Source organism: Rhizobium acaciae (assembly GCF_025941625.1).
In the GTDB taxonomy this organism is placed as follows: Bacteria; Pseudomonadota; Alphaproteobacteria; order Rhizobiales; family Rhizobiaceae; genus Rhizobium; species Rhizobium acaciae.
Genome location: NZ_JAPCZO010000028.1, coordinates 1 through 102392 on the forward strand (window position 1 = coordinate 1; position 102392 = coordinate 102392).

The 102392-nt window shown below is 57.6% G+C and carries 94 protein-coding genes, 15 pseudogenes and 1 other annotated feature; of the genes and pseudogenes, 43 read left to right on the plus strand and 66 right to left on the minus strand.

All coding sequences use genetic code 11. The features are described 5' to 3' along the window. Window positions 1–352: 352 nt before the first annotated feature. The 3 genes and pseudogenes from OLZ32_RS32495 to OLZ32_RS32505 all read right to left on the minus strand — a co-directional run bounded on the left by OLZ32_RS32495 (window position 353) and on the right by OLZ32_RS32505 (window position 6193). Window positions 353–1778 (minus strand): annotated as a pseudogene (locus OLZ32_RS32495) (IS1380 family transposase). A 1501-nt stretch (window positions 1779–3279) separates the two neighbouring features. Continuing rightward, window positions 3280–4623, minus strand: coding sequence for an MATE family efflux transporter (locus tag OLZ32_RS32500; protein ID WP_264424410.1), 1344 nt, complete (start codon window positions 4621–4623; stop codon window positions 3280–3282). A 271-nt stretch (window positions 4624–4894) separates the two neighbouring features. After that, window positions 4895–6193 (minus strand): ATP-grasp domain-containing protein, encoded by a 1299-nt coding sequence (locus OLZ32_RS32505; protein ID WP_264424520.1) that lies wholly within the window; start codon window positions 6191–6193, stop codon window positions 4895–4897. A 227-nt stretch (window positions 6194–6420) separates the two neighbouring features. Here OLZ32_RS32505 and OLZ32_RS39480 point away from each other — a divergent pair. After that, window positions 6421–6816, plus strand: a pseudogene (locus OLZ32_RS39480) (transposase); the annotation flags it as partial. Here OLZ32_RS39480 and OLZ32_RS32510 read toward each other — a convergent pair. The 4 genes and pseudogenes from OLZ32_RS32510 to OLZ32_RS39490 all read right to left on the minus strand — a co-directional run bounded on the left by OLZ32_RS32510 (window position 6747) and on the right by OLZ32_RS39490 (window position 10347). Beyond that, complete coding sequence (locus OLZ32_RS32510) at window positions 6747–6980, minus strand: hypothetical protein (RefSeq protein ID WP_264424411.1); 234 nt, start codon at window positions 6978–6980, stop codon at window positions 6747–6749. The pseudogene OLZ32_RS39480 and the gene OLZ32_RS32510 sit on opposite strands and share 70 nt — an antisense overlap. 737 nt (window positions 6981–7717) lie before the next feature. Beyond that, window positions 7718–9007 carry an LLM class flavin-dependent oxidoreductase gene (locus OLZ32_RS32515; RefSeq protein WP_264424412.1) on the minus strand — a complete coding sequence of 430 codons (1290 nt, stop codon included), beginning with the start codon at window positions 9005–9007 and terminating at the stop codon, window positions 7718–7720. 533 nt (window positions 9008–9540) lie between these two features. After that, window positions 9541–9813 (minus strand): hypothetical protein, encoded by a 273-nt coding sequence (locus tag OLZ32_RS39485; protein WP_406649180.1) that lies wholly within the window; start codon window positions 9811–9813, stop codon window positions 9541–9543. A 64-nt stretch (window positions 9814–9877) separates the two neighbouring features. Then, a pseudogene (locus OLZ32_RS39490) lies at window positions 9878–10347 on the minus strand (transposase). A 388-nt stretch (window positions 10348–10735) separates the two neighbouring features. On the opposite strand from OLZ32_RS39490, the gene OLZ32_RS32525 reads away from it, so the two are divergent. Next, window positions 10736–11902 (plus strand): amino acid kinase family protein, encoded by a 1167-nt coding sequence (locus OLZ32_RS32525; RefSeq protein WP_264424413.1) that lies wholly within the window; start codon window positions 10736–10738, stop codon window positions 11900–11902. 429 nt (window positions 11903–12331) lie between these two features. Beyond that, entirely contained in the window at window positions 12332–12664 is a 333-nt protein-coding gene (locus tag OLZ32_RS39495; RefSeq protein WP_406649209.1) for a transposase, read from the plus strand. A 516-nt stretch (window positions 12665–13180) separates the two neighbouring features. On the opposite strand, the pseudogene OLZ32_RS32530 reads toward OLZ32_RS39495, so the two are convergent. Both OLZ32_RS32530 and ectB read right to left on the minus strand, forming a co-directional pair. Continuing rightward, window positions 13181–13592: pseudogene (locus OLZ32_RS32530) on the minus strand (recombinase family protein); the annotation flags it as partial. Between the two features lie 363 nt (window positions 13593–13955). Then, complete coding sequence (gene ectB / locus OLZ32_RS32535; RefSeq protein WP_264424415.1) at window positions 13956–15230, minus strand: diaminobutyrate--2-oxoglutarate transaminase; 1275 nt, start codon at window positions 15228–15230, stop codon at window positions 13956–13958. 324 nt (window positions 15231–15554) lie between these two features. Here ectB and OLZ32_RS32540 point away from each other — a divergent pair. Next, window positions 15555–16629: pseudogene (locus OLZ32_RS32540) on the plus strand (IS3 family transposase); the annotation flags it as partial. After that, window positions 15839–15955 (plus strand) — a sequence feature (AL1L pseudoknot). Its footprint overlaps the pseudogene before it by 117 nt. 354 nt (window positions 16630–16983) lie before the next feature. Here the strand turns inward: OLZ32_RS32540 and OLZ32_RS32550 are convergent. Beyond that, entirely contained in the window at window positions 16984–18024 is a 1041-nt protein-coding gene (locus OLZ32_RS32550; protein WP_264424417.1) for an IS110 family RNA-guided transposase, read from the minus strand. 117 nt (window positions 18025–18141) lie between these two features. On the opposite strand from OLZ32_RS32550, the gene OLZ32_RS32555 reads away from it, so the two are divergent. Then, window positions 18142–18279 (plus strand): hypothetical protein, encoded by a 138-nt coding sequence (locus OLZ32_RS32555; RefSeq protein ID WP_264424536.1) that lies wholly within the window; start codon window positions 18142–18144, stop codon window positions 18277–18279. Between the two features lie 324 nt (window positions 18280–18603). On the opposite strand, the gene OLZ32_RS32560 is transcribed toward OLZ32_RS32555, so the two are convergent. Next, window positions 18604–18771, minus strand: a complete 168-nt coding sequence (locus OLZ32_RS32560) for a hypothetical protein (RefSeq protein WP_264424419.1) — start codon at window positions 18769–18771, stop codon at window positions 18604–18606. Then, window positions 18768–19484: an IS110 family RNA-guided transposase gene (locus tag OLZ32_RS32565; RefSeq protein ID WP_264424421.1), complete on the minus strand. Its 717-nt coding sequence runs from the start codon at window positions 19482–19484 to the stop codon at window positions 18768–18770. The genes OLZ32_RS32560 and OLZ32_RS32565 overlap by 4 nt, the downstream gene beginning before the upstream one ends. 40 nt (window positions 19485–19524) lie before the next feature. Between OLZ32_RS32565 and OLZ32_RS32570 the strand changes: the two genes are divergently transcribed. Then, window positions 19525–20612, plus strand: a protein-coding gene (locus OLZ32_RS32570) for an IS3 family transposase (RefSeq protein WP_264424423.1) whose coding sequence is annotated in 2 segments (ribosomal slippage) — window positions 19525–19786 and window positions 19786–20612 — 1089 coding nt in all. Because the reading frame shifts where the segments join, the coding sequence is not laid out codon by codon here. Window positions 20613–20999: 387 nt separating this feature from the next. Here OLZ32_RS32570 and OLZ32_RS32575 read toward each other — a convergent pair. Continuing rightward, window positions 21000–21227 carry a helix-turn-helix transcriptional regulator gene (locus OLZ32_RS32575; protein ID WP_264424425.1) on the minus strand — a complete coding sequence of 76 codons (228 nt, stop codon included), beginning with the start codon at window positions 21225–21227 and terminating at the stop codon, window positions 21000–21002. A gap of 685 nt (window positions 21228–21912) precedes the next feature. Here OLZ32_RS32575 and OLZ32_RS32580 point away from each other — a divergent pair. From OLZ32_RS32580 to OLZ32_RS32600, 4 genes are all read left to right on the plus strand, one after another. After that, entirely contained in the window at window positions 21913–22065 is a 153-nt protein-coding gene (locus OLZ32_RS32580; protein WP_264424427.1) for a hypothetical protein, read from the plus strand. A 260-nt stretch (window positions 22066–22325) separates the two neighbouring features. Beyond that, entirely contained in the window at window positions 22326–22511 is a 186-nt protein-coding gene (locus tag OLZ32_RS32585) for a hypothetical protein (protein ID WP_264424429.1), read from the plus strand. A gap of 28 nt (window positions 22512–22539) precedes the next feature. Beyond that, complete coding sequence (locus tag OLZ32_RS32590) at window positions 22540–23376, plus strand: IS630 family transposase (RefSeq protein ID WP_264424431.1); 837 nt, start codon at window positions 22540–22542, stop codon at window positions 23374–23376. A 779-nt stretch (window positions 23377–24155) separates the two neighbouring features. Beyond that, entirely contained in the window at window positions 24156–24875 is a 720-nt protein-coding gene (locus OLZ32_RS32600; RefSeq protein ID WP_264424433.1) for a response regulator transcription factor, read from the plus strand. Between the two features lie 25 nt (window positions 24876–24900). Here OLZ32_RS32600 and OLZ32_RS32605 read toward each other — a convergent pair. From OLZ32_RS32605 to nifH, 13 genes and pseudogenes are all read right to left on the minus strand, one after another. After that, window positions 24901–25619 (minus strand): annotated as a pseudogene (locus OLZ32_RS32605) (IS5 family transposase). Between the two features lie 161 nt (window positions 25620–25780). Further along, window positions 25781–26123: pseudogene (locus OLZ32_RS39590) on the minus strand (transposase); the annotation flags it as partial. 32 nt (window positions 26124–26155) lie between these two features. Next, complete coding sequence (locus OLZ32_RS32615; protein ID WP_264424435.1) at window positions 26156–27169, minus strand: 1-aminocyclopropane-1-carboxylate deaminase; 1014 nt, start codon at window positions 27167–27169, stop codon at window positions 26156–26158. 368 nt (window positions 27170–27537) lie between these two features. After that, entirely contained in the window at window positions 27538–27738 is a 201-nt protein-coding gene (locus OLZ32_RS32620; RefSeq protein ID WP_264424522.1) for an exopolysaccharide production repressor protein, read from the minus strand. Between the two features lie 86 nt (window positions 27739–27824). Then, window positions 27825–28142 (minus strand): ferredoxin III, nif-specific, encoded by a 318-nt coding sequence (gene fdxB, locus OLZ32_RS32625; RefSeq protein ID WP_264424436.1) that lies wholly within the window; start codon window positions 28140–28142, stop codon window positions 27825–27827. Next, complete coding sequence (locus OLZ32_RS32630) at window positions 28139–28342, minus strand: CCE_0567 family metalloprotein (RefSeq protein WP_264424438.1); 204 nt, start codon at window positions 28340–28342, stop codon at window positions 28139–28141. Before OLZ32_RS32630 ends, fdxB begins: the two co-directional genes overlap by 4 nt. A 24-nt stretch (window positions 28343–28366) precedes the next feature. Continuing rightward, window positions 28367–28855, minus strand: a complete 489-nt coding sequence (locus tag OLZ32_RS32635; RefSeq protein ID WP_264424524.1) for a NifX-associated nitrogen fixation protein — start codon at window positions 28853–28855, stop codon at window positions 28367–28369. A 3-nt stretch (window positions 28856–28858) separates the two neighbouring features. Next, window positions 28859–29353, minus strand: coding sequence for a nitrogen fixation protein NifX (nifX, locus tag OLZ32_RS32640; RefSeq protein WP_264424439.1), 495 nt, complete (start codon window positions 29351–29353; stop codon window positions 28859–28861). Then, window positions 29322–30704, minus strand: coding sequence for a nitrogenase iron-molybdenum cofactor biosynthesis protein NifN (gene nifN, locus OLZ32_RS32645; protein ID WP_264424440.1), 1383 nt, complete (start codon window positions 30702–30704; stop codon window positions 29322–29324). The genes nifX and nifN overlap by 32 nt, the downstream gene beginning before the upstream one ends. Then, window positions 30701–32206: a nitrogenase iron-molybdenum cofactor biosynthesis protein NifE gene (nifE, locus tag OLZ32_RS32650; RefSeq protein WP_264424442.1), complete on the minus strand. Its 1506-nt coding sequence runs from the start codon at window positions 32204–32206 to the stop codon at window positions 30701–30703. The genes nifN and nifE overlap by 4 nt, the downstream gene beginning before the upstream one ends. A gap of 59 nt (window positions 32207–32265) precedes the next feature. Continuing rightward, the gene (nifK, locus tag OLZ32_RS32655; RefSeq protein ID WP_264396714.1) at window positions 32266–33807 is read right to left on the minus strand and encodes a nitrogenase molybdenum-iron protein subunit beta; all 1542 of its coding nucleotides are present in this window, start codon (window positions 33805–33807) and stop codon (window positions 32266–32268) included. Window positions 33808–33932: 125 nt separating this feature from the next. Then, window positions 33933–35435, minus strand: coding sequence for a nitrogenase molybdenum-iron protein alpha chain (nifD, locus tag OLZ32_RS32660; protein WP_264424444.1), 1503 nt, complete (start codon window positions 35433–35435; stop codon window positions 33933–33935). Between the two features lie 108 nt (window positions 35436–35543). After that, window positions 35544–36437 (minus strand): nitrogenase iron protein, encoded by an 894-nt coding sequence (nifH, locus tag OLZ32_RS32665; protein WP_264396769.1) that lies wholly within the window; start codon window positions 36435–36437, stop codon window positions 35544–35546. An 863-nt stretch (window positions 36438–37300) separates the two neighbouring features. Here nifH and OLZ32_RS32670 point away from each other — a divergent pair. Both OLZ32_RS32670 and OLZ32_RS32675 read left to right on the plus strand, forming a co-directional pair. After that, window positions 37301–37729 carry a hypothetical protein gene (locus tag OLZ32_RS32670; protein ID WP_264424446.1) on the plus strand — a complete coding sequence of 143 codons (429 nt, stop codon included), beginning with the start codon at window positions 37301–37303 and terminating at the stop codon, window positions 37727–37729. A 15-nt stretch (window positions 37730–37744) separates the two neighbouring features. Further along, window positions 37745–37987 carry a helix-turn-helix domain-containing protein gene (locus OLZ32_RS32675; RefSeq protein ID WP_264396717.1) on the plus strand — a complete coding sequence of 81 codons (243 nt, stop codon included), beginning with the start codon at window positions 37745–37747 and terminating at the stop codon, window positions 37985–37987. Window positions 37988–38079: 92 nt separating this feature from the next. Here the strand turns inward: OLZ32_RS32675 and groEL are convergent. The 6 genes and pseudogenes from groEL to OLZ32_RS32705 form a co-directional block, all read right to left on the minus strand. After that, a pseudogene (gene groEL / locus OLZ32_RS32680) lies at window positions 38080–38371 on the minus strand (chaperonin GroEL); the annotation flags it as partial. 198 nt (window positions 38372–38569) lie between these two features. Beyond that, complete coding sequence (locus tag OLZ32_RS32685) at window positions 38570–39634, minus strand: LLM class flavin-dependent oxidoreductase (RefSeq protein WP_264424448.1); 1065 nt, start codon at window positions 39632–39634, stop codon at window positions 38570–38572. 172 nt (window positions 39635–39806) lie between these two features. Next, a complete protein-coding gene (locus OLZ32_RS32690; protein WP_264424450.1) occupies window positions 39807–40295 on the minus strand; it encodes a nuclear transport factor 2 family protein in 489 nt (162 codons plus the stop codon). Window positions 40296–40508: 213 nt separating this feature from the next. After that, window positions 40509–40757 (minus strand): ferredoxin, encoded by a 249-nt coding sequence (locus OLZ32_RS32695; protein WP_264396719.1) that lies wholly within the window; start codon window positions 40755–40757, stop codon window positions 40509–40511. A gap of 37 nt (window positions 40758–40794) precedes the next feature. Further along, the gene (locus OLZ32_RS32700) at window positions 40795–41973 is read right to left on the minus strand and encodes a cytochrome P450 (RefSeq protein ID WP_406649215.1); all 1179 of its coding nucleotides are present in this window, start codon (window positions 41971–41973) and stop codon (window positions 40795–40797) included. 601 nt (window positions 41974–42574) lie between these two features. Beyond that, window positions 42575–43258 (minus strand): GntR family transcriptional regulator, encoded by a 684-nt coding sequence (locus OLZ32_RS32705; protein ID WP_264424454.1) that lies wholly within the window; start codon window positions 43256–43258, stop codon window positions 42575–42577. Between the two features lie 291 nt (window positions 43259–43549). Here OLZ32_RS32705 and aepX point away from each other — a divergent pair, with 291 nt between their 5' ends. Continuing rightward, on the plus strand, window positions 43550–44467 hold the full coding sequence (gene aepX, locus OLZ32_RS32710; RefSeq protein WP_406649189.1) for a phosphoenolpyruvate mutase: 918 nt from the start codon (window positions 43550–43552) through the stop codon (window positions 44465–44467). Between the two features lie 161 nt (window positions 44468–44628). Continuing rightward, window positions 44629–44758 (plus strand): annotated as a pseudogene (locus OLZ32_RS32715) (IS5/IS1182 family transposase); the annotation flags it as partial. On the opposite strand, the gene OLZ32_RS32720 reads toward OLZ32_RS32715, so the two are convergent. The 15 genes from OLZ32_RS32720 to phnF all read right to left on the minus strand — a co-directional run bounded on the left by OLZ32_RS32720 (window position 44733) and on the right by phnF (window position 57302). After that, complete coding sequence (locus tag OLZ32_RS32720; RefSeq protein WP_264424457.1) at window positions 44733–45278, minus strand: DMT family transporter; 546 nt, start codon at window positions 45276–45278, stop codon at window positions 44733–44735. The pseudogene OLZ32_RS32715 and the gene OLZ32_RS32720 overlap by 26 nt on opposite strands. After that, complete coding sequence (gene phnN, locus OLZ32_RS32725) at window positions 45275–45865, minus strand: phosphonate metabolism protein/1,5-bisphosphokinase (PRPP-forming) PhnN (RefSeq protein WP_264424458.1); 591 nt, start codon at window positions 45863–45865, stop codon at window positions 45275–45277. Before phnN ends, OLZ32_RS32720 begins: the two co-directional genes overlap by 4 nt. After that, window positions 45862–46614: a DUF1045 domain-containing protein gene (locus OLZ32_RS32730; protein ID WP_264424460.1), complete on the minus strand. Its 753-nt coding sequence runs from the start codon at window positions 46612–46614 to the stop codon at window positions 45862–45864. The genes phnN and OLZ32_RS32730 overlap by 4 nt, the downstream gene beginning before the upstream one ends. Further along, window positions 46611–47456, minus strand: coding sequence for a carbohydrate ABC transporter permease (locus OLZ32_RS32735; RefSeq protein ID WP_264424462.1), 846 nt, complete (start codon window positions 47454–47456; stop codon window positions 46611–46613). Before OLZ32_RS32735 ends, OLZ32_RS32730 begins: the two co-directional genes overlap by 4 nt. Then, window positions 47456–48409 carry a carbohydrate ABC transporter permease gene (locus OLZ32_RS32740; protein ID WP_264424464.1) on the minus strand — a complete coding sequence of 318 codons (954 nt, stop codon included), beginning with the start codon at window positions 48407–48409 and terminating at the stop codon, window positions 47456–47458. Before OLZ32_RS32740 ends, OLZ32_RS32735 begins: the two co-directional genes overlap by 1 nt. Further along, window positions 48406–49581, minus strand: coding sequence for an ABC transporter ATP-binding protein (locus OLZ32_RS32745; protein ID WP_264424465.1), 1176 nt, complete (start codon window positions 49579–49581; stop codon window positions 48406–48408). The genes OLZ32_RS32740 and OLZ32_RS32745 overlap by 4 nt, the downstream gene beginning before the upstream one ends. Window positions 49582–49680: 99 nt before the next feature. Further along, window positions 49681–50430, minus strand: a complete 750-nt coding sequence (gene phnL, locus OLZ32_RS32750; protein ID WP_264424466.1) for a phosphonate C-P lyase system protein PhnL — start codon at window positions 50428–50430, stop codon at window positions 49681–49683. After that, on the minus strand, window positions 50420–51406 hold the full coding sequence (locus OLZ32_RS32755; protein ID WP_264424467.1) for a metallophosphoesterase family protein: 987 nt from the start codon (window positions 51404–51406) through the stop codon (window positions 50420–50422). The genes phnL and OLZ32_RS32755 overlap by 11 nt, the downstream gene beginning before the upstream one ends. 20 nt (window positions 51407–51426) lie before the next feature. After that, window positions 51427–52569, minus strand: coding sequence for an alpha-D-ribose 1-methylphosphonate 5-triphosphate diphosphatase (locus OLZ32_RS32760; RefSeq protein WP_264424468.1), 1143 nt, complete (start codon window positions 52567–52569; stop codon window positions 51427–51429). Window positions 52570–52594: 25 nt separating this feature from the next. After that, a complete protein-coding gene (locus OLZ32_RS32765) occupies window positions 52595–53386 on the minus strand; it encodes an ATP-binding cassette domain-containing protein (protein WP_264424469.1) in 792 nt (263 codons plus the stop codon). Next, on the minus strand, window positions 53383–54255 hold the full coding sequence (locus OLZ32_RS32770) for an alpha-D-ribose 1-methylphosphonate 5-phosphate C-P-lyase PhnJ (protein WP_319641145.1): 873 nt from the start codon (window positions 54253–54255) through the stop codon (window positions 53383–53385). The genes OLZ32_RS32765 and OLZ32_RS32770 overlap by 4 nt, the downstream gene beginning before the upstream one ends. Continuing rightward, complete coding sequence (locus tag OLZ32_RS32775; RefSeq protein WP_264424470.1) at window positions 54252–55331, minus strand: carbon-phosphorus lyase complex subunit PhnI; 1080 nt, start codon at window positions 55329–55331, stop codon at window positions 54252–54254. Before OLZ32_RS32775 ends, OLZ32_RS32770 begins: the two co-directional genes overlap by 4 nt. Then, on the minus strand, window positions 55322–55915 hold the full coding sequence (gene phnH / locus OLZ32_RS32780) for a phosphonate C-P lyase system protein PhnH (protein WP_264424471.1): 594 nt from the start codon (window positions 55913–55915) through the stop codon (window positions 55322–55324). Before phnH ends, OLZ32_RS32775 begins: the two co-directional genes overlap by 10 nt. Next, window positions 55915–56376: a phosphonate C-P lyase system protein PhnG gene (gene phnG / locus OLZ32_RS32785; protein WP_264424528.1), complete on the minus strand. Its 462-nt coding sequence runs from the start codon at window positions 56374–56376 to the stop codon at window positions 55915–55917. Before phnG ends, phnH begins: the two co-directional genes overlap by 1 nt. A 173-nt stretch (window positions 56377–56549) precedes the next feature. After that, on the minus strand, window positions 56550–57302 hold the full coding sequence (gene phnF, locus OLZ32_RS32790; protein WP_264424472.1) for a phosphonate metabolism transcriptional regulator PhnF: 753 nt from the start codon (window positions 57300–57302) through the stop codon (window positions 56550–56552). A 247-nt stretch (window positions 57303–57549) separates the two neighbouring features. Between phnF and OLZ32_RS32795 the strand changes: the two genes are divergently transcribed. After that, window positions 57550–58830, plus strand: a complete 1281-nt coding sequence (locus tag OLZ32_RS32795) for an ABC transporter substrate-binding protein (protein ID WP_264424473.1) — start codon at window positions 57550–57552, stop codon at window positions 58828–58830. A gap of 77 nt (window positions 58831–58907) precedes the next feature. Here OLZ32_RS32795 and OLZ32_RS32800 read toward each other — a convergent pair whose 3' ends face one another. The 8 genes from OLZ32_RS32800 to OLZ32_RS32835 all read right to left on the minus strand — a co-directional run bounded on the left by OLZ32_RS32800 (window position 58908) and on the right by OLZ32_RS32835 (window position 67230). Further along, window positions 58908–59690, minus strand: a complete 783-nt coding sequence (locus OLZ32_RS32800; protein ID WP_264424474.1) for a class I SAM-dependent methyltransferase — start codon at window positions 59688–59690, stop codon at window positions 58908–58910. Window positions 59691–59748: 58 nt separating this feature from the next. Continuing rightward, complete coding sequence (locus tag OLZ32_RS32805) at window positions 59749–61188, minus strand: Mur ligase family protein (protein ID WP_264424475.1); 1440 nt, start codon at window positions 61186–61188, stop codon at window positions 59749–59751. Window positions 61189–61410: 222 nt separating this feature from the next. Continuing rightward, entirely contained in the window at window positions 61411–62244 is an 834-nt protein-coding gene (locus tag OLZ32_RS32810; RefSeq protein ID WP_264424477.1) for a class I SAM-dependent methyltransferase, read from the minus strand. A 147-nt stretch (window positions 62245–62391) separates the two neighbouring features. Further along, entirely contained in the window at window positions 62392–63552 is a 1161-nt protein-coding gene (locus OLZ32_RS32815; RefSeq protein WP_264424479.1) for an aminotransferase-like domain-containing protein, read from the minus strand. Window positions 63553–63594: 42 nt separating this feature from the next. Continuing rightward, window positions 63595–64221: a CDP-alcohol phosphatidyltransferase family protein gene (locus OLZ32_RS32820; protein ID WP_264424481.1), complete on the minus strand. Its 627-nt coding sequence runs from the start codon at window positions 64219–64221 to the stop codon at window positions 63595–63597. Next, complete coding sequence (locus tag OLZ32_RS32825; RefSeq protein ID WP_264424483.1) at window positions 64221–65039, minus strand: phosphocholine cytidylyltransferase family protein; 819 nt, start codon at window positions 65037–65039, stop codon at window positions 64221–64223. Before OLZ32_RS32825 ends, OLZ32_RS32820 begins: the two co-directional genes overlap by 1 nt. A 2-nt stretch (window positions 65040–65041) precedes the next feature. Continuing rightward, window positions 65042–66274 (minus strand): pyridoxal phosphate-dependent aminotransferase, encoded by a 1233-nt coding sequence (locus OLZ32_RS32830; RefSeq protein WP_264424484.1) that lies wholly within the window; start codon window positions 66272–66274, stop codon window positions 65042–65044. Window positions 66275–66315: 41 nt separating this feature from the next. Next, window positions 66316–67230, minus strand: a complete 915-nt coding sequence (locus OLZ32_RS32835; RefSeq protein ID WP_264424485.1) for an isocitrate lyase/phosphoenolpyruvate mutase family protein — start codon at window positions 67228–67230, stop codon at window positions 66316–66318. A gap of 446 nt (window positions 67231–67676) precedes the next feature. Here OLZ32_RS32835 and OLZ32_RS32840 point away from each other — a divergent pair, with 446 nt between their 5' ends. Next, window positions 67677–68216 (plus strand): peroxiredoxin, encoded by a 540-nt coding sequence (locus OLZ32_RS32840; protein WP_264424530.1) that lies wholly within the window; start codon window positions 67677–67679, stop codon window positions 68214–68216. Window positions 68217–68289: 73 nt separating this feature from the next. Then, window positions 68290–69723 (plus strand): RNA polymerase factor sigma-54, encoded by a 1434-nt coding sequence (gene rpoN / locus OLZ32_RS32845; protein WP_264424486.1) that lies wholly within the window; start codon window positions 68290–68292, stop codon window positions 69721–69723. Between the two features lie 129 nt (window positions 69724–69852). Here the strand turns inward: rpoN and OLZ32_RS32850 are convergent, their stop codons facing one another. The 3 genes from OLZ32_RS32850 to hemN all read right to left on the minus strand — a co-directional run bounded on the left by OLZ32_RS32850 (window position 69853) and on the right by hemN (window position 73222). Then, on the minus strand, window positions 69853–70125 hold the full coding sequence (locus tag OLZ32_RS32850) for a hypothetical protein (protein ID WP_264424487.1): 273 nt from the start codon (window positions 70123–70125) through the stop codon (window positions 69853–69855). Then, window positions 70122–71540, minus strand: a complete 1419-nt coding sequence (locus tag OLZ32_RS32855; RefSeq protein ID WP_264424488.1) for a dicarboxylate/amino acid:cation symporter — start codon at window positions 71538–71540, stop codon at window positions 70122–70124. The genes OLZ32_RS32850 and OLZ32_RS32855 overlap by 4 nt, the downstream gene beginning before the upstream one ends. 362 nt (window positions 71541–71902) lie before the next feature. Then, entirely contained in the window at window positions 71903–73222 is a 1320-nt protein-coding gene (gene hemN, locus OLZ32_RS32860) for an oxygen-independent coproporphyrinogen III oxidase (RefSeq protein ID WP_264424532.1), read from the minus strand. 1035 nt (window positions 73223–74257) lie between these two features. Between hemN and OLZ32_RS32865 the strand changes: the two genes are divergently transcribed. Then, window positions 74258–75232 (plus strand): acyl-CoA dehydrogenase family protein, encoded by a 975-nt coding sequence (locus tag OLZ32_RS32865; protein ID WP_264424489.1) that lies wholly within the window; start codon window positions 74258–74260, stop codon window positions 75230–75232. Between the two features lie 156 nt (window positions 75233–75388). Here OLZ32_RS32865 and OLZ32_RS32870 read toward each other — a convergent pair whose 3' ends face one another. After that, window positions 75389–76042, minus strand: coding sequence for a nitrogen fixation protein NifQ (locus tag OLZ32_RS32870; RefSeq protein ID WP_406649198.1), 654 nt, complete (start codon window positions 76040–76042; stop codon window positions 75389–75391). Between the two features lie 554 nt (window positions 76043–76596). Between OLZ32_RS32870 and OLZ32_RS32875 the strand changes: the two genes are divergently transcribed. From OLZ32_RS32875 to OLZ32_RS32885, 3 genes are all read left to right on the plus strand, one after another. Then, entirely contained in the window at window positions 76597–77130 is a 534-nt protein-coding gene (locus OLZ32_RS32875) for a hypothetical protein (protein ID WP_264424490.1), read from the plus strand. A gap of 59 nt (window positions 77131–77189) precedes the next feature. Beyond that, window positions 77190–78170 carry a LysR family transcriptional regulator gene (locus OLZ32_RS32880; protein WP_264424491.1) on the plus strand — a complete coding sequence of 327 codons (981 nt, stop codon included), beginning with the start codon at window positions 77190–77192 and terminating at the stop codon, window positions 78168–78170. A 448-nt stretch (window positions 78171–78618) separates the two neighbouring features. Beyond that, window positions 78619–79803 (plus strand): leucine-rich repeat domain-containing protein, encoded by a 1185-nt coding sequence (locus OLZ32_RS32885; RefSeq protein WP_264424492.1) that lies wholly within the window; start codon window positions 78619–78621, stop codon window positions 79801–79803. 74 nt (window positions 79804–79877) lie between these two features. On the opposite strand, the pseudogene OLZ32_RS32890 reads toward OLZ32_RS32885, so the two are convergent. Further along, a pseudogene (locus OLZ32_RS32890) lies at window positions 79878–80108 on the minus strand (IS66 family transposase); the annotation flags it as partial. A gap of 300 nt (window positions 80109–80408) precedes the next feature. On the opposite strand from OLZ32_RS32890, the gene OLZ32_RS32895 reads away from it, so the two are divergent. From OLZ32_RS32895 to OLZ32_RS32965, 15 genes are all read left to right on the plus strand, one after another. Beyond that, complete coding sequence (locus OLZ32_RS32895; RefSeq protein WP_264396734.1) at window positions 80409–80954, plus strand: hypothetical protein; 546 nt, start codon at window positions 80409–80411, stop codon at window positions 80952–80954. Window positions 80955–81344: 390 nt separating this feature from the next. Beyond that, entirely contained in the window at window positions 81345–81665 is a 321-nt protein-coding gene (locus OLZ32_RS32900) for an iron-sulfur cluster assembly accessory protein (RefSeq protein WP_264424493.1), read from the plus strand. Between the two features lie 24 nt (window positions 81666–81689). Beyond that, a complete protein-coding gene (locus OLZ32_RS32905) occupies window positions 81690–82394 on the plus strand; it encodes an iron-sulfur cluster assembly scaffold protein (protein WP_264424494.1) in 705 nt (234 codons plus the stop codon). Next, window positions 82391–83581, plus strand: coding sequence for a cysteine desulfurase NifS (nifS, locus tag OLZ32_RS32910; RefSeq protein WP_264424495.1), 1191 nt, complete (start codon window positions 82391–82393; stop codon window positions 83579–83581). The genes OLZ32_RS32905 and nifS overlap by 4 nt, the downstream gene beginning before the upstream one ends. A gap of 347 nt (window positions 83582–83928) precedes the next feature. Then, window positions 83929–84312: a nitrogenase stabilizing/protective protein NifW gene (gene nifW, locus OLZ32_RS32915; RefSeq protein WP_264424496.1), complete on the plus strand. Its 384-nt coding sequence runs from the start codon at window positions 83929–83931 to the stop codon at window positions 84310–84312. A gap of 182 nt (window positions 84313–84494) precedes the next feature. After that, window positions 84495–85346, plus strand: coding sequence for an electron transfer flavoprotein subunit beta/FixA family protein (locus tag OLZ32_RS32920; protein WP_264424497.1), 852 nt, complete (start codon window positions 84495–84497; stop codon window positions 85344–85346). Window positions 85347–85361: 15 nt separating this feature from the next. After that, complete coding sequence (locus OLZ32_RS32925; RefSeq protein ID WP_264424534.1) at window positions 85362–86471, plus strand: electron transfer flavoprotein subunit alpha/FixB family protein; 1110 nt, start codon at window positions 85362–85364, stop codon at window positions 86469–86471. Between the two features lie 10 nt (window positions 86472–86481). Next, window positions 86482–87789, plus strand: coding sequence for an FAD-dependent oxidoreductase (locus tag OLZ32_RS32930; protein ID WP_264424498.1), 1308 nt, complete (start codon window positions 86482–86484; stop codon window positions 87787–87789). Window positions 87790–87801: 12 nt separating this feature from the next. Beyond that, window positions 87802–88101, plus strand: a complete 300-nt coding sequence (locus OLZ32_RS32935) for a ferredoxin family protein (RefSeq protein WP_264424500.1) — start codon at window positions 87802–87804, stop codon at window positions 88099–88101. Between the two features lie 133 nt (window positions 88102–88234). Further along, window positions 88235–89971: a nif-specific transcriptional activator NifA gene (gene nifA / locus OLZ32_RS32940; protein ID WP_264424502.1), complete on the plus strand. Its 1737-nt coding sequence runs from the start codon at window positions 88235–88237 to the stop codon at window positions 89969–89971. Window positions 89972–90148: 177 nt separating this feature from the next. Then, a complete protein-coding gene (gene nifB / locus OLZ32_RS32945) occupies window positions 90149–91660 on the plus strand; it encodes a nitrogenase cofactor biosynthesis protein NifB (RefSeq protein WP_264424503.1) in 1512 nt (503 codons plus the stop codon). 3 nt (window positions 91661–91663) lie between these two features. Further along, complete coding sequence (locus OLZ32_RS32950; RefSeq protein WP_264424504.1) at window positions 91664–91864, plus strand: 4Fe-4S binding protein; 201 nt, start codon at window positions 91664–91666, stop codon at window positions 91862–91864. A 73-nt stretch (window positions 91865–91937) separates the two neighbouring features. Beyond that, complete coding sequence (locus OLZ32_RS32955) at window positions 91938–92261, plus strand: nitrogen fixation protein NifZ (RefSeq protein ID WP_264424505.1); 324 nt, start codon at window positions 91938–91940, stop codon at window positions 92259–92261. After that, on the plus strand, window positions 92258–92470 hold the full coding sequence (gene nifT / locus OLZ32_RS32960) for a putative nitrogen fixation protein NifT (RefSeq protein WP_264424506.1): 213 nt from the start codon (window positions 92258–92260) through the stop codon (window positions 92468–92470). Before OLZ32_RS32955 ends, nifT begins: the two co-directional genes overlap by 4 nt. A 43-nt stretch (window positions 92471–92513) precedes the next feature. Further along, window positions 92514–93389 carry an SIR2 family NAD-dependent protein deacylase gene (locus OLZ32_RS32965; protein WP_264424507.1) on the plus strand — a complete coding sequence of 292 codons (876 nt, stop codon included), beginning with the start codon at window positions 92514–92516 and terminating at the stop codon, window positions 93387–93389. Between the two features lie 50 nt (window positions 93390–93439). Here OLZ32_RS32965 and OLZ32_RS32970 read toward each other — a convergent pair. Beyond that, window positions 93440–93625: pseudogene (locus OLZ32_RS32970) on the minus strand (ISNCY family transposase); the annotation flags it as partial. Here OLZ32_RS32970 and OLZ32_RS39500 point away from each other — a divergent pair. After that, window positions 93592–93750: pseudogene (locus OLZ32_RS39500) on the plus strand (IS30 family transposase); the annotation flags it as partial. The pseudogenes OLZ32_RS32970 and OLZ32_RS39500 overlap by 34 nt on opposite strands. A 9-nt stretch (window positions 93751–93759) precedes the next feature. Here the strand turns inward: OLZ32_RS39500 and OLZ32_RS32975 are convergent. Both OLZ32_RS32975 and OLZ32_RS32980 read right to left on the minus strand, forming a co-directional pair. Then, entirely contained in the window at window positions 93760–94281 is a 522-nt protein-coding gene (locus OLZ32_RS32975; protein ID WP_264424508.1) for a MaoC family dehydratase, read from the minus strand. Between the two features lie 408 nt (window positions 94282–94689). Then, the gene (locus OLZ32_RS32980; RefSeq protein WP_264424509.1) at window positions 94690–95646 is read right to left on the minus strand and encodes a LysR family transcriptional regulator; all 957 of its coding nucleotides are present in this window, start codon (window positions 95644–95646) and stop codon (window positions 94690–94692) included. A gap of 1074 nt (window positions 95647–96720) precedes the next feature. Between OLZ32_RS32980 and OLZ32_RS32985 the strand changes: the two genes are divergently transcribed. Then, window positions 96721–97143, plus strand: a complete 423-nt coding sequence (locus OLZ32_RS32985; RefSeq protein ID WP_264424511.1) for a hypothetical protein — start codon at window positions 96721–96723, stop codon at window positions 97141–97143. Here OLZ32_RS32985 and OLZ32_RS39505 read toward each other — a convergent pair. Continuing rightward, a complete protein-coding gene (locus OLZ32_RS39505; RefSeq protein WP_406649218.1) occupies window positions 97140–97532 on the minus strand; it encodes a transposase in 393 nt (130 codons plus the stop codon). The genes OLZ32_RS32985 and OLZ32_RS39505 overlap by 4 nt on opposite strands. After that, window positions 97489–97974: pseudogene (locus tag OLZ32_RS32990) on the minus strand (transposase); the annotation flags it as partial. The gene OLZ32_RS39505 and the pseudogene OLZ32_RS32990, both read right to left, overlap by 44 nt. A 563-nt stretch (window positions 97975–98537) precedes the next feature. Between OLZ32_RS32990 and OLZ32_RS32995 the strand changes: the two are divergent. From OLZ32_RS32995 to OLZ32_RS33005, 3 genes are all read left to right on the plus strand, one after another. Further along, window positions 98538–99002 carry a type II toxin-antitoxin system RelE/ParE family toxin gene (locus tag OLZ32_RS32995; RefSeq protein ID WP_264424514.1) on the plus strand — a complete coding sequence of 155 codons (465 nt, stop codon included), beginning with the start codon at window positions 98538–98540 and terminating at the stop codon, window positions 99000–99002. Further along, window positions 98999–99319: a helix-turn-helix domain-containing protein gene (locus OLZ32_RS33000; RefSeq protein WP_264424516.1), complete on the plus strand. Its 321-nt coding sequence runs from the start codon at window positions 98999–99001 to the stop codon at window positions 99317–99319. The genes OLZ32_RS32995 and OLZ32_RS33000 overlap by 4 nt, the downstream gene beginning before the upstream one ends. Before the next feature lie 714 nt (window positions 99320–100033). After that, window positions 100034–101050 carry a helix-turn-helix transcriptional regulator gene (locus tag OLZ32_RS33005; RefSeq protein WP_264396752.1) on the plus strand — a complete coding sequence of 339 codons (1017 nt, stop codon included), beginning with the start codon at window positions 100034–100036 and terminating at the stop codon, window positions 101048–101050. A 14-nt stretch (window positions 101051–101064) separates the two neighbouring features. Here the strand turns inward: OLZ32_RS33005 and OLZ32_RS33010 are convergent. Further along, window positions 101065–101283 (minus strand): annotated as a pseudogene (locus OLZ32_RS33010) (recombinase family protein); the annotation flags it as partial. A 152-nt stretch (window positions 101284–101435) separates the two neighbouring features. Here OLZ32_RS33010 and OLZ32_RS33015 point away from each other — a divergent pair. Together OLZ32_RS33015 and nodD2 are read left to right on the plus strand one after the other, a co-directional pair. Then, on the plus strand, window positions 101436–101819 hold the full coding sequence (locus OLZ32_RS33015; RefSeq protein WP_264424518.1) for a plasmid pRiA4b ORF-3 family protein: 384 nt from the start codon (window positions 101436–101438) through the stop codon (window positions 101817–101819). A gap of 331 nt (window positions 101820–102150) precedes the next feature. Continuing rightward, window positions 102151–102392 (plus strand): annotated as a pseudogene (gene nodD2 / locus OLZ32_RS33020) (transcriptional regulator NodD2); the annotation flags it as partial.

Here is a 102392-nt window from a genome sequence, read left to right on the forward strand (position 1 = left end):
GGAATTGCAGGTCTATGACGCGGCAAACAACGCGGCGCTCCTTCTGGCAGGCGTGGCTGATAGATGATTGATGTCCAGGCCTAATATTAGGGAGATTAGCTTTTAAACTCAATAAGATAGTTCGGCTGAACGAAGTTTTGCCGCAAGAGAATGGAAGCGCGGCGCGACCAGGGAAAGAACTAGCCCGCATCTCTCACAGCGCCTGTTGCGTTGGTTGACGTTGGGCTTTTGGCGGCGGTCGGGGCCAGGCTCGCCGCCGAAGACGCGCGCGACCGTCGCCGCGATGTGGGGCGTTTTGTCTGGGCCGGAGATGTATCCTTTTTGTTGGTAGGTGGGTTCAGGTCCGGCGGCATCATCGGGCCGCAGCGCATATTCGGGCGTGAGCCAGAGCAAACTCCTCGGCATAGGGGCAGGCCGAAGCCATCGCCACCTTGAGGCGGCGGACTGAGACGCGGACCTGCGCGCCGATCTTCAACAGCTTCAATCGGATCGTGCCGCAGGTGGCATCGGCAAGCCGGGTATGAGCGAGGCCGAGGCGGCGTAGCGCACCGATCAATACATAGGCCAACGACGCAAACCAGAGCCGCAACTGATTGGCGCGCATGGTGTGGGCGCTGGTGCGGTCGGCATAGAGATCGAGCTGGCATTCTTTGATGTGTCAATCGGCGTCCAAATTTGCACGCCGAAACACACTTTGATGCGGTTCTCCATGTCGCCGCGCGCGCAGTAAAGTTTCTCGTAAAGCGGTTGTGCCGCCCAGCATTCCGGTTCCAGCGAGGTGACGACGAAGCGCGGATTGGGGGCCGCCATCGTCCATTCGGCCTTGGCGACGACCCGCCGTCGCCGTGACCAGCTGTCCTTCGTCGACCACAGGAAGTCGCGGAAGACGCGGGCAGCCTGGCCGCTTGTCCCGGCCTCCAGGCGCGCTTCCTCCAGGGCCTCGGCGATCTCCTTTTCCAGCCGCTTGTTGCGGGCAAGACCAAAGACATAGTCGACGTTGCTGGTCTCGCACCAGTCCATCAGTTCGTCGCGGGCAAAGCCGGAATCGGCGCGAAGAACGATGCGCACGCCAGGCCAGCGCGTGCGGATTTGCTTGACGATCCGGCCGACCTCCTCGACCGCGCCGGCGCTGGCGTCGATGTTGGAGCGCCGCAGCTTGGCCGAAAGCAGATGTCGGCCGCAAAAGATGTAGAGCGGCAGATAGCAATAGCCGTCGTAATAGCCGTGGAAGAACTCTTCCTCCTGATTGCCGTGCAGCGGATCATCGGTGGCGTCGAGGTCGAGCACGATCTCCTCTGGCGGCCTGTCGTGTGCATCCAGGAACAGTTCCACGAACAACGCTTCCAGAGCCCCGGCGTCATAGACGATCTTGTGATAGCGCGTTGGCGCGCCGGGGCGGCCGTGCTCCAGCCGGTTCAAGGTGGATTTTCAGGCAAGGACTGCACAGTCTTGCCGCTTCGGCGTCAGCCGCTCCGACAGCAGCGCAAGCACCGGGTCGTGGCGCAGCGTGTCGTGATCGTCGACATCCTCGTAGCCCAGCGCGATCGCCGCAATGCGCTGCCCGACTAGCGTGCGCGTGCTGTGGACCGTGCACTTGCGATCGCGGCCATCAACGAAGCAGGCGGCCACCCGGTCGAACAGCCCGATGGCCGCATCGACGTGGCGAAGCAGCAGCGCACCGGCATCCGAGGGATCGCGCCGCCGTCGAAACCAGCGACGACTTTGTGGCCGTCGAAGCCTTTAAATTCCAACTGCGTGGAGATACAGTCTGTTTGCATCGGGGCTCCGTTACGAATCTGTTAGGCCTTTGTAGCAAAAGCAGTTTCTCAGATTCGCGGCCCCGGCACGCCCCTTACTTTGAGAGATTCGGGCTAGTGGTTTCCGCCTAACATAAGAGTCCGTTTAGGATTCCCTTTGGCGCGTGCGTCTGCGAGTGTGGCGCATGCGCACAGGAATATCTTCACCGTTTCTTCGACTGATCGCCAACGCCTGATGGCCCTCATCTTCATGGAAGCCCGCGGCGCCGATACCATCACAATTGATTTGGCAATGGAATGGGTGGCGTCGATGGGCCCGGTCCCGGTAGGGTCGATGGTTGCCCATCGCCCCCCGGCCAGATCCGTACGTGCGTCACTACCGCATACGGCTTCTATCGGAAGTTGTGGCGGTAAGCCGAGCAATTGGATGCGGATGCATAAGGTGGCACGGGGGCAGGTATTTGCCCGAGCTCCCATAGGAACCCTCCCAATCGTCGAAGATTGTCAGGTACCGCATGGTAGTTCAAATACCCCTGTAACATTTGCCGTAGCCACCGACCTACCACTGCCACCGGTTCATGGCGTCGCCGCGTCAGCGTTTCTCGAATAGCCGTCAGCGTCGTTCGCATGCGCTTCTTAATCGTCAGACGGACAATCTTGAAGCCACCATCATTGCGCCGCTTGCCGCAACAATGTGTGAATCCCAGAAAGTCGAAGGTCTCTAGCTTGCGGATACCACGTTCCCGGCATTGTTGCACAGCATACCGCCCAAAGCGGATTAGCCGCGTCTTATCCGGGTGCAGTTGCAAGCCAAATCCGGCGACTATTCCGGCAAATCGGACTACGGCAGGAGGGGAATCGCGACGGTCCAGAGATTCCCGTCACCGTTTCGCCCTCCAGACCTGATCAACTGGCATCGCGCTGGCGAAGATGTGGAACGCGAGCTGCCGGTTCCATCGACCTTCCTCAGCCATGCCAATGTTCGCGACACCTACTGGTATCTGTCCGCTGGGTCAGAACTGATGAACCATGCTGTAGGGCGATTGGACAAGCGCTGGGAGGTTCGGTCATGAAACGCACGAACGACCTGGCCGTGCTGATCGAGCGGTGGTTCACAGATCGGCTCATGAAACATCGAGGTGTAAGTTCCAACACCATTCCCTCCTATCGCGACACATTCTGGTTCCTGTTTGCGTTCGTACAGAGGCGCCTTGGGAGATCCCCATCTCAGTTGACACTGCGGGATTTAGACGCTCCTTTCATCGGCGCATTCCTGGAGGACCTTGAGACAAAGAGATCAATGTAATGAATCGAACGAAGCCACTCTCGGACAGGAGCCGCGCTATTTCCCGGACCGGTCTGTCATCTGTTCGCGGCAAGTCCGTCGTCGCCCGTTTCGAGCGGATGTGCTGTCACATCATTTGGGCTGATGCGAAAGCGCCAACTGATCCCCAAGCGTACTCTGCCGATGGCACAGAGCGCCACGCAACCAACCCTGTGCGGTGGAATTAACGCTTTACGATCATCCCGCGAAGGCAGTGCGCACACGGCGACGCATGGCCGACAGCAGACTTATCCCGCGTAAGAGCAGAAATATGTGCAGTGCGGCCCAGAGCCCGTCGTTGCCGAACATCTGGCCGAACGAGAACAAAGCAGCGATAAAGACGGCGCAGGATATGAGCATCGTATTGCGCATTTCGCGTGACCAGGCGGCGCCGATGAAGACGCCGTTCATCTGGGAGGCCAACACGCCGCTCAATGTGGCGAAGGCCGCCCAGGGAAGATACGAGACAGCCTCCGCACGCACGTCGCCTGCCTTTGTCATAGCGCCGATAAACCGTTCTCCGAATGAGAAGACCACGATGCTCGTGAAACCCGAGAGCGCGAATGCCCAGGCCGCGGTTAGCCTGACGGCTCGCGAGAAAGCTGGCTGGCAACGGGCGCCAACGGCACGGCCCACTAGCTGCTCCGCGGCCGACGCAAACCCGTCGAGGAAATAAGCCCCGGCGAAGAAGACATGCATCAGCACCGCATTGGCCGCGAGTGTTGACGCACCAAGCTGGGCGCCCTGCCGCGTGAATAGGACGTAGGCTCCCGTGAGCGCGAGAGAGCGGAACAAGATATCGCCGTTAAGGTGAAGCATCCGCCTCATCGCTATCCTGTTGAATGTATGTTGGCATGACATTTTAGGTATTTCACGGAAGCGTCCGACGAGAATCGTCATACCGGCGATCATAGCGATGGCCTCGCTGCACACGGTTCCCCAGGCCACGCCTGCAATACCCCAGCCGAGAGAAATACCTAGGACGATCGAGAAGGCGATATTCATCCCATTCATGAAAAGTTCCAGGAAGAGTCCGAGGGCAGCGTTGCCGCGACCTAGGAAGTAGCCGAGAAGCGCATAGTTGATCAGTGCGGCAGGCGCCGAGATCAGGCGGATGCGGATGTAGATATCCATCGCGGCAGCCACCGGCTGGTCCGCATGCATGAACCATTCGCCGATTACGGCAATCAGCGGCGAAAGCAAAACCATGACCAGGCCGGAAATCGCGGCCATCAATAATGCACGCCAGAAGACCGCCTTCTCTTCTGGAGTATCGCCCCTCCCGAAAGCCTGCGCTACTAACCCAGTCGTCCCGGAGCGCAAGAAATTGAATGGCGTTAAGACGACGTCGTAGACCACCGCTCCGGTTGCAAGACCTCCCAGCAACGCGACATCGCCGAATCGGCCGACAATGGCCGTATCGACGAGCCGAAGCAGCGGCGTAGTAAGATATGCGAGTGCCATCGGAATGGCGATCGCCAGGACCTGCCGATTGGTGACTCGGAATGGTCTAGATCCGAGAGGCTGCGCTTCCTGTTCCACGCTCGACTCCTAATTCATCTACTGCGACGTGATTGCCGGCGGTACTCACGAAAACCCTGCACCAATTTCAGAGAGCGGCTATCAACAGCCTTCCGTTTGCCAGATCTGCCACCTTGCGTCCGCTTGATCGGGTGGCACCCCTTGGCTCAGCGCAGTGAGTCGTCCATATTTGAAGGCTCCTCCCGCGAAGCTATTACGTGACGACCGATGTCGACCGCCAAGACGACCCTGCACCGGCAGACGTATCTCAGAAGCTGGAAAAGGGCCTGTCTCAGTCACTGCGATTAGACGGTCCATTAAGAGCTTTCTTTTCACCGGTCCGGGAGGGAGTGGCCGCAGATTGTTCCTGTCCGTCAAGTATCGGAAATGGTGTGATCGACCAAACGATCAAGTCGACGGCACGCTGAAGTATCGCCTCAGTCCGAACACGGCTGGGTGAGGCGGCGATGACATATCCGATCCTGTCTTGCGAATCGCCTTTCCTGACGATCGGCGCCTTGGGTTCAACACACAATTTAACCTCGGCGACACCTTGCAAAACAGCAGCCAGACGCTGGCCCTTGATCCAATCGAGAGTGCCATCACGATCAGGAACTAGGATCCGTGCTGCCGCAGTGTGCGAATGCCTCGTGGTCAAATCCGATTGGTGGCCGATGACGAGTTCTATGTGTTCGGTAACGAGATCGGCACCGTAAGCCAACTGGACCAGTTGAGGAGCGGGCGTGCCAGCAAGACGCGGATTGACCTCAATGACGACCGGGCCAAGCTTCGTCCACCGGAGATCGATGTTCTTCGGCCCCCAGCCAAGTCCAAGAGTTCGCAAACAGCTCACCGAAATCTCGGCGATCTGCTTATGTTGGTCATCAGTCAGCAGGGCCGGATAGATGTACTCACGGCAGACGAAATTAGGTGGCGGGCCGAAATCAGCGGCGGCAATCCCAACGACCTCATTTCCCATGATTTCAATGCTATAATGCGGACCTTGTGCGAATTCTTCGACCAGTATCCTCGGCAAGGACCGCCCTATGCCCGCCCGGCTCAACAGACGGGTCGTATGTTCGGTTAACTCATCGGCATCGCGGCACAATTGGACACCGCTGCTGCCGATGCCGACAGCTGGCTTGACAATCACCGGCAGGCCGATTTCCGTGGCCGCGCTTTCTACATCTCTTGCGTTCGCTGCCAAGCGATAAGCAGGTACGGGAATCCCGGCCTCTGCGAGGAGCTGACGTTGAGTGAATTTGTCGCAGCATCGTTCAACCGATACGGGGTTCGGTCCCCGTAGATCGAAATACCGGCAGAGCTTGCCAACTGTCGCATAGACCGCCTCCTGGGCGCTCGTAATGCCAGCAATATCATAGATCGCACGCAGCCGGGAACATTCACGGATCAGCGCCTCAAGACTGTTGGTATCGACCCGGATGGCGTCAGCGCCCTCCACCGCGAGGAAGTGGTACTGTGCTGGGTCAGCCGACAGGATAATTGGATGAAGACCAAGACGCTGGGCCGCTTGGACGTATCTCAGACTATTGCTTGCGCCTTCAATCAGGATGAGTGCCCTTTGTGCCATTGGCGTTGAACTTTCCTTGTGCGATGTGGTAGTCTGGGCATCAGCTTTTTCGCCGTGGTTCGTAGCTGCATTCTTGGCAGCATCATTCGTGCCAACCGTTTTGATTCCCCTATCTCCCTTCAAATACAGTTGTTTTCTACTGAAGGCGTCGTCGTGCGGGGCGGATTTGTCGCCTTCTCGACATAGTCGGCATCGGTCGTGTCCCGCCGAGTAGCTGCTATGGGGCGAGTAGCGCGGCTATGGTAGATATCGAGGATGGCGCGGTGCGTTTCCGCTGGACGGATTTATCGGCACGGCGATCGGCAAAGGTCATGACCGTGTCGGCCGATGAGTTCATCGCCGCTTTCTGTGGCACGGCCTGCCCGAGGGGCTTTGCATTGCATCCGCTATTACGGTTTCCTCGGCAATCGCTATCGCGACAAAAGCTTGCCCATTGCCGCGACCTACTCGGTATGCCGGTTCCCGAGCCATCAGAGAGCCAGGCTCCGAAAGAGTACCGCGACCGCTACCAGGAACTCATTGGGTGGTCCCTCAGGCAATGCCCGGCCTGTCGTCAAGGGCAGATGATCACAATCGAAACCTTCGACGGCGTCACCGGACCACCGCCATACCGGGATACGTGATGAACAAGCGCAGCACTTTCATCGTCGCCGCATCGCCCGGTGCGGCCGGCAAACCGGGCCGGTCCCGCGAAAGTGTGCGTCGTCGCGCCCACCAGCGCCTTCCGGTAGGTCAGGGAATCAATCGTCACCTCTTTCGAAACCGGAATCCGCGCTGCTTTCGTCACCCGCGCTCCCGCGACCCCCTGCATGCACGCCACCAGGCGATGCCGTTTCCTTGGACGGACACCATTCAATACCATAGAACGCCGTTCGCGCCGCGCGGCTTAGCCCAACAGTTTTTAGCTTACCGTCGCCATCAGACCCGTTGCGTTCCGCAATGTCGAATACCGCGACGCCAATCTAAAATGCTCTGCAAATCAACCTCCACATAGACGAACTCGACACATATCAACGGATCATGCTTCAGAACTTCCTGCACCCGAAGCTCCAGAGAGGGAAAGCCCACAGCGCATATCCGTAACCGCGGCGAAAGCCAACCTTGACGCCTGTTCCCATCGGAAACGGATTTACCGAAGTGTCTCCAGTCCGCGTAGGATCCGAAGCAGAGCCTTGACGTCGACATCGCGGTCGTTCGCGCTGACAACCTCCACCGGCTGCGTTCGGTAATGACTCCTGCTGTCGGCTCTATCTCTGAAACAACAAATGCTGGACAAAGTCGCTGGCAGGCGACGCGACATCCACTTGCCACGCTCGTGCGAGCCGGCGCCATTCATATAACTGCGAACGCGATATCCCATGTCGCTGCACCGTCGTCGCACACAAGCCAGGTTCCGAATAGCATCCGCACCGTCCCTTTTAACGTCAAAAATGACAGTCAGTGCCATATCCGACAATTCCTACAAGGCGGCCCTACTCGGATGCGTACGCAACTGGTGCTGCCGACAATCTGCGTCCGCATCGATCACGCCCTGATTGTTTCCCTCAGTGTCGAGCCCGGATACTCCTTGCGGAAGACGCCGCGCTTCTGAAGAATCGGGACAACCGATCGTGTGAATGCCTCGAAGGAGCCAGGCATTTCAGTGGGTGTTACAACGAAGCCATCGCAGCCTTCATTTTCAAAGAATTGCTGAAGCTTGTCAGCTACGCTCTTAGGCGTCCCCACGACTTGAGGACAAAACTCGCTTGTGGCAAACTGCTTGGCCGCTTCGCCGAGAGTGAGATTGCTGGGCTTGGTCCCTTGCAGGGTAACGTTGAAGCAGCCAAGCGAGTCGGTTACCGCCGGGATCTGGCTAATCGGCTTTTCTATCGGATATTGCGACAGATCAATGCCAGTACGATCCGCCAGGATGGCGACGCTGAGGCGCGTGTCGACCATTTCATTGATGTAAGCCTGCTTCTCGCGGGCAATCGCTTCCGTTTCGCCGACGATCACGTTCACCGAAACAAGGATGGCGCAATCGCCCGGATTCCGGCCAGCCTTAGCGACGCGATCCTTCATGTCGGCATAGAATGCCTGCATGTCCGGCAACGAATGCTGGAGCGTAAAGACAAGCTCGGCGTAGTTAGCGGCGAAATTCCGGCCGCGCGGTGACGATCCGGCCTGCATGATGACGGGTTGCCGCTGAGGGCTCGGCGGAACGGTGAACATTCCCCTTACCCCGATGTATTTTCCGGCAATCTCGGTGCGGCGCACCTTCCCCTCCCCAAGGAAGCCCCCGCTTTCCTTGTCCACGACGAGCGCGTCGTCGGCCCACCCCTTCCACATGTCGAGAGAGACCTTGAGGACCTCTTCGGCGCGGTCGAAAGGTTCATCATTCTGCTGCGTATCCTTGCCTGATTTCTGTGCCGCAAGATCGTTTGCAGAAGGGATGATATTCCAGACGATGCGGCCGCCGCTTAGCACATCAAGTGAGGAAAGCAGGCGCGCGATCGCAAAGGCCTCCTGGCAACTCGTCGGTATGGTCACGCCAAGCCCAATGCGCGACGTCGCCCGTGCCATTATCGCTACAAGCGGGATAGGATCGAGGAGTGAAATCTGTCCGCCACGTGCCATGATGGTTTCGTCGTAGAAGGACAGGGTATCGGCGAATATGAGGCCGTCAAATCTCCCGACCTCAAGCGTTCGCGCCAGCGTTTCCCAGAATGCGGGGTCAAGAAACCTATTCTCTGTTCCCGGATGGCGCCACATGGCATAGTGATGGCACGTTGGCCCCGCCATAAGGAAAGCTACGAACTTCATCTGACGTGGCATTCAGCGCTCCTTCACTTTGGCTTTCTACGCATAAAGAAGCAAGGAATGTTCCGCACGAGAGAACGTCTAGCTAAGTCACTGGCTTACAGTTATCTCTGTAACGCCAACCGAAAAGGAGAGCCAAGTATTCCCGTAAGGTTGTGGGCTCTTGTCAGGTTCAGGACAAGGAATCTCGTTCGAGAGCCGGGGAGGTGGATCAACGGAAGCGAGTCGACGTGCAAACTCGGTGTCAGCCGCACACCTTTACGAAGGATTGAAATCTTATACGGTGGCAAATTCGAAGAATCTGTCCGAAGCGGGACGCCTTGCACGCCGAAAGATCAGCCGAAGGAATGCGTGAGGCTAAGTTGCATCTGCGCGTTGCAATAGAAGTGCCCATCAATCCTGATGGACACTTATAACCTGCGGCTCGGTGTCGATCTCGCCCGGCCATCAATCTGCCTTGCCTCTCGTGTTATATGCTACAAACGCGACGCGGCTACTTTGTGGGCGCCGTTCGTCCAGAAGTGGGGGAATCGCTGCCCGTTCGCAGATCAGGAAACCATAGGCGGCGACGCACAAGGTGGCGTGGTGATGGAAGCCAAGCCGCGGCCTTCGAAATGCCCGAGGCCGATCTCCTGCTTGAGTTCCTGGTAGTCGCGCTCGATGCGCCAGCGCAGCTTGGCAAGGCCATCAGTGCGGTCGAAAGCAATCTCGACGAGAAGGGTCGACAGCCAATTGCCGGCTCCGGTTGCCCCTTCGGGCCACTCGATCAGCAGCCATTTCTCCGGCCGCGGCTCGGTGCGCCGGTGGTCGCGCTGGGCCACACGTACTCGCACGCGCGCAAAGCGTGAGGACAGCCGCTCTTTCCTGCCTTCGCGCCAGTCGATCCTATGCCAAGCCTGCCTGCTCGGGCAAGGCGAGCGCCAGCTCTTCCACCGCGACCGGTTCATGCTCGCTGCCCCGCCGCAAGCGCTTCGGCGGTCGTCCACGGCCCGACCAGGGCTTCGGCGGCAGCAGTCCCGTGCCGGGCGCCCACACCGTTGCATTCGACAAAATGCCGGCAATATAGCTCAACTCCACCGCCGTGACGGCCGCGCGCAGCCCCGCCTTGTTGCCGTAGCCGGCGTCCATCAGCACCACCCCGCGCGGCAGGCCGCTCGCACACAGGCCCAGCGCGACTGATCCAGCGCAATCTCATGCTTGGTCTTGGAGCCGATGTCGTCAGGAGCGCCCGCCTTGCGCAGGCGGGCGCCGTCATCGCTCCATCCCTGCGGCTGGTACAGCCGATAGGCCACCGGCAGGCTGACACGAGCATTGGCAAGCGACAGCGAGACGGCGACCTGGCAATCTGCGCTCACAGGGCATCAGCAAACCCGTGCAATAGTCCCGCAACGGACCTGCGCGGTCGTTTTGACCGACCGCGCTCACCAGTTCTTCGATATAGGTCGCAAAGCGCGAGCCACTCTCATCCGATCGTTCAACCGCCATCGGCGCCTCATCCTATCGTAAACTTCACCGATAGCTGATGCGCCGCAATCGACAGCCGCGACCTTCTGACTCAGTAGAACTACCGATCCTGGTAGTTTTCGAGAATTTCATCATCAAATAGTTTGTGGCGGACATCGCGCATACCAAACTCAGGAGCTGATGCGTCCGGTCGCGATTTTGGCCACGACTAACCTGGGGTGGCGCTCAAAGGTACGTGTCAGTAAAATTTAAAATCGCCAGCGACATGATTGGTGCACAATGAACGCAACGGTTTTGAAATTCGGAGGCTCTAGTTTTCAGCGGCCTGCTGATTTCCTTCGAGTCGCTAGCCATGTTGCCGGGCGATTAGCGGCAGGCGAAAAGAAAATCATTGCCGTGGTCAGCGCGATGTCGGGAACGACCGACAATCTCAATGCAGTCATGCTCGACGTCAACAGGCACCCAATACCATCGAACCTCGATGCGGCGCTCGCAACCGGAGAGATGCTCAGTGCTTGCCTCCTGGAGGCGGCCGTCAGCGGGCTAGGCATTCCTGTGACCTCATTAAACGGCTATTCCCTTGGAATACGTTCGAATTCAGACTTCGGTCGTGCTTCCGTAGAGAGCCTGGACCCAAATCCACTTAAAGCTGCATTACAGGAGAATAATGTTGTTATTGCCGCCGGTGGCCAAGCAATTGATCCGTCCGGCAAGTTAACGTTTCTCGGTAGAAACAGCTCCGATCTCACCGCAATCGTGATTGCGGCCATGCTCGGAGAGCGTTCTTGCGAAATATACTCGGATGTTCCGGGCGTCTATACGGCAGACCCTTATCTTATTCCGGGAGCACAACTGCTTCCAAAGATTGCTTATGGGATAATTGCACGGATGTCGCGACATGGCGCAAAGGTACTGCACCACCGAGCGGTGGACTATGCCGAAAAACACGCGATAACCATTACTTGCAAATCACTCACTAGTGACGGAGCAGTTACGGGCACGATTGTCACAGACCATGGGGACGGCCGTTCCGTGACAGTGACTCGTGAGGCAGCGGCTTTATTGTGCAACAGCCTCGCAGAACGCGACAAGATTTGCGCTCTTCTTGATCAACAGAACGTCGGTATACTTCGTTTGGAGGACGACCACGGGCCTGGCATATGCATTTTAAGCGATGTTGATTTTGCCATGCGCCTTGTCGCGAAGAAGGGCCCTCGCCTGATCTCCACGGGCTCAAGAACCGCAGTGACAGAGCTGGATTCTTCAACGTTGCGAGTTCACTTGGACACCGATTATGAACGAGCTATTTCCCGAGCGCGCCAGATTCATGAACGAATGTATCCTGGAACGGGTGGCGGACCGCTCAGGCCCACAACGGCCAAGCAGCGTTCCGCTTGTACTTCGCTGCTCATCCGCGCAAATAGTAGGCCGGAGAATTCGCAATGAGGCGGCGAATGGCCTGTTTGGTGACGTTCAGCTGTTCGGCCGACAGGGGGAGTAGACGCCATCCAGGTTCGATAACGCGCGCCTCAACCATGACAGCTTAAAGGTAAGGCGCGCCCCGAACAAGTTGGCGGACGGGGAGAATTTTCCCGGAACCATGTTAGCAGCAGCAGCGAGCCGTTGTAGCCCGCGGCGGCCAGGACGGGGTCGACGGCGTTGCCGTGCTGCTGGCGAACTAATGTAGTGTCCGTCCATAGTGTGCTGCAGCGTATCCCTCCGGCGGAGACCGCCTTGCGAAGTTCCGCGTTTCCCGTAAGTCTGCGCTCTCAAGATTGAACTTAAGAGCGCACTGAGCAATTCATGGGACATGCAGTTTTGCTGACGGGACCAGAGCGGCGTCGGGATGATCGTTAGAAGATCGCGCGCAGGATACTGGGGGAGGCGTTCGCGCCATGCGCGGTGGTTTCTGAAGTCGCACGCCGCTTCGACGTTTCGACTGGGCTGATCTACACCTGGCGGCAGCAAGCTTTCGTCAAGCAGGCCGAGCCTGCCTTTCGGCCAGCCAAGCTCGTTGACTCTGCCAGCAGTGACGCGGTCGAACTGGCCATCGCAGTGGACTTCCCAAACGGCGTGAAGGTGAGAATTGGCTCAGCAGCGCCATGCGACCTGGCAGCCGCGACCAAGGGTCTGGCGCTGCTTGTGCAGAGGGTCTCCGCCGAGGTCCATTTACGGCCGACGCCTTCGTCTTTCGCGGTACCGGTATAGCGGTATTCTGCAGGCGGACGCCTATAGCGGTTATGTTGCTGCCGACCATATGTAACGGTGGCCGGAAAAAGGCTCGCTTCCCCGGCCTGAACCGCAACATATGTTTCAACTCTGCGACCACGACAGCGCCTTCAGGAATGCCATCACGGATGGCAGCGAGCGCTGAGGACAGTGGCTTGTTGGTCAGAGATGTCGACCGAGCAAGCGCCTTCGCCTTCATTTCCATATCGACTTCGGTGTAGATATGCGTCGTGTCGAGAGACTCATAGCCAAGCCAGGCACGGATTGTGTTGATATCGACGCCAGCGCAGCAGGTGGACTGCCGCTATGGGCCGGACTGTATCGGGGGCTAACACGCTTCGTCTCAATCGACGGTACTGTTTTGCCCGCCAGTTCGGCGTAGTGGGTCACGCGTCTGTGGATCCCAAACCGCGTCAATGCAAGTTGGCCCTGTTCAAAAGGCCGGATCACACCTGCGACGTCCCTCAACGAGCCTCGACAGTGTCGTTGCAGTGGCTGGCCACAACTGCCTGCTGATTTGTACGCGTGGCTTGCGCGTACGCGCCTTACGGAAGCGACACGGTATGCGGTCCAGGTCTTCTTTGCCCCGTGAGCATGCCCATTCGATTGAGCGATGCGGCGGTATGTTCATCGGACCAGCGCCCGGCCATGCTTCGCATCACCGCCAAGGCATCCTCTGTCGTTGCGCAGCCATGCTTGCCACTCTGAAGCTTCCGCACCCTGAGTTCGGAGTGCTGACCACCCTTCCAAATCGTCAACAACGATGTCGGCAATCAACGTACGGAGCAATTGCTGGCGCGCGCATGGTCACACTAGGAGCATCCCAGGCTGCCTGTAGGTTATCCGCCAAATTGGCGAACGTGCCTGGGTCGACCGTGATGCTCGAAGGACGTTCGGCAGGCTTGCGCTCCTTGGGCAGCGTCGTCCCATGGCACAAACCCGCAACCGCAGGAGCCGACAATGTGTGTCCTTAGAATCCGTGGTTTGATGCAACGTGAAAACCGCCGGCTTTGCTTGCACAATGTCGCGTTTCGCACAATGAAGTCAGTAGGTAGGCGGTTTATGGGCGGCACTAGTGTAGTCCAGATCATCTTCCAAGGGCCCGGCTCCTCTTCCTTAAATTTCGAGGGCGTATGACCAGGTGCCGCTCCACTGTACGGTAGAGGGCAGGAAACCGCAGCCGGAGAATGCTCACGCGCTCATTGTAAGTCCTCGTTTGTTCAATCACGAACGTGATCGGTTTTAGAAGGAGCAGAACGCGGTAACCACTTTAGGTGCTCGCGTGGACAGAATTATCGAGAATGTCCAGACCACGTTCAAGCGTCTGCTCGTCAATAGTCAACGGAGGAAGAAGCTTGATAACCTGGTTGTCCGCGCCGCATCGCTCTACAACAAGCCCGTCTCCGAATGCTCTGCGGACGACTCTCTCGGCCAGTTCTCCTGTTCCGCAATCGAGTCCCAGCATCATGCCCCTTCCGCGTGCGGAAAGGCCAGAGTCGCGGTTCGTATCAGCAATCTGCCGAAGACGCACGCTCGTAATGGCCCCCATCTTTGTAACACGCGCAGACAGCTCTTCATCTGTCCAATATTTTTGCAAAGCAGCAGTCCCCGTCACGAATGCAAGATTGTTGCCTCTGAAAGTACCAATGTGCTCGCCCGGTCGCCAAACGTCTAGCTCGGGTTTGAGCAACAAAAGGGATAGTGGCAGGCCACAGCCGCTAAGGGATTTCGACAAAACAATGATGTCTGGCGATAGATCCGCAAACTCGAAACTGAAGAAATTGCCCGTTCGGCCGCAGCCTGCCTGAATGTCATCAATAATCAGGAGAATGCCATTCTTCCTGCACAGTCGTTCAACCGATTGCAGCCACTCTTTGCGCGCAGGTTTGATCCCCCCCTCGCCTTGGAGGGTTTCCAGAATAATGGCTGACGGCCGGTCAACTCCACTGCTTGCATCAGAAAGCACCCTCTCCAAATATTCCGAAGTGTCATTATCGACTCCCCAGTACCCGTCATACGGCATAAACACAACACCGCTTAGAGGAAGACCTGCCGCATCTCGGTAGTATCGATTACCGGTTGCCGCAAGCGCGCCTAAGCTCACTCCGTGAAAGCCGTTCGTGAATGAAACTATACTATGCCGACCGGTTGCCTTGCGCGCAAGTTTCAAAGCAGCTTCGACGGCATTGGTGCCCGTGGGAGCGGGAAACTGAAATTTATATGTCAGACCACGTGGGCGCAATATAATTTCCTGGAAATACTCCATAAAGTTGCGCTTTGCTGACGTAGCCATGTCCAATCCTTGAATAATTCCGTTCTCTTTTAGGTATTTAACGGCATTGTTCAAAAGATGGGGGTCGTTGTGCCCGTAGTTCAGTACGCCGGCTCCCGCAAGGAAATCGATAAATTCACAACCATTCTCGTCTTCCAGAATGGCTCCTGCGGCCGTCCTGAACACAACAGGAAAGGAACGCGAATATGACCGTACGTTCGACTCGAGGGTTTCGAAGGCAATTAGGGAATTGGAGCTACTCTCTTGGACCATGATCTTCCTCCATTAAAGCGACGGCACCAGCACTGAACATACTCTTGAGCTGACGATAGACCTCGGGCGCCTTTACAATCAGCTCTAAATGGGACTTCTGGCGGTGACGTCGCCATTTTAGTAGACAAGCTCGGCCTCGGCGCCTACTTGGGATGATAGTATTTTGACCGGCCGTTCTTTGGTATTCGCCTTGGCAATAATCCGTTCTACGATGCGGTTTGCGGCTTCCGGGCCAAACCTCCCGTCGGAAGCAAGATTGGCTCGCGCAAAGCACTGAACCGCACCGGATTTACCGGAGACCCCAACTCGTGAGAAGTAGGGTCTATGACAAGCAAGACGACGAACAAATTCTCTCCTGAAGTCCGTGCCCGCGCCGTGCGAATGGTGACGGAACATGAAGCCGAACATCCCTCGCGCTGGGCAGCGGTATCTTCCATAGCCGCCAAGATCGGCTGCTCGGCGCATACGCCCAATGAGTGGGTGAAGAAGGCCGATGTCGACAGCGGCAAGCGAGCCGGCCTGCCGAGCGACCTCGCCGAGAAGATGAAGGCTCTGGAACGGGAGAATAAGGAACTTCGCCAGGCCAAAGAGATTTTGCGCAAGGCGTCTGCGTATTTTGCCCAGGCGGAGCTCGACCGCCCACTGAAGCGATGATTTCCTTCATCGACGAACACCGCTCGGTGCTCGGGGTCGAGCCTATCTGCAGACTGCTGCCGATTGCCCCGTCCACCTATTACGAGAACGTCGCCCAGCGCACGGACGTGGATCGCCTGTCGGCCCGCGCCCGTCGCGAAATGGCCATGAAGATCGAGATACGCAGGGTGTTCAACGAGAACTTCCAGGTCTATGGCGTGCGGAAAGTCTGGCGACAGTTGCAGCGGGAGGGTTTCGATATTGCCCGCTGCACGGTCGCCCGGCTCATGAGGGTGATGGGGCTTCAAGGCGTTATCCGTGGCAAGCCCGTCAAAACCACCGTGTCGGACAAAGCCGCTCCATGCCCGCTCGACCGCGTAAATCGCCAGTTTCGTGCACCGAGGCAATAGCTTGCCAGAAACGGCCGCGCTCCTCACGCTGCCACGCCGATGGTCGTCCTGGAGACCGTTGTTTCTCTCGTGTGCATCTGTCCGAAGCGCGCTTGTGGATCGTCATTGCAACCTCCAATCAGTTGGTGTTGCGACGACCGCTTGAATCTGCCCAATACGTGTCCATTCGCTATTCCGAGCGGCTGGCCGAAGCAGGCATCGATCCTTCCGTCGGAAGCGTCGGCGACAGTTATGACAATGCCCTCGCCGAAACGATCAATGGTCTTTACAAGGCTGAGGTCATCCATCGGCGCGGACCATGGCGCAACTTCGAAGCCGTGGAGTTCGCCACACTCGAATGGGTCGACTTCCGTAATGGGGCGGTTGGTGTCAAGTACCCTGAGCTCACACGGATGCAACACGATGCGGTTGACCGCCCGCGGGCCAGTTTAAACCTTGGCTCCGGCGAGCGTGGGTTGCTGGTTTCCAAGTCATCTTCCCTGGCCGGGATGGTGCTTCCGTCCGTGGTCGGCGTTATAGCCGCCACACCATGCCTAGTCCAAGAGCGGTTCCCGCGCGCCCATCTGGTTCGCGTGCTCGAAGCTATGCTCGGCTACAGTCGACCCATCGGCGTCATCGGGTACCGCGTCCCGGCGAGGGACCTCGAAGACCCAGCGCTACACGCGCGGCCTGTTAACTCTTCCTGGTAGAACTCCGGCGGCGAGGAGCAACTACGCTGCGGCGGCTGCCACGGCAGCCTCGCGGGTGAAGCGAAACACCTTTCCGTCTCTCCACATCCGGTGCAACACCACACCGATACGCCGTGCCAGTCCAACCGTCGCACGTTTCTTTCCGCGCCGCTGGGCTACCTTCCACGCCCAGGCTGTCAGCCAGTTGGGTTGGCCGCGATTCAGCATCACCGTGGCAGCCTGATAGAGAGCCGTTCTGAGTCCGGCGTCTCCTGCCAGCGTGACCTGGCCGACGACATCTCGCTCGCCTGACTGGTTGCGCCTCGGTGTCAAGCCGGCCCAGGGGCCGACATCCTTCGAGGAGCGGAAACGATCTGGATCATCGATGGCACAGCGAACGGTCAGCGCTACGATTGCTCCGACACCCGGCATGCTCATCATAAGCCGACAAATGGGATCGGCCTTAGCCAGATCGCGCAGCTGTTTCTCCAGTCTGGCCAACTCACTGCGCAACTCCATACGGGCCCGCAGGATCGGAGCTGCCGCGGCTTCGAGCATCAGATTGCCCTCAATCAGCTCCCGGATACGAGCCTCGAAGCCCCCTTTGCCGACCTGTCCAATCTTTAGCCCGAAGTTGCGTAGAACGCCTCGCAGCGACAGTTCGAGATCGATGGCCGACTGTTGAATTGCTTTACGCGCAGTCAGTATCGCCCGCATTTCCTGAGCCGAGACAGATTTGCAATGCACGGGGCGGAACCAGCCCATCTGCAGAAGTCGGGCTATACCCTCAGCATCCCGGCGGTCCGTCTTGATCGGCATCGCCTTCAATGCGCCCTTCACCTGCCTCGTTTCCATCAACACGACCTCGAAGCCAGCCTCGGTAAGGGGCTTATAAAGCCATTGTGACAACGGACCGGCTTCCAGTCCCACCACGACCACGGTCCCCGACAAACTGCGCAGGAACAAAGCCAGCGCCTCCGGCTCGGTCTCGACCTTGGTTTCTTTCGCTACCTTGCCGTGGGCATTCAAAACGCAGATGGCGGTGCTCGCCAGTGAAACGTCGAGGCCGATAAAAAAGTCCATGTCGATGTCCTTCGTTGTTGAACAAAACCGGGGCGCCTCATGGCAAGACCCCGCTGACACGCTACGCGCGCCAAGGACAACGACAACTCGCCTCCAACTTCGCAACAAACTTGAACAGTGACGATTGGCTCGGAGCCCCATTACGGCATCTGGTTCAACAACCGGCGTCTTCTGGAGCCCATTGGAAACATTCCGCCAGCCGAAGCCGAAGAACGCTACTACGCCATGCTGGACGCGCCAGCCATGGCCGCATAACTTAAACCAAACGGTCTCCGGCAAACCCGGCGTGTGTGGATGCCCCCGGTTTGGCAAGAAGATTTTTTGACGGCTGTCCGCGAACGAGGAATTCTATCGGTCGTGTGTCAGGCCTCTTGATGTGGCCTGATTAGCCACGGGCCGGGATGCAGTTCGAAGAACAAGGGCCACATCGGTTCAGAGAGCTTTTTGCTCGAGCGCCGGGACTGGTTTACCCCATTCTGAACATTGAAGTCCTTTCCGCATTGTTCCGTCAGTCGATCTTCTTACCGGGGCTGTTGGCCCCAGGCGTCACCGCATTGCCTTTTCGAGAAAGGCAGCGGATCACGCCATTCTGTAATTCTGCTCCCTGGTCATCATTGCCCAAATGATGCGCGCCATCTTATTGGCGAGCGCGACAGCAGCCACCATTCGAGGCTTTCGGCCCAGAATGCTTCCCAACCAGTTATCCGGTAACACGCCCTTGCGCACGATCCAGCGGATCAGGCTCATCGCTCCGACGATGAGTAGCTTCGGATATCGGTCTGCCCCATCTTGCTGACACCACCCAGTCGGGTCTTGCCTCCCGTGGAGTGCTGCCTGGGCACAAGGCCGAGCCAGGCAGCAAAATTCCGGCCGCTCTTAAATGCGCGGAGATCGGGAGCAAATGCGAGGATCGCGCCGGCGGTCACGGGTCCGACGCCGGGAACGGTGCAAAGTCGACGCATATCTTCATTCGCCTTGGTTGCTTCTCGAAGCTTCAGCATCAGCCCGTCGATCTTCTCGGTCAGCATTCTGATCTGGTCCAGGTAAAGCTGACCAATCTCTCTGACTCCAGCAGGGAGATCATTTGTCTCATTGGCCAGAATGCCCACAACCGCAGTGAGATTGGCTAGTCCTTGAGCAACGACAATCCCGAATTCGCCGAGGTGCCCACGCAACGCATTGATGAGCTGGGTGCGCTGGCGCACGAAGCACTGGTGCGTTCGAAACGCCACCGCACGCGCCTGATGTTCAGCGCTCTTGACCTCGACATAATGCATGTTCGGTCGCTGTGCAGCCTCAGCGATCGCCGCTGCATCGGCTGCGTCGTTCTTCTGTCGTTTGACAAACGGCTTCACGTAGATCGGCGGAATTAGCCGTACATTATGGCCACAGCCTTGAGCAAAGCGGCCCCAGAAATGGCTGGTGGCACGGTAATCCTCCCGCAAATTAACGGGCTTCAAAAGTAGAGTTTTCTCGGGCTTTATGATCGAGGAGATTTTGATGAAGATGAGCAGATTTAGCGAACCACAAATCCTTGCCATCCTTCGCCAGGCGGAAGGGGGTGTCCCCGTCCCCGAACTTTGCAGGGAACATGGAATGAGCACAGCGTCATTTTACAAATGGCGATCCAAATATGGCGGCATGGACGCGTCGATGATCAGTCAGATGAAGGCTTTGGAGGATGAGAACCGTCGGCTGAAGAAGATGTATGCCGAGATGAGCATGCAGGCAGAACTGCTGAAGGAGGCTTTGGGAAAAAAGTAACGCGGCCATCTCAACGCCGGGAGATGGCCGGGAAGGCAGTGGCGTTGCGCGGGGTGAGCATTGCGCTTGCCTGCCGCACCTTCGCGGTCAGCGAGACCTGCTATCGTTACAGCGCCAAGCTGAACGACGAGAACGAGCAGATCGCCGATCTCTTGATCGGACTGACGCGGGCAAAGAAGACCTGGGGCTTCGGCCTGTGCTTCCTTTACCTGCGCAATGTCCGGGGACATCGCTGGAATCACAAGCGCGTATACCGCATCTACCGCGAGCTGGAGTTGAACCTCAGGATCAAGCCACGCAAGCGGTTGAAGCGGGACAAGCCCGATGCCTTGACTGTGCCGGATGCACCGAACCTGGTTTGGTCCATGGATTTCATGGCGGATCGTTTGGAAGACGGCAGGCAATTCCGGCTGCTGAATGTCCTGGACGATTTCAACCGCGAGGGGCTGGGAATCGAGGTAGACTTTTCGCTGCCTGCAGAACGCGTCATCCGCAGCCTGAACCAGATCATCGAATGGCGCGGCAAACCGTTCGCCATTCGTGTGGATAACGGACCTGAGTATGTCAGTGGCAAACTGATGGAATGGGCCGAAACCCAAGGAATTGCCTTGAGCCACATCCAGCCCGGAAAGCCGCAGCAGAATGCCTATGTCGAGCGCTACAACCGCACCGTCCGACATGAATGGCTCGACCAATACATCATTGAAAGCATCGAGGAGGCGCAGGAATTTGCCACGCAGTGGCTATGGACCTACAACAACGAGCGGCCCAACATGGGCATCGGCGGCATCACACCCGCACAGAAACTGAAAATGGCCGCGTGAATTCTACGATGGAGCTCCGTTAAAAACGGGGGGATTACCGCACAGGCCTCCATCGCGACGATGCACGGCGACTGCTCGTTCAAAAGTTGCTGTAATCGGGCTCGCGAAAGAAGCCGGTTGAATAGAACCGCCCCGCCGCGATCCGTTCCACAGACTTGGAAGCTCCGCTTCGCGAGGTCGATCGCAAGGATATGCACTTGTGTCATCTGCCTTCCCTCCGTAAGCGCCACCGTGGCGCGAAGCAGGCATCATACCGACGCCGGCGGAAGGGGGCATCCACCCCATCAGTTCACACTCGCACGTTTGCCTTTAGCCAAGCAGGTAGAAAGGTATCCACGAGGCATTTCCTCTACGACATCAAGTGGACCAATCGATAGGGGAGCGCCTTCACAATTCGATGATACCGAAGTTTACTGCTTTTATGGCTGCGACCGTTCTTGTTGAAACATTCAATTTTCGCATCACATTTTTAATATGGAAGTTGACAGTATTTTGGGAAATTCCCAAAATAATACCTATATCCCATGACGATTTTCCTCTCGCGACCCACAGAATGCACTCCTTTTCTCTTGGAGAAAGGCTGGTCGTATTCTCGATTCGAGTAGAATTCGACAACTTGGCTACCTTCAGGTGGAATTGCCTGCGGAAAGCTGCAATGCTCGATTGATCGCCAACTCGCGATTACTTGGCCGAGAAGGCTGCTATCGCGCCCGCTCGATGGAGCGCGGATGCCTGACCTTAAACCGAACGTCGCCGCCTCGTCGATCGAGCAACATCGTCACTCTGGTCGAGCGGCGAAACGACCCGCAACAAACGCCTCCGTCGCTGCCTTAGGGAAAGCATCGACGCGACGGGAGAATATTGATTGTGCACTCTTACTGCTGAACCCCAAACTTGGGGGACTGTAGCCATTCGCTGCCGTATCATAGTCTCTCCTTTAGTGAACTACTTGTTGTCACAGATGTACGACGCTTTGGTGTGTAGAGACTGCAGCCCAGCGCCCCTTCGTCGGCCGGCGGCATCGCAAATTGCACTGTCAACGCAGATCTGAGCAGACCTGGTATGTCCATCAGATCGGCTGGTATTTCAGCCAAGTGACGAACCAGCTTCAAACGCCGTGCCAACTCCACAGAAAGGTTCTACATTTTTTATCAATAACTTAGTCTACAAAGGCAAAAGTAAGACGAACATCCTCATGTCGTGGATGTGTCAAACCTGACAGGAGGCCCAACTGCTCATGAGACCTGCGCGCGGGGGTCTGGACCGAAGCGAACGACTGTGATTCTATGCCGACAGCGCGGTGCGCACCAAAGGTGGCGCGCCGCGCGTCATCGCCACCGCCATGTGGGGGCGCGACGAAGCCGAAAACCCTGGCACGTCTCGATGCCTGGAACCAACCGATCCATCAATCCATGACATCCGTGGCCGGATCGAGAAGATCTTCGGCGCCTGAAAGCAAAGCTATGGTCCTCGACGCAGGCGACGGCGCCGGGCTTGCAAAGGCCGCCATGCAGATCCGCCTCACCGCCATCGCCGACAATATGAAACGAATTTTGAAGATCGTTGCCGCCGCCGGATAGGCGGCAAAACAACACGCCTTCCGACGGGTCGCGAAGACGTGTTCATTATGCATCTCCCTCTAAGCAGACTCCGCCAGCTTGACCAACGAACCTCGGGTGTGATTCGGTCTTCTCACTGATTCGAGGGTGAGACATGGCGGGCAAATCTCCGGTAACGGCGGATGAGGAGCAGCGTAAGGCGCTGCAAGCGTTGGCGCATTCGCGCAACCGCGGCGAGGCGGATCGGGCGCGGGCGATATTGCTGACGCTGTCGGGCTGGACCAGCCCGCGCATCGCGGAAGCCTTCGGCGTGCGCGAGGACGCGGTTCCTGTGGCGTAGCTGGTTCGCCGAGGGCGGGATCGAAGCATTGAAGGCGACCGTGGCGCCAGGCCCGGCCCCGGTGAAGACTGAGGCCGCGCTGCGTGTCGTCACCCCTCTGATGGAAGCGCCGGTTGCCAACCGGCCCAATTGGACGATTGCGCGCCTCATCACCGAGATCGAGGCGCACGAGGGCGTCAGGATTGGTAAATCACAACTGTCCGAGGCGCTGCGAAAAAACTTCCGCTGGCGGCGGCCCCGGCACACGCTGAAAGGCCGCCAGAATGCCGGCGAGATCGCGCGCGTCGGGCTGCGCCTTCAGTTGCGCAAGGCCCAGGCCGAGGCTGGCGGCATCGTTCTCCTTTATGGCGACGAGAGCGAGGCCCTGACACACCCTTATCTGGCGCGGGCGTGGGCCAGGTGCGGTGCCGACCTGCGGGTACCGGCGCCGGGACAGGCCAAAAAAGTGGCGATCGGCTCGCTCAATCATGTCACGCGCCAGCTGATCGTGCACACAAGTGCGACCAAGCGCTCCAGCGACTTCATCGCTCACCTGGTTCAACTCGACCATCTGTACGGCCCCCAACCAGGACGCCCCATAAAGCCGGTCGTGCTGGTTGAGGACAACGGGCCGATCCACGTCAGCAAGCTCACCCGCAAGGCCCTCGAAGCGCGCAAGCACTGGCTTACCGTCGAGTGGCTGCCAAAATACGCACCCGAGCTCAACGACATCGAGGTCGTCTGGCGCGATCTCAAGGCGCACCACCTGGCCCATCAGACCTTCACCGACCACGCCGCGCTCGATTGCGCCATCCACGTAGCTGTGGAGGCCTTGAACAACGAGAGATGCCTCCATCCGTTGGGCAATCGGATAATCTCTGCTTAGTACCTGGAAACATTGGAAGTTGGTTCTGGAAATCCGTGCGACATGGAGCGTCTTTGCGCCTCAGCGCGGCCTTAACGGCTTCACTCTGCAGGTCTGACAGATTGATCTGGTAAGGCGCGCCCCCGAACGAGCAGACGGGCAGGGAGAATATGCTCCTTTATGAGGCGGCGAACGGTGTGGTTGAAGCTCCCTGGCCGCTTCCGTCATAGTGCGTGATTCGCTGTTCTTGTCGGCCGAGAGGTACGCGTCGACCCCTTTGACACGGCGGATTGAACTTACCCGCTTTGCGGTACAGGTTTTGTTTTGTCCACTGCGCAGCCCCATCCAGTTGAGGGAGACGGCGATGTGATCATTCGGCCAGCGCCCGGCCATACTGCGGATGACTTCCAGGGCATCTTCTGACGTTTGCATCCATGCTCTCCCACAATTGCGAGTGCTGGCCGTCCCGCCGGTGGATCGTCAGGACGACTTCGCGCGTCGATTTCATCGACATCGGTGACAATGTCGGTGACGAGCCCGCGAAGGAGTCGTTGGCGAGTGCGCATGGTTACACCAAGCCCTGTTTGCTCTTGGCACAATCCATGCACCGTATATCCGCAAACGCCTCTCAGTGAGGAGAGATCGCCTTCCCACAATACGTACCGACAGTGCTCTTGCCGTTGCAGTACCGCTTTCCAAGCGGCCGAGCTAGTAAGTGCGCTATGGACCGAGAACCTAGCGCACGATTTGACGCTCAAGATCTAGCGAGTTGGTCGAAGCTACACCTAAAGGATGGCGCTATGGCACATGACAATAATGGGGATCCCCTACCGCCGCCGCTGGTGCTAATCGCTGCGGCAGACGTTAGCTTTCGTTTGTTTCTGGAGTATACCGTCAAAGGTAAGGGCCTTGTTGTGTCCGGGGTAAGCGATGGCGAGACGTTGGTCAAGCGCGTCGAGGAACTAGTTCCGGACCTGTTGCTTCTCGAATCACGGCTGCGTGGCTTTGAGGCGCAGACGCTTTGTGCATGCTTGCGCAAGAATCACCGAACGCGATCAACATCTATTATCGCGATTGCCGCCGAAGGTGACGAAGCAAGTCGGAAAGCAATACTTGAGTCCGGTGCCGATCAGTATCTCTGCAGACCATTCTCGCCCGAGACACTATTAGAAAGTATCGGCGCGATCTGGCCCAGCTCGGATCGAGACTACGCCGTCGGAAATTCTATCTTGACCTTTCTCGATCTCGAACTGGATGTGTGCACCTACCGCGTACGACGAAACGGCCGACTGATCCATCTTCCTCCAACTGAGTTCCGCCTATTGTGCCATTTCATAAAGAACCCATACAGAGTGTTCTCCAGGGATGAACTTCAGGACGCAGCTTGGCCGCGTGCTGTTCATCTTGGCCCCCGCACCGTTGATGTTCACATCGGCCGCTTGCGCGCGGCCCTCAATAAGGCTGGCGGACGTGATCTCATACGGACTGTGTGGTCCGTCGGATATGCACTTTCGGAATGAGCGAATGCTAGGGCGTGGTGACGATTTAACTTTGGAGCTTGTCATATCGGGTTGGGACGCGTCGGAACTGCTTGAGCTTGTTGAAGAATCGTTCGATCCTGTTGCGCTCCTTGTAAAGCTGGGCGTAGTAAGAGCGTAGGACGTTGCGGTTGCGCTTGGGCGGAATGACGACCTGGGTTCCGGCCTCAGTGGTGGTATCGACGAGGTGGTCTGCGTCATAGCCCTTGTTGGCGATCGCGGCATCGGCGTCGATGCCATTGATGAGATCGTGGGCAAAGGCGATGTCGCTGCGCTGTCCGGGGCTGGCGATCAGGCGGACCGGCAGCCCGAGTGCCTCTGTTGCAGCATGGATCTTGGTGCTCAATTCGCCGCGGGACCGGCCCAGACCCTGGGCATCCACCCCCCTTTTAGCTTGCGTGCGCCGGCCGCATCCTGATGCGCCGCACGATGGTACTATCGATCATCAGCCGTTCGAGGTCAGCGTCCCGCGCCAGAACCGAAAGCATCTCGTCAAGAACGCCCATTTCGATCCAGCGGTAATAGCGCCGTTTCACCGCGCGGGTAATCGCTAAGCCGTGCGGGCAGGTCACGCCAGCGATCGCCCGAAGGGGCCATCCACAACAGCGCATCAAGAAACAATCGGTTGTTCGTGCGCCGGCCGCGTTTGCCCTTGGTGCCGCCCGCCACAAAATCCTTGATCCGTTCCCACTGGTCATCCCGAAGCGCATCGCAACCATCGCCGATCTCCAAAAATCAGCTTTGAATCTGATTTGCGCCTCCGGGGGAATCTGGAGGGTTTTGTGAGGTCGCGCGAGGATGCGCTGGCGACCGGACGCGATGCGCGACCTCATTGAAGCCGGATTGAACTGGCCCGCTGACGCTGGCACGGCGCTATGGATTTAGCGCTACAGCGTCTGATCTTGGCGCGGCGGCGCCGGCGGCAACCTGGCGGTGATGCGCGGGATGCCGCCGCAGCAGGGACAGACGGACGGATCGAAGGGCGCGCGATGACAACCTAAGGCCCGGCGGCGCTCCGGCGGGCATCGGCCAGCAATCGCCTGATGATTGTGAGCCGGGTGCGGCGAATGCCGTTGACGAGGAAGCCGTAATGGCGGATACGGTGGAAGCCGTCGGGCAGGGAGTGGAGCAGGAGCCGGCGGATGAACTCGTGCGGCGCCAGCGCGTCATTGAGGGTGCCGCATTGCTATGGCGATAGTCGCGCCAATCGAAGGTCACGCCGGTTACGCCGCAAGACCGGCGCCATCGCGATTTGCCGAGCGTCAGCCGTTGCGAAAAGTGTAGCCGTAACCGCTGATTGCCGGCGCGCCGCCGAGATGCGCGAAGAGAATCCTCGATCCTTCTGGAAAGAAGCCTTTCCGGACAAGGTCGACCGTTCCTTGCATCGATTTGCCCTCATAGACCGGGTCAGTAATTATGCCCTCGAGCCTTGCACACAGGCGGATGGCCTCCTTCGTTTCCTCTGACGGAATGCCATAACACGGGTACGCGTAGTCCTCGAGCAACATCACATCATCGTCGGCGATTTCCATGTCGAGTTCGACGAGCTTGGCGGTATGCCGGGCAATTTTTAGCACCTGCGCCTTGGTTTGAGCGGGGGTTGCGGAGGCATCGATACCGATCACGTTGCGCTGTCGCCCGTCTTTGGCGAACCCGACGACCATGCCGGCTTGCGTCGAGGCCGTAACTGCGCAAACCACGACATAGTCGAAGGTAAATCCAAGGTGTTTCTCCTGTTCACGGACTTCCTCAGCGAAGCCGACATAGCCGAGGCCCCCATACTTGTGAACGGAGGCCCCGGCCGGTATCGCATAGGGTCTACCGCCTCTTTGCTTGACCTCTTCGAGCGCCTGTTCCCAACTGCGGCGGATACCTATGTCAAAGCCCTCATCAACCAGCCACACCTCTGCACCCATGATCCGGCTCAGGAGAATGTTGCCTACTCTGTCGTAAACGGCATCCTCATGTGGTACCCAGCTCTCCTGCACCAGGACGCATTTCATGCCGATCTTTGCGGCGACCGCAGCGACCATTCGCGTGTGGTTCGACTGCACGCCGCCAATCGAGACAAGCGTATCGGCATTCGACGCGATCGCATCGGGGATGATGTATTCGAGCTTGCGTAGCTTGTTTCCGCCGAAGGCGAGACCGGAGTTGCAGTCCTCGCGCTTGGCGTAGATTTCCACCTTTCCGCCTAAATGTTCGCCGAGGCGGTCGAGCTTCTCAATGGGCGTAGGCCCAAAGGTAAGCGGGTAGCGTTCGAACTTTTCCAGCATGTTCTCTCCAGTGGCATGCGATTGTGCTGAGGCTCGCTGCGCGAACGCCCTCTAACGTAAGGGGCGTTCTTCCTATTCGAGATCGACCGCGTTCTCCCAGATGGGCCGTTGATGGTGTTTCCAGCGATGCCGAATCAAACCGTACGTTGGCGTATCAGCAACGCCTACGTTACGGGAAAGCCGCATCTCTCTCGGGTTGGAACGACCTGAATGCGGTCGCCTCTGGCCATCCTGGACACGGCATTCGTTCCATGACAATGTTCATTGCTTGTCCAAAGTAGCGCGCATCTGTGCGCTGTTTGTCATCGTCCGGCCAAGCGAACGGAGACGTGCTGCGCGTTTGACGCAAGGTGGGCACATCGGAGAGGTCATTCATCACCCTCACGATAGTTTTGCGACTGGTAGCGAACTCTATGGCCATGCTCAGCCCTTTGGGCACGTCTCTCAGCGCAGCCAGACCGCCAAACCAAAAAGAGCAAGCCCACGAAATAACCTACCTGAAGAAGCAGCGAACCAGCGAGCGTTGTGACGATTGCCCTGCTGATGGAATGCCAGACGAGGTAGACCACTATAGGGTTGGTGCACAGGAACAGCAGCAGGATGCGCCAAAAGATTCCGAAGGACAACGTCGTTCTCTCCTAATGTATTCGTCAACTCAAGCAACAATCGTGTCAGCCGCAACATGGGTCTGGCAGTTCTTCGGACAGACGCGGGCACAAGCTCCACAACCGATGCAGCGCCCAGTATGATCGACCACCATCATCATGCGATTGAGATCCCCATCGAAGTCGTCGTCCTCGTCGTCACAGATGCCAAGGATTTCACCCGCGTCGTCGACACCGTAAAGGTGCATGACCTGGCGCGAGCACACCTTGAAGCAGCGGCCGCAGCCGATGCAGGTCATGCCATCGATAGCGGTCAGATATTCGGGCATCCAGTACGAGCCGTCGCGGGTAAGGAAAGGGCTCGTCATCGTGCGTTCTCCAACGCGCTGAGCTCTCTCTTGGCAGCCGCCAACTCCGCAAAAGCAGCGAACGTTTTCTCGGCAACCACTTTGATTTCGGTCCAATTGACCGGGAGGTCCTCGGCGAGGTCGTGCAATTCCATCTTCGCAGTGCCGGCTCGAGACTGCAGTTTGCGGACTTTCTTCTTAAATTCCTCAAGATCTGACATGATCTCCTTCCTCGGAAAGCTGGCTCACGCCCGTGCCACATCGGGATAGACCTCAATGGCCGCTATCGCATCGTTGACCAGTGTCGCACCCGCTTTCGCGAGTTTGCCCAGTGAGTCGAAGCCGAATCGATGGACATCGCGTAGGGACTTCGACAGAACGACCAATCGCCCGGTCGTGAGAACCACTCGGCCGAAGCCCTCATGGTTCATCATCAACGTCGACGATATCAGCAGGCCGGAGCACTCCTCGATTGCAAGCGCCACGCCGGTGTAGAAAGTCTCGAGCCTCCACAGCACGTCCGGATCGGGATCGCCAATGATCGGGATCGCACGGCGCTGCGCCTTCGTGACGATGAAGCCGGCCAGCAGGGCAGCGTCAGATTTGACTTCCCATGTTCCATAGGTGTCCCGGGCACGGATGAGCCGCATGAGGCATCTGAGGAAAGGGGTGTCAACGGCCGTATCGTTAGCGTTGATAGCATGGATGACCGGGGTATCGGACGGTGTTTTCATCATTCAGTCCTCGTTCTCAAAGGATTTTTTTTCGGCAGCACCTGCTTCCGTCAGCACCTTGCGCAGCCAAGGCGGAGGAGCCGTCCTGAGCATGGTCTGGGTTCGCGACAGTACGTCTTCGATGGATTGAGGCTGCTGCACTTTGATTGGATGGATTTTTGCCGAGACAAGCTTGGCTGCCGAAGGCCCGCCGATAGCCAGGCAAAATAGTAGGTGACAGCCTTTCAACGCGTTAACCTTCGGGGTGATGCGATCCTCGCCCTCAGCCTGCTGCTTCCCGCTCTCGTCGGAAACATCTTCAAAGGCAACGGCTTCAACGAAATTCCGGGCATCGGACGTCACGTCATAGACGGCGAAGCGCTTGGCCGAACCGAAATGGGCGTTGAGGTTTTTCATGTCTTGCGTGGCGATCGCGATGCGCAACGCGCCGCATTGCCGTTGCGGCGTCGGTGCGTGAAGTTCGTCATTAACGAGCGATAGGCGACGGGCGGCGTTCATCTGGCATGTCTCGGTTACGGAATGGATCGAGTGATTGAGGCGTTGGCGCGTGCTGGTTGGCCTGGAAGATGTTGGCCACATCGAAGATCAGGTCGCGCGTTCCTTGGTAGAGCGTCGTGAGCTTGTGCTGACTGCCGAGTCGGTCGAAGATCGGGAAGCCAACGCGCATGAGCGGAATGCCCAGGCGGTCGGAAGCCTGTCGTCCATGCGAATGGGTGACGAGAAGATCAGCGCCCGCGGCAAGGCCCTCGAGATCGCCAAGATCACCGACCTGAACCGCATCGGCAGGCACTTTCTCGAGTATCTTCGAGGTGCCGGTCGTGGTGACGGCAGCCGAAATTTCGGCCCCCATGCCGGTGAAAAACGTCGCGAGTTGATAGAGTTGGTCGGGCTCGGCGGCGATGGCAATCTTCTTGCCACTGTAATGAAAATGCCCATCGAGCAAGGCGTCCTGTAGCTGAGCGCGGCGCCGGCGGATTTTCGCTGGCGCCGGCGCACCGGAGATTGCGGAAAGCAACGATACAAACCGGTCGGCGCCCTTCAATCCTGTAAGGGTCTGAAACAGCGCATAAGGCACTCCGGTCAGTTTCTGCAGCATCTCCGCCGGACCGCGCATGTGCTCTCCAATCGCGATGCACTGCACCGCCGTGCCAAGTTGTTGGATCTCCTCAACGCGGGTGCCACCATAGGTGGTCGACACCCACCGGTCGTCCGGAACCGTGCCGTCGAGCGAACTGGAGAGGTCGGGCAGAATCACCGGCTTGAGGCCGAAGCTTTCCACCGTCTCGCGCAAATGCTCGATGTCGGCGACAGTCAGATTCCAGCCGGGCAGGATTACAATCTTCTTTGACTGCCGCGCCTGCTCACCATGCCGTGTAATCCTTTCAACCATTGCGGTGACGGCCTTGGTCCAGCCCTCCTCGATCGCGCCCTCGAAATCCGGGGTGGCGGCCAGCACGATCTCCGTACCTGAGAGTTCATTGGCGCACTTCATCTTGATGGTCGAGAGATCCTTTGCGAAATCTTCGCCTCGGGTTTCGACCAGCGCCGTGGTACAGACCCCGATCAGTTTCGGGTTCGTGCGGGCCTTGAGATTGAGGATCGCCTCCTCCAGATGGTCCATGCCGCCGAGGATCGTCGCCACTTCGTCCATCGCCGTTGTCTGCAAAGGGACGGCTTCCTTGAAGTGCCGCACGAGAAGGACCAGGGCGAAGCTCGTGCAGCCCTGGCTGCCATGGAACAACGGTATGGCACCACTAACGCCAAGAAAGGCGAGAGCGGCGCCCAGCGGCTGAGACGACTTTAGCGGATTGACCGCTGCCGATTTGGTTTGAGGAAGAATGCGGGTCATCGGTTTTCCTCAAGGGTCGCCGAAGCCGCCGGCGGCTGTTGTGTGACTACTTTTGCGAAGGCGTGGGCAGTCTCGGTTTTGCTCTGCGCATCCGGCAGTTCTTCCTTCACAGTGGGTTGGTATTCCCACGGTGCCGGCTCCCGCACTTGACACCACATCGGGTTATGAATGGCGAGATCGATCTGGCGAACGAGCTCCACCGTCCCGTCGTAGCCGGCATAGGGGTGGTGACGCTCCTGATTGATATCGAGCCAGGGTGTCTTGGCTTTCAATGCGATGAATTGCGTGCGCCCGCCCGACAGCATGATGTCGACCTTCTGTTCTGAGAGCATGTCGTAAAGCTCGCGCGGCGCCATGGATTCAAACATGTGGCCCTCATCCTTGAGAATCTGCTTGATCCGCTCCTTGTCTTCGACCGTCGATTTCTTGACGGAGGTGCCGACGATCTCGACGCCGATCTCCATTAGCGCATGAACAATCGACCAGGACTTCACACCCCCGGTGTTGAGCAGCACGCGCTTGCCCTCGAGCCGCGGCCGGTATGCCGCTAGTCTCTTCCATGCAATCGCCTCCTCCTCAGCGATCAGTGCCTCGGTGCGCTTGATGATGTCCGGATTGGCGCCCTTCGCGACCACGAGCTTCGCGATCTGCCTGAGTGCTTCTGAAGTGTCGCTAATGCCGTAAAAAGAGCCCTCAAAGAACGGAATGCCCCAGCGCTCCTCCATCTTGCGGGCAAGATTGATGAGCGCGGTCGAGCACACCAGCATGGCCGCGCAGGCACGGTGCGCCGAGGCAATATCGAGGTAGCGCGCGTCGCCCGGAATACAGGCGCGCACCCGGATGCCTAGCCGATCAAGGAGCGGCTTCACCAGCCAGAACTCACCGGAGAGGTTGAATTCGCCAAGGATATTGATGTCGTAAGGGCTGGCATCGTCAGGCTCCGCCGTCCCGATGACATGATCGAGCAATGCCTCGCCGGCAAGCTTGTTGCCAAGGTTCTTGGAACCGACGAAGCCGGGCGCATTGATCGGCACCACTGGCAAGCCGAACTTTTCCGCTGCACGCTTGCAGACCGCCCCGATATCGTCGCCGATCAGCGCCGTCACACAGGTCGAATAGACGAAGATCGCCGACGGCGCATGCGCTTCCTTAATCTCGCGGATTGCTCTGAAAAGCTTCCGCTCGCCCTGCCCCATCACCACATCGAGTTCGGTGAGGTCGGTCGTGAAGCTTCTACGCCAAAGGGTTGGTCCGGACGAAGCCGCGCCGCGGTTGTCCCAGGAATTGCCCTCGCAGCCGAGCGGTGCATGAACGAGATGTGCCACGTCGGTGATCGGCTGGAGCACAATCTTGGCGCCATCGAAAGCGCAGCCGCCGGCTGCCGCGCCGGGGGTCAACGGTTTCGAACAACCCTCTTTGCGCGCCTTGTCGTCCTTGCCGCGATTTATCTCGCAGCCGGGCTCGTCGAAAACATCCTGTATTTTAGCGGTGGGCGAATGCATTGCGCCGGTCTCCAAGTCCATCGGAATACGGTTGGCCGCATCCGGGCCAACAGCCGCTTCTACCGGGTGAGGTCATATGAATAGTCCGTCACACCGACCTTGCTCGTTTCGCGATCGAGCTTGTCGAAGATCTTGTCGAGGATCGTCGTCAAGACGCGGAGCCCCCCTTGGTAGCCCATGAGCGGGAAACGATGGTGGTGGTGGCGATCGAAAATGGGAAACGTCAGCCGGATCAGCGGCGTGCCGGTGTCCCGCTCCAGATATTTGCCGTAGGAATTGCCGATCAACAGGTCCACCGGTTCGGTGAAAAGCAACGAGCGCATCGCCCAGAGATCCTTGCCCGACCAGACCTGGGCATCCTTGCCGAATGGGGAGGATGCAAGCAATTCCTTCATCTCCGCTTCCCAGGCGGACGTGCCGTTGGTGGCGAGGCAGTGCATCGGCTCCCCGCCGGTCTCCATCACGAACCGGGCCACAGCGTAGACGAAGTCAGGATCGCCGTAGATCGCGTATTTCTTGCCATGCAGCCAAGCTTGGCTGTCCGCTATTGCGTCCACAAGCCGACCGCGCTCCAGGCCGATTGTCCCAGGGATTTCCTTGCCGGATATCTCCGAAACCTTCATCAGGAATTCGTCGGTCGCCTTCAGCCCTAGCGGATAGTGGAAGGAGGCGGTCACCTGTCCGAACTCCTGGCAAAATTCCAACGTCTTGCGGGTGCTGTAGTGCTGCAGCGACAGTGTCGCTTCGGCGTTGAGGGCCGCTTTCACGTCCTCGATCTTCGTACCGCCGTCATACATGCGATACATGCCGTCCGAGGGTGTGTCGAATTGGTCGGAGGCATCCTGAATGAAGGCATAGGATACGCCCATCACGTCGAGGAGGCGCTTCAGCTCCCGATTGTTGCCGACGCAGAAGCCGTCGAAACCCGGAATGATATTGATGGACCCGGCGACTTCCTTGCGTTCCTTGCCCTTCCAGAAGTTCTCCAGGATACCCTTGACCATGCCGTCATAGCCATCGACATGGCTGCCGACGAAGGCCGGCGTGTGAGCGAAAGGAACGTCGAAGTCAGCCGGGACCGAGCCTTGGCCCTTGGCGTTTTCGATGAAGCTGTGCAGGTCATCACCGATGACTTCCGCCATACAGGTGGTGGAGACGGCGATCATCTTCGGGTCATAGAGCGTATAGGTGTTGGCAAGCCCGTCGATCATGTTCTTCAGTCCGCCGAACACCGCCGCGTCCTCTGTCATCGAAGACGAAACTGCCGATGAAGGCTCTTTGAAGTGTCGCGAAAGGTGCGAGCGGTAATAGGCGACGCAACCCTGGCTGCCATGGACGAAGGACATGGTCCGCTCGAACCCCGCGGCCGCGAACACTGCGCCGAGCGGCTGACAGGCTTTGGCGGGGTTCACGACAAGTGCTTCGCGGGCGAGGTTCTTTTCCCGGTATTCCCAGGTCTTGGTGTATTCGCCTTGATCGGTAACGATCTGGTCCGGGTGCGGACATTCGAAATTCAGCTTTTTCTCGGCAAGCATTTGCCTGTATTCCGGCTCCCGGAACAGCGGAGCATGGTCGAGAATTTTTTCGGCCGACTGCGGCATGGTCATCACCTTTTTGCATCTGGCGCGCCCGGACGCCGGCACAGGGCGTCGAGGCTTTTTCAGCTTTTCTGCGGATCAATGGGTGCTGGCGTTCATCGCCTTCCTGGTCGCGGGAGGCCGGATCCTCATTCGGCTGCGACCGCGTCAGGCTCCATGGCCTTTTTCTTCCACGGGGCTTCGTAAAGGTCCCAGATCGGGCTGTTTACGGCCAGATCCATATCGCGGGCGAAGATGGCGAAGCCATCATAGCCATGATACGGGCCGGAATAGTCCCAGGAGTGCATCTGGCGAAACGGGATACCCAGCTTCTGCACCGGGTACTTTTCCTTGATGCCGGAGCCGACGAGATCGGGGCGGATCCGCTCGATAAACTTTTCCAGCTCGTAACCGGTCACGTCGTCATAGATCAGGGTCCCCTTCTTCACATAATGGCCGGTGCGCTGATAATCATCGTTGTGAGCGAACTCGTAACCGGTGCCGACGATCACCATGCCGAGGTCCTCATAGGCCGTGATGACGTGACGAGGGCGCAGCCCGCCGACGTAGAGCATTACCGTCTTGCCTTCGAGGCGCGGCCGATATTTATCGATGACCGCATCGACCAGGGGCCGGTACTTGGCGATGACCGCCTCGGTCTTGTCCACGATTGCCGGCCCGAAATGCTCAGCTATCTTGCGCAGAGAGGCCTCGATCTGGGAGGGGCCGAAGAAATTGTATTCCATCCAAGGGATGCCGTATTTTTCCTCCATGTGGCGGCAGATGTAGTTCATCGAGCGGTAGCAATGGATGAGGTTCAGCTTGGCCTTCGGCGCACGCTCGACTTCAGCGAGCGTCGCGTCCCCCGACCAGTTGCCGACCACACGCAGTCCCACTTCCTCGAGCAGAATGCGGGTGGCCCAGGCGTCGCCTCCGATGTTGTAGTCGCCGACGACATTTACGTCGCAGGGGCCGGGCTCGAAATCTGCGTTTGCCTCGTCGAAGACCCAGTCGCGGATCGAATCGTTGGCGATGTGGTGGCCAAGCGATTGCGAGACGCCGCGAAAGCCCTCGCAGCGCACCGGCACGATCTTCGTTTCGTGCTCCTTGGCTTTCTTGCGTGACACCGCCTCTATATCGTCGCCAATCAGACCAATCGGGCATTCCGACTGGATGGTAATGCCGTTGTTCAAGGGAAACAGCTCTTCGAGCTCATCGATTATCTTTTCAAGCTTCTTGTCGCCGCCGAAAACGATGTCCTTCTCCTGGAAGTCGGAGGTAAACTGCATGGTCACGAAGGTGTCGATGCCCGTCGTACCGACGTAATAGTTACGGCGCTGCGACCAGGAGTAATGGCCGCAACCGACCGGGCCATGTGAGATGTGGACCATGTCCTTGATCGGCCCCCACACCACGCCTTTGGAGCCGGCATAGGCGCAGCCGCGGATCGTCATCACGCCCGGAATGGACTTGATATTTGACTTGACGTCGCATTCGGAAAGGACCTCGCCCGTCTCGCTGCCGTCCTCCCCACCCGTTGCGACGCTTAGATGGTTCTTGCGGCGTTTTGCCGCCTTGCCCGGATACTGCGACAGCACTTCCTCGATAAGCTTCTCATGGAAAACGCCGTCATTCTCGTAGTCGAGGCTCATGGGGCCTGTTCCCTTTCAAGGTTAGGGTGACGCCTAGCGGCGAGGCCGCTTTTTAAGAAGAGCGCGCCGGGTCAAGAACCGGCGCGCTCCTGCTGGCGGCAGGGGGCGTTATTGGACAACCGCCAGCGTGGCTTCCTTGGCCTGAAGCTCGACAAGCATCTGCTCGTCGGTTTTCATGATGCCAAAGTCGAGCAACATGTCCTCGAGTTCCTCCATGGTAATCGGGGTCGGGACGGTGCCCTGGCCCGAATTGGCATGGATCTTCTCGGCTAGCGCGCGATATTCTCCGGCCTGCTTGGAGTCGGGCGCATACTCGATCACTGTCATCTTCCTGAGCTCGGCGTGCTGGACGATGTTGTCACGCGGCACAAAGTGAATGAGCTTGGAATTGAGCTTGGCAGCCAGCGCCTCAGAGAGATCGAGCTCGCGGTCGGTCTGGCGCTCGTTGCAAATCAGCCCGCCGAGCCGCACACCGCCGGAATGAGCATATTTCAGGATACCCTTGGCAATGTTGTTGGCTGCGTAGAGCGCCATCATTTCGCCGGACATGACGATGTAGATTTCTTGCGCCTTGTTCTCGCGGATCGGCATAGCGAAGCCGCCGCATACCACGTCGCCGAGCACGTCGTAGGAGACGTAGTCGACGTCGTCATAGGCGCCGTTCTCCTCGAGGAAGTTGATGGAGGTGATGACGCCACGGCCGGCGCAACCGACGCCCGGCTCCGGGCCACCGGACTCCACACACTTGATGCCTCGGTAGCCGACCTTCAGGACGTCCTCGAGTTCGAGGTCTTCCACCGAGCCTTCCTCTGCCGCGAGATGCAGAACCGTGTTCTGCGCTTTCGAGTTCAGGATAAGGCGGGTGGAGTCGGCTTTGGGATCGCAGCCGACGATAAGAATCTTCTGCCCGAGATCGACAAGGGCCGCGAGGGTATTTTGAGAGGTGGTGGACTTGCCGATCCCCCCCTTGCCGTAGAATGCGATTTGACGCAAGTCTGACATGTTGCCTTCCTTCCTTCGTTCCATCCATCGCGCAATGGCGGTCGGCAGCTCGCGCCGCCTCGCAATGAAGAAGTTCAAGACTCGTGCCAGATCTGCCTGATCGAGCCGAAGGAGACTTTTTTGCTTGTTTTACAGCTAGTTACACCAAGCCGAAACAAGAGGTCGGCTAAACACGTCTGTGTCGCTGATCCGACAAAGCCGACGGTATTTGTCGGATGCTGTTACTTTGCGATCGCTTGGATTGACCTCGATTAGTGATGACGACAGCAGAATCAACGTGCTTCGAAATGGAGGCGAACGAACATCCGTCCTCCCAGGTGGAGTAGCGAGAGTTTGGCGACGACGATCGCACCATCACTGAACCGGGTTCTCGACGGCCGGCCACGCCGCTTGTGCCGAATGCGGCGGCGCCACAGGCCAGCAACCGGCGCACGTTCCCGACGAGATATGATGCGATTTTTCAGTGCAGACTGTGCCTCAGATCTCGACCGAGGCATCCTGCACCCATTGTCTGATTTGCAGAGACCGCGACGGGGTAGTGATCGGCTGCTTCCGATCGCGCTCATACTCAGTATACGGAATTATTTCTGAGCTCCCTCGGCACAGTTGGCACGACATTTGTAACTCCATGTCGCGAGTCGGCAGGAGCTGCCAACCCATGTCGTGGGTGACAGTTCGCTCGATAAAAATGACCAAGACCCATTGGCAGAAAGGACCGCTTATGGAGCTCAGGGTGCTGGGTAACCTCGATCCGCGCTGGCCGGCATTGTGTTCGTCACCGTCAGCCGGCCCGGATCAACTCGCGTTGTGTTCGCCTCCGACTACTCGGTCTCCGGCGGTCACCCACGAGCAAGGAGATCGGCTTGTCCGACTGGATCACCCTGACACCAATCACGCGGCAATGGAGATCGCGGGAAAAAGAAAACCCGCGCTACATACCGCGAAGGACCGGCCGGCTGATGTCTGAGCTGGCCCTGCGCTTGACTTTGCCGGGATGTGCAGACTCAGCCTTCCGCCCGCAGAATTCAGTAGTTTTCCCTGTGTTTATCAACCCGACCCACGGTCAAACCATTCTCGCTCAAATCGTCGCCTATTCCCTTGCTTTCCAAAGCGCAAATCAGGCGCTGATCGGCGTCGAAAAGGGTTCACCGCTCGCAAAGTGCGACACCTTTATGCGGTGTGGGTCTTTCGACGCCTGCCTTGCAGTTGTCATACTTATTGTACAAATATTGCGCTGCAACATTACCGTTCTGTCCTGCCCCTGTAGCTGCGAACTCCCTGATGATACGTGATAGAAGGAGTGCCCTATGGCAAATTCAATGAGCAATGCCGGCGCGTCCGTCACGAACCGAGGCCACGTCGATATCGGCGCCGCTGTTCAGCGATCTCGCGAAGCGATGGGATATAGCGTCGAAGATCTTTCATTGACCTGCGGACTGACTTGCGCAGAAATCACAAGTATTGAACTAGGTGCTGATGTCGATCCCGACAGGCTCAGGCGCATAGCGGCTGCACTTCGAGTGCCAACCTCCACGTTCCTGCTTGAATAGCGGGAGAGGCGTCACACTGCTTGCGATACCCAAGCCTCCTGCATGCAAAGGCCAGCCATCAACCACGGAGGTAATGGCAATCTCTGCAGCAAGACCACGGCAGCGCCGCCGGTGAGCTTGGCAAGCGCTCCTGCAGCTTCTCGCGATCATCTGGTGTCGTCTCTACGATCTGTGCCTTGATCTGCGCAAACGCGGCCATCAATCTCGGCTGTCGCGCCGGCGCCGTTGATGATCGTGGTGTTCCCCTTTTCAATCGAGACCTTCGTTGCACGGCCGAGCATGTCGAGTGTGACGTTCTCCAACTTGATGCCGAGGTCCCGCGAGATCTCGGTGCCTTGCCGCCAGGATTGCTATATCCTCCAGCATGGGCTTGCGCCGGTCGCCATCTGCGGCGAGTTCGATGTCTCGCTCGGAGTCCATCGGGTTCATGCCGGAGGTGACGGCCTTCGGTCCTTTCCCTGACTATTCGCCTGCGCGAGCTCGGTCGCGGTCGTAGTGCCGTCAGCGTCCGGCAAGGAACTCTCCCAAGCACCTCGGAACAACCGGTAGTCGACCAAAGCACGCTGTTGTCCTAACTAGTGGTCACTCTGTGATCCGGGCTGCGTGACCAAGCGACTTGTTTACTGCTGGGATGATCTTTTCTCCCCAGAGCTCGATTTGCCGCAACATCGTCTTCTGGTCGAAATCGCCCAATTGGGTCTGAATCGCAATCTGAGCCGGTCTCAGGATACTGATTTCTTGAAGCAGGCGGTCGATCACCCGATTCACACTGCCGATCGGCAGGTTCTCGCGCATGGTCTCGAACGACAGGTCCCGTTCCGTCGGCGTTTCCTGCAGCAAATAGCCGTCCTTGCTTTGCTGGCGGCGCTCGTACAGAGCCTCCGATAACCGGCGTTGGAAGCGGGCATTATCGAGATAGCTGTTGATGTCCGCCTCGTCGTCGCTGGCATAGCAGCAGCGCAACAGCGACACCTTTGCGTCCGAGACATTCTTACCCTCGAAGGAAGCTGCTTTTTCCAGGCTTTCCCGCAATGTGCTTAACGCGTCCAGGCCATCGTGAAATGCCGTGACCAAAACGTTGTGTCCCTGTCGAAAAGCCCGGCTCATGCTGGGTGGCGACGCCGCGGCAACCCAGATTGGCGGCCTAGGCTTCTGAACCGTGCGTAGCGAAATCGCCGTCGACGGTATCTTCAACTGACGGCCGTCGTGCTCGAAGATTTCTTGATCGAGGCCCTTGAGGATAATGTCCAGATATTCGGAAAAAACGGCCGGCGCCTGATCGATGTCGATGCCGAAGCGGTCGAACTCGAACTGCTGGTATCCGGAGCCGACGCCGAGCTCAAGGCGGCCGTTCGAAAGGATATCGGCGAGGCCGATCTCGGAAAGCAGGCGCTGCGGTTGGTAGAGCGGTAGCACGCAGACAGCGGTGCCGAGGCGAATAGTGCTCGTTACGCCCGCGCAATGCGCCACCATCATCAAGGGCGACGGAACCAGCGAGTAATTGTTAAAGTGGTGCTCAGCGAACCATACGGTGTCAAAGCCTGCCTGCTCCGAAAGAACTGCCTGTTCGATTGAGTTGCGAATGACGCTGTCGGATGATTGATGATAACCACGCTGGGCTGCGAGGATGAATGTCGCGAATTCCATGGCGTTTCCTCAGTTATAGGGAGATTGGTCCGTAGGGAGACTCGACAGGCGCGCGATTTCCGAAAGCTTGGCACTGCTTTAACCGGCCGCCGCACGCCGCCCGGCAGATGGTCGACAATCGTTTCGCAGCCCCCGTTAGTTGTTCCTGTCGGGGTTACCTTCGGATCAGGCATCAGCCCTCGTCCAGGTGGAGGATCGAGCCGCTGAAGCGCTTTACCTCGGATGCTGCCGGCGGGGTCTGCTCCTCAAGCCAATCGTAGACCACGGTGCGCTCGGCGTATCGCCATTCCCCTTCCCTCTTCTGAAACAGGTCGCAATAGCGACCGCAAGGGAGAGCCTGGTGTATTCTCCTGGCCCTTTCCGGCCCGCGTTGCCGAGCCGTAAAGTAACTCTCGACGGCGGCCTTTGCCGGGCCGATGAACTCGTTCAGAACGTTGGTGATCTGATGGATGTTTCGCGGTTTGGTCTTGAAGATACCCAGCGCGAGCTCAACGAGAGCCTCGGCCGAGCCGGAATAGACCCCGTGACTGTCATGCGCATCGGGCCAGTACGAGCTACGTAGCGCCGCCTCATCCGCGCGGTCCACCCCGCGGCAGTACCGATAGAGACGGTCGCGGATCGCCTCGCGGTCGAGTAATTCGGCAATTTTTTCGTGGTCCATGGTTTTGTCGCGGATCTGAGAGTGGAAGAGACGTGTTCGCGCATCAGCTACATAGCAACTATTCGGACTGTTTCGGCGGTTGAGGCAGCTCCGCTGTAGGCAAACACTGGCCACCGATTACGCATCGATGTGAACAGCCACCGCAGAGGAATTGGCACAGCGACTGAATGTCCGGGCACAGGCTGTTGCGGTCCTGCACCGGGAAAGCTCTTGTCACTTGAAGTCTCCACGATCTTGATTGAACAAGAACCGATCAAGTAGTTCATCGGGCAAGCGATCAATTTCCAGTGCATGATCGGGGCAGGATCGAGCGCCTCGTGACGCGAGGAGTTCGTCCCTCTCAGCAACCTCGATGTCACCGGGCAGGATATAGCCGTGCTCATCCAGCTTGAAGACGTGGGGCGCTTGCGACCAGCATCGCGCGTGCCCCTGGCATTTGGCATTGTGGACGATGATGCGCATGCGGTACCTCCATGTCTGTGCCCCCTGCGGCCTTTGATCAGGACCAGTCCAAGATCACATTCTCAATTCCGAACACCTGGCCGCCGAAGGTGATGGGCGACGTACCTTCTTTGATCCGGAAGGCCGGGATGCGGGCCAACCACTCCTCGAGTCCAACGACAATCTCCCGCCGGGCAAGGTGCGAGCCAAGACAACGGTGGGGACCACAGGCAAAGGCAGAGTGGCGATTGTCCTCTCGTGCGAGATCGATCGTGTCGGGGTGATCGAATTCCGCGGGATCACGATTGGCAATCGCCGTGGCGCAGGAAATGTAGTCGCCCTTACGGATCGGCGCGCCTTCGAAATCGATATCTTTCCTTGCTACGCGGATCATCTGCACGGTCGAATAGGCCCGCAGCAATTCTTCGGCTGCAGGCACGATCCGTTTCGGTTCGTTCCGCAGCAATTTTTGATCTTTGGGACTGCGCGCTAAATAGGCCAAGTCGAAGCCTATTGCCGTAGCGACCGTGTCGAGTCCTGCGACCAACAAAAGCACGCCGATGCCACGGACCTCCTCGCCGGTCAGTGGACGGCCATCGACCTCAGCTTCAACGACGAAGGTCATGAAATCAGCGGCCGGATCTTTGCGGCGCAGGGTTGCAAGTTCATCGATGAACTGCACAATCGCCCGCGCTGCCGCCGTTCGTATGACAGCGTCTCCATGGAGCAGATCCTTCCCCCAGCCCACAAATATGTCGAGCCGCTCATCAGATAGCCCCAAAAGGCAAAGAAAAATGCTCACCGCAAAGGGAAAGGCGAAATCCTTCATAACGTCACAACTTGTGCTCGAAGCGGAGATCCTGTCGATCAGCGCGACTGCGCGCTCACGGACGACCGGCTCCAGCTCCATTACCCGCTCGAGCGAAAACAGGGGATTGAGTAACGAGCGAAAGACGGCGTGGGCCGGCGGGTCGAGTTCCAGAGGGATCATCGGCCAGTTTTCGCCGAGCGCCGAGGCGAAGATGCTGCGATGGCTGGAAAAGGTCTCGGGATCCTGTAGCACTCGGCGTTGGTCCTTAGCGCGCGTGATGACCCAGGTCCCTCGGCCATCGCGCGTGTTGTTGGGAGAAAAAAAGATTGGCGGCCCGTCGTGGAGGCAAGCGACAGCTGCGTGCGGATCCCCGTTGGGCGTGCGCTGCATGTCGGGCGACATGAACAGGCTGAAGTCCTTCACCATCTCGGGTGGGACATGATCTGGGATCGGCTTGCTCACCACTTTGGTTTCTCCTACCATCAAACCATTCGCCAATTGGTGTCTTCGCTACCCGGCAAGGCATGGGCTCTCCGCCGCGTGTAGCTGCTCGACCAAAGGGGCGAGCGAAATCGTCGAGACACAGCACTTCCAATCTCGGACAGCGCACCGCTTACGTTGAACTCAGTAGCGCGTCTCCGAATACGAGCCGGCAGCTGTCACCGCCTCCCAAGCACGGTCTTCAAAACACGTGCCAGTTTGGCGGATTTGGCGGAGGGAACAAATTTGCGATTGCCTTTCAGTTGTTTAGCTTGAGGCAGAAGAGGAGATTGGCTGAATCCGCCTGCGTCGAGAATCGAACAAACCCCACCTATTGTCCGGACTGGCACTGCTTGGGAACGTCGCCTTCCGCAGAAAAGCGACCCTGCAGCGGATCGTTATTGTGTTTGGTGCTCGTCACTTCGGAAACGCTCCGTAAACGGCACCATGGTTATCGTTAAATGCAGGTGAGTTCATTCCAGTACGGGCCTACCGCTAACCGTGCCTTCCTCGTTGCACAGAGGAATTGGTCACGGACCTCTCGCTACTAGGGAAAGAGTGTTAGCCGTCGTGCGTTCATGTCTTGCACAATGCTTGAGACTGCGCTCTGCTCTAAGCTAAGGTGGCTCATCAATGCGGACTCCACCACTCCCGTTGCATTGCCAAGGTGGGACATCGCAACGGCCAGCTTGGCGAGACTTTTCCCAAACGATAGAGAAAGCTTGGATGCGGTTATTTCCATGCGTAAAGGGTGAGTGCAAAAACAAAAATTATCAACGATTTTGCACATCTCGCAATTCGATGCCGCTTCGGCAATTTCCCTAAAGATCCTCTCCGCTCGAAGTGCGAGTTCTGCTGGGTCCAGTTCGTTACAGGTGGCGGTGCGTAAGGGAGACTGATGCCGCGCGCGCCCTATTGCCGAGCTGAGGATGTCTCGTACCACGGCATATAAGTCCAATAGAGCCCACTCGGTGAGTGGCCTCGTGAAGTAGCCCCTTTGAGGAAGGGATATGATCTTTCCTTCAGCTGCAAGTCGGATAAGCGCTTCGCGTACAGGAGTACGGCCGATGTTGAGTTTGGACGCCAGTTCGTTGTCCCTGAGGTGCTGTCCCGGCACCAAGGCGTAGCTGTAGAGCAATTTGAGGACAGCATCGTAGGCTGTGTCGGACTTCGCGCGCGCCTTTGGGATATCTATTCCGCGGCACTGGGGGGTTTTCTCGCAGAACCACATCTTGCTCTCCTTTGTCGGCGTCCATTTGAGTAAGTTCGTGGGATCAAACAACATCCAGTGCCGGCGGCAGGAGTTGACCAAGGCCAAGCACACTATTGCATCGGTTGCGCCATCGGCTTCAAGCGGTTGTTCCTTCCTGAACCCATATAAATAGATTTTTTCATATGTCCTGAAATATATTATTTTAGGTCCTGACGGCGCGTGATTTATCCGAAAGCGTATTGAAAATATACTTTATACGTCCATTGCCTTTTCGGTCAGGATTGCTCAACCTTCGTTCATGAAGGAGGAATGACAATGGATCAGGCACTTTTCACAGCCGGGCCGATCGGCCCCGTTGAGCACCCGACGAAGACGCTACGTGATCTCATATGGTCCAGCGAGCTGTCTTTCCTTATGGAAGCCCATGATGGACTCTCGGCGGCGATTGCGAAGCAGGCTGGCTTCAAGGGCCTTTGGGCCTCGGGACTTTCGATCTCTTCGGCACTCGGCTATCGCGACGCCAGCGAGGCGAGTTGGACCGAATTGGTCGATGTGGTGGAGCGCGTGGCCGACGCTAGCGGACTGCCAATCCTGGTCGACGGCGACTCGGGGTTCGGCAACTTCAATAACGCCCGGCTGCTAGCGATGAAGCTCTTGAAGCACGGGGGCGCCGGCGTCTGCCTGGAGGACAAGGGCTTCCCGAAGGTAAATAGCTTCGTCGGAGACCACCACCGCCTCGCCGATATCGGTGAGTTTTCCGGCCGCCTCAAAGCGGTCAAAGACACAACAGGGAACGACCTCGTGCTGGTCGCCAGGACCGAAGCGTTGATTGCCGGCTTCGGTCTGGAAGAGGCACTGAAGCGCGCTGACGCCTATGCCGATGCCGGCGCAGACGCGATCCTGATTCATTCGCGCAAGAGCGATGCGGACGAGGTTCTCTCCTTCATGAAACAGTGGCAGAAGCTTCCGATCGTGATTGTGCCGACCAAATACTACCGCACGCCGGTCTCGACTTATCGAGATGCCGGTGTCTCGACTGTGATCTGGGCGAATCATGCGATGCGGGCTGCAGTCGCCGGGATGCGCGAGGTATGCAGTCGCATAGCTGCGGAAGAGAGCATTGCCGGAGTCGAAGCGGTAGTTGCCACACTCGACGAGGTCTTTGGCCTCTTGCGTTATGATGAATTGGCATCGGCTGAAAATCGCTATCTGCCGAAGCATGAATGAAGGGGGCACCTCCTTGAGAGACTCCGTATGGCTTCGATTACATCTGACAACACGCAGAGATATGTGGCAAGCGACAGCCTGCCCAATTGTTGGTTACGGCAACCAGCTTACAGCGAGCCTGAGAGGCTGCCCCAAAAAGATGTGAGTGATTTCAGTCAGTTGTGATTCCTTCGGATTTGCGAAGATTCGATGGAGAGCACGATGGCCTAGACTGAAACCACCCGACGGCAATATGTCCGTCGGACGAGCCGATATGCAAGCGATGTTACGGATCGCGAATGGGATTTTGTTGCAAAACGCCAAATTGTCCACCAACAACAGCTATCCAGCGCCGCAATCCTACACACTCTCCGAGAAATAATAATGAGAGGACGGTGACGATGACGGGTGTCGATTGAAAAATCGCTTGAGTGAATACGAGTCCGACATGCGCCAACCCAAAAACAAAGATTGCTATCTCCGTCGGGAGCAAAACGCCGCGAGTAATCTGGAGAAATGGATACGCTGTCTTAGAAAGTAACTTCACTCCCCCAGGGCTTCGAAACGCAAGAAAAAGCACAAATGCCGCAAACACCCAAAAACGGATCATCGTTATGAAGATCGGATGATACCTTTCACCCAGATAGTTTGAGAGGCTGTCTTGGGCGGAGAAGAGCAATACGGCCGTTATGACAAACACGTAACCCAGCGTATCTCCACGAAGCCTCGCGAACCGATTGCTGCGTGGTTCCGGGAAATTCAGGTGATCCGGCTCACCGGCGCTGGAATTCGCTCCTCGGTCTTTGGCGACAGATTCAGTGATGCAATTCATCTGAGCGGAGTCTGGGACCGAATCGTTTCTCCTGATCGAGACACGAGAAGATCAATCAATCGGTTTCCGGCGACCGAAAGATCTCCAGAATTTTCGATAACAAAAGTACCCTCGATATCCACTGCGGCCGGTGCGCTTCGCGCAAGGCGAGCTTCTTGAGCTTTGCTCGTCTCACGTCCCCGAGCTTTCAGGCGTGCCGCAAGTACTTTAGGATCGGCTCTGACGCTCACGATCTGTAAGCGGGGGTATCGCGAGTTTGCGGCGGGCAGGATCAATCTTGAGCCGTTCGCGACAACGACCTTATTATCACGGAGCAGATCGTCGATAGTAACGGGCAATCCGTAGTATAGACCATGCGCCCCCCAGTGAAGTGCGAAAGCGCCGTGCAGGGCGGCAACCTTGAAATCGTCAGCCGTCATGGGATTATGGTCTTCGCCCGGAGACGGCGGTCGCGTGACGGTCCGTCGAACGAAGTGAACTTGGTCATCGCTAAGCCGCTCTCGTGCGTAATCGATCAGGCTATCCTTGCCTGCGCCGCTCGGCCCCACGATCATCACCAAACGCCCATTGCGCTCCGCTCCTTTCATTCAACACCCCTTTGCTCCAAGGTAAAGCGCGCCCGGACTGTAAAGTCAGTGAGTGGCTGCTTCTGCTCAAACAGCGTGATTGCATCCACCCGATAATCTTCGGTAAGGAGATCCCCGAAGTGCTCCTGCAGTTCAGACTGCAAAGCGCCTTTCCTGTCAGACAGGCGTCGATCGGTAAGCGTCATATGAAAACGAAACCGATCAAAGACATATGGATAGCCCCAGCGCACCAGGTGCGTCGTTTCCTCGTCGTCCAATGGGTCGAGCAGCCGTCGCTTCAGTTCTGCTTCGTCAACCGCTGCGCGAAAGGGGTCAAATTTCTCGACGATCTCCCTCGCCAAAGCCCGCAGGCCCGGAATTTCATGATGCGGGACGAAGGCGAAAAATCCTCGCATGAAATTAAGTTTGAGCGGGCCAATCGGACATGGCCTTCTCTCCCGGGTAAATTTCGAAAGGGCTTGTTCGAGGGTCGCGATGCTGTTGCCTTTCGCCAGGCGAAAGGGGGCCTTCAACGTTGCGTGGAAGCCATATCGCCTCGGCTGCGCAATGACAGCTTCCCTGTCGGGCTCGATCTCAGGCCTGAGAGCAATTTCGCGCGGCGGGAAGGCACTTCGGCCGAGCCAAGTTTCGGCAGCGCGGGTCAGCGGGTGGTCGGCCGCCGGAGTATAATAAATGGCATACCAAGTCTCCCTTGCAGAATATCCATCTGGAACAGCCTGTCCCGGCTCGCTCCTCTCAACAAGTTTCATTTCACGGCTCCCCCGGTAAGTCCTTCGACAAACCATCGCTGGGCGGAGAGGAATGCGATGATGAGGGGAGCGACGACAATAGTTGAAGCCGCCATTAACGGTCCATAATCACTCCCCGTATCCTCGTTCTTGAAAGCCATGATGCCGAGCGGCGGCGGCATAAGGCTTTGGTCACGTACCGCAATCAGCGGCCAGAACAGGCTGTTCCAGTGAGAAACGACGGAGAAGATGCCGAAGGCGATCACTGCGGGCAGTGCCATCGGTACCATGATCCTGCCGACGATCGCGAGCTCCGACAAGCCATCGAGGCGCGCGGCATGGACGACGTCATCGGGAATAGTCTTGAAGAACTGCCGGAACAGGAAGATGCCAAAGGGCGAAACGACGTAAGGGAAGATCAGTGCCGCATAAGTGTTGAGGATCCCGAGCTTGTAGCCGAGGATGAACAGCGGCAGTGACAACACCTCGTGCGGAAGAAGAAGCGCAATCAGCACCAGGGCGAACAGCAAGTTGCGACCAGGGAAGTTCAGCTTGGCGAGCGCATAAGCCGCCGGGGCGCAGACGGCAATCTGAAGCGCGAGGATAGTCCCGCAGACAAAAATGCCGTTGAGCATGTAGCATGGCAACGGCGAACTTGTCAGCGCCTTGGTATAGTTCTCGAGCCCGTAGAACTGCTCCGGCCAAAAGCTGAAGGTGGCACGAAAGATCTCGCCTGGCGGCTTGATCGACAGAGACACCATCCACACGAAGGGTACCAGGATCAGCGCACCTGTGATGAGCAGGACGGCATGTCTGATGATGGCCGCTGGTACGGCGAGGTCTCGGGTATGGGATATGCTCATTAATAGTGAATCCTTTTGTCCATCGCCCGCGCCTGGATCAGAGTGAGCGCCACGACGATAAGCAAAAAGACGACGGCGACGGAGGCGCCGTAACCGGTGCGCAGATACTGGAAGCTCTCGCGGTAAAGGGTAAAGAGTAGCATCTCTGAGGCATGCCCCGGTCCGCCTTGGGTCAGAACCTGCACGGTGTCGAATGTCTCGAACGCTTTCAGCGACACGACGATGAAGACGAACATCGTCACCGGTCCCAGCATCGGAAGCGTCACGGTGCGGAGGCGGTCGAGCCACAGATCCGCGCCGTCAATGTCCGCTGCATCGTAGAGGTCCTGAGGGATCGACTTCAGACCTGCGAGGAACAGCACCATGGCGAAGCCCAGATTCTGCCAGATGCCGATGACGGCGAGCACGGGAAGCACCGTGTTCTCGTCACGGAGCCAGTTGGCGGTCGGAAGACCGAGCGTGACGAGCGCCTGGTTGACGAGGCCGATGGTTGGATGCAGCAGCGCCTCCCAGGAGATCGCCATCGCCGTCAGCGTCGCCATGAAGGGCAGGAAGTGGACGGCGCGATAGAAGGCGCGAAAGCCCTTGCCGCTTTCAATCAAAAGGGCGATCGCAAGGCCGAGCACGATCGTTCCCGGCACGACAATAGCGACATAAACGGTGGTGTTGACGAAGGAGGCGCGGAAGCCTTCATCGGCGAATACTTCCCTGAAATTGTCGAATCCGACAAAGGAAAGCGTACTTCCGCCGAAGTGCCAGTCGGTAAGCGCGATGGCAAAGACGGCAAAGACCGGCAGGAAGAATAGGACCACAAGCAGGACGAGCGCCGGACCGGCGAGAGACCAGGCCGACAGGGCCTCCGCAATGCGCTGATTGCGCAGCGCCCTGCGGGCCGCAACGGTGTCCGTTGCGACGCCGGCCCTTTCCGGCACCGTCGAAGAAGCCATGGTCATTGCATGCGCTCCTTCATCCGCAGCACCTTTGCATCGCTGTGGTCGTTACCACGCAGCCGTCGGCCATCGGTGGCGAACATAAGCAAGCGATCCGGCTTGACGCCGAGATGCAGGGTCTGGCCCGGGCTGATCTGCGGCGCGCGCTCGGCCAGCAGCCTGGCGACAACCGGCTGATCCATTGCGGGAACATTCAAATGGACGAAGAGGTCGGAGCCCATGTGCTCGACCAGCCGCACGGCGCCGGTCAGAGCGTTCGGGCCGTGGCCTTCGACAACATGGAAGGCCTCCGGGCGGATGCCCAGTGTGAGGCCGGTTCCCGATGCAATGTCGCCCGACACCGTGAAGTGAGTGCCGGCGGTGCTGGCAAGCCCGGCCTCCAGGACCTTGGCGTCGAGCATGTTGATCTTGGGTGAGCCGATGAACTCGGCGACGCGGCGATCATCTGGCTCGGCATAGATCTCCTGCGGCGGAGCGACCTGCAGCAGCTCACCATCGAGCATCACTGCGACGCGATCCGACATGGTCATCGCCTCGGACTGATCGTGGGTGACGTAGACGAAGGTGACGCCGAGCCGCTGGTGCAGTTCCTTGATCTCCGCCCGCATCTGCACGCGCAGCTTGGCGTCGAGGTTCGACAGCGGCTCGTCCATCAAGAAGACGGCGGGTTTACGCACCATGGCGCGGCCAACAGCGACGCGTTGGCGCTGGCCACCGGAGAGCTGACCGGGCTTACGGGCGAGCAGATGGCCGATGCCAAGCGCCTTGGCCGTGCGCATCACATCGAGTTCGATCTCGGCAAGGGCCGGTTTCGTGCCGGGCAAAAAGCGGCCCAGCAACGGCAGGCGCTGCCAGGCCGAAAGCCGCCGCATCCTGAGCGGAACGCTCATATTGTCCTGCACCGTCATATGCGGATAAAGCGCGTAGGACTGGAAGACCATGGCGACATCGCGCCGTTTCGGACGCACGCCATCGACGACGTGATCGCCGATCGCTACCGACCCACCCGTCTGCACCTCGAGCCCCGCCAGAATGCGCAAAAGCGTCGACTTTCCGCAGCCTGACGGCCCGAGCAAGGTCAGGAACTCGCCATCGGCAATGTGAAGCGAAACGTCGGAGAGCACGGACGTTAAAGCAAAGGATTTCTGTATATTCTCGAACTTAATGCTCGCCATGCGCTGCCGTCCTATGAAGCAGTTGAAATCGCAGTCGTCGGCATGAGTGCGGTCCGATGCGACTTTCTAGTGTGGATAAGGGTGCAAGACAAGGTCCTGTCATACGATGGCCGCGCATTTCGAGAATCCTCGTGTTGAGTGACTGACAAGGGGACCGGCCAATTCAAATAGCCTGTCGCACACGGCGTCACGGACTTCATGGTCATGAAATATGCCGACCACGGCGGTTCCGCGGCCTTTGGCATCGTTGATTAAGTCAACAACGGTTGCTCGATTGGCAGCGTCTAGGGAAGCCGTCGGCTCATCGAGCAAGAGAATGGGGTAATCGATGACGAAACCACGAGCGATGTTGATCCGCTGCTGTTCGCCGCCCGAAAATGTCGCAGGAGCCAAGGACCAAAGGCGTTCTGGTATGCGCAATCGCTCCAGTATGGCAGCGGCAGCAGCGCGCGCTTCAATTTCGGAGGCGCCTGCATCCAGCAACGGCCCGGCGACTATCTCGAGTGTCGATACACGAGGGATGACCCGCAGGAACTGGCTGACGTATCCAATGGCCTGCCGCCTCAGCTCGTTGATCTCCCAGTGCGTTGCCTTGGTAATATCAATGATAGTCTCATTGAAGAGGATCAGGACCTCGCCTTCATCGAGTTTATAATTTGCATATAGTGCGCGAAGTAGTGTTGATTTGCCTGCGCCCGACGGGCCGTGCAAGCAAAGGCATTCGCCGGTACCAAGGTCAAATGATACGTCATTGAACACGGGAATAACTGCCCCACCCTGCGTATGCAGGGTGAAGCTCTTTGACAGTCCCGTCGCATGAAGGACGCTAGGCTGATTGTTACACTTCATATTCGGTTCTGTTCTCTAGATGCTCTGAGAGGCTCGCCCCAAAAAATCGGATATCTCTGCCTTGCGGGAGCGTTGGCGCCTGCGCGGCTGTGTCCTTCGCGCTTCCGAAACCAGTGAAACGGCTTCCACGGGCAAACTCGTAGTACAGAGCGGCGCCATCCTGCACCCAGTTACCAAGATCGAAATCCACCATCCGACGCGGTTCATGCACCTGCGCGCTAACCTCCCCGCCAAGCTGCAGCTCAGTCCATCCCACGCGCTTACGGCCACCAAACTTCGGTCGCCACTCTTCCATCATATCGGTGACGAATGCGGTGCTCGACGCCCAGATATAACGCACGCCATCAATGGTCCGATCCCGGCTTTGATGCATGTCGCCGCTGAGGAAGAGCTGGATCTTGCCGCCATTAATGTAGCGGCCAAGCATCGTTCTCGTTTCTTCCGGCATGAACCAACCGGTGTAATCCACCTCTGACAGCGCGTTGTCACAGACGGCGATATGGGAAAGAACGGCAACCTGTCGCGTTCCTGCATCCAAGATTGCCTGCTCCAGGAATGCCTCCTGCTCAGCTTCCGATGGCAAGCCCGAGCCAAAGATCATGCTGTTAAGCCCGACTAGTCGCCAATTGCCGAAATCAAAGGACCAGAAGTCCTTTCCAATGGCATCCAGATAAGAATTTCGATGCGCTTCCGTCACCCGCGATACAACATGCGCGGAGGTGGCGAGATCGCCGATATCGTGGTTTCCGGGAACAGCCAACCATGGGCACGGAAGACGGTCTAGCTGTTGCCTCGCAAACTGAAGATCCGCGGCATTGCTTGCACCATCGAGAGTAATATCCCCGCCTACGATGACGAGTTCCGGAGGACGTTGAGACAACTCGTCGAGAAGGATTTCCCAGTTGAACTGGAAGAATGGTCTGTCTTGGGACAGATGTGGATCGGAAACGAATGCAATAGACGGAGAATTCGACATGATTTTTCTGCCTCTTGTCATCAATAGACGGCGCGCCCGGCGCTCCAAACCGACTGGACAACCGGAAGGCCGTTGTGCATCCGCACCCGAAGAATGTCGGCACGTTTTCCGACGGCAATTTCTCCTCGATCATGAAGACCGACGCACTCTGCCGGAGTCGACGTCACCGTGGCCACGGCGCGAGGCAACGACCAACCGATCTCCTCGTCGGTCAAGAGGAACGCCGCATGCAACATACTTGCCGGAATGTAGTCGGATGCCAGAATATCGAGCAGGCCCAGTTTTGCGCATTCGCCAGCTGAGAAATTGCCGATATGCGATCCGCCCCGCACAATGTTCGGGCCTCCCATAACAACCTTCATGTTGCGCGCCCGAGCCTCCGCTGCGGCGATCCGGGTCGTCGGGAATTCTGAAATGCGATTGCCGAGTTCTTCAGCCTCCAGCACTTCTTCCGGGATCGTGTCATCATGGCTTGCGACAGCGATCCCTTTCCGGTTGCAGATTTCGGCGATGGCGCGACGGTTGGGCGCGGCAAAACGATCGCGTGCCTCCTGCCGAGCCGCAAAGATAGCGTCGAGCGCATCGTCCGAGGCGCCAGTGCGGCGCTTCTGGTGAGCCTTCCACTTGGCGGGGTCCGGGAATGTTCGTTGACCCGGGGTATGATCCATCAGGGAGACAAGCTTCAGAAGAGGATTGTCTTGCAATGCCGAAAACCGCTCGACGATATCGGGTTCGATGATCTCGCAGCGCAGGTGCATGTAATGATCTGCTCGCAAAAGACCTGCGTCCACTGCTTCCTTCATGCCCGATATCATGCGCGACAGGGCCGCGTTCCGGTCGCTATCGAATTCTTCTCCCACCAGTCCGAAACTGTCGAGCATGGTGGTAATGCCGGAGCTGATGACTTGAGCATCGTACGAAACGGCCGCAGAAAGAGCATGCCAGTATACGCCGGCGCGTGGCATGATATGCTTTTCCAGATGATCGCTGTGAAGATCAACCAGGCCCGGCATGAGGACGTCGCCATCAAAGTCGACAGCGTCGACGGGCACCTGCTCTGTTGCATTGATCTCAGTGATCAAACCGTCCTCGATCGAGACGGTCCCCTCTACTGTCTTGTCCAAGAGTACGACTTGCGCATTGCCGAAAGTCATCTTCGTCATTTCTATTCTCCAATATGCAATTGAATTAGGCGCGCAGCACTGACGACACGAGTAGTTGCGTATAGGGGTGATGGGGGTCGTCGAGGATCTGATCTGCGATGCCCTCTTCGACAATCGCGCCAGACTTGAGGACGATGATTCTGTCAGCCAACATCCGCGCGACGCCAAGGTCATGAGTGACAAGCAGGACAGCAACTTTCAGGTTGCGCACCAGTTTTCTGAGAAGATCGAGGATTTTGGCCTGGACCGAAACATCAAGCCCGCCCGTCGGTTCGTCCATGAGAAGCAGCTTCGGCCGCTTCACCAAGCTGCGCGCCAGCTGCAGCCTTTGCTGCATGCCGCCTGAAAACGAACCTGGTAGATCATCAATGCGGTCGGCGTCTATTTCGACGCTTTCAAGCCAGTCGTTGGCGGACTGCCGCATGGTCGTGAACTCCCGCAGCCCGAGCAGGGCAAGCGACTCAGCGATGTTTGCGCCAGCCGTGACGTTCATCCGCAGACCGTCCTGCGGCCGCTGTTGGAAGAAGCCGACATCAGACCGGAGCAGACGAACGCGCTCCTCCTCTTGGAGAGCCCATATGGCTTGGAGGACACCGCTTTCGTTTTGAATTTCGACGACGCCGGCGTCCGGCTCGAGCTGCCCCCCAAGACATCGCAGAAGCGTACTCTTTCCGGAACCGCTCTCGCCGAGAATGACGACGATTTCACCCGCAGCAACCTCAAGTGAGGTATGTCGACATACCAAGCGGTTTGGAGCAAAGCTTTTGCGAAGATCGGTCGCGCGTAAGACAATGTGAGGGCGGGATATGCCGTTCATGGCCGATCTCCGGAAGTCTTCTCGCGCCGGGCCGCACAGAATGAGGTGTCGGAGCAGGTAAAGCTGCGTTCACCGTCGTCGCCGGCGACTATGTCAAGATATGTCTCGTCTGACCCACAAAGGCTGCACTTACCCGCCGGTCGGCTCGGGGAAAAAGTTTGGTCGTCAAATGAGAGGCTCTCAACCCTCGTGTAGGGTGGGATCGCATAGATGCGACGGTTGCGACCAGCGCCAAAAAGGACCAGAGCTGGGCTGCCATCAAGCCTAGGATTATCGTAAGTCGGAATGGGTGAAGGAGCCGCGAAATAGCGTCCGTTTACGCGCACTGGATGGTTTGTGCCACTCTTGGCGTCACCAGCCCTGACTTTATCTTCATAAAGGCGGACATACAGCATGCCGTAATCCTGAAAGGCATGTTGCCGACGAGTGATCGCGTCGGACGGTTCCATGTATCGCATCGGCTCTGGCACCGGCACCTGGAGCACAACGATCTGGTTTTCAGTGAGTTGGTCTTCCGGAATCCGATGACGGGACTGGATGATGGTCGCGTCCGCCGTGCGGAAGGTTGTCCTGATATCGGTAACCCGCTCGAAGAATTTTCGAATGCTGGTTGCATTGATGGAATCGTCCGCGCCTTGGTCGATGACCTTCAAAACGTCGCCCTGGCCGATCAATGCCGAGGTCACCTGCATTCCACCCGTTCCCCAGCCTGGAGGGAGTGGCATCTCGTAGCCAGCAATCGGAACCTGAAACCCGGGAATGCAGACGGCCTTCAGAATAGCGCGCCGCAACGCCCGTTTCGTCGTTTCGTTCAGATATCCGGAATTGTACTGACTCGGCGCTTCTCGGCCCGAATTCATGGGGATCATTGCTGGTCCTCCTTATGACGGGCGGCTGCCTGGATCTCGCGCAGCCGCTCGACCTCAGCCTGATAGCTGACGTAGTGGGGCAGTTTCAGGCTTTGAAGCAGGCCGGCGGCATCAACGCCATCGGCGTTCGACAGTACGAACTGTTCGTCCTCGATGGGCGCTTGAATGGTCTCGCCGAGTTCACGCCCTCGCAAAGCCCGATCGTTTACGGCGATCGCCATTGCGCGTCTTTCACTGTAGCCAAAGGCCAGCCCATAACCCCTGGTGAACCGTGGCTCGGCTTTCTGGAGATCCGGTTTCTTATTGAGGATCTCGCACTCGCTCAGCGTCACCCGCGCAATCGTTATCGCAAAACCGAGCTCCGGAATGACGTAGTCGACGTTCACCTTTCCAATTCTTACCTCTACGCAAAGTGGGAAGTTTTGCCCCCACCCCTGCAATGTAGAGTTGGCCAGGCCGGTCAGGAAACCTTCGTCGGCCCTCGCCAAGGCCTGCAATCTTGCGTCTCGGGGAACCGGATGGGCGATTGGGGCCTGAGTGATATCCGCAACCTGCTCGAACCGGTGGGCCGGCACTAGCTCTTCCGCGATGCCTTCGGCGGCCAATTGCGCGGCGACATGGGCCACATAGACAGGCTGACCCTCCAGCTGGTCCAACGATGCAGCCGTCTCACGCCGCTTCTCATTGTTGAGCAGCCTATGGCTGTAGTCATAGGTAGCACCAAGGAACTGCTCGCCGGGGGCTTGTTTGACGATCGGAGATACCCGGCGCTCGATCATCATCGAGCTTGTGTTTAGCGGCTCCGAATACCCGGCTCGCGGTAAGGTTGCTCGAAACGTTCGCAACAGAAAAGCAGCTTCAACAGAATCGCCCTGTGCTTGTTTCAATGCCTGACTGGCCGCGTGCCGGTCGTAGATGGCGCCCTCGTTCATCGCACGATCGACGGCCAGCGATAGCTGCTCGCTGATTTGATCATTTGACAGTTCAGGTATCGACGGATCACCACGACGCTGCTCGAACACGCGACGTTCCGCATTCTCAATCGCTTGTTCCCCGCCCCGGATCGCTACGAGCATTTTGTGGTCCCCCGAACCGAACGCGGCAGTCCCGTGAGTCTGGCGCCATCAAAAAAGATCACATCGAGACCAAGAGGAAACTTCGAGGCATTATCTAACCAGGCCGACCAGAACCACTTCGGTAATCCTGACGGAGCAATGGATTTTTCATCCTTGATGCCCGGACCGGAGAGGCTCGCCGGCTCACCGTCAGTAAGTGACGGCACCTGTATCAGAAGGGTTGTTGACAGGTTCGGCTCTAGTAATGTGCCAAAGCGAAAGGCTTTCAGGTCAAGCAGAGCTGGCGCATCAGCAATTAGCGCGAAATCCGCCTCTGATGGGTCGCTGAGCTGCGGAACTCCGTTTTGCATCCGCAGGATATCTCGAACCTCCTGCGTATTGAGGGCAGGGTCAAGCCAGACCTTTGTTTCGTTATCCAACAGGCACAGAGCAGCTGCAAACAAGCTATCGCCCATCGCCGTTGGCGTGTTGCTGAAAGGTTCGGTACTGATGATCTCACCAGGGTAACTGAACGCCCTCAACACTGCGCGGAACGTCGACTGAGTCTGATACGCAGCATTTGACCGCGAAGATTTCCCACTCATTAGCGGACTCCAGCGATTGACATCGAGAAGGAAACTTCGGTTTCACGCACCTTTGTTGCGACTTCCGACTGCGAAATCCTGTCAGCCTGCTGTGCGGATAGTACGATATTTCTTGCCGATTCAAGCCATGAGCCGTCTGGCCCCAGCATCATCGCATCGACGACTGCTGCGATCGCGGCATGCCGCTTGTCCCGTCCTCCGATACAGCCGACGCCGACAGTTCCGTCTTCAAGCTGCACGGAGCAACGCGTCACCGTCATTTCGCCGAGGTTGAAGCATCCTCCCTCGGCATCCGCACGGGCGCGCAACATGACAGTCTCGAACTGCGGTTCGCGGATCCAGGTAAAGTCAGGCCTTACCGGGAGGGCTTTCCAGCAATTCGACAATAGCGTCGGGGAGGCAGTTGCAAGGACTGACATCCAAGTACCACGGTCCGAGAAAAGAGAAGTTTCTAGCGTCATTAATCTGGTTACGTCCACAGCGCCCGATGGAGATCATTGGGTCGCCGGGTCATTACCCTATTCCGCCGAGGTGATCGTAACGTCTGAGTGACGAAAGCTAGACAAGCCTGCCGGTCATACAAACGGATGCCCGGCGTTCGCATGATTTTTGCTTACGGTGCGGTCTTTATATATTACATATCGTTATATCGAACCACCAATTCGACCCAACGTGCTGACATGCGTATGACCGAAAACAGAATTGGCCTGCTGGTGTCGTCAGTGATGATGTTCTTAACCTGCAGCACCGGCTGAGAGCGAGGCTGGGCCAACAGTGAAGCATCGGATCGAGAGGCTTGGCCAGTCGTAATTCGGGACTCGTATCGAATGAAGTCATCGACACCGAGCCTTTTCAATCCATTCGGAACGGACTGGGTTTCCGCGATCGCTTGATCGATGCCGTGGAACCGCGGAAGCGGAAAATATACTGAGCTGACCATGATTGGATTGTCGTCGACGACGGTGCGAAGGTCGACGCGACGGACATACTGTGCTTTTGAAAGCTTCAACGCCGCGACTATTTCCTTTGTCGGCCGGATTGTCGCGCTCTCCAGAACATCCTCTCTCCCGATGCGATCGAGGCCTTTCAAGATCAACGGAAAGGATTTTCGCGACGACATCGGATGTGAGATCACCCGCTCCTGCACGAAGCTCCCATGTCCGTGTTCGATCCTGACGAGCCCCTTCTCTTCCAAGACCTCCAGCGCACGGCGAACCGTATTGCGGTGAACATCAAAATGCTTTGCAAGTTCCTCTTCCGTGGGCAGCCGGTCACCCGGCGACAGGCGTCGCTGCAAAATATCCTTCTCTATCGACAGGGTGACTTTCTGCCAGAGATGTAAAGCTCTCTTCATCGGGATAGGACTGGCCTCGTCGTCGGTCACCATGACATTTCCTTGTATCAGATCCTATGATTGTCGCATGCCGCCGTCAGGTCGTGAAGGGTGGGAGCATGGATGACCGACAGGGTGTTACAAGGTATGTCACACGGACTTCACCTCTCAAAACCTTGCTTGCACTATGTTCTCGCCGCCAGAACCACCGAAAACCGCGATGATCTCCGAACGGCTAGCGCCATTCGCGATGGACAATAACTGGCGGTAAAAGAGAACAACAACGCTATTGGAGAGCGACATGCATTTCCGGTCAAGCCGACGCAATTTTCTGAGAGGGGCCGCAGCTCTGACAGCAGGAACGGTTGTATCCGTTCCAGCTCTCGCGCAATCGAAACCCATTACTTTGCGGATTCTCACAAGCACACCAAAGGAACTTTACGACAATCTCAGCGCCGACTTCATGGCGAAACGTCCGGGCATTCGAGTGGTCGTGGACACTCCCTCTCCCGATTACGATGACCTAACACTGAGGGTATTACGCGCTTCCATCACCGGTGACGCACCGGACGTCGCTTTTCAGGGGTTCAACCGCATCAATCTCTTGGCGCAACGTGGTCTCGCGGTGCCGCTCGATCCCTTGATCGAAGCCGAAGGAGACCTAGCATCGCTCGGTTACCAGGCGTCTCTTCTGGACATGACGAAGGTCGCCGACAAATCCTATGGGCTGCCGTTCGCGATCTCGTCGCCAACGCTCTTCTACAATCTGGACCTTGTGGAAAAGGCTGGAGGCAACCCCGATCGTTTGCCGTCCGATTGGCCTGAGATCATAGAGCTCGGAAAAAAGATCCGGGCGCTCGGCAATGGGGTCATGGGGCTGCACTATGCTTACATAGGCCACTCCGGAGCCTGGACATGGATGGCCCTCATCATGAGCCAAGGGGGCACTATTCTGACTGCCGACCAACGGGATGTTGCCTTCAATGGACCCGAAGGCCTGTGGGCGCTCGAGATGTTCCGGCAATTTGGAGAGGCCGGCCAGATCGAGATGTCGTTGGACCAAACGAGACAGGCATTCTCGGGTGGAACCATGGGCATTCTTGGCACTGCCAGTAGTTATCTCCGTTCGGCCGAGAAAGCTGCCGATGGGCATTTCACGGTTCGTACGGCTAACCTACCAATGAGGCCGAATGGAAGGCTGCCGACAGGCGGGAACGCTGCCATGATCTTGGCCAAGGATCCCGTTCGACAAAAGGCAGCTTGGGATTTCGTCAAATTCATGACCGGTCCGGAGACCCAAACGAAGTTGGTCAGTACGACAGGATATATTCCGGCCAACAGTATCGCGGTCAACCAGCCTGAGATGCTCGGAAAGTTTTTCGCGGATCACCCGAATGCGATGGTCGGCGTCCAGCAATTGCCAATCTTGGGGCCGTGGCCGGGCTTTCCGGGCGAGAACGCGATTAAGATCACTGATCTCATCCGGGATCATATCCAGTCCGTAGTGACACTGCGCCGCGAACCGAAGGCGGTACTGGACGACATGGTCCGCGAAGTTCGGGCTCTCCTACCGCAGGCTTGATCAGGCAAGCCCCCAGATCCAATAGAAAGGCGAGCCGTCAACGCTCGCCTTTTTCTCTTCCAGCTACAGCGTTTGGATCATTCGGCATTGCGGATGGCAACCGACCATGCGCGCGCGCCACTCATATGACTGGGTCGCAATTCCCCATTGTCGGCAAATCCGATCAAACTGAAACCGTGATGATCGAGGTGGGCTTTTATTTCAAGCGGCAGCATGAACCGATGGTCACTTTTCTCTACTTCGATTACCTCATCACCCATCCACCAGGTTCTTTGGAGATGGAACAAGGAATTTGGCAAATCTGTTGAGATCTCGGCATCTCCCCGGTAGGAAATGCCGTCGGCTTCCACATCAATGGACCAGTTGCGCCCGCCTGAGGCCCCGGACAGAAGGGCGCAGGGATTAACTCCCTCAATGACGAGGACGGAGCCTGAGTGGGTGTGATCGACAAGAACCTGCATCGTCTTGCGGACATCTTCATGCGTCTTTGCATGACTGAAAACGCCACCAAGCATAGTAACGGCGTCGAAACGGCGGCCTAGATGCAGGTCGCGCATGTCCTCAAGCCCAATCGTTGCCTCTGGATTTCTTTGGCGTGCGGCTTCAACCATCACCGGCAAGGCGTCAATGCCGCACAGTTCGACATCGGGATTGGCAAAACGAGCGAGCGCCAGCCCTGTGCCGCAACCGATATCCAGAACAGAGCGCGGCCGCCGTTTTGCAAATCGATGTACAAGCTGGAAACAATCCTCAGCCCATTGCGCTGCTTGAGGATAAACACGCTCATACCACTCCGCGCTTCGATAAATGAAACGCATCGGTACTATGGCGTTTCGATCCTCGGATATATTGTTTTCCATAGGTATTCCCTCGATGAGATTAGAATATGGAGTTGCTAAAACCTCCTAAGGCCGCCTTTCAGTCGGACTTGCCGACCAGACCTTCGAGGAATCGCCGCATATCCGACGGCGGATTATAAAAGACGGGAGAAATCAGTAGCCGCATACCGTCATGCGCCGCTTCGACGGCTTGAAGGACTGCGGCTTCGAAGCCTTCTGCGCGAATAACTCGTGGCGTACCTCTGCCGGTTTTGGCAAGGGTCCGCTCGATCACATCGCCGCCTTCGTCGAAAAGTACAATGCTTTTTGCTTTTCTGAGCAGCATTTCGCAAAATAGTCCCAGGTCGGCCTTCTCCATTAGGCTGCTGACCCGCTTTTCTCCGCCCTGCGATTGAAGCACGCCTCCGGAGACAACAATCAGCGAATTGTCCGGAAAAGTCTCCAGACCTTTCAAGGCTTTGCGAGGATTCATGCCGATCGTGTCGTCGTATATCTCGACGCCGTTTAGCGTGCCGAGAAATTGACACCGCTGGGGCAAGCCTCGGAATCTAATCAGACCGTCGCGCAACGTTTCCCAGTCGACCCCTAGCTCAATGGCAACTGTCGCAGCCGCCAAAGCATTTGGAATATGATGCGAAGGCACTCTTAATTCTGAAACGGGGCAAATCCTGTCGTACCTTCCCCTGCAACGCGAGGCGATATGACCGTCCGCGACTACGACTCCATCTGTTATGTTGTCCAGTGCGCTGAAGTAGATTTCGCGTCCCCGCCCGAGCCCGTGAAAATTTCCGCGGACTTCAGGATCATCGAAATTAAGCACCGCCACGTCGCCGCTCTTCTGAAAGCGCAACAGATTTTGCTTTGCACTTCGATAGGCTTCGAGGGAACCGTGCCAGTCCTGATGATCCGGAAAAAGATTGGTGACGATCCCAATCGAAGGGCTAGTCGTGACATAGTCCAGGTGATGGCTGGTCAATTCAACCACCGACCAGAGAGTATCATTGCGTGACCCGATTGCTTCCAACATTGCTTTTCCAGGCCCGGAAGGTGTGAGCCTATAGTCCGTCGAACCGAGGACATCAAACCCCGAATCCCGCAGGATTGCGGTCAGCAGAAATGTCGTCGTCGTCTTTCCAGCTGAGCCCGTCACTCCGATCGTGGGACCGGACGCATCGCGCAGAATAGTATCCGCGAGATTGGTTAGTTTGATGCCCTTGGACCGGGCGTGATCGATAATGAGATCCCGCGGCGGCGTCGAAAGGGAAACGAGGAGCGCTTCCGCATCGTCAATATCTGTAATCTCGGTTCGGAGGCGGAAATCGACCTTTCCGCCTTCATCACCAAAAGTCTCTTGAACGCTTTCGGGTTCACCGTTCCCCGCGTGAAGAATGGTTACGTGCCTGCCGCGACGAGAAAGGTACCGGGCCAGAGCCAGCGCGTCCTCGTTCACAGCGTCGATCAATACATGCAGATGTCCGTCAGAATGTCCGCTCTGGCGACCGTAAACTGAGTTGTCCATAGACTTGCCGTCCCTCATTGTCGGAAATCACAACCGCTGATCGACGACTAAAGATGCGAAATTTCATCTACAAGGCAGATCGCATATGACCGCCGGAGAGGTCTAAGCTTCTTCATCCCACTGTTATGAGCCACCAACTGTGGACTCTGGGACTAAATTTTTCTCCAGCGGCAACCGGAATCACCGGACGCAAGTTCTCCGTCTGAAGCGATTGCGAGTACTCTAAACAGTTTCTTTAGACGCAAAGCAGCCAAGGCCAAGATAGGGAAGCTCAACCAACCCTGTTTTTTTGATATGTTTCTCGACAATTCGGCTGACCCGAGTAGCAAATTCCTCTTCTCCGATGGCGGCTTCCGCCTTCAGCGAAGGCGTCAAAGCCATGACCGAGTCAAGGACCTGAACGGGCGTTTTCATCACTGACCAAGTAAAAGCCGAACCGTGTACGTCGCGAAACAGGCCACTCTGCCGAATTTCTGCGATCGGTTCGAAGACCTCATAGCGACCCGCCGAGTTGCTGTGCGCATTACGACGGAACCCCGGCACCAAGGCCTCAAGCAAAGAATAGATCTCGCCCCCGATTCCTCCTGACGAATCTCCCCAGCGATATTCGACCAAGGCTAGCCACCCTCGAGGCGCCAGGACACGAAAGCTTTCTAAAAAGAAGGCGAATCTGTCAAACCGATGGGCGGCACATGCCGCCGCTACCAACGCGGTCGAACCGGAAGAAAAAGGAAGCTGCTCTGCTACTCCGTCGAGGAAGCGGATGTTTCCGAAGCCGACCGACAGCTCTTGGGCAACGCGCCGCATTTCAGGATTAGGCTCAAGGCCGATCACATGCCTTCTAGGTACGAGTCCGCGAGCCAACGGCCGAGTGAACAGACCCGTGCCGGCTCCGACATCTACTGCGGGAAGGTTTGGATCTAGATCCGCGATCAATGTACTGATGTGGTCGACCATTGCTGCCGGATATTCCGGACGACTCTCATAACGATTTGCCAAAATCGCAAATTCAGAAATGTAGCCCGGTGCCTCTCTGTGCTCGTCGAATGTTGTCATCGTGGTGCCTCCAACGGTAGCTAAGTTGTCATACATCGAAAGCCTCAAGATGCGCCCATTGAGACACCTGTCACCGCGTTGCGAGGCACTTTGCTGCAACTGCTTACCGCCCCACTGACCTGTCTCGGGATGCTGTATTGTAGTTTATCAAATGGATCTCACTGCCGAAGTTAAGTTCCTGTCCAGCACAACGAGAGCATGCTCGAGCAATACGAGGGTTTCTGGATTTCCTATACCAATTCTAATAGCTTCCGAAGGACGGAAAGACGGGGTAGTATACGAGTTACTTTCGGCTATCTGCACGCCTTCGCTTTTTATCGCGTCTGCCAATTCTTGACTGGATGTTCCTGCAGGCAGCGGAAGCCAAACATGAAGGCAGCCGGGATCGGTGGCATACCTGCAGTCACCAAGTATCTGGTCGAGAAGCTGGTGCCGGATACGCAATTCGTTCTTCACGGCCGTCAGGATCACCAAGTCGTCGCCACGCCGGATCAAATTGGACATCAACGCTGCGCTCATCGGCGTCGCCATCCAATAGGTCGCGCGAACACCGGGCCAGAACACACGGGCGGCTTCGTTGGGTGTCGGGGCGACGACATATGCCAATTTGAGCCCGGCCGCGAAACTCTTCGCTGTACCCAAGAGATACCAGGATATTTCCGGCGCGATCGCCGATATGGGCGGTAAAGGCGATGGGCTTAAAAGGCTATAGATATCATCCTCGATGATCTTGACGTCATAGCGCCTGGCGATCTCCGCAATTTGCCGACGCCGCTGCAGAGACATCGTGACGGTCGTGGGATTCTGATAGGTGGTGACAAGATATATCGCGGCAGGATTTGCTTTTTGGCAAACACCCTCAAACGCATCTGGCTCGAGCCCGTCACCGTCGATCGGCACATCAACCAACGGAACTCCGTACCGCTGAGCAAAGGTTCGCACCGGCGGATATGCCATCTGCTCGACTGCGAGCGTTCGCCCTTCGGGGATGATCCCCGGGAGGATCATGTGAATGGCCGCTTGCGTACTATGCGTCAAAACAACACGACCTTCGACCGGTGGTGTTCCCAATCGTCCGGCCGTGAATTCCGCCCCTCTCAACCGGTCGTCCTCGGTGCCTGTCCAGCGGTGTGTCTTCACAAGGGCCGAAGGAGAAACACTCAGAAGCAATTCTTCAAGCACATCCTTGAAGATTTGATCAAACGTCTCGGGGACCGGGGGCGGGTGGTTGAGATTGAGACGGATCAAACCATTTTTATCGACGCATCTGTCGGGCATCGATCCAGCAGGGATGTTTAACTTTCTCATTTCTGTAGTCCTATGCTCTCAATTACGCTCATCTGCTTCTGTTTACAGCGGCTTGGCGTCATTCCCTCCTACCGCTAGGACAGCAGAAATCGCGACCGCGAAAACCGTTGCAAAAGGAATAGCGCGCCCTCGGATAGAAGGGACCTTTATCGCGGTGGTCACATGCAGCGCTGCCAGTATGATGAATGCTATTGGCAGGCTGATCTGGAATCTCTCGATCGAAAACATCGGCCTCGCGAGCAGCAGCAACGCCAGAAGCGGCGCATCATATGAAACTGGCACGCCGATGAATTTCGCATCGGCCGTCAGCCCGACATTCTCGAAGTAGCTGAGCCGTACGGCGCCAGCCATGATCAACGCCGCGACTGCGACGAAAGACAGAACGCTCCCCTTTCCGAGAAGTATGATGACGATCGATGGGAAAAGGATGCCGTGGACAAAATCTCCGAATCCGTCAAAACTCTTCCCGAAATCCGCCGCGCCTGGCCGCCGGCGGTCCTTCGTCTTGCGCGCGACATGTCCATCCCAGTGATCAAGGAACCAAGTCCAGAGCATGGCCGCCGTGCCGAGTTCGACATGGCCGTTTATCGCAAGGAAAAGCCCGATGGCCGCGAAGATGTAGCCAACAGCGGTGATGGCATTAGCGTAATCCTTGAGATAGCGGAGCATCAGCGCAATCCCCCTGGCAGTTCGCCTCGGTCGCACGCCTTCCGATTGGAACGGCCGTTCGAGAACAGATTTTCAGCTATCCGCAGGTCGGCCTCGGTGTCGATCTCGAACCACCGAATGTCGGAGCAGTCGACAGTCGAAAGACGAAGCTCGCCGCGATCAAGCAGACCCGCCTGGATCTGTTCGACGTAGGCCTTGGTGTCGCCGGCATCGACGGCACATTGCAGAGCCGGCATGAGGTGGGCGCGCGACGTCGCGACTGAAAAAGCGGTAATGTTGATGGTCTTGAAGAGACCTAGCGCTCGCGCCGCTTGCGGGGTCTGGTTCATGACGAATGTCGAAACAAAACCGTCGGCGTCGAGTTCAACGGCTGAGCCGCTCATCGCCGTGGCGAAGGAGGCGACGGCGGCGACATTCTGGTCAGCCAGCGAACGCCCCTGATTCTGAAGGGTGCGGCCCAGTACCTCACCGTCAAAAAACACATCGCCTTCGATGAAGACGGTGTCGCCGCAGAGAAGCGTGTCTCGAGCCATCCAGAGCGAATAGGCGCTGCCCGTGCGATCGAAGATCGGATTGGCAACGTAGGAAATGTCAACGTTCTCGAACCGACGGCCGCAGGCCTCACGGATCACCTCCTGCCGGTAGCCGACCACGATCGTCGCCTCTGACACCCCATGCTCCGAAAGCTGATGCAGAGTGTTGTGCAGGATCGGTGTGCCGAGCACCTTCACAAGTGGCTTCGGTACAAGATTGGTGTGGGGGCGAAGACGGGAACCAAGCCCCGCAGCGAGAATGACGGCCCCTGTTACCTGCGTCATGATCAAGCTCCGCTTCGGGAAAAAGCATCAACTGGCCGCTGACGGTCGTTTAGCGCGTTGAGCGTTTCAACCAGCGCCTCGAGCGCCGGGATCAGAAGTTCGGGCGGCGCACCAAACGATAGGCGCAAGCCTGCCGGATCGCCGAAGGTCGAGCCCGCCACCGAGGCGACACCGGCTTCATCGAGCAGGATTCGTGCGATGTCATCGACGCCTTGGACGGGACTGCTGATTGGCAGCTTGGCTATTAATTCGCTCAGGTCGAGATAAAAGAAGAAAGATCCATCGGCCGCTGGCCTACGAACGTCCACAAGGCGCGATAGAACCGCAAGGCCGTCCCGCCGCGCCGAAGCCAGGCGGTTGATCATTTCCCGTTCAAATGAGCCGTCGGAGAACTTGAGGTGGTGCAGGATCGCATGCTGGGCGATCACGTTAACATTCGACGTCATATGGCTTTGCAGCTTCTTTGCTGCAGACACGATTGCGGGCGGGGCCGCGAAGTATCCGACCCGCCAGCCCATCAATGCGAGTTCCTTAGAAAAAGCATTGACCAGAATAGTCTGCGCCCGGACTCCGGGGTGGGCGGTGACGATCGACTGGTGTCCGTGATCGCTAAAGACGAAGCTTGAATAACACTCGTCCGACACGATCCAGAGCTGATAGGTGATGGCCAGGTCGCCGATCGCCTGCAGGGTTGCCCTATCATAAACTGCGCCAGTCGGATTGTTTGGAGAGTTGAGAATAATCGCCTTTGTGTGGGGAGTCACGGCGGCGCGAATGCCGTCGATTGTCGGCACGTAGCTTGGCGGCTTCACATCGATAAACACGGGCTTTGCGCCGGCGAGCAGAACCTGTGAAGGAATTGTTGGCCAGCAGGGGCGGAAGATGATCGCCTCGTCGCCAGGATCGAGAACGGCCAACGCCGCGTTTAGGAGCGCTTGCTTGGCGCCGTTGGTGATGGCGATGTTCTCGGCGCCCCACTTTACTCGCGTGCTCGCTGACAGCTTCTCGGCCACCGCTGTCCGCAAGGGTGGAATACCAATTGAATCGGTGTAGCGGTTAAGGCCGGCATCGATCGCAGCAATGGCGCCGTCGCGCACTGTCGGCGGCAGCCCGATGATTACCTCGCCAGCGGCAAGATCAACGATCTGTCTTCCGGTCCCCGCGGCAATCGCAACAGCCTCGCGAGCCGCAGCCGTTCCTGACCCCGAGAGCGAAGACATCCGTTTTGCAAGCATATGCGCCTCCTTAATCGATCGTCGATATCCGGCACGCTGCTTCAGCGCGGCCGATGCCCACCATGTACGCCGGGTAAACACCAATCTTCCCCGGAAGGCGGTTCGTCATAGCGCCCCAGGTCCAACATTTCGTCGATGATTGCCACCTCCTCCGGCTCAATGCTTGCGCATGCTTGCTTCGGTGTGACGCAGTCACATACGGCCCGCATGCCTGCGACCGAAGCCTGCATGGCATGATCGGCCCAGATCAACATGGAAATGCCAGCCTCGCTAAATACTGAAACCGGTGTGTGGCAGTCGTTCGTGACTACGATCATGAGCGGAAGCCTCTTCCATTTTTTCCCGAAGGCGGAAATCTCGCCAGCGTCCGCCTTTGGAGAATGGATGAGTATGGCATCGGCGCCGGCGTGCACATAGGCGTGAGCACGCAGCAGGGCCTCGTCAAGACCGTGACCAGTCAACGCCATGGTGCGGGCAACAACCACAAGGTCGCTTCTCGCAGTGTCCTTGATCGCTTTCAGGCGGCCGGAGAACTCATCGATTCCGGCCAGCGCGTGACGATTGCTGACGGCGTTCATTTTGGCGTCCCCAATGCACACACCAGAGGCGCCGCGCTGCAAAAGCTTCGCTGCTAGTGACCGCGCACTAAGGTTCCCGAAGCCATAATCGCTATCGACGAGAATCGGCAATCTGCTGACGTCTGCCATGCACTCCACCACGTCGAGTACACGGGTCCAATCTGCCTCATTGGCGTTGCGGTAGCCGAGGCTCGCCGAAATGGACAGCCCCGACGCCCAAAGGCCCTTGAAGCCCCCCTGCTTTGCGATCGCCGCGGAAAGCCCGTCATGCGCCCCCATGAGATAGGTCAGGTCGGATGAGGAAATCAGGTTGCGGAGCGTTTTTGTCGGGTCCTCAATGGGGCCAATGCTCTTGGGAACAACAACAGTCTGATCCATGGTCATGCTTCCCTCGGAAATCTACCAGAGCGGTGCGCCGGAACAAACCCATTGGAGCAAGTTGCGTGCCGGATTGGCGACGCCTTCTGCGTGGCGCGACTTGCCCTCACCGATGGCCGGAAGTTGCCACTTTTTGGTTGGACCTGCGACATTCATGTCCGGTTTCGGACACAAGAGCCGTGGAGATCTCTTCGAACCTCCCAGGGAACCTAAGGTCGCTAAGGCAACCTAACGTCAGCACCTGTGTTCGCGTGCATGGCTAACGACCTTCAACGCACTCTGTCAGAGATTTCGGACAAGCCAAGGGAATGCTCACGACAGTGAGATTTCCTGCTTTCTGCCAATGGCATGGCTCTTGCTGGACCGATGTGCCGGCTGAGTTCGCTGTTGCGCCGGCCGCAGCCAAAAAGCTGCGCACCAGTTTTTCTTCTAGAGGAGCACCGTTGATGACCAAAAAGACCGAGGTTCCGTCCGTCACCTTTCGAACGCGCGTTCGCGATGACTCCATAGGGGGGCCAAACCCATACCGCTGGGAAGACTATACGTCCGACGATTATTTCAGCGGCAAGCGCGTCGTTCTGTTTTCGCTGCCGGGCGCTTTCACCCCGACCTGCTCAACCCTCCAAGTCCCTGATTTTGAAGAATTATATGGCGAGTTCAAGAGGTACGGAATCGACGAGGTCTACTGTCTCTCGGTCAACGATGCATTCGTCATGAATGCTTGGGGCAAGGCGCTGAGGCTGGAAAACGTCAAACTCATTCCCGATGGCTCGGGAGAGTTCACGCGCAAGATGGGCATGCTGGTCGCCAAGGACAATCTTGGATTCGGTATGCGCTCCTGGCGCTACGCGGCCGTGGTCAACAATGGCGTCGTGGAGCAGTGGTTCGAGGAGGAAGGTTTCTCCGACAATTGTGAAACCGATCCCTATGGCGTGTCTTCACCGCAGAACATTCTTGGATCGCTGAAGGACTCGGCCGTCGCTTGATCCACAAGGGTTCTCGCCTCGCAGCTACTCTCACGCACGCCAGTCCGTCGCTCGATCGGAGTTCGGTTCAATCATGAAGTCCTTCACAAGCCTTCAACAGCGTCAGCAGCAAACGCTGACTATGACGCCCCAGCTCATGGAGTCGATTCGGTTGCTCCAGCTCGCGCATTACGAGTTGCATCAGTTCGTGGAGCAGGAATTGGAGAAAAATCCGTTTTTGGAACTGGCGTCAAACGATGGCCCCGCTCCTGGAGATGTGTCACCGATTTCGGGGGAAAATCCGAACATCGGCACGCGCAAGACCTCCGTTGATGGGTCGACCGGGGCCGAACTGCCCGGTCAATGGAAGTCAATCCGAGACACAGCCAATGTTCCCGCGGCTGACGGCCCTTCCCTAGCGGAGTTTGCCGCCAGCCCCGAAACATTGCATGACCATGTGGCTCGTCAGATTGCCCTCACGGCATTCACTCCGCAGGAGCGGTTCATTGCTCGGGAACTTGCCGGCCATTTGGAAGACACTGGCTATGTTCAGGTGAACCTTTTTGAATTGGCTAAGAAGCTGAATGTCCCGGAGACGGTTGTGCAACGGACTCTGGGGACACTGCAGCTTCTTGATCCGCCGGGAATTTTCGCGCGAAATCTCCGCGAGTGCCTGGAGATACAGTTGCGTCAGCGAAACCGTTTCGACCCGGCAATGGCAGCTTTGGTCGCCAACCTTGAGATGCTTGCGCAACGCAATTTTCGAGCGTTGAAGCGTTATTGCGGAGTCGATGAAGATGATCTTCTCGACATGATGCATGAGATCCGCACGCTCGATCCCAAGCCTGGAAACAGGTTCCAATCCGGAGGACCGGAATACATCATAGCCGATGTTTGGGTCCGGCCTTCGCCTGGAGATGGATGGAACATCGAGCTCAATCCGGATACGCTGCCCAAAGTGCTGATCAACCAGACCTATTTTTCGGAGGTCTCTCGCCTGACCACTCAAAACGCGCAAGATCAGGCATTCCTCAACGATTGCTTCCAAAACGCGAGCTGGCTGGTTCGCAGTCTTGATCACCGCGCCAAGACGATCCTCAAGGTTGCAACGGAAATCGTCCGCCAGCAGGATGTCTTTCTGGAGCATGGCATCGCTCATCTTCGACCGCTCAAGCTGAAAGCCGTCGCTGAAGCAATCAACATGCACGAGTCGACGGTAAGCCGCGTGACGTCGAACAAGTACATGCTCACGCCGCGCGGCGTGTTCGAATTAAAGTATTTTTTCACCGTCGCGATCGCCTCTTCACAGGGTGGCGACGCTTACTCCGCCGAAACTGTACGCCATTGCATCAAATCGATAATCGCCGCAGAACCGCTCGATAAAGCGTTTTCCGATGACGAGATCGTCGCCAGGCTCAAGGAAAGCGGCATCATCATTGCGCGTCGCACCGTCACAAAATATCGCGAGGCGATGAACATCCCCTCCTCCGTGCAGCGGCGCCGCGAAAGGCGTGCGGGTTTGTGCTGATGGCGGACAAGCCCGGAGTTCCCGTGCGCCAGTGAAAGCGCTCTGGCCAAATCGATCCTGTTCTTGATCCGTGGAACGCGACTTATGCCAAGCCTGATTGATCCCGCCTCTCCAGGTTCTCAAAAGAATCTAAATCGATGGCGCAAACAGGAGGTTTGCGATGGGTACAGCGATTTCTTTGCGATCAAGCTTTGACTGCGCTTGTTGCCTTGGGCGCGGCAACGTGCGCAGCTGATTTTTCGGCCGTTCCTTGAACTGGCAATGCACCGTTACCTTGTAAGTTGCCGGTCGCAGATTGCAGCCAGGAGAGGAGGGCACAACATCATCATCACGTCCGCTTCCTGGCAATTTCCTCCGGCGCGTGCGCACCGGCGCTGGACGATAGTGGGGCTTTTTCGTCACGGAGATCTCCGTCGGCCGTTCTTATCCTTCGGGATGCCAAAGTGCCGAACGTGGTGCAACGTGGAGCCCTCAGGCCCGTCGCGGCGCTCAACCACCGGCGGCTGAACCGCCGCAGGAATGGTCTCGACCGGTGCATCGCCTGCGAGTGCGACAGCGAGCTGCGCCTGATCAAGCTCGCCTTCCCACTTCGCCACCACCAGCGTCGCAACTGCATTGCCGATAAAATTGGTAATTGAGCGGCATTCCGACATGAAACGGTCGATGCCGAGGATCAGTGCCATGCCGGCGACCGGAACGGACGGAACGACAGAGAGGGTGGCGGCAAGCGTGATGAATCCGGCGCCGGTGATGCCAGCCGCCCCCTTGGAGCTCAGCATGGCGACGAGCACGAGCAGGATCTGGTCGGCGAAGGACAGCGGTGTGTCGGTCGCCTGGGCGATGAACAGCGCCGCGAGCGTCATGTAGATGTTGGTGCCGTCGAGGTTGAAGGAATAGCCCGTCGGAATGACAAGGCCAACGACGGAGCGCTTGCAGCCCGCCTTCTCCATCTTGTTCATCAGGCCGGGGAGTGCGGCTTCCGACGACGAGGTCCCGAGGACGAGCAGCAGTTCCTCCTTGATATAGCGGATGAGCGAGAAGATCGAGAAGCCGTTGTAGCGGGCGACCGCGCCAAGCACGACGAAGATGAACAGGAACGAGGTCAGATAGAAGGTGCCGATCAGCATGGCGAGGTTGGCGATCGAAGCGAGGCCGTACTTGCCGATGGTGAAGGCCATGGCGCTGAAGGCGCCGATCGGCGCTGCCTTCATCAGGATCGCCACCAGCCGGAAAACCGGCAGCGTCAGCGCCTGCAGAAAATCGACGACCGGCTCCGCCTTCTTGCCGACCATCGCCAGCGAAATGCCGAAGAGCACCGAGATGAACAGCACCTGCAGAATGTCGCCATCGGCGAAGGGGCCGACGAGCGTCGTAGGGATGATATGCATGAGGAAGCCGGTGATCGACTGCTCATGCGCCTTTTCCGCATAGCTGGTGACCGCCTTGGCATCCAGCGAGGCCGGATCGATATGCATGCCGGAACCCGGCTGCACCACATTGGCGATCACGAGGCCGATAAGGAGCGCCAACGTCGAGAAGGTCAGGAAGTAGATCATCGCCTTGCCGGCGACGCGGCCGACCTTGGCGAGATCGGTCATCCCGGCAAAGCCGGTCGTGACCGTCAGGAAGATCACCGGTGCGATGATCATCTTGACGAGCTTGATGAAGGCGTCGCCGAGCGGCTTAAGCTCAGTGCCGATGTCGGGATAGAAATGCCCGAGCAGGATGCCCGCAGCAATCGCCGCCAGCACCTGGACATAAAGATGGCGATAAATGGGTGTCTTGCCGCGGACTTCCGCGGAATGTCCAATGATCATCACGAGATCCTCCACATGGGGTGCGCGCCCAGTCCGGCAATTGCCGGGCCTCCCGGGCCTGCTTTTCCGAAGATCGACAGCTGCTGCCGCCTTGTAGAGATATCGAGCAACAAACGCGCCAACTGCGCACGGCTCGGACAGGGATTGAAATTGCTGCGTTTTTGCTTAAGCGCCGAATTGCACGCAGCTGGATTGTCCGGAAAGCTACAAAACACGCGCTCCCTTGAACGAGTAGTTTTTCACTGTGGCTGGGCGAACTCGTGACACAGCCGCGCCTGCAATTTTCCAGCGCTGCAGGTGCGACAGCCAGAACTCCGACATCCATGTGCGCACCGGATCGTGCGACTGGTTGCTTGGCGGCGCTAGTCGGGTAAGCGGTCGAGATAAGGGTCGAATGCGGCAGCGACAGCGCGAAGGACAAAACGATGCTCCTGCCGTACGCGGACGAAACCATTGGCGATATCCACTACCCCGTCTTCGGCCAGCCTCGCCAAACGCCTAGCTGAATCGAAAATAGGGATTGGAGCAAATTCGTGAGCGGCGCAGATTGCCGGCACGTCGGCTTCCAAATTGCACATTAGCTGCTCGATAATTGCGGCTCGCACGCGATCTTCGCCGGTGAGACGATAACCCTGTGATGTCGCCAGGTGGCCAGCTGATATGTGCCGAGTATAGGAACTCTGTGCAAGTTCGTTCTGGACATAGCCTTCGCCCAGACGACTGATGGCCGATGCGCCGAAGCCGATCAGCATTTGGCATGTATCGGCCGAATATCCTAGGGAATTGCGCCGCAGACGACCGGCTTTCTGCGCCAGCGCGAGCTCGTCGTTTGGCAAGGCGAAATGGTCCAGCCCGATTTGGCGATAGCCGGCGGAGACCAGCGTATCGGCCACGGCTGCGGCCTGTTCAGCGCGGGCAGCCATGTCCGGCAGCGCCGCTTCCTCGATCAAGCGCTGATTTTTTCTATAAGATGGAACGTGCGCGTAGCCGAAAACGGCAAGCCGTTGGGGGCGTATCGCGACTGCTGTCTTGGCGCTCTGTACACAAGACTGCACTGTTTGATGCGGAAGACCATACATGAGATCGAAATTGATGCGGACTATTCCATGCCGACGCAGGTTTTCGGCGGCAGCCGCCACCTGCGTCTCAGTCTGGACCCGATTGATCGCTTGTTGGACAGTGGGATCGAAGCTCTGCACGCCAAGGCTCGCACGGTTTACCCCGGCGGCTTCAAATGCTTCGGCCATCTCCGATGTGAACGTGCGCGGGTCGATCTCGACAGCGACCGTAGTCGCTTTTTTGAACGCGAAGTAGCTGCGCAGGAGTTCCATTAGAGCCAGGAACTCCGCCGGCGGCATGATGGCTGGCGTTCCGCCGCCGAAATGTACGTCGCTCACGGGCAATCCCTGCGGCGCTTGCTCCGAAACCAACCGTATCTCCTCACGAAGCACTGCCAAATAGTTGAGGACCGATGCGTCTCGACGAGTGATGCTGACAGGAAAGCCGCAATACCAGCACATCGATCGGCAGAATGGAATGTGGAGATAGAGCGATACAGTATCATTAGTGGGCATGTCCCTCAGCCATTCCCCCGACGCGTTGGCGCCGACCGCCGGGGAAAACTGCGATACCGTTGGATAGATAGTGTACCAAGGCAGGTGGGCCTCGCAATACTTCGTCATGGTCGTCTGCGCCGCGATGCCCAAATGACTTTCGTCTCCATCGGCCAGATGGTGTGCCCGGATCTCACGCTCATGCCCCTCCCGATCGCTTGCGATCCCGCGCTTGCACGCAGGGGTGCTTTTTTCGCCGTCAGCCATCATGGACCCGTCATCTCAATGCCAGTCGACAGTTCCCGCCGCCTTTCGATAAGCAGGTTCAAGACTCATGCCAGTGTCGCTGATGGTATCGAAAATAAGGATCGCTAGCGTTCTCGATCTATTTGCCTGGGATTGAAATACATGTCTTGTCAAACAAACTCCTGTCGCGCATCCGACAATTGCGACAAAGTTGGTCCGCAACTGCATCAACTCACGACGATCACCCATTCGACGAAGGGCGACAATAAACGTGCTGTTCGCAGGAGCCCCCGCTGGAACGGCAATCGCGTCCCGGCCGTTCGGGTCGGTCTTTGCCAATTACCCGGAGTTTGAGGCGAGCGCTGACGCAAGACGGTGCACCGACGCGTGTGATACGGGCACGCTTGTTGAAATGCTCTGGCATTGGCACTCAGATCCTCGGTCGCATAGCAGCGGCATCCCTTGGGCAACATTGCACTTGATACCTGTGGTGTGGTTCGCTGGTTACCGCGACGGGCGGCATTTTCGCTGAGTGCTTGGTTCAGCCTGATCACACTTTTGCATAGTTCTATACCGCATATTTTGTTGACGAACGATCAGAAGGCAGCGACCCTTCGCGCCCGCTCATGATGAGTTGCAACAGAGGGGTACTTGTGAGCTTTTCCTTCAGCCTTTTGATTATGACGTGACCAAATTCGGACCCCGGTGTTCGGGTTGCGCTGCAGTTCAGCCATCGACAGGCGGGGAAACGGTGATCCGCCCGACAGAGCTACGAAGGGTGTTCTGGGAATTGATCGGTTCTCTTCGTCCACCAGTCCTCTATGCTTCACGCTCAGAGCGCTCCTGGCCCTTGTGCGATGGCACTGTCGTTCAAAAGCGCGCGTCGGCTTGGCCGGCATCGTGAAGGATACGTGAGAGATGGGCTCCTTTACACATGTTCATGGCCGCGTCAGACCTGTGCCGCCTCGAATAGAGTCCGACAAAGACGTCTTGGCGGCCGCTGCCGAGATTGTCGCGCTCGGCGCCGATGCCCCCATTGGTCTTTCCGCTGAAGCGTTGGAGCAGTCCGGGCTACTTGCCATTCCCATTCCAAACGATTTCGACGGCGCTGACGTTTGTAACCGGTTGATTGCACGTGTAGTGTCACAGATTGCTGAGGTGCAGTCCGCTACTGCCCTTGCGCTCGCCAGTCATTTCCGCGCTCTTGAGTTGGTCCGTAACGCCGGAAGCGAAGAGCAGCGACGGAGCATCTATCTGCGTGTAATATCGGGTGAAAAGCTGTCGACGGTTGCGGTCGGAGTTCACAACGTCAGTCAGCGCTACGTCGTCGACGGTATCGGCTTCAAAGTTGGCGGAGCAATCGAGGTGGTTGGTCTCGGGGAGCCAGCTTGGTTTGCGTTGCTTGCCTTGAGCGAAGCCGAAGTCTTGAGTTTATTGCTCGTGCAGCGCGACAGCTGCGAAATCCATCTCGTCCATAGCGGTGAGCCCGCACTATACAGCCTCGAGGGGGTTCATGTGCCGGCCGACTCGGTGCTCGCCCTCAACAGTAATGCACTGCAGCTTTCGCAGTCGCTAGGCAGCATTCTTCATGCTTCGGCTATTCTCGGCGAGAAACGCCGGAGGCTTGCTGCCGAATTGCGGCACGGCGACAGTCCCTTGACCGGGCGGTTGCGGGATGAGCGGATCGGACGATTTCAGTTCGACATTGAGATCCTAGCCGCACTGATTGATCAGGCAGCTACCGCGCTTGACCTCGCGCAGGTCAATGCGACTCCGACCGACGTGTCGGATGCAAGCAGAATTGCCACGGCGCTTGAAATCGCTGCGCTGCCCGATGGTGCGCGGGAGACGACTCGTTTGCTGGCACAACTGGGGCAGATCCTCACCAATTAAGCTGGACTGACGTCAGATGGTCGGCCTCACCCCTGCGACACGCGTACCGGCATCCACGTCGGGATCGGCCGCGCATCATTGCAGGGCCGTCCTGGAAGATCATGTCCATCGGTCATCGGCAATGGGCTCATGGGTGCTGATCAATGAGGGTCGGTATTAGCTTTCCTCCGAAGCGAAGCAGCTTTTGAAATCCATGCAATCTCGGCAGGTGGGCGCGGTACAAAGCGAAAAGCCTTCGGCCTCGCAGAGCTTCCGGTAAAAGTACTTCTTCCATCTCATCTTATTGGTGTTGCCAGCTGCCAGTGTGGGAAAATGGGTCGCAAGCAAGTGGCTGAGCTCGGATCGGTTATAAAGGCCAAGGTCCTGCCAGAGATGCTCATGGCGCAAAGCTCGCCGGGCAACGATCTTGGCGAAGCGGGCGCTCGCGGGGTCGCCCGGTCGGGCATACGAAAGCAACATACCTCGCAGAAGTTCTTCCTCTACGCCAGCCTCGACATCGCTTACCTCTTCCAAGGAGAAGGCGTCGACGAGGCCGGGGGGAAAACGGCGAGTCAGGATTTCCTGCAACTCGGCTCGCGAAAGGCCGGTCGCCTCCGTCGCCGTCGCCTGGCCAACGTCGATCTCCTCGAGCGCACGCGAAAGGACACAGGCAATTACATACTCGTCGAAATCCATCTCCGCGTCCATCCGCAGCAATTGCCTGGCTCTGGCTGGTCGAGAGTGCCGTCTCCCGTCGAGTTGATACGAAATTCGCATTCCGTGGGAGGGCCGTGTTCCCCACTGAATGCGGATTTGACGTCGATCTAGCATGTGCTTTCTTCCTACCGTTACGGCGCTCAGAGTCATACCGATAGGCAGCTCCTGCGTCTCATGAGGTGGGCGGCGCAAGAGTCGTGCCAGTAGCCCTCCGATGTTAATTCAAAGGTTTAGACAGGGTGTAGAGGGACACCCGCTTAACGCAAGGTGTTGTGGAAACGACAAATACGACAGCGCTGCATGTCGTCAAACGCAAGTGACAGGACCAGCGCTATATCGACATTGACACAGCCGAGAAAGTGGCCACGAGGAATGCCTGTAAACATCCGCTAAAAAGCAGCTTTCGTGGACCGGCGGCGCCTCGGCGGAATCCGATGTTCGGAGTGTTCACAAGCTTGAAAATACTTGGCCTATCCATGATGTGGATTTAGTTCATTGAAATAATGGATTTTACCAATGTGATGGGATGTTGCATTACAACGGCAACTCGAAGAACCGGAGAGTGCAATCTGTGCCGGGCCCAATAGATCCATGTCCCTTCGGAACGGTCCGTGGAGACTTAACCGAGGTGACCACCGAGTGCTCACCCTCAACTGGAGGCAGCCGAGATGCGAAGCAAGATCGATGTAGGCGACTCGGTCAAAAAGGTCGCGCCAAGCCGACACTACGATCTAGGCGCCCTGAAGTTGATGGCCGGCATCGTAGGGCATAGCTTTAGTGCGCCACTCGCGGAGCGGGCTGGGTTTGCCGCACCTTACGGACAGGCCGAGGCGCGCGCCCCCCGTCTCTCCGACTCCGGCATGGTGTTGCAGGTCACAGGCTGCAGCGGTATCACGATGTGGCGAAAAAGACAGACGCAAGGGCTCATCACCTTCCGGTGCTTCTCCAATTTGACTGATGAGCATCACATTAAGATTGGCTACAGCACGGTCGAGCGCGTTCCGATTGCCTTGATACGCACGTCCAAATTCTTTCGCCGGCCAGGACGGCGGCTGCGAGGATTGCACCATCATTCTCTCGCTGACGCGACGCTGCAAGGGCAGATGGCGTCGAACCGCTCGACTAACGTTTCTGATGTGCCCACTCCCATCGTCAAGGAATCACTGAACAGCCGGATCGAACACCTTCTGTCCTCGATCTAAATAGCGAAGGCGGTACTCAAGGTCGTGGTGTGAGAACACCGCTTCCAAAGGAGAAGCCCATGGATTACCTAGATTTCAGCGGTGAGATCGCCGCTGACAGCTGCGAAGCACGGCAACATCGAGAACCGAACCTGGCATCGATGGATCTGAACCTGTTGGTGGCGCTCGATGCATTGATGGAGCACCGTAACGTCACGCGTGCAGCCCAGAACATCGGTCAGAGCCAACCGGCGACGAGCCGGGCGTTGTCAAAGCTGCGCGCAGTGTTCAATGATGATCTCTTGGTTCGCTCCTCGACCGGTCTGGTCCCCACTCCGCGGGGCGAGCGCTTCGCCCGTATGCTGCGACCGGTGTTGCATGAGATCCGTGAAATCGTGGCAAGTCAAAGCTCGGCCCAAAAGGAATGGCCTTCGAAGGCGGTATTAGCGATGCCTGATCACCAAGCGCTAGTCCTGCTGCCGCGCCTCCTGCCCCAGTTGCGCGAGCGCGCCCCTCAACTCGATATCGTCACCGATCCGTTTCTCGCTGGCGCGTTGCGCCGACTCGAACGGGGCGAAATAGATCTTGCGGTCGGGCAGATTGGCACGTCTCCCCCCGGTTATCTGCGCCGCAGCCTTTACACAGACCGTTTCGTCTGCCTGCTGCGTTACGACCACCCGGCCTTGGCGCAGGAATGGACACTCGAAAGCTGCGCGGCATTGCGCCATGCCGCCATCGCGTCGAACCGCGAGGACGGCTTCGGGCAAATCTACGATCAACTGGACGCCTTGGATATGCCGAACCGCGATCCGTTGCTGGTTTCCAGCGTGCTGACAGCCGCGGTGGTGATCGCGGCGACCGACCTGGTGCTGATTCTGCCGCACCGCATCGCGACACGGATCGCCGCCATTCTATCGCTCGCGATTGTTGATCCGCCCATGGAGCTGAAGCCCTACGAGGTCGCGCTGATTTGGCACGAGCGTTGCCATCGCGACCCCGATCATGCCTGGCTGCGCCGTGAAATCGCCGTGGCGGCGAAAACACAACCCGCACAAGAATAATCGCGGAGGTAACTCACCGATAGTCGAAACAGCGCCAGCATTCGAGGCAAGAAGGAGCAGCAAGCCTGAGTTTGCTGCGGCGTGGCCAGCCGAACAGAAAGGCCTTGTTTCCGCGGCCCCTGTATCCTGCTCGCGCAAGAGCATCGGTCAAAGTGTTCCTCAAATTGAGCGGCTGGATCAATGCTCCACGTCAAAGGGATATGCGTGCACGGATGGTTTCAGAATGAATTCTGACATTTCCACAGGGACAGCCGGACCACAGGGACAGCCGGTATGAATTTTGCCTGGTGAAGAGTCCTCGGCGGTCACTAACACAGGCGCCCTCATGATCATGAAAAAGGAGTGATGCGAAGTGGCGAAAGCAAATCGGCCCCAAACGGGCGCGCACAATTCTCACGAGATTACACCCCCGCAATTGGCACGCACGGAAGCGTCACCGCACACGAGCTTGGATGCCTGGATCAAAGAGGGAGAGGGGGAGGGAGAGCACTGGGGTCGAAAAGAGGCCGTGAAACGAATAAACGCCTGGGTGGAGAATGGCGATGTCAATGCGGTGCTGAATCTGTCATCGCTCCATTTGACCAGCCTGCCAGATACGCTCCCGGCCGGACTTCGATGGCTCAACGCCGAGCGGAACCAGCTGATCCGCCTGCCCAGAACACTTCCGACCGCACTTAAGACAATCGAGGCGAGCTATAACCAGCTAATCTGCTTGCCCTATAAACTTCCCGCGGGGCTCCAAACGCTCAAAGTCGATCTCAATCAGCTGACCACCTTAGACTTCAATCTCCCGGCGAGTCTCCAGACTCTTCAAGCCAGCTACAACCGGTTAGTCAGCTTGCCCGGAACCCTGCCGGCTGGACTCGAGACCCTCGGCCTCGCGTACAACCAGCTAAGCAGTCTGCCCGACAAGCTTCCTCTCAGGCTCCAAACGCTCAATGTGGTCGGCAATCAGTTGACCAAGCTGCCTGCTAGACTTCCTCCCGAAATCCAACAATTCATCGCCAGATACAACCGGCTGACCAAGCTGCCCGACAGCCTTCCCCCAGGGCTCGAAGTGCTCATCGTCGACGGCAATCAGCTGACGTGCCTGCCCACGACGCTACCGGCCCGGCTAAAAACACTCGAGGCGAACTATAACCAGCTGACCAGCCTGCCGGACAACCTTCCCCAGGGGATCCAGACCCTCATCGCGAGCAGCAACAGCTTCACCAGGCTGCCCAGAACCCTCCCGCGCGCGCTCGAGGTGCTGGATGTGAGCGGCAACCAGCTGACCAGCTTGCCCGACCTACTACCGGACGGGCTCAAGACACTCAGCGTTGGCAGCAACCAGCTTGCCCAGTTACCCGCCAACCTCCCGGCCGGGCTCAGGACGCTCGTTGCCGAGGAAAACCGTCTGACCTGTTTACCCGATCAACTTCCCGCCGGGCTCAAGACGCTCATCGCTAGGCACAACCAGGTGACTAGGCTACCCGAGAATCTGCTGACGCAGCTGGGGGAGTGCACGGTTTTTCTTGAGGGCAACCCGCTCTCTGAGCAGGAGGAGACGAACCTGGCCGAAGCGATCAGCGTTCCTAGCTACTCCGGTCCGACGGTATTCGTCTCCTGCCGCCGGACTTCAGAAAGATGGTAAAACGCTAATTTCCCTGCAGATTGACGCCGGCGATTCGACGGAACGTGTTTGAATGGGGGTAGTGTGGGGCTTGATCAGGCCGCTGCGGCTTTGGAACATGAATAGCAGCAGGTCAGAGTTGTCGGCGTCGTCGGCGCGCTGAGGCAATTCGGTGAAGACATGGCGCAAAAGTGGCCAAGGGTTCGACGCCGCAGGCTCTGCAGGCAACATGAGGCTGTAGACGACGGCGCTGGCTTCGCTCCATCGACGGTATCCCTGACACAGGATTTTCGGCCAGTGGCAAAAATTCTGATATCGCGTTCGAGTTATTCGTCACTTGCAAGGAATGTCTCATGGATGATTTGGATGAACCGCGAAATAAAGCGTGTGAGTGCCCGGCGCCATCGCGTGGCTCAGGAGCAACTCCCTTTGTTTTCCATTGGTGTAGGCGTTCTGCGGCTGATGACGTTTATCGTGACGTTCGGTCGGAATACGGACAGTGAAACCCTCGAGCGATCCGTGACGATCACTGTCTGGGCGCCGGTTGTCACCTTACTTGCGCATGGGCACGAGCAAGGCACAGGTCTAGAAGATTTAAATGCAGTCCACGTGAGGAGCAGCAATTAATGACGTGCATTGTCGGTTTAATCCACAACGGTTCAGTTCAGATCGGGGGCGATAGCGCTGGTGTGGTCGACCTTTCCCTTACCGTCCGCGCTGATCGCACGGTCTTCAGAAGGCACGAATTCATCTTCGGCTTTACGAATTCGTTCACAATGGGCCAGATGTTGGCACACTCCTTCAACCCGCCAAAGAGGCGTCCTGAATTCGATGCCTATGCTTTCATGGCAACGGAGTTCGTCGACGCGCTCCGCTGCTGCTTGAAAGATGGTGGCTATGCCAAGCGGCACAACGACACTGAACGCGGCGGCACTTTTCTCGTTGGCTACGCCGGACGGCTCTTCAAAATCGACGAGGACTATCATGTTGGCGAGCCCCTGGACGGTTTTGACGCCTGTGGATGCGGGCACCAAATAGCGCTGGGCGCGCTCTTCGCATCCTCGAACTCTCCGCCTCAGGAAAGATTGGAGAAAGCTCTCAATGCTGCGGGGCGTTTTTCTGTCGGCGTACGCGGACCGTTTCATTTCGAGACGCTGGACTCGGCCGAATGAAGGCGGTCGATGTGCGGCCGCTGTTGCGCCAGTTATTTCCGAAAGGCCCACAAACTCTGCGCTCCCTGCCGGCTGGTCTATCGGCCGCGGATAGAGCACAGATATCTCCGGCTGACGGGCTCTTCGCCAGCGTCTTTGCAGTAGATCTCGGGGGGCAACGAGTGCCCGAAAGGCGAACCGCTCAATGGAGTGCCTTGCACAGGCTTTCTCCGTGAGGAAACACGAGGACTGCATCTTCCAAGCCGCACCTAGCCTTGTTGGATGTCCGACGATGTCAGACACACGACATCGCAATTTAGAGTCATCATATTGTTGGAAACCAATCTTTCTCCTGGCACGGTTGATGCTCAGTCAGCCTCGAGACAAACGCCATTGAGGTTAGACCGACTCATGATCACGCTCACCGAGAACACCGTTGCCGTTATGAAAGCTGTGCTTTTCAGGGCCAACGAGCCGATGGAAGGCTTTCGCATCATGGTCCAAGCAGGCGGCTGCGCCGGATTTAAATACCTGATTGGTCTGGAAAGCTTCTCGCGCGAGGGCGATGCGATCATCGAGGCAGACGGGGTAAAGGTGTTCGTGGACGTAGACTCACAACCCCATGTCCACGGCATGACCGTTGACTTCATCACAGGGTCCGAGTTCGCCGGTTTCATTTTCGACAATCCTAACGCGCGGGAGAAATGCGCCTGCGGCAAATCTTTCAGCTGACAACCTGATACAGTGAGAAGGCTCATGTGGGACTATTGGCCAAGGATACAGGATTACTTCCTGAACTCGATGAATGCCGGCGTTCTGGAGGCACTCAATCCCATTACTCAGATCGGCGCTACCTTCTGTAGAAAGGCGCTTGCAGCAATGACTAGAGCCAATGCGGTAGCGCAAGTGCTCACCGCGGCGGGCTTCCAGAATTGGCGCAGCAGTTATCCATTCGCCTCCTCTTCGGTGATGACCAAATTCGTCAACGGAAAAATCGTCGACGATCGAGTCCGGATTGCCCATCTGGCGAGGGCGGCCCATCGAAGCAGTCTGTCGCCGGAAAAGACGCATTGTTGTTCGGCGACGAATTATACAGCAACCGCAAGTTCACGCAGCGGGAATCGCCTCTTTGACCACGAGGAAGACGCCCGTCTCCACAAAAGCTTCAATGTCAATGGGGTGACCGGAGGGACTGCCGTATCACCAGACTCAACACCGAGCAGTTCACCTATGAGACGAAGCGTCCTGGCGGCTAGGTCACATGCTCCGACGCGATGGAAGGTCCTCGCAGGCGACATGCAACGATGGTCACCGAAGGACTCACTATGCGTGAAAAGGCCCGCGCAGCTGGCGGAAAAGACGACCGCGCCCAAACGGCGTGGTCGATTGTGGAGGCGAGAAATCGCTTCCGCCGCCATACGGGGGGCGTCGCAACTTGAAACAGCCGAGTTCGCACAATGAGATCTGTTTATCTCGACAATAACGCAACTACGCGGGTCGATTATGAAGTCGTTCAAGCGATGCTTCCGTTCTTTACGGATCAATTTGGAAATCCTTCGTCGAAGCACGCATTTGGCTCCTCTGTCAGTGCCGCGGTGAGAAAGGCGCGCCGGCAGGTACACACGCTGATCGGCGCGCGGTGCGATTATGAAATCGCGTTCACCTCGGGCGGGACGGAAAGTGACAATGCGGCAATGCTTTCGGCACTCGAAGTGATGTCTGATCGTACAGAGGTTGTGATTTCCTCCGTCGAGCATCCGGCAGTGCTAGCGCTCTGCACCCATCTCGAGAGAACGCGCGGCGTCAAAGTGCACAAGATTCCGGTGGATCACCATGGCCGTCTCAATCTCGACGCCTACAGGGCCGCCCTCACAACGCGTGTGGCAATCGTTTCTATCATGTGGGCGAATAATGAGACCGGGACGATATTTCCCGTGGTCGAACTCGCTGAATTGGCCAAGGGAGTCGGGGCCCTTTTCCACACAGATGCAACCCAAGCGGTCGGTAAGATTCCAGTCAATCTCAAATCGACTGCAATCGACATGCTCTCGCTCTCCGGCCACAAGCTGCATGGCCCGAAGGGGATTGGCGCGCTCTATGTGAAACGCGGGGTACGTTTCCACTCGCTTATAAAGGGTGGCCGCCAAGAACGTGGCCGGCGCGCCGGCACAGAGAATACCCCCGGCATAATCGGGCTCGGCAAAGCCGCCGAACTTGCCCGGAAGTTCATGGAAGACGTGAACACAAGGGTGAAGCTACTACGAGACCGCCTGGAGCATGGCATACTCCAGCGTGTACCAAACGCGTTCGTTATCGGCAATTCGCTGGAGCGACTGCCTAACACTACGAACATAGCCTTCGAGAATGTGGAAGGCGATGGCCTAGTGCATTTTCTCGACCGCTATGGCATCGCCTGCTCCTCCGGTTCCGCCTGCGCCTCCGGCTTGTTGGAGCCGAGCCACGTCTTGAAAGCGATGAAGATCCCTCATGCTGCGGCAAACGGGGCAACCCGCTTCTCCTTTTCGCGTGAGAACCGCGATGAGGACGTCGACCGCGTACTCGAGGTAATCTCCGAAACTGTCCAGAAGCTGCGCGACGTAGGCCGTTATGGATCGTGGCTCGGAGACATTCAAGCCTATATGCCGTGAAGGGAAGAGGCAGCCTCCATCCATGTGTCAAATCTTGCCCAACGAAATGACCCCGCATGACGGTAATGCCCGCGCTCTCTTCGGCGCGGCGGGCTCCGCGGCAAAGATCTTCGATACTGTCTCTATAAGAGTTGACTGCCGGCCCGTCGCAAGAGCAGTGGACATCAAAGACGTCGCGTCCCCGCGGGTGAGCATCTCAACGGTGTGGCTGAAATCTCGATCGTCAGCCATGCCGCGACTTCCGACACGATCGCCTCGCCGGCTGCCGCCAACTCAATCTTCCTCTTTTGGCTGCAGGTCACGTTTCGGCAAATGCGCCCAGCCCAGAACCGACCAGGGAGAAAGCAATGAGCTGTTGTTCTGATGATGGCCGTCCCATGGATGTCAACGACATCCTCGAACGGCTCAAACGTCTGTCGGACGCGGAGGAGTTTTTCGCAGTCCTTGGCGTCTCCTATGACGCGAATGTGCTCGATGTCTCACGGCTCCATATCATGAAGAAAATGGGGCAATACCTCGCCGAAGACGACCTCTCTGATCTCCCCAACCAGGCGGTCGCTGCGCGGGCGCGCGCCATGCTAGAACGCGCCTACGAAGATTTCGCGATGTCGTCGCCGCTCACACATCGAGTCTTCAAGGTGCTCGAGGACAACGACCCAGACAAACCTGCCGCAGGAGGCCGCACATTCGTCCCCCTCGATTCAGTCCTAAAGTCGTTCGAGAGAGAATGAGTGCGGACTGGCTGCGACGCGACAATGTCGCGATTACGACAAATTCGCTCACGATCCAGACGAGCTCAGAGGAAGAAGATCCACATTTCAATTGATAGGGCGAACGCAAGGCGGTTGGCACGAATGGTGCTTCGCTCGGAGATTAACGCCAAGTCTGCCATCGAAGGGAGCAAGAGATCGCCATGCACATCGTAGTCTGTATCAAGCAGGTGCCCGACTCCGCACAGATACGCGTCCACCCTGTCACGAACACGATCATGCGCCAGGGCGTGCCGACCATCATCAACCCCTATGATCTGTTCGCCCTCGAAGAAGCACTCAGATTGCGCGATTCCCACGGCGGCGAGGTCACCGTACTCACCATGGGCCCGCCCCTGGCTGAAGACGCATTGCGCAAGGCACTCACTTATGGCGCCGACCGCGCCATACTTCTGACTGACCGCCATTTTGCCGGTTCAGACACTCTGGCGACCTCCTTTGCTCTTTCTCAAGCAATCGTGAAAATCGGAGAGACCTTCGGCACGCCTGACATCATCTTCACGGGCAAGCAGACGATCGACGGTGACACCGCCCAGGTCGGACCCGGCATCGCCAAGCGCCTCGATCTCCTACAACTCACCTACGTCGCGAAAATCGCCTCCATTGATCTCGCTTCACGCGAAATCACGGTCGACCGACGCTCGGAAGGCGGAACGCAGACGCTAAAGAGCAGGCTCCCTTGCCTCATCACCATGCTGGAAGGCACCAACGAGACTCGCCGCGGCTCGCTCGACGACGCACTCCGCGCTGCGCGCAGCCAAATCGTGAAGTGGAGTGCGGCCGACGCCGGCATTGAAGACCTCACTAAATGTGGCCTGCGCGGTTCGCCCACTGTCGTCAAGCGCGTCTTTGCCCCTGCGGCGCGGGCGGAAAGAGCGGAGCAAATCGACAGCGCGGATAAGACGCTTCACGACCTTGCTGATGAGCTGATCTCCGGAATTTTTGCGCGCCAGCCGGCGCTGGAACGCGAACTCGCCATGAACAGCGGCGCGTGATCGCAAGGAGCAATACTGTTGACCGAGAATCGAAAAAAGCCCTCTCCCCCCGCCAGCGGCGGGCATATCAAGACAGAGCTGCCCGAGCATTTCAGGGACTACCGGCACGTCTGGGTGTTCATCGAGCTCGAGCGGGGCCAAGTCCATCCTGTCTCCTTCGAACTGCTTGGGGAAGGACGCAAGCTCGCCGACGAACTGGGCGTCGAGCTTGCGGGCGTCGTCCTCGGACCGCCCGGCGAGCCCACCCGGTATGCCGTTGCCGAGGCTTTTGCTTATGGCGCCGATCTCGTCTACCTGGTCGAGACTCCGCTACTTGCCGATTACCGCAACGAACCTTTCACCAAGGCGATGACGGATCTGGTCACTGGCTACAAGCCTGAGATTCTGCTCCTCGGCGCGACCACGCTCGGCCGCGATCTCGCGGGTTCCGTGGCGACCACGTTGCTGACGGGGCTCACTGCCGACTGCACCGAACTCGCTGTGGATGCGGATGGTTCCCTCGCGGCGACTCGGCCGACCTTCGGAGGCTCCTTACTCTGCACGATTTACACGCTTAACTGCCGCCCGCAGATGGCAACAGTACGGCCGAGAGTCATGGCCATGCCGCAGCGCGCGAACAAGCCGGTCGGCCGTATCATTCAGCACGACGTCCCGATGATCGAGGAAGAGATCGTCACAAAGGTCCTCGCCTTCTTGTCCGACGGCAAGTCGGCAGAGGCCAATCTCGCCTATGCAGACGTCGTGGTTGCCGGAGGCCTCGGTCTCGGAGCGGCGGAAAACCTGAAGCATTTGAGGAACATCGCCGGAGCCATCGGGGCCGAATGTGGCTGTTCGCGCCCATTGGTTCAAAAGGGTTGGATGCCGGCTGATCGGCAGATCGGCCAGACTGGCAAGACAATCCGGCCGAAGCTCTACATAGCGGCCGGAATTTCCGGCGCTATTCAGCACCGCGTCGGCGTCGGTGGAGCCGACCTCATCGTCGCGATCAACACCGACCCAAACGCACCGATTTTTGACTTCGCCAACATTGGTATTGTCAGCGATGCGATCCGCTTCCTGCCCGCTCTGACGGAAGTTTTCACCCGCCGGCTGGCGCCGCACAATCGCGAGAAGCTTGCGAACTGAGGGAAATGGCATGATCGAAGAACAGTTCGATGCGATTGTGATTGGGGCCGGCATGTCCGGCAATGCTGCTGCTTACACCATGGCAAGCCGAGGCCTGAAGGTCCTGCAGTTGGAGCGCGGTGAATATCCGGGTTCCAAAAATGTCCAAGGTGCCATCATGTATGCGAACATGATGGAGAAAATCATTCCGGATTTCCGAGATCATGCGCCTCTCGAGCGGCATCTGGTTGAGCAGCGCTTCTGGATGATGGACGACACATCCCATATCGGGATGCAGTACCGGTCGGATGAATTCAATGAGATGAACCCCAACCGTTACACCATCATTCGTGCCCAATTCGACAAATGGTTTTCGCGCAAAGTGCGCGAGGTCGGCGCAACAGTTCTATGCGAGACGACTGTGACTGAACTCGCCTGCGACACCGACGGTCGGGTGATCGGCGTCCGCACCGATCGCGCCGGCGACGTGATCCTGGCAGATGTGGTGGTTCTCGCCGAGGGCGTCAATGGACTTCTCGGCACGCGAACCGGATTGCGTGAGACGCCTAAGCCGGAAACCGTCGCACTCGCCGTCAAGGAAATGCATTTCCTGCCCGAAGAGGTGATCGGCCAGCGGTTCGGTCTGAGGGGCAACGAAGGCTGCGTGATCGAGGCAGCCGGAACCATCTCCCGCGGCATGGCCGGGCTCGCCTTCGTCTACACCAACAAGGAGTCGATATCGCTTGGTATCGGCTGCCTTGTCTCCGATTTCGCTGCTACGGCGGAAAGTCCCTATAATCTGCTCGAAAGCTTCAAGAACCATCCGTCGGTCAAGCCGCTGATCGCGGGTTCGGAGATCAAGGAATATGCCGCTCATCTAATTCCGGAAGGTGGCTACAAGGCAATCCCGCAGCTCTTCGGCGACGGCTGGGTTGTTGTGGGCGACGCGGCGCAGCTAAACAATGCCGTGCACCGCGAGGGCTCCAATCTCGCCATGACGTCAGGTCGCATTGCCGGTGAGGCTATCTACCTGATCAAGAGTAGTGGGCAGCGGATGAGAAAGGAGAACCTCGCCCTCTACAAGAAGATGCTGGACAAGTCCTTCGTCATCAAAGACCTGAAGAAATACAAGGATATGCCTGCCCTGATCCATACCAACTCACGCAACTTTTTCATGACCTACCCGAAGTTAATGTCGCAGGCTGCGCAGAACTTCATGCGGGTCGATAGTACCCCGAAAATTGACAAGGAAAGGGCAACCACGGCCGCCTTCATTAAAGCGCGGTCACGCTGGGGACTGGTCAGCGATGCACTTCGCTTCGCATTTGCCTGGCGTTGAAGGAGAGATGAGATGACAATCGCTGTTGCTAAGCTACGGGTGGAAGACAAGCTCTACCAAAATCGTTATCTGGTCGACCCAGGGCGCCCGCACATTAAAGTGCGGCCGCACCAATGGCCGAGCACCAACCTGCTCGCGCTGACGCGCGTTTGTCCGGCCAAGTGCTATGAGTTGAATGAGAAGGGACAAGTGGAAATCACCGTCGACGGCTGCTTGGAGTGCGGCACATGCAGACTACTGTGTGAGAAAAGTGGGGACATCGAGTGGAATTATCCCCAAGGCGGCTACGGTGTCCTTTTTAAGTTCGGATGAGTGGGAGGCACTTCCACAACTCCCTCAACGTCCAAACGGTATTGAATTCTGGGCATTGGAATAAAATGTCTCCAGCGTTCAAAATCCAAAAAAGCGCGTGTGAGGAGCACTTGACAATCTCTGAGGAGTTTCAATGGGTCACATTCTGCGCGATCGGGTCAACGAAAGAGGATGGTCCGATTCCTCCATAAAACCCCAAGCGGATCTCTCGCTCAGCGGAATCTACCAGATATCGAAGGTCCTGACCGCCCCTACCCGGCTCGAGATTACGCTTGCCAATGTCGCGAACACCCTCGCCTTGCTGCTGGATATGCGTCACGGAGCAATCGTCGTCCTGGAAAGAGACGAAGAGCCGGAGTTCGTCGTAACTGCCGGCGTCACGCGCCCGCCTCACTCAAGCAATGACCGAGCGATACCGCAGGCCGTGCTGGACGAGATTGTCGCTACCGAGGCGCCGGTATTCATTCCGGATGTCAGCAAGTCCGACCTATTGCCGGCTGATTTCCAAACGTCTTCAAAGAGTGGCGCCCCACCAACCAGCTTTATAGGTGTCCCGCTAAAGGCAGAGCGCAAAATACTTGGGGCCTTATCGATCTACTGCGTCAGCGACCGCCGCGACGATGACCTACGTTTTCTGACCATGGTCGCCGATCTTATTGGCCGGACCATTTGGCTCCATCGCACCCTAGAGCTGGACGGTCAGCAGCCCGCCCGCGAGCAAGGGAACGGCGAGGCATCTCCTAGCGCGGAGAGACGCGACACCGGTCGGCATCTGCGTGCCAGAATCGGCTGGCTCATCGGGGAAAGTCCGCCAGTCAAACAGGTGCTGGAAACCGTTTCGGCCGTGGCAACGACCAATACAACTGTGCTTCTGAGAGGTGAAAGCGGGACCGGAAAGGAATTCTTTGCACAAGCCATCCATGAGCTTTCACCTCGAAGCAAGAAGCCTTTCGTCAAACTGAACTGCGCCGCACTGTCCGAAGGCGTTCTGGAGTCGGAGCTGTTTGGGCATGAAAAGGGTGCCTTTACCGGTGCCATCTCGCAACGCGCGGGCCGTTTCGAATTGGCGAATGGAGGAACGCTGTTACTTGATGAGATCGGTGAGATTTCGGCTGCCTTTCAAGCCAAGCTGTTGCGCGTCTTGCAGGAAGGCGAACTGGAGCGAGTGGGCGGCACGAAAACGCTTAAGTTCGACGTTCGCCTCATATGCGCCACCAATAGAAATCTTGAGGCAGCTGTCGCCAATGGGGAGTTCAGGGCTGACCTCTATTACCGCATCAGTGTGGTACCGATTGTCTTGCCGCCGCTTAGAGAACGACCCGGCGATATTCAACGGCTTGCAAGGGTCTTCCTCGACCGGTTCAACACGGAGAATGGTCGCGAGCACTCCTTCGAGCCCTCGGCACTTGATGTTCTCTCGCAATGTTATTTCCCCGGAAACGTCCGTGAGCTGGAAAACTGCGTGCGACGGACGGCGACACTCGCGCAGTCAAGGGCTATCGTTGCTTCGGATTTCGCCTGCAAGAACAGTCAGTGCCTCTCATCACTACTCTGGAAAGGAACCGGCTGTGCTGCCGGCGGCAATGCCATTGATGAGCTCAGTCGGAGTAGTAACATTCCGAGCCCCTTGCCGCTTTCGGGCAAACCCGTCCGCGCCTCGCAGAACGACGTCTCTCCCGCCAAGGGCGGCGATCCGAAGGACCCCACTTGCCCCGCTATGGACTCGCGTTTGACGGAGCGCGAGCGGCTGATCGACGCGATGGAGAAGGCCGGCTGGGTACAGGCCAAGGCGGCTCGTATCCTCGGCCTCACGCCGCGTCAGGTGGGCTATGCTCTACGTCGGCTTAGTATTGCAATGAAGAAGTTCTAAGCTGCGAGGAGGCGCGTTGCCCTTCGAGAACAATGTCGAGAGCCTGACAATACCGCATCGAGAGCAGACAGGCAGTTTTCCGACAGGAAGCGCCAACAGGTTGAAGTAAAACGTTTCTTCAAATTGGCACGGCGGTTGCGTTGTGACCAACATCGTTGACCAGCCACGGAGCCGTTTATGTCCGCACGGATGACTTCGCTTGAGAGCCTCACCAGAACGACATCCTTAGACCACTTGCAGACGACCGCGAAATCCGATGGCTGTGCAACCTCCTCCTGCGGTTCCCCCTTCCAGCCCGATGATGTGAACTCAGCTGTCTGGGAGAAGATCAAGGATCATCCCTGTTACTCAGAAGAAGCCCACCACTATTTTGCGCGAATGCACGTAGCGGTTGCGCCTGCCTGTAACATCCAGTGCCACTACTGCAATCGCAAATTTGACTGCGCCAATGAAAGCCGGCCTGGTGTCGTCTCTGAGAAGTTGACGCCAGACCAGGCGCTACGCAAAGTCATTGCGGTCGCCAATGAGGTGCCGCAGCTTTCCGTGCTCGGCATCGCCGGACCGGGCGATGCCTGCTACGACTGGAGGAAGACTAAGGAGACATGTGAACGGGTCGCCAAGGAAATCCCCGATATCAAGCTTTGTATCTCCACGAACGGCCTGGCCTTGGCGGAACATGTCGACGAACTCGCTGAAATGAATGTGGACCACGTGACGATCACCATTAACATGGTGGATCCGGAAATTGGCGCAAAGATATATCCTTGGATTTTTCATGATCACCGCCGCTACACCGGAATCGAAGCAGCCAAGATCCTGCACAAACGGCAGATGCTGGGCTTGGAGATGCTGACCGAGCGTGGCATTCTCACCAAGATCAATTCGGTGATGATTCCCGGCGTCAACGACGAACACCTCATCGAGGTGAACAAATGGGTCAAGGAGCGTGGCGCGTTCCTGCACAATGTAATGCCGCTGATTTCCGACCCCGCGCACGGTACTCATTACGGCCTGACCGGGCAGCGCGGCCCACGCACGATCGAACTGAAGGCGCTTCGAAATAGTCTCGAAGGTGGTCCCAGGTTGATGCGCCATTGCCGGCAGTGCCGGGCCGATGCTGTCGGCCTGCTCGGGGAGGATCGAGGCCGGGAATTCACGCTCGACCAGGTTCCCGGTGAGATCACCTACGACGCTCGCAAGCGCGAGGCCTATCGGGTGGTGGTCGCCCGCGAGCAAGGCGACTACATAGCGGCCAAGAACGACGCGATCGGGATGATCAAGGATGCAGGTTCCGGCGGGTCGCTTCTCGTGGCGGTGGCGACCAAAGGCGGCGGTCGCATCAACGAACACTTCGGTCATGCCAAGGAATTCCAAGTTTATGAAGCCTCGGCAATGGGAGTCAAGTTTGTGGAGCACCGCAAGGTCGAGCAGTACTGCCTTGGCGGCTGGGGCGAAGAGACCACACTCGAGCGTGTCCTCGCTGTGCTCGAAGGGATAGATATCCTCCTATGCGCCAAAATCGGAGATTGTCCCAAGCATCAGCTCTCAGAAGCTGGTCTCCGTATAACAGACGCCTTTGGCTATGACTACATCGAGACGGCCATCAGCACGCTTTACGCCGCCGAGTTTGGGGCTGAACCACTGCCGACCGGGGCTTCAGCCTCTCATCCAACCGAAACCAGGAGCTGAAGAATGTCCTTCAGGATCGTCGCATCCCAATGCACCCAGTGCGGAGCCTGCGAGTTCGAATGCCCTTCCGGCGCGATCAAGTTCAAGGGCGAAGCCTACGTGATCGATCCGAACAAGTGCACCGAGTGCGAGGGAGTCTTCGAGTTACAGCAATGTGCCTCCGTCTGTCCGGTGCCGGACACCTGTGTTCCCGCTGAACTTTAATCCGGTTGCCGACATGACGGGGTCTTCTTGAACTCCTTTATCGACACGCTGCAGCTCAGGAAGGACAACGGTGATGGGCCTTGGACGCGAACAGGAAGTCGAGATCCGCAACCCTCCGCGATTTATGCCGGGTGAGCGGGTCCGTGCCACACGCCACGTAATGAATGACGGCACCTATCCTGGGAAAGATATCGGAGAGAACTTGGTACGAAAAGGCGACGAGGGTTATGTGCGCGACGTTGGCACCTTTCTCCAGCAGTTCTACATCTATGCCGTCGAATGGATCGATTGCGGCAACCTCGTCGGCATGCGCGCGCGCGAACTGGTGAGTGTCGACGTTCCCGGGTTCGGCGTTGCCAAAACCGCCATCGGTCTCAACCAAAGGACAGCCCTATGAAGGTCATGATCCGCAGAACGAGCGCCGGTTTGACGGCGTATGTTCCGAAGAAAGATCTCGAAGAGCCGATCGTAAAGTTCGAGAACGAAGGCCTGTGGGGCGGGGTTATAACGCTACGAAACGGCTGGCGATTCGCCCTGCCCCACCTCCCGCGGGATACGCGTCTGCCGGTCACCATCGAGGCGAGGAAGATTTCCGATGACGACTGACGCTGCACAGCTTGGCAATTGTGAGCAGCCAAGGGAAACCGCAATGAACACGATCTTGACCCCTGACGGTCTGTTGGTCGTCCGCAATAATGACGCCGAAAGATGGCTTGATTTACTGAAGAAGGCGATCGCCGCCGATGAGATCATCCCTTATCTCGGTCCAGGGCTCTTGCAGCTCAACTGCGCGGAACCGCCTGTACCGAATACGCCGGAAGTCGTTGCCGCAGCACTCAATGCGCGAACGCCCGCTCCTTCCAAGATCCGCACCAATATGTGGTCGGTCGCGCAGTTCATCGAGCAGCGCCGACATCGCCGGACCCTTCAAACCTGGCTGGCCGAGATATTCGCCCCACCGGTTGCGCCGACCATCCTTCACGACTGGCTTGCAAATCAGTCACTCTCTCTCATCGTCGATAGCTGGTACGACGCGACGATGCGCGCAGCCCTCGTGGAGACCCGGCGGACGGACGTAGTCGAGATACAAGGCGTCTCACGGGCGACCGAAATGGGTAACATTTGGACAAAGACCTACGGTTTGACCGGAAAGGAACTCGGAGCCAGACCACAGGCAAGAACGGTTCTCTACACGCCCCACGGCAGCATTAGGCCGGCCGCGAACTTCCTTGTGTCGGATTCCGACTATGTGGAAGTCTTAACAGAAATTGACATCCAGACGCCCATCCCGGAAGTGGTGAAGGAACGGCGTACCGCCCGCGGTTTTTTCTTCGTCGGGTGCCGCTTCAACGACCAGATGCTGCGCATTTTCGCTCGGCAATTGATGAAGCGCTCCAAAGGCCCACATTTTGCAGTCGTTGATGCGGAAACGCTGACCAAAACCGAACGCCGTTTCCTATCTGCAAGCGCAACCACGGTGATCGACATGCCTATGGGTGAAGCCGTTGCATATCTTGTCGGATGAAGTTCAACGAAGGGGTGCGGCAAGGCATCAAAAGCAACGTTGCCATGCGTGCCGGCCTCGATGCCGGCGCGGAAGTTCCTGAGCTTGCGGTAAACCCAGCGGCTTTTGACCATGTCTTCGACCTTGAGGCCGCACTTCTTGTGGAAGGCCATGTCACGCACGCCCCAGGCCTTGGCCTGTCTCAGATTGGCGCGGCTGGCAAAGCCGCCGTCGGCGGCGGCCTGACGCGGCGCCTGGTGACTATCGGGCCATTAACGCGCAGTGGCATGCTGATCGAGCAGCACGACGGCCGAAGGCAGGCAAGCTGACAACCAATCCTGCTCTTCATGACTACGTGCAAAACCGGCTCGCCGGGCTCGTGAGGGCGAGCCTACATGCCGCGAGAGACGCACGCCGGAGGTGAGCAGGCATCCACCGGCGGGTCCTTCGCTTCGAATTGAATGATTGTTTGCCAGATCGCACTCAGCGCGGGCTTTCTTTCCGCTTCAATCTCTACTGTTGCGTCATAGGTGACCATCAGCATGCCTGCGCCGCGGAAGCGGGCGTCGGCCAAGGCGAAGCGGCCGCGCACCCGTGCTCCGCTTTTGACCGGCGCCATGAAGCGCACTTTATCGAAGCCGTAATTGATGCCCATCGTCTGCTCACGAATCTTGGGCAGGCAATTGTAGCTCATCGCCGAAAGCAGCGAGAGCGACAGGAAGCCATGTGCGATCGCGCCGCCGAAGGGCGTCTCCGCCGCCGCGCGCGCCGGGTCGGTGTGGATGAACTGGAAGTCGCCCGTCGTCTCGGCGAAGTTATCGATGGTCGTTTGTGTCACGACTATCCAGTCGGAGACGCCGATCTCCTTGCCGATCAGTTCCTTGACATCGAAAAGCGAGATTTCTTGCGTCATTTAGTTTAGTCATCCTGATGAGGGCCTCGCAGTCGAACTGTACTTGTTGAGGCTTTAGAACGCGACGATAACATTGCAGAAAGCACTGAAGTAGTTGCTAAGGCTACGATTGAGTGCCGCATCGCGAGCTCGTCGCGATTGATCGCGGCGTCAGTGGCATGAAACGCCCCTTGAGATGGTGATCGTGGGCCAATAACCAACTGTCGACACAGGACGACAATGGTGCGCCCAAAAACTTCCTGTCTGTGTTGTCTACAGCTTCATCTTTATTCTAATAACATTTTGAGAAGATTTCAAAATGGATTGTTTAAATGACAGCAATCCACATCCTGAATATAAGCTCTTTGGAGGCCATGATCTCAGTTCGTCCGAGTTATGGCTGAGACGAAAGCCCCGCGCATTCACGAATCACTCTGGGGGCAATGATCTCGCATCAATGCCGCAGTCCCCCATCCCACACGGAGACGTCATGCCTGAGGCCTCCTGCTTAATTATTTCACGCATCCAGATGCTTGCCGGATCACTGTTGTGAAGGGCGGGCCATTGCATGGCCACGGTGAAGGCGCTGAACGGCAGCGGCAGTTCGGCAATTCGTAGGGGAAATCTTTTTGCGAAATGCTCAACCAGCCGCAAGGGGATGGTCGCTATTCGGTCTGTGCCCGATAGCACCGGCGGAATCATGCTGAAGCCTTGAACGACGACTTCGATGCGCCTTCTAAGGCCGTGCTCGAGCAAATACCATTCGTCGACGTTTCGCGCATTCCCGAATTTGGCCGCAACGTGCCCCATCGACATGTATTTCTCGAATGTAAGCGGCTGCTCCAGCTGCTTATTGGTGCGACAGCCCACGCACACGAGTGTCTCGTCGAACAATGCCGCTATAGGTTGCCCGCCCGACATGAAAATTTCCGGAAGAATTAGAAGATCGACGTCGCCGCGCCGGAGAAGCTTGCAGGGCTCGTCCGCAGGAGGCAGCAATTCGAAGCTGATGGACGGCGCCTCCCGCGCAACTCGCTCCACGATCTTTTCGAAAAATACGAGCGTGACGTGGTCGGAAAGGATGATCCTGAAACGGCGATGCGATTGGGCTGGGTTAAAATGATCCCACGCAATAATGGAGAACTGAATGTGCAGCAAAGCCTCGCGCACCACGGGAGCTAGTCGTTCCGCACGCGGTGTTAGGATAAGTTCGCGGCCAACCATCGTAAACAGCTCATCTCGGAAATAGGCGCGCAACCGGGCGACTGCCGCGCTCATGGCCGGCTGACTCAGGTTAATGCTGCGAGCCGCCGCGGTGAGTTTACGTTCCGTCGTCAGAGCGTCGAGCGCGACGAGGAGATTTAGGTCAAGGCCCTTGAACCGCATGTCATCGTTTATCCATGGCGTTATGGCGAAAGGTGAGGTCGGAATTGAACTGCACTTCCAGCTCAAGCTGGAGTACTGGAGGATGTCATCAGCAAGATCGAACTGACTGCATGGAAAGAAGTAACAAGCCTCTCACCGGAGGCAGGACAGCTGCGAGACGACTTCGATCTAGTTGACTGCAGCAACACAGGCCGGGATACCGAATTTGGCATGGAGCCGATAAACCCCGCCTCGACCGAGGCGGCATCTGCTCAAACCGACGTAGGCCAAGCGCAAGCTTGATATCTGTGCCGTCTATTCCGTTTCCAATGATGGCGGAGTGAGCTACGGCTGGCCGCTAGTCCGCCGCGATCGACGCTTCAATGTTTGGGATGGCGCAGAGGGAAACATCGGCGATACGAGTCCCACCGTTCGTGATGTGCATCCGTTCCGGGACAGCTCGGCAACCTCGCCCTTGGACGGGACGATTGATGACCGACCGCGAGAATGTGGTTGTCAGGGAACTCCTGAGAAAAAACGGACGTCGGCGCCCGCCCGAAGATATCCGGTTCTAAGTGGCAGTACAGAATGCCATCGATCCAATTCACCATCTTACGCCTGCGGTCTCCCTATAAGATCTGCCTCGTCTGCTCCCGCCGGGCACTGTTACCGGGAACTAGTGGGGGAACCGAGCGAGGTTACCAATCCGCGGCCAATGCTTAAACGACACGACTCAATGAGCTGGCCTAGCGCGCTAAGTGCCGGTCTCCGAGTGAATGCAGCAATCCAAAAGATTGGTAAAATCAATTGTTTGGATGAACTATATTCGCGCAGTGGATGTGAAAGCCTGCAATTCTAACTGAGAATGGGCCTCGGAAAGACGTCAAGGACAGCAGCAGCTTGCGAGGCGACGCGTGATCAAGGCGAATATAGGCGACGATGATCAATGCCTCGGCTGAGGCGAAGCCACGCAAAAGTGCGGCATTAGGTAGCAAAAACCACCAGACCTGAAACGGCATCCCGACTACCTTGGGTCCAGTTAAAACGGGGCCTCGAATGAGTGTAGCGTACGAGTTGAAGCAGAAGCGGGCCGCCTTGACCGAAAGGTTGCAGCAGCTTGAAAGAGAGCGGGTCGACATCCAGGAACTGATGGGCGCGCTGGATCGTATCATCCTGAGCTATGAGCCTGACTACCGAGCGTCGGCGCTGCCGCAGACGGGACGTCTCGATCGGTCTCGAAAGGTCAAGGCGTCGTCATCCGAGGTGAAAGCGGCGATGAACGGCGTAAACAAGCGCCAAGCCGTATTGGAGGTCCTCCGCGAAATAGGAGAACCGATTTCGGTGACTGACTGGGCCGCGAAGTTTGTAACCAAGCTCAGCATCCCGAACGACCCAGAGAACCTCTCGGTCATCGCACATCGCCTGTCGGCAGTCCTGACCCAACTAACGACTGCAGGACGCGTGCGGCAATCGGGTCAGTTCGACGGCCGGAAGGTTCTGTGGGAGGTCGCCGCTTAGCCTCCCCAGATCAGGTCAGGCGGCTTGTTGCCCTGCCAGTACCCGCACAGATAGCGCGATGTCGGGCGGGACAGTGCCTTGCCTAACACCTGGAACGTATGGCCTCGGTTACTCACCTGCCGACTATCCTCACGCGACGCGAGTTCGGCTACGTACCAGTCGAAATACTTCAACGAAAACCGGTGGTGAATGCCGACGTAGGCTCGTTGGACCCTTGAGAAGAAGCTCTCGACCTGATTGGTGTTTGTGCCATCGTCGGTCTGATAGGCATTCGAGTGGTTGACGCGCTGTAGCTTGTTCAGGCCAGTCAGGTCGTTGTAGCTGCCGTGCTTCAGCGAAGACCGTTGCTTCCCGCGACACGTGATCCCGGACGGCCGCCCAGGCTGCATTGCTGTCCTCGTCCTGAATAATTCGGGTGAACGTCTGCCCGCCCAGTCCGCGCTGGCGGATGGCGAGGGCGCACAGACGCTTCATGTTCTGGTATTTCTTGAGCCGGCGATCGATGCGGTCCTCGGCCTTGTTCTCAGGACGGATGTGGCCGCCGGCATACTTGCCGTCAATCTCGACCTCGCCATCGAGCCGCATCTCCTCCCTGCGCCAGGCGATAGCCTCGCGCAGCTTCATGAGAAGGACCCAGGCGGACTTGTATTGGACGCCGATCTCGCGCGAGAGCTGGAGCGCCGCCTTGCCTTTCACCGAGTTCGCCGAGAACCAGATGGCGATGAGCATTTTCTTGAAGCTCAGCTTGCGCGCATGGAAGACCGTGCCCGACGTGACGCTGAACACGGCCTTGCAGGTCTTCTCAGTGCACTTGAAGCGATTACGGCTCATCGTGTGGCACCGTACCGTTCCGCACTTTGGGCAGTAAGGTTCGCCCCCGGTCTCGGCCAGCGAAGGCGCTTAAACCAGTTGTAAGCAGTCGTATCCCGCATCTTGGCGAGATCGAGCACCGTCAGCGTTCGGCACTCTGGCGACAGCAGGAAATGCTGGCCCTTGGGTGTGTCTTCGGGGTTCGCCATCGCTCAACCCCTCCGCGATCCCGAGGAAGGCCGGGCGTATCTCCAAGCCCCCGCCCAAGGCATTGACGGTCAACACCTCAGCGTGGGAGCGATGGGCAATGGCGGCGGTTGCGATGAGGGTCGTGTTCAGGCTCCAGAGGTCGACGGCAGGCACAACAGATCGGCGACCGACCATGGCCGCGGGGGATCAGAGCTGTATGCGTATCGTCCTGAACATGCCCAAGTTTTTACCTGGAATCCGCCCAGGAGTCGATCGGGACGAAGAACAAATAGTTAATTGAAAAAACTGCGATACGCGCTCTGCTGCCTCGCTCGAGAGATAAGACCAAGCCACGCACCCGTGTATGTGAACCAATATTCAACCGAGAGCGGGTAATGGCTGCTTCTATGGATTGCAAAGAAAAGGCTTGTCCCCATGAACCATTTTTGGTACACCTCGTTATGAAGAAAGCAGTCGATCGACCCAAGAAGACAATCGTCGCGGAATTCTATCAGACGCCGAGAGGGAAGGAGCCTGTTCGAGAATGGCTTAAAGCCCTAACGTTAGACGAGCGCCAAGCGATAGCGGTCGAAGTCCGAACGGCTGAGTATGGGTGGCCGTTAGGGATGCCTACTTGCGATGGCCTTGGCGACGGTCTTTGGGAGGTTAGGATCACTCTCAAGGATAAGATCGCCAGGGTGTTCTTCTACATGGAAGGATCGCGAATGATCCTTCTGCACGGGATCATAAAGAAAGACCAAGTGCCCCCGAAAGTCGACGTCGATACTGCACGGGATAGAAAACGAGAGTCCGAACGACGACTTGAGCAACTGAAGAAGAAAAAGGAACGCGAAAAATGAGCGAAGATGACCTTAGGAGCCCTATCGGCTCGAGCTTCGAGAGCTTCTTGGAGGAAGAAGGCATCCTTGACGAAGTTGATGAACTCGCCATCAAGAAAGTGATCGCTTGGCAAATGGAGCAGAACATCGCCGAGCGGGGAATGTCGAAGTCGGAATTCGCGGATGCGATGAAAACGAGCCGGACGCAGGTGAATCGCCTTCTTGATCCGGTGAACACGAGCATCTCGATGCACACCCTGTGCAGGGCTGCGGCCGTGTTCGGCAAGAGCCTCCGTATCGAATTCGTAGATAGGGAAGAGAAGCACATAGCCGCCTGATCGCGTGCTTCCAGAAACTGATTGAAGGCCGGCCACTTGCCAAGCGGTCGGCCTTCAATCTTTGGTGCAGGACCTCACGGAGCCGGGTAGTAATTCCTCTTCGGCCCGAAGCAACCGCCCGTGTCACCAACCAGAGTCCAGCATCCAACGTTATCCGCGACGGTTTTCTGTTTTAGTTCAAACACATAAGCCATTTTTTTGGTGGCCTTTGCTACCTAATGCCGCAAAAGTGCGTTCAACAGAACCTCAAAGCCCTTCGCCTTGTCAGTGCGCGTGAAGATTTCCCGCGTCCAGCGGCCGATCTTCTCGCCTTTTCACTTCGTCACCGGTGGCGCAGCGATTTCATGCGTGGCGGTGTGGCGCCTGGGCCCGGCGCCTGTGAAGAGAGAGGTGGCGCTGCGCGTGGTCACGCCCTTGCTCGAAGCGCCCGTCGCCGCCCGGCAGGACGATCGCGTCCGGATGCTTCTTCGGCAACGGGAGGGAGTCCGCGCCCCTACACAATCCGACCTATGATTTCACTGATGATGGGCTTATATTTGGGGCAAAGTTTCATGCGAGCATCGTCCGAACAATTTTCTTTTTGGGCTGCAGAAACTCTCATTTGTCAAGGCGGCTCTAAAGCGGTAATCAAGTGTGCTTGGCGCACATCTTGCGATCCTCGGCCATTGAACCTGCAGGAGCGTTGAAAGCAGGGATACTGAGTCCGGAGAATACATGATGGAAAATAGCGCCGATAATGCAGTTTTTCGATATCGTGGCTCGACGTTCGATAGCATGATCGAAACCCTCGGAGGGGTTTTCGGCACATTCGACGCCGCACTCGTCGATCGTGCTCAAGACTTCCATTGGGGCCTCGATCTTACGGCCTGCGAAAGCGCAGTATTGATTACGGGTTATCATCAGACAGGGTTTCAGTTCCGCACTCAGTGGTATTCCGATGCAACAGAGTACCTATCGCTTGTGGTGCCGCGCAGAGGTGGCATGGGGGTTACGTACGGCTCGCGCATGTCTGAAGCCGGACAAGGCAAATTGCTTCTTTACAGGAATTTCGAGCCTGACATCATCTCAATGCATGGGCAATCCAACCTGATTGATGAGTTGCTGCTTAATTGGTCTTTGATCCAACGGACCATTGGCGAAACTTTCGATGTGCCGTTTAATGGCTCGCTCGACCTGTTGCCCGAAGTGGATCTCTCAACTCCAGTTGGTAGGACAATCGGCAAAATCGCGGAAGCGATCATCGACGGAATACGCGATAATGGGCCCCTCATTCAGTCTCCCGTAGCGATGTCACATATTACGCAGACGCTAGCCGATGTTGTAATAAGGATGGTGCCTCATCGGTTGTCGCATCTCATAGATAAGATGCCCCGCATGATTGCTCCCGGACATGTCCGCCGCGGGATCGAGTTCATGCACGCCAATATCAACCGGCCAATTACAATGCCCATAGTGGCCGAAGCAGCTGGTGTTTCTACCCGAGCACTCGAAGCGGGTTTTCGTGCTTTTAAGGAAACAACACCTGCAGCCTATTTACAGATGCTTCGGTTACGGGCAGCACGGGAGGACCTGCTCGATCCAGAAAACCGTATGCTTGTGAAAGAAATCTGCCTGAGATGGGGATTCTTTCAGTTCGGGAGGTTCTCCGCAGTTTATAGGGCACACTATGGAGAAGATCCGTCCGAAACAAGGAGACGCGTCTGCGGATCACATTCTCGTAGGTCTTCCTGACAGGCGCTCACGCCGAAGCCGGCGCGCGCGACCGTTCCGCTGGCAGAGCGCCCCAGGTCGTCGTCGATCACCTCAATGTCGCTGAAGCCGCCTTGTCGCGCGACGTCAACAAGATCGTACTGCCGTCGCTGGCTTTCCAGATTGGTCATAACCTGCGACTGCGTGGATTGCCGCGCATAAACGACTGCCTTGCGCGCGAGCAGCGCTGTCGGAATCAAATCGGTGCTGGTCATCGTTGAGCTCCTCGGTGACCAGACCGGCCGCCTGCATTAGCAGGCAAGCCAGAGTTGATACCGCCTTCTTGCGGTCCTCGTCGCTCAGTCCGTCGAGCGTCCGGGGTTTGAATATCAGGTCGAGCTGCCGGCCTGACGCCGGCATCAGCGTATTGCGGGATCTCATCGTCTTCCTCCTGAGTAATTCTACGTCCACCCCGAAATCGAGACCACGACACCTGCGGGCGCCAAAACCCTCAGACACCGACCAGTCGCTCGTTCTTCGACGCCGCGAATGGAAACCCTCTGGCCCAAATACGGATGCCATCGATAATGAACCTCGACTTCATTGCCCACCCGAGGATATCGGCGGACCGTGGGGCTATCGAGAGTTCATAGAAGCGCTTGCTGATCCCGATCATGAACGCCATGAAGAACTCATCGAAGGGTGGGGCGGCAACCAATTCGACACCGATGTCATCGACAAACCCGCGATCGAACTCGCCCTCCTGGCTCTCGCCAAGAAATGGACCCGCAAACTACGCTCAAAAACCTGAAGGACGTAGCCTGCGGTCTTCGCCGGACGGTTACGTCGCTCCTCGCTATTGACCGACCTTGATGCGGTGCCGTCGACCGCCAGACGCTCTCGACCGAACAGGTCGAGCTACCGGCATGGGATGACGAAAGGCCGAGCATTCACGCGCTGAAAATCGGCGCGACGCGAGGTTGGATCGCTCGCATTGCCCACCGCGCGTCCGCAATCTGACACCGGTATATCCAGATTCGCGTTCAATGTGCAATTCGCGCATGAAAGTTCCATACCTCACTACTAAAGACAATTTGTATCACTAACAAGAAATTCTGATAGGTGACTATGGATAAAGAGACATGCGGTTCAAGGGCCTTGATCTAAATCTCCTGGTCGTGCTCGACGCTTTGATGGCCAAGCGTAATCTCACGGCAGCGGCACGCAGCATTAACCTGAGCCAGCCGGCCATGAGCGCGTCGGTCGCCCGGTTGCGCGCCTATTTCCAAGATGAGCTGTTTACGATGGTTGGCCGCGAATTTATCCCTACGCCGCGTGCCGAAGGGCTCGCGTCCGCGGTGCGCGAGGCTCTGCTGCACATTCA

What these genes read in the sequence shown, in the direction of transcription:
- OLZ32_RS32505 (WP_264424520.1), bottom strand. Translation starts at nt 6,193, where the DNA reads ATGGCACAAAGGGCACTCATCCTGATTGAAGGCGCAAGCAATAGTCTG.
- OLZ32_RS32515 (WP_264424412.1), bottom strand. Translation starts at nt 9,007, where the DNA reads ATGCCACGTCAGATGAAGTTCGTAGCTTTCCTTATGGCGGGGCCAACG.
- OLZ32_RS32525 (WP_264424413.1), top strand. Translation starts at nt 10,736, where the DNA reads ATGAACGCAACGGTTTTGAAATTCGGAGGCTCTAGTTTTCAGCGGCCT.
- ectB (WP_264424415.1), bottom strand. Translation starts at nt 15,230, where the DNA reads ATGGTCCAAGAGAGTAGCTCCAATTCCCTAATTGCCTTCGAAACCCTC.
- OLZ32_RS32550 (WP_264424417.1), bottom strand. Translation starts at nt 18,024, where the DNA reads ATGGACTTTTTTATCGGCCTCGACGTTTCACTGGCGAGCACCGCCATC.
- OLZ32_RS32560 (WP_264424419.1), bottom strand. Translation starts at nt 18,771, where the DNA reads ATGAGCCTGATCCGCTGGATCGTGCGCAAGGGCGTGTTACCGGATAAC.
- OLZ32_RS32585 (WP_264424429.1), top strand. Translation starts at nt 22,326, where the DNA reads ATGGCGGGCAAATCTCCGGTAACGGCGGATGAGGAGCAGCGTAAGGCG.
- OLZ32_RS32600 (WP_264424433.1), top strand. Translation starts at nt 24,156, where the DNA reads ATGGCACATGACAATAATGGGGATCCCCTACCGCCGCCGCTGGTGCTA.
- OLZ32_RS32615 (WP_264424435.1), bottom strand. Translation starts at nt 27,169, where the DNA reads ATGCTGGAAAAGTTCGAACGCTACCCGCTTACCTTTGGGCCTACGCCC.
- fdxB (WP_264424436.1), bottom strand. Translation starts at nt 28,142, where the DNA reads ATGACGAGCCCTTTCCTTACCCGCGACGGCTCGTACTGGATGCCCGAA.
- OLZ32_RS32630 (WP_264424438.1), bottom strand. Translation starts at nt 28,342, where the DNA reads ATGTCAGATCTTGAGGAATTTAAGAAGAAAGTCCGCAAACTGCAGTCT.
- OLZ32_RS32635 (WP_264424524.1), bottom strand. Translation starts at nt 28,855, where the DNA reads ATGAAAACACCGTCCGATACCCCGGTCATCCATGCTATCAACGCTAAC.
- nifX (WP_264424439.1), bottom strand. Translation starts at nt 29,353, where the DNA reads ATGAACGCCGCCCGTCGCCTATCGCTCGTTAATGACGAACTTCACGCA.
- nifN (WP_264424440.1), bottom strand. Translation starts at nt 30,704, where the DNA reads ATGACCCGCATTCTTCCTCAAACCAAATCGGCAGCGGTCAATCCGCTA.
- nifE (WP_264424442.1), bottom strand. Translation starts at nt 32,206, where the DNA reads ATGCATTCGCCCACCGCTAAAATACAGGATGTTTTCGACGAGCCCGGC.
- nifK (WP_264396714.1), bottom strand. Translation starts at nt 33,807, where the DNA reads ATGCCGCAGTCGGCCGAAAAAATTCTCGACCATGCTCCGCTGTTCCGG.
- nifD (WP_264424444.1), bottom strand. Translation starts at nt 35,435, where the DNA reads ATGAGCCTCGACTACGAGAATGACGGCGTTTTCCATGAGAAGCTTATC.
- nifH (WP_264396769.1), bottom strand. Translation starts at nt 36,437, where the DNA reads ATGTCAGACTTGCGTCAAATCGCATTCTACGGCAAGGGGGGGATCGGC.
- OLZ32_RS32675 (WP_264396717.1), top strand. Translation starts at nt 37,745, where the DNA reads ATGGCAAATTCAATGAGCAATGCCGGCGCGTCCGTCACGAACCGAGGC.
- OLZ32_RS32685 (WP_264424448.1), bottom strand. Translation starts at nt 39,634, where the DNA reads ATGGAATTCGCGACATTCATCCTCGCAGCCCAGCGTGGTTATCATCAA.
- OLZ32_RS32690 (WP_264424450.1), bottom strand. Translation starts at nt 40,295, where the DNA reads ATGGACCACGAAAAAATTGCCGAATTACTCGACCGCGAGGCGATCCGC.
- OLZ32_RS32695 (WP_264396719.1), bottom strand. Translation starts at nt 40,757, where the DNA reads ATGCGCATCATCGTCCACAATGCCAAATGCCAGGGGCACGCGCGATGC.
- OLZ32_RS32700 (WP_406649215.1), bottom strand. Translation starts at nt 41,973, where the DNA reads ATGGTGAAGGACTTCAGCCTGTTCATGTCGCCCGACATGCAGCGCACG.
- OLZ32_RS32705 (WP_264424454.1), bottom strand. Translation starts at nt 43,258, where the DNA reads ATGTGGTTCTGCGAGAAAACCCCCCAGTGCCGCGGAATAGATATCCCA.
- aepX (WP_406649189.1), top strand. Translation starts at nt 43,550, where the DNA reads ATGACAATGGATCAGGCACTTTTCACAGCCGGGCCGATCGGCCCCGTT.
- OLZ32_RS32720 (WP_264424457.1), bottom strand. Translation starts at nt 45,278, where the DNA reads ATGAATTGCATCACTGAATCTGTCGCCAAAGACCGAGGAGCGAATTCC.
- phnN (WP_264424458.1), bottom strand. Translation starts at nt 45,865, where the DNA reads ATGAAAGGAGCGGAGCGCAATGGGCGTTTGGTGATGATCGTGGGGCCG.
- OLZ32_RS32730 (WP_264424460.1), bottom strand. Translation starts at nt 46,614, where the DNA reads ATGAAACTTGTTGAGAGGAGCGAGCCGGGACAGGCTGTTCCAGATGGA.
- OLZ32_RS32735 (WP_264424462.1), bottom strand. Translation starts at nt 47,456, where the DNA reads ATGAGCATATCCCATACCCGAGACCTCGCCGTACCAGCGGCCATCATC.
- OLZ32_RS32740 (WP_264424464.1), bottom strand. Translation starts at nt 48,409, where the DNA reads ATGACCATGGCTTCTTCGACGGTGCCGGAAAGGGCCGGCGTCGCAACG.
- OLZ32_RS32745 (WP_264424465.1), bottom strand. Translation starts at nt 49,581, where the DNA reads ATGGCGAGCATTAAGTTCGAGAATATACAGAAATCCTTTGCTTTAACG.
- phnL (WP_264424466.1), bottom strand. Translation starts at nt 50,430, where the DNA reads ATGAAGTGTAACAATCAGCCTAGCGTCCTTCATGCGACGGGACTGTCA.
- OLZ32_RS32755 (WP_264424467.1), bottom strand. Translation starts at nt 51,406, where the DNA reads ATGTCGAATTCTCCGTCTATTGCATTCGTTTCCGATCCACATCTGTCC.
- OLZ32_RS32760 (WP_264424468.1), bottom strand. Translation starts at nt 52,569, where the DNA reads ATGACGAAGATGACTTTCGGCAATGCGCAAGTCGTACTCTTGGACAAG.
- OLZ32_RS32765 (WP_264424469.1), bottom strand. Translation starts at nt 53,386, where the DNA reads ATGAACGGCATATCCCGCCCTCACATTGTCTTACGCGCGACCGATCTT.
- OLZ32_RS32770 (WP_319641145.1), bottom strand. Translation starts at nt 54,255, where the DNA reads ATGATCCCCATGAATTCGGGCCGAGAAGCGCCGAGTCAGTACAATTCC.
- OLZ32_RS32775 (WP_264424470.1), bottom strand. Translation starts at nt 55,331, where the DNA reads ATGCTCGTAGCGATCCGGGGCGGGGAACAAGCGATTGAGAATGCGGAA.
- phnH (WP_264424471.1), bottom strand. Translation starts at nt 55,915, where the DNA reads ATGAGTGGGAAATCTTCGCGGTCAAATGCTGCGTATCAGACTCAGTCG.
- phnG (WP_264424528.1), bottom strand. Translation starts at nt 56,376, where the DNA reads ATGACGCTAGAAACTTCTCTTTTCTCGGACCGTGGTACTTGGATGTCA.
- phnF (WP_264424472.1), bottom strand. Translation starts at nt 57,302, where the DNA reads ATGGTGACCGACGACGAGGCCAGTCCTATCCCGATGAAGAGAGCTTTA.
- OLZ32_RS32795 (WP_264424473.1), top strand. Translation starts at nt 57,550, where the DNA reads ATGCATTTCCGGTCAAGCCGACGCAATTTTCTGAGAGGGGCCGCAGCT.
- OLZ32_RS32800 (WP_264424474.1), bottom strand. Translation starts at nt 59,690, where the DNA reads ATGGAAAACAATATATCCGAGGATCGAAACGCCATAGTACCGATGCGT.
- OLZ32_RS32805 (WP_264424475.1), bottom strand. Translation starts at nt 61,188, where the DNA reads ATGGACAACTCAGTTTACGGTCGCCAGAGCGGACATTCTGACGGACAT.
- OLZ32_RS32810 (WP_264424477.1), bottom strand. Translation starts at nt 62,244, where the DNA reads ATGACAACATTCGACGAGCACAGAGAGGCACCGGGCTACATTTCTGAA.
- OLZ32_RS32815 (WP_264424479.1), bottom strand. Translation starts at nt 63,552, where the DNA reads ATGAGAAAGTTAAACATCCCTGCTGGATCGATGCCCGACAGATGCGTC.
- OLZ32_RS32820 (WP_264424481.1), bottom strand. Translation starts at nt 64,221, where the DNA reads ATGCTCCGCTATCTCAAGGATTACGCTAATGCCATCACCGCTGTTGGC.
- OLZ32_RS32825 (WP_264424483.1), bottom strand. Translation starts at nt 65,039, where the DNA reads ATGACGCAGGTAACAGGGGCCGTCATTCTCGCTGCGGGGCTTGGTTCC.
- OLZ32_RS32830 (WP_264424484.1), bottom strand. Translation starts at nt 66,274, where the DNA reads ATGCTTGCAAAACGGATGTCTTCGCTCTCGGGGTCAGGAACGGCTGCG.
- OLZ32_RS32835 (WP_264424485.1), bottom strand. Translation starts at nt 67,230, where the DNA reads ATGGATCAGACTGTTGTTGTTCCCAAGAGCATTGGCCCCATTGAGGAC.
- OLZ32_RS32840 (WP_264424530.1), top strand. Translation starts at nt 67,677, where the DNA reads ATGACCAAAAAGACCGAGGTTCCGTCCGTCACCTTTCGAACGCGCGTT.
- rpoN (WP_264424486.1), top strand. Translation starts at nt 68,290, where the DNA reads ATGAAGTCCTTCACAAGCCTTCAACAGCGTCAGCAGCAAACGCTGACT.
- OLZ32_RS32855 (WP_264424488.1), bottom strand. Translation starts at nt 71,540, where the DNA reads ATGATCATTGGACATTCCGCGGAAGTCCGCGGCAAGACACCCATTTAT.
- hemN (WP_264424532.1), bottom strand. Translation starts at nt 73,222, where the DNA reads ATGACGAAGTATTGCGAGGCCCACCTGCCTTGGTACACTATCTATCCA.
- OLZ32_RS32865 (WP_264424489.1), top strand. Translation starts at nt 74,258, where the DNA reads ATGGGCTCCTTTACACATGTTCATGGCCGCGTCAGACCTGTGCCGCCT.
- OLZ32_RS32870 (WP_406649198.1), bottom strand. Translation starts at nt 76,042, where the DNA reads ATGCTAGATCGACGTCAAATCCGCATTCAGTGGGGAACACGGCCCTCC.
- OLZ32_RS32875 (WP_264424490.1), top strand. Translation starts at nt 76,597, where the DNA reads ATGCGAAGCAAGATCGATGTAGGCGACTCGGTCAAAAAGGTCGCGCCA.
- OLZ32_RS32880 (WP_264424491.1), top strand. Translation starts at nt 77,190, where the DNA reads ATGGATTACCTAGATTTCAGCGGTGAGATCGCCGCTGACAGCTGCGAA.
- OLZ32_RS32895 (WP_264396734.1), top strand. Translation starts at nt 80,409, where the DNA reads ATGACGTGCATTGTCGGTTTAATCCACAACGGTTCAGTTCAGATCGGG.
- OLZ32_RS32900 (WP_264424493.1), top strand. Translation starts at nt 81,345, where the DNA reads ATGATCACGCTCACCGAGAACACCGTTGCCGTTATGAAAGCTGTGCTT.
- OLZ32_RS32905 (WP_264424494.1), top strand. Translation starts at nt 81,690, where the DNA reads ATGTGGGACTATTGGCCAAGGATACAGGATTACTTCCTGAACTCGATG.
- nifS (WP_264424495.1), top strand. Translation starts at nt 82,391, where the DNA reads ATGAGATCTGTTTATCTCGACAATAACGCAACTACGCGGGTCGATTAT.
- nifW (WP_264424496.1), top strand. Translation starts at nt 83,929, where the DNA reads ATGAGCTGTTGTTCTGATGATGGCCGTCCCATGGATGTCAACGACATC.
- OLZ32_RS32920 (WP_264424497.1), top strand. Translation starts at nt 84,495, where the DNA reads ATGCACATCGTAGTCTGTATCAAGCAGGTGCCCGACTCCGCACAGATA.
- OLZ32_RS32930 (WP_264424498.1), top strand. Translation starts at nt 86,482, where the DNA reads ATGATCGAAGAACAGTTCGATGCGATTGTGATTGGGGCCGGCATGTCC.
- OLZ32_RS32935 (WP_264424500.1), top strand. Translation starts at nt 87,802, where the DNA reads ATGACAATCGCTGTTGCTAAGCTACGGGTGGAAGACAAGCTCTACCAA.
- nifA (WP_264424502.1), top strand. Translation starts at nt 88,235, where the DNA reads ATGGGTCACATTCTGCGCGATCGGGTCAACGAAAGAGGATGGTCCGAT.
- nifB (WP_264424503.1), top strand. Translation starts at nt 90,149, where the DNA reads ATGTCCGCACGGATGACTTCGCTTGAGAGCCTCACCAGAACGACATCC.
- OLZ32_RS32950 (WP_264424504.1), top strand. Translation starts at nt 91,664, where the DNA reads ATGTCCTTCAGGATCGTCGCATCCCAATGCACCCAGTGCGGAGCCTGC.
- OLZ32_RS32955 (WP_264424505.1), top strand. Translation starts at nt 91,938, where the DNA reads ATGGGCCTTGGACGCGAACAGGAAGTCGAGATCCGCAACCCTCCGCGA.
- nifT (WP_264424506.1), top strand. Translation starts at nt 92,258, where the DNA reads ATGAAGGTCATGATCCGCAGAACGAGCGCCGGTTTGACGGCGTATGTT.
- OLZ32_RS32965 (WP_264424507.1), top strand. Translation starts at nt 92,514, where the DNA reads ATGAACACGATCTTGACCCCTGACGGTCTGTTGGTCGTCCGCAATAAT.
- OLZ32_RS32975 (WP_264424508.1), bottom strand. Translation starts at nt 94,281, where the DNA reads ATGACGCAAGAAATCTCGCTTTTCGATGTCAAGGAACTGATCGGCAAG.
- OLZ32_RS32980 (WP_264424509.1), bottom strand. Translation starts at nt 95,646, where the DNA reads ATGCGGTTCAAGGGCCTTGACCTAAATCTCCTCGTCGCGCTCGACGCT.
- OLZ32_RS39505 (WP_406649218.1), bottom strand. Translation starts at nt 97,532, where the DNA reads ATGCAGCCTGGGCGGCCGTCCGGGATCACGTGTCGCGGGAAGCAACGG.
- OLZ32_RS32995 (WP_264424514.1), top strand. Translation starts at nt 98,538, where the DNA reads ATGGCTGCTTCTATGGATTGCAAAGAAAAGGCTTGTCCCCATGAACCA.
- OLZ32_RS33000 (WP_264424516.1), top strand. Translation starts at nt 98,999, where the DNA reads ATGAGCGAAGATGACCTTAGGAGCCCTATCGGCTCGAGCTTCGAGAGC.
- OLZ32_RS33005 (WP_264396752.1), top strand. Translation starts at nt 100,034, where the DNA reads ATGATGGAAAATAGCGCCGATAATGCAGTTTTTCGATATCGTGGCTCG.